Origin of the sequence: Pseudomonas retamae (assembly GCF_043496865.1) — a bacterium.
Lineage (GTDB): Bacteria > Pseudomonadota > Gammaproteobacteria > Pseudomonadales > Pseudomonadaceae > Aquipseudomonas > Aquipseudomonas retamae.
Genome location: NZ_JBIEIL010000002.1, coordinates 283,642 through 396,854 on the forward strand (window position 1 = coordinate 283,642; position 113,213 = coordinate 396,854).

General features: G+C 61.0%; 109 protein-coding genes and 1 pseudogene (2 of these 110 only partly in view). 71 read left to right on the top strand and 39 right to left on the bottom strand.

Features of this window, described 5'->3' with window-relative positions; translation table 11 throughout:
• Positions 1 to 1,070, top strand: partial view of a bifunctional aconitate hydratase 2/2-methylisocitrate dehydratase gene (acnB, locus tag ACGSLL_RS04400; RefSeq protein ID WP_394503810.1) — the final stretch only. 1,540 nt of this gene lie to the left of the window's left edge; 1,070 of the gene's 2,610 nt are visible here — the last part of the coding sequence; its start codon lies off the left edge, out of view; the stop codon is at positions 1,068 to 1,070.
• Between the two features lie 284 nt (positions 1,071 to 1,354).
• Here the strand turns inward: acnB and ACGSLL_RS04405 are convergent, their stop codons facing one another.
• From ACGSLL_RS04405 to ACGSLL_RS04415, 3 genes are all read right to left on the bottom strand, one after another.
• Entirely contained in the window at positions 1,355 to 2,635 is a 1,281-nt protein-coding gene (locus ACGSLL_RS04405) for an HAAAP family serine/threonine permease (protein WP_394503542.1), read from the bottom strand.
• A gap of 242 nt (positions 2,636 to 2,877) precedes the next feature.
• Complete coding sequence (locus ACGSLL_RS04410; protein WP_090282791.1) at positions 2,878 to 3,060, bottom strand: hypothetical protein; 183 nt, start codon at positions 3,058 to 3,060, stop codon at positions 2,878 to 2,880.
• 53 nt (positions 3,061 to 3,113) lie between these two features.
• Positions 3,114 to 3,308, bottom strand: a complete 195-nt coding sequence (locus ACGSLL_RS04415; RefSeq protein ID WP_394503545.1) for a hypothetical protein — start codon at positions 3,306 to 3,308, stop codon at positions 3,114 to 3,116.
• Positions 3,309 to 3,561: 253 nt separating this feature from the next.
• Here ACGSLL_RS04415 and ACGSLL_RS04420 point away from each other — a divergent pair, with 253 nt between their 5' ends.
• The 7 genes from ACGSLL_RS04420 (at position 3,562) to ACGSLL_RS04450 (ending at position 9,168) form a co-directional block, all read left to right on the top strand.
• A complete protein-coding gene (locus ACGSLL_RS04420; protein ID WP_394503547.1) occupies positions 3,562 to 3,945 on the top strand; it encodes a tautomerase family protein in 384 nt (127 codons plus the stop codon).
• Positions 3,946 to 4,166: 221 nt separating this feature from the next.
• Positions 4,167 to 4,691, top strand: a complete 525-nt coding sequence (locus ACGSLL_RS04425; RefSeq protein WP_394503549.1) for a cysteine hydrolase family protein — start codon at positions 4,167 to 4,169, stop codon at positions 4,689 to 4,691.
• 344 nt (positions 4,692 to 5,035) lie between these two features.
• The gene (locus tag ACGSLL_RS04430; protein ID WP_394503812.1) at positions 5,036 to 5,530 is read left to right on the top strand and encodes a DUF4822 domain-containing protein; all 495 of its coding nucleotides are present in this window, start codon (positions 5,036 to 5,038) and stop codon (positions 5,528 to 5,530) included.
• A gap of 15 nt (positions 5,531 to 5,545) precedes the next feature.
• Entirely contained in the window at positions 5,546 to 5,974 is a 429-nt protein-coding gene (locus tag ACGSLL_RS04435) for a hypothetical protein (protein WP_394503551.1), read from the top strand.
• A 171-nt stretch (positions 5,975 to 6,145) separates the two neighbouring features.
• Positions 6,146 to 7,114, top strand: coding sequence for a 2-hydroxyacid dehydrogenase (locus ACGSLL_RS04440; protein ID WP_394503553.1), 969 nt, complete (start codon positions 6,146 to 6,148; stop codon positions 7,112 to 7,114).
• 196 nt (positions 7,115 to 7,310) lie between these two features.
• Positions 7,311 to 8,378 carry a phosphotransferase family protein gene (locus ACGSLL_RS04445; protein WP_394503555.1) on the top strand — a complete coding sequence of 356 codons (1,068 nt, stop codon included), beginning with the start codon at positions 7,311 to 7,313 and terminating at the stop codon, positions 8,376 to 8,378.
• Between the two features lie 22 nt (positions 8,379 to 8,400).
• The gene (locus tag ACGSLL_RS04450) at positions 8,401 to 9,168 is read left to right on the top strand and encodes an SDR family oxidoreductase (protein WP_007911074.1); all 768 of its coding nucleotides are present in this window, start codon (positions 8,401 to 8,403) and stop codon (positions 9,166 to 9,168) included.
• A gap of 68 nt (positions 9,169 to 9,236) precedes the next feature.
• Here the strand turns inward: ACGSLL_RS04450 and ACGSLL_RS04455 are convergent, their stop codons facing one another.
• The 6 genes from ACGSLL_RS04455 to ACGSLL_RS04480 all read right to left on the bottom strand — a co-directional run bounded on the left by ACGSLL_RS04455 (position 9,237) and on the right by ACGSLL_RS04480 (position 15,296).
• Entirely contained in the window at positions 9,237 to 9,449 is a 213-nt protein-coding gene (locus ACGSLL_RS04455; RefSeq protein WP_394503558.1) for a hypothetical protein, read from the bottom strand.
• 221 nt (positions 9,450 to 9,670) lie between these two features.
• On the bottom strand, positions 9,671 to 9,925 hold the full coding sequence (locus tag ACGSLL_RS04460; protein ID WP_394503560.1) for a DUF1652 domain-containing protein: 255 nt from the start codon (positions 9,923 to 9,925) through the stop codon (positions 9,671 to 9,673).
• Between the two features lie 138 nt (positions 9,926 to 10,063).
• Positions 10,064 to 11,560, bottom strand: a complete 1,497-nt coding sequence (locus tag ACGSLL_RS04465) for a helix-turn-helix transcriptional regulator (RefSeq protein ID WP_394503562.1) — start codon at positions 11,558 to 11,560, stop codon at positions 10,064 to 10,066.
• A gap of 159 nt (positions 11,561 to 11,719) precedes the next feature.
• The gene (locus tag ACGSLL_RS04470) at positions 11,720 to 12,613 is read right to left on the bottom strand and encodes a LysR substrate-binding domain-containing protein (RefSeq protein ID WP_394503564.1); all 894 of its coding nucleotides are present in this window, start codon (positions 12,611 to 12,613) and stop codon (positions 11,720 to 11,722) included.
• Positions 12,614 to 12,618: 5 nt separating this feature from the next.
• Positions 12,619 to 14,832, bottom strand: coding sequence for a xanthine dehydrogenase family protein molybdopterin-binding subunit (locus ACGSLL_RS04475; RefSeq protein WP_394503566.1), 2,214 nt, complete (start codon positions 14,830 to 14,832; stop codon positions 12,619 to 12,621).
• A complete protein-coding gene (locus ACGSLL_RS04480; protein WP_394503568.1) occupies positions 14,832 to 15,296 on the bottom strand; it encodes a (2Fe-2S)-binding protein in 465 nt (154 codons plus the stop codon). The genes ACGSLL_RS04475 and ACGSLL_RS04480 overlap by 1 nt, the downstream gene beginning before the upstream one ends.
• Before the next feature lie 117 nt (positions 15,297 to 15,413).
• Here ACGSLL_RS04480 and ACGSLL_RS04485 point away from each other — a divergent pair, with 117 nt between their 5' ends.
• The 9 genes from ACGSLL_RS04485 to ACGSLL_RS04525 all read left to right on the top strand — a co-directional run bounded on the left by ACGSLL_RS04485 (position 15,414) and on the right by ACGSLL_RS04525 (position 25,281).
• Entirely contained in the window at positions 15,414 to 16,304 is an 891-nt protein-coding gene (locus tag ACGSLL_RS04485; RefSeq protein WP_394503570.1) for a LysR substrate-binding domain-containing protein, read from the top strand.
• 329 nt (positions 16,305 to 16,633) lie between these two features.
• The gene (locus ACGSLL_RS04490) at positions 16,634 to 17,563 is read left to right on the top strand and encodes an amidohydrolase family protein (protein ID WP_208937865.1); all 930 of its coding nucleotides are present in this window, start codon (positions 16,634 to 16,636) and stop codon (positions 17,561 to 17,563) included.
• 4 nt (positions 17,564 to 17,567) lie between these two features.
• Positions 17,568 to 18,473, top strand: coding sequence for an amidohydrolase family protein (locus ACGSLL_RS04495; protein ID WP_103303313.1), 906 nt, complete (start codon positions 17,568 to 17,570; stop codon positions 18,471 to 18,473).
• Positions 18,474 to 18,710: 237 nt separating this feature from the next.
• Positions 18,711 to 20,096, top strand: coding sequence for a UbiD family decarboxylase (locus ACGSLL_RS04500; RefSeq protein WP_394503573.1), 1,386 nt, complete (start codon positions 18,711 to 18,713; stop codon positions 20,094 to 20,096).
• Positions 20,093 to 20,722 carry a UbiX family flavin prenyltransferase gene (locus ACGSLL_RS04505; RefSeq protein WP_394503575.1) on the top strand — a complete coding sequence of 210 codons (630 nt, stop codon included), beginning with the start codon at positions 20,093 to 20,095 and terminating at the stop codon, positions 20,720 to 20,722. Before ACGSLL_RS04500 ends, ACGSLL_RS04505 begins: the two co-directional genes overlap by 4 nt.
• 74 nt (positions 20,723 to 20,796) lie before the next feature.
• Complete coding sequence (locus ACGSLL_RS04510) at positions 20,797 to 21,852, top strand: CobW family GTP-binding protein (protein ID WP_394503577.1); 1,056 nt, start codon at positions 20,797 to 20,799, stop codon at positions 21,850 to 21,852.
• Positions 21,853 to 22,102: 250 nt separating this feature from the next.
• The gene (locus ACGSLL_RS04515) at positions 22,103 to 23,470 is read left to right on the top strand and encodes a nucleobase:cation symporter-2 family protein (protein WP_394503580.1); all 1,368 of its coding nucleotides are present in this window, start codon (positions 22,103 to 22,105) and stop codon (positions 23,468 to 23,470) included.
• Positions 23,471 to 23,483: 13 nt separating this feature from the next.
• Complete coding sequence (locus ACGSLL_RS04520; RefSeq protein ID WP_394503582.1) at positions 23,484 to 24,872, top strand: amidohydrolase family protein; 1,389 nt, start codon at positions 23,484 to 23,486, stop codon at positions 24,870 to 24,872.
• Between the two features lie 217 nt (positions 24,873 to 25,089).
• The gene (locus tag ACGSLL_RS04525) at positions 25,090 to 25,281 is read left to right on the top strand and encodes a hypothetical protein (RefSeq protein WP_394503584.1); all 192 of its coding nucleotides are present in this window, start codon (positions 25,090 to 25,092) and stop codon (positions 25,279 to 25,281) included.
• 114 nt (positions 25,282 to 25,395) lie between these two features.
• Here the strand turns inward: ACGSLL_RS04525 and ACGSLL_RS04530 are convergent, their stop codons facing one another.
• Entirely contained in the window at positions 25,396 to 26,208 is an 813-nt protein-coding gene (locus ACGSLL_RS04530) for an OBAP family protein (protein ID WP_394503586.1), read from the bottom strand.
• A 67-nt stretch (positions 26,209 to 26,275) separates the two neighbouring features.
• Between ACGSLL_RS04530 and ACGSLL_RS04535 the strand changes: the two genes are divergently transcribed.
• Positions 26,276 to 26,626 (top strand): hypothetical protein, encoded by a 351-nt coding sequence (locus ACGSLL_RS04535; RefSeq protein WP_394503588.1) that lies wholly within the window; start codon positions 26,276 to 26,278, stop codon positions 26,624 to 26,626.
• Between the two features lie 27 nt (positions 26,627 to 26,653).
• The gene (locus ACGSLL_RS04540) at positions 26,654 to 27,082 is read left to right on the top strand and encodes a nuclear transport factor 2 family protein (protein ID WP_394503590.1); all 429 of its coding nucleotides are present in this window, start codon (positions 26,654 to 26,656) and stop codon (positions 27,080 to 27,082) included.
• A gap of 66 nt (positions 27,083 to 27,148) precedes the next feature.
• On the opposite strand, the gene mqo is transcribed toward ACGSLL_RS04540, so the two are convergent.
• Positions 27,149 to 28,798: a malate dehydrogenase (quinone) gene (mqo, locus tag ACGSLL_RS04545; RefSeq protein ID WP_203421612.1), complete on the bottom strand. Its 1,650-nt coding sequence runs from the start codon at positions 28,796 to 28,798 to the stop codon at positions 27,149 to 27,151.
• Between the two features lie 494 nt (positions 28,799 to 29,292).
• Here mqo and ACGSLL_RS04550 point away from each other — a divergent pair, with 494 nt between their 5' ends.
• Positions 29,293 to 29,724, top strand: a complete 432-nt coding sequence (locus tag ACGSLL_RS04550) for a nuclear transport factor 2 family protein (protein ID WP_394503592.1) — start codon at positions 29,293 to 29,295, stop codon at positions 29,722 to 29,724.
• A 153-nt stretch (positions 29,725 to 29,877) separates the two neighbouring features.
• Here ACGSLL_RS04550 and ACGSLL_RS04555 read toward each other — a convergent pair whose 3' ends face one another.
• Together ACGSLL_RS04555 and ACGSLL_RS04560 are read right to left on the bottom strand one after the other, a co-directional pair.
• A complete protein-coding gene (locus tag ACGSLL_RS04555) occupies positions 29,878 to 30,741 on the bottom strand; it encodes a methyl-accepting chemotaxis protein (protein WP_394503814.1) in 864 nt (287 codons plus the stop codon).
• Positions 30,736 to 31,554, bottom strand: a pseudogene (locus ACGSLL_RS04560) (HAMP domain-containing protein); the annotation flags it as partial. The pseudogene ACGSLL_RS04560 and the gene ACGSLL_RS04555, both read right to left, overlap by 6 nt.
• A gap of 180 nt (positions 31,555 to 31,734) precedes the next feature.
• Between ACGSLL_RS04560 and sodC the strand changes: the two are divergent.
• Positions 31,735 to 32,256, top strand: a complete 522-nt coding sequence (sodC, locus tag ACGSLL_RS04565) for a superoxide dismutase [Cu-Zn] SodC (protein WP_394503594.1) — start codon at positions 31,735 to 31,737, stop codon at positions 32,254 to 32,256.
• A 4-nt stretch (positions 32,257 to 32,260) separates the two neighbouring features.
• Here sodC and ACGSLL_RS04570 read toward each other — a convergent pair whose 3' ends face one another.
• A complete protein-coding gene (locus ACGSLL_RS04570) occupies positions 32,261 to 32,914 on the bottom strand; it encodes a DUF2238 domain-containing protein (protein ID WP_394503596.1) in 654 nt (217 codons plus the stop codon).
• A gap of 163 nt (positions 32,915 to 33,077) precedes the next feature.
• Between ACGSLL_RS04570 and ACGSLL_RS04575 the strand changes: the two genes are divergently transcribed.
• On the top strand, positions 33,078 to 33,392 hold the full coding sequence (locus tag ACGSLL_RS04575; protein WP_090282773.1) for a DUF2388 domain-containing protein: 315 nt from the start codon (positions 33,078 to 33,080) through the stop codon (positions 33,390 to 33,392).
• Positions 33,393 to 33,472: 80 nt separating this feature from the next.
• The gene (locus ACGSLL_RS04580) at positions 33,473 to 33,874 is read left to right on the top strand and encodes a hypothetical protein (RefSeq protein ID WP_394503598.1); all 402 of its coding nucleotides are present in this window, start codon (positions 33,473 to 33,475) and stop codon (positions 33,872 to 33,874) included.
• On the opposite strand, the gene ligD is transcribed toward ACGSLL_RS04580, so the two are convergent.
• Together ligD and ACGSLL_RS04590 are read right to left on the bottom strand one after the other, a co-directional pair.
• Entirely contained in the window at positions 33,875 to 36,508 is a 2,634-nt protein-coding gene (ligD, locus tag ACGSLL_RS04585) for a DNA ligase D (RefSeq protein ID WP_394503600.1), read from the bottom strand.
• Between the two features lie 135 nt (positions 36,509 to 36,643).
• Positions 36,644 to 37,417 carry a tellurite resistance TerB family protein gene (locus ACGSLL_RS04590; RefSeq protein ID WP_394503602.1) on the bottom strand — a complete coding sequence of 258 codons (774 nt, stop codon included), beginning with the start codon at positions 37,415 to 37,417 and terminating at the stop codon, positions 36,644 to 36,646.
• Between the two features lie 257 nt (positions 37,418 to 37,674).
• Here ACGSLL_RS04590 and pcsA point away from each other — a divergent pair, with 257 nt between their 5' ends.
• The gene (gene pcsA, locus ACGSLL_RS04595; protein WP_208937882.1) at positions 37,675 to 38,397 is read left to right on the top strand and encodes a phosphatidylcholine synthase; all 723 of its coding nucleotides are present in this window, start codon (positions 37,675 to 37,677) and stop codon (positions 38,395 to 38,397) included.
• Between the two features lie 669 nt (positions 38,398 to 39,066).
• Here pcsA and ACGSLL_RS04600 read toward each other — a convergent pair.
• Entirely contained in the window at positions 39,067 to 39,879 is an 813-nt protein-coding gene (locus tag ACGSLL_RS04600; protein ID WP_394503604.1) for a class I SAM-dependent methyltransferase, read from the bottom strand.
• Between the two features lie 33 nt (positions 39,880 to 39,912).
• On the bottom strand, positions 39,913 to 40,185 hold the full coding sequence (locus ACGSLL_RS04605) for a DUF4242 domain-containing protein (protein WP_394503606.1): 273 nt from the start codon (positions 40,183 to 40,185) through the stop codon (positions 39,913 to 39,915).
• Between ACGSLL_RS04605 and ACGSLL_RS04610 the strand changes: the two genes are divergently transcribed.
• A complete protein-coding gene (locus ACGSLL_RS04610; protein ID WP_394503608.1) occupies positions 40,184 to 40,390 on the top strand; it encodes a hypothetical protein in 207 nt (68 codons plus the stop codon). The genes ACGSLL_RS04605 and ACGSLL_RS04610 overlap by 2 nt on opposite strands.
• A gap of 31 nt (positions 40,391 to 40,421) precedes the next feature.
• A complete protein-coding gene (locus ACGSLL_RS04615; RefSeq protein WP_394503610.1) occupies positions 40,422 to 40,883 on the top strand; it encodes a GNAT family N-acetyltransferase in 462 nt (153 codons plus the stop codon).
• A gap of 17 nt (positions 40,884 to 40,900) precedes the next feature.
• Here the strand turns inward: ACGSLL_RS04615 and ACGSLL_RS04620 are convergent, their stop codons facing one another.
• Genes ACGSLL_RS04620 through ACGSLL_RS04630 form a run of 3 tightly spaced genes read right to left on the bottom strand, consistent with a single transcriptional unit; the run spans position 40,901 to position 42,865 of the window.
• Positions 40,901 to 42,112 (bottom strand): cytochrome c biogenesis protein DipZ, encoded by a 1,212-nt coding sequence (locus ACGSLL_RS04620; RefSeq protein ID WP_394503612.1) that lies wholly within the window; start codon positions 42,110 to 42,112, stop codon positions 40,901 to 40,903.
• Between the two features lie 36 nt (positions 42,113 to 42,148).
• Complete coding sequence (locus ACGSLL_RS04625) at positions 42,149 to 42,571, bottom strand: hypothetical protein (RefSeq protein ID WP_394503614.1); 423 nt, start codon at positions 42,569 to 42,571, stop codon at positions 42,149 to 42,151.
• 30 nt (positions 42,572 to 42,601) lie between these two features.
• Entirely contained in the window at positions 42,602 to 42,865 is a 264-nt protein-coding gene (locus ACGSLL_RS04630) for a DUF2790 domain-containing protein (protein WP_394503616.1), read from the bottom strand.
• Positions 42,866 to 43,163: 298 nt separating this feature from the next.
• On the opposite strand from ACGSLL_RS04630, the gene ACGSLL_RS04635 reads away from it, so the two are divergent.
• Both ACGSLL_RS04635 and ACGSLL_RS04640 read left to right on the top strand, forming a co-directional pair.
• Positions 43,164 to 43,904, top strand: a complete 741-nt coding sequence (locus tag ACGSLL_RS04635; RefSeq protein ID WP_090282763.1) for a response regulator — start codon at positions 43,164 to 43,166, stop codon at positions 43,902 to 43,904.
• Positions 43,901 to 45,208, top strand: coding sequence for an ATP-binding protein (locus ACGSLL_RS04640; protein WP_394503619.1), 1,308 nt, complete (start codon positions 43,901 to 43,903; stop codon positions 45,206 to 45,208). The genes ACGSLL_RS04635 and ACGSLL_RS04640 overlap by 4 nt, the downstream gene beginning before the upstream one ends.
• A gap of 125 nt (positions 45,209 to 45,333) precedes the next feature.
• Here ACGSLL_RS04640 and ACGSLL_RS04645 read toward each other — a convergent pair whose 3' ends face one another.
• Both ACGSLL_RS04645 and ACGSLL_RS04650 read right to left on the bottom strand, forming a co-directional pair.
• Complete coding sequence (locus ACGSLL_RS04645) at positions 45,334 to 46,086, bottom strand: HvfC family RiPP maturation protein (RefSeq protein WP_394503621.1); 753 nt, start codon at positions 46,084 to 46,086, stop codon at positions 45,334 to 45,336.
• Entirely contained in the window at positions 46,079 to 46,918 is an 840-nt protein-coding gene (locus ACGSLL_RS04650) for an HvfB family MNIO-type RiPP peptide maturase (RefSeq protein ID WP_394503623.1), read from the bottom strand. The genes ACGSLL_RS04645 and ACGSLL_RS04650 overlap by 8 nt, the downstream gene beginning before the upstream one ends.
• A 414-nt stretch (positions 46,919 to 47,332) precedes the next feature.
• On the opposite strand from ACGSLL_RS04650, the gene ACGSLL_RS04655 reads away from it, so the two are divergent.
• Together ACGSLL_RS04655 and ACGSLL_RS04660 are read left to right on the top strand one after the other, a co-directional pair.
• Positions 47,333 to 48,379, top strand: a complete 1,047-nt coding sequence (locus tag ACGSLL_RS04655; RefSeq protein WP_394503625.1) for a class I SAM-dependent methyltransferase — start codon at positions 47,333 to 47,335, stop codon at positions 48,377 to 48,379.
• 52 nt (positions 48,380 to 48,431) lie between these two features.
• Complete coding sequence (locus tag ACGSLL_RS04660; RefSeq protein ID WP_394503627.1) at positions 48,432 to 49,274, top strand: NAD-dependent protein deacetylase; 843 nt, start codon at positions 48,432 to 48,434, stop codon at positions 49,272 to 49,274.
• Between the two features lie 221 nt (positions 49,275 to 49,495).
• Here ACGSLL_RS04660 and ACGSLL_RS04665 read toward each other — a convergent pair whose 3' ends face one another.
• Positions 49,496 to 50,377 carry a LysR family transcriptional regulator gene (locus ACGSLL_RS04665; protein ID WP_394503629.1) on the bottom strand — a complete coding sequence of 294 codons (882 nt, stop codon included), beginning with the start codon at positions 50,375 to 50,377 and terminating at the stop codon, positions 49,496 to 49,498.
• 282 nt (positions 50,378 to 50,659) lie between these two features.
• Between ACGSLL_RS04665 and ACGSLL_RS04670 the strand changes: the two genes are divergently transcribed.
• The 3 genes from ACGSLL_RS04670 to ACGSLL_RS04680 are packed head-to-tail and all read left to right on the top strand — an operon-like array spanning position 50,660 to position 53,241.
• Complete coding sequence (locus ACGSLL_RS04670) at positions 50,660 to 51,358, top strand: CoA transferase subunit A (protein WP_394503631.1); 699 nt, start codon at positions 50,660 to 50,662, stop codon at positions 51,356 to 51,358.
• Positions 51,359 to 51,382: 24 nt separating this feature from the next.
• Entirely contained in the window at positions 51,383 to 52,048 is a 666-nt protein-coding gene (locus ACGSLL_RS04675; protein ID WP_208937895.1) for a CoA transferase subunit B, read from the top strand.
• Between the two features lie 11 nt (positions 52,049 to 52,059).
• Positions 52,060 to 53,241: an acetyl-CoA C-acetyltransferase gene (locus tag ACGSLL_RS04680; RefSeq protein WP_394503634.1), complete on the top strand. Its 1,182-nt coding sequence runs from the start codon at positions 52,060 to 52,062 to the stop codon at positions 53,239 to 53,241.
• Positions 53,242 to 53,458: 217 nt separating this feature from the next.
• Here ACGSLL_RS04680 and cobF read toward each other — a convergent pair whose 3' ends face one another.
• Both cobF and ACGSLL_RS04690 read right to left on the bottom strand, forming a co-directional pair.
• Positions 53,459 to 54,214 (bottom strand): precorrin-6A synthase (deacetylating), encoded by a 756-nt coding sequence (cobF, locus tag ACGSLL_RS04685; protein ID WP_394503636.1) that lies wholly within the window; start codon positions 54,212 to 54,214, stop codon positions 53,459 to 53,461.
• Positions 54,214 to 54,783, bottom strand: a complete 570-nt coding sequence (locus ACGSLL_RS04690) for a histidine phosphatase family protein (RefSeq protein ID WP_394503816.1) — start codon at positions 54,781 to 54,783, stop codon at positions 54,214 to 54,216. Before ACGSLL_RS04690 ends, cobF begins: the two co-directional genes overlap by 1 nt.
• A 332-nt stretch (positions 54,784 to 55,115) precedes the next feature.
• Between ACGSLL_RS04690 and ACGSLL_RS04695 the strand changes: the two genes are divergently transcribed.
• The 8 genes from ACGSLL_RS04695 (at position 55,116) to ACGSLL_RS04730 (ending at position 63,390) form a co-directional block, all read left to right on the top strand.
• Entirely contained in the window at positions 55,116 to 55,970 is an 855-nt protein-coding gene (locus tag ACGSLL_RS04695) for a MurR/RpiR family transcriptional regulator (protein WP_394503638.1), read from the top strand.
• 2 nt (positions 55,971 to 55,972) lie between these two features.
• Positions 55,973 to 56,617: a cysteine hydrolase family protein gene (locus tag ACGSLL_RS04700; RefSeq protein ID WP_394503640.1), complete on the top strand. Its 645-nt coding sequence runs from the start codon at positions 55,973 to 55,975 to the stop codon at positions 56,615 to 56,617.
• Positions 56,614 to 57,945, top strand: coding sequence for a type I glutamate--ammonia ligase (locus ACGSLL_RS04705; RefSeq protein WP_394503643.1), 1,332 nt, complete (start codon positions 56,614 to 56,616; stop codon positions 57,943 to 57,945). Before ACGSLL_RS04700 ends, ACGSLL_RS04705 begins: the two co-directional genes overlap by 4 nt.
• Entirely contained in the window at positions 57,929 to 58,681 is a 753-nt protein-coding gene (locus tag ACGSLL_RS04710) for an N-formylglutamate amidohydrolase (protein ID WP_394503645.1), read from the top strand. The genes ACGSLL_RS04705 and ACGSLL_RS04710 overlap by 17 nt, the downstream gene beginning before the upstream one ends.
• Before the next feature lie 92 nt (positions 58,682 to 58,773).
• A complete protein-coding gene (locus ACGSLL_RS04715; protein WP_394503648.1) occupies positions 58,774 to 60,123 on the top strand; it encodes an APC family permease in 1,350 nt (449 codons plus the stop codon).
• A 118-nt stretch (positions 60,124 to 60,241) separates the two neighbouring features.
• Positions 60,242 to 61,258 (top strand): arginine N-succinyltransferase, encoded by a 1,017-nt coding sequence (locus ACGSLL_RS04720; RefSeq protein ID WP_394503650.1) that lies wholly within the window; start codon positions 60,242 to 60,244, stop codon positions 61,256 to 61,258.
• 61 nt (positions 61,259 to 61,319) lie between these two features.
• Complete coding sequence (gene astA / locus ACGSLL_RS04725; protein WP_394503652.1) at positions 61,320 to 62,354, top strand: arginine N-succinyltransferase; 1,035 nt, start codon at positions 61,320 to 61,322, stop codon at positions 62,352 to 62,354.
• 166 nt (positions 62,355 to 62,520) lie between these two features.
• Complete coding sequence (locus ACGSLL_RS04730) at positions 62,521 to 63,390, top strand: isocitrate lyase/PEP mutase family protein (protein WP_024012471.1); 870 nt, start codon at positions 62,521 to 62,523, stop codon at positions 63,388 to 63,390.
• A 149-nt stretch (positions 63,391 to 63,539) separates the two neighbouring features.
• Here the strand turns inward: ACGSLL_RS04730 and ACGSLL_RS04735 are convergent, their stop codons facing one another.
• Positions 63,540 to 64,778: a M20/M25/M40 family metallo-hydrolase gene (locus tag ACGSLL_RS04735; RefSeq protein WP_394503654.1), complete on the bottom strand. Its 1,239-nt coding sequence runs from the start codon at positions 64,776 to 64,778 to the stop codon at positions 63,540 to 63,542.
• 212 nt (positions 64,779 to 64,990) lie between these two features.
• Complete coding sequence (locus tag ACGSLL_RS04740; RefSeq protein WP_394503656.1) at positions 64,991 to 66,064, bottom strand: diguanylate cyclase; 1,074 nt, start codon at positions 66,062 to 66,064, stop codon at positions 64,991 to 64,993.
• A 177-nt stretch (positions 66,065 to 66,241) separates the two neighbouring features.
• Between ACGSLL_RS04740 and ACGSLL_RS04745 the strand changes: the two genes are divergently transcribed.
• The 7 genes from ACGSLL_RS04745 to ACGSLL_RS04775 all read left to right on the top strand — a co-directional run bounded on the left by ACGSLL_RS04745 (position 66,242) and on the right by ACGSLL_RS04775 (position 75,130).
• Entirely contained in the window at positions 66,242 to 67,696 is a 1,455-nt protein-coding gene (locus ACGSLL_RS04745; protein WP_394503658.1) for a flavin-containing monooxygenase, read from the top strand.
• A 21-nt stretch (positions 67,697 to 67,717) separates the two neighbouring features.
• A complete protein-coding gene (locus tag ACGSLL_RS04750) occupies positions 67,718 to 68,644 on the top strand; it encodes an alpha/beta fold hydrolase (RefSeq protein WP_394503660.1) in 927 nt (308 codons plus the stop codon).
• A gap of 151 nt (positions 68,645 to 68,795) precedes the next feature.
• Positions 68,796 to 70,295 carry a glycolate oxidase subunit GlcD gene (gene glcD / locus ACGSLL_RS04755; protein WP_394503662.1) on the top strand — a complete coding sequence of 500 codons (1,500 nt, stop codon included), beginning with the start codon at positions 68,796 to 68,798 and terminating at the stop codon, positions 70,293 to 70,295.
• Positions 70,295 to 71,344, top strand: coding sequence for a glycolate oxidase subunit GlcE (gene glcE, locus ACGSLL_RS04760; RefSeq protein WP_394503664.1), 1,050 nt, complete (start codon positions 70,295 to 70,297; stop codon positions 71,342 to 71,344). The genes glcD and glcE overlap by 1 nt, the downstream gene beginning before the upstream one ends.
• A 2-nt stretch (positions 71,345 to 71,346) precedes the next feature.
• On the top strand, positions 71,347 to 72,567 hold the full coding sequence (glcF, locus tag ACGSLL_RS04765; protein ID WP_394503666.1) for a glycolate oxidase subunit GlcF: 1,221 nt from the start codon (positions 71,347 to 71,349) through the stop codon (positions 72,565 to 72,567).
• Between the two features lie 87 nt (positions 72,568 to 72,654).
• Entirely contained in the window at positions 72,655 to 74,043 is a 1,389-nt protein-coding gene (gene hglS / locus ACGSLL_RS04770; protein WP_394503668.1) for a 2-oxoadipate dioxygenase/decarboxylase HglS, read from the top strand.
• Positions 74,044 to 74,302: 259 nt separating this feature from the next.
• Positions 74,303 to 75,130 carry a glycosyltransferase family 2 protein gene (locus ACGSLL_RS04775; RefSeq protein ID WP_394503818.1) on the top strand — a complete coding sequence of 276 codons (828 nt, stop codon included), beginning with the start codon at positions 74,303 to 74,305 and terminating at the stop codon, positions 75,128 to 75,130.
• A gap of 322 nt (positions 75,131 to 75,452) precedes the next feature.
• On the opposite strand, the gene ACGSLL_RS04780 is transcribed toward ACGSLL_RS04775, so the two are convergent.
• The 6 genes from ACGSLL_RS04780 to ACGSLL_RS04805 form a co-directional block, all read right to left on the bottom strand.
• Entirely contained in the window at positions 75,453 to 76,037 is a 585-nt protein-coding gene (locus tag ACGSLL_RS04780; protein ID WP_394503670.1) for a hypothetical protein, read from the bottom strand.
• Between the two features lie 86 nt (positions 76,038 to 76,123).
• Complete coding sequence (locus ACGSLL_RS04785) at positions 76,124 to 76,321, bottom strand: hypothetical protein (protein WP_394503672.1); 198 nt, start codon at positions 76,319 to 76,321, stop codon at positions 76,124 to 76,126.
• 11 nt (positions 76,322 to 76,332) lie between these two features.
• Positions 76,333 to 76,575: a hypothetical protein gene (locus tag ACGSLL_RS04790; RefSeq protein ID WP_203421575.1), complete on the bottom strand. Its 243-nt coding sequence runs from the start codon at positions 76,573 to 76,575 to the stop codon at positions 76,333 to 76,335.
• 714 nt (positions 76,576 to 77,289) lie between these two features.
• Positions 77,290 to 78,357, bottom strand: a complete 1,068-nt coding sequence (locus ACGSLL_RS04795) for a lipocalin-like domain-containing protein (RefSeq protein WP_394503674.1) — start codon at positions 78,355 to 78,357, stop codon at positions 77,290 to 77,292.
• A complete protein-coding gene (locus ACGSLL_RS04800; RefSeq protein ID WP_394503676.1) occupies positions 78,347 to 80,818 on the bottom strand; it encodes an FtsX-like permease family protein in 2,472 nt (823 codons plus the stop codon). The genes ACGSLL_RS04795 and ACGSLL_RS04800 overlap by 11 nt, the downstream gene beginning before the upstream one ends.
• Positions 80,815 to 81,468 (bottom strand): ABC transporter ATP-binding protein, encoded by a 654-nt coding sequence (locus ACGSLL_RS04805; RefSeq protein WP_394503678.1) that lies wholly within the window; start codon positions 81,466 to 81,468, stop codon positions 80,815 to 80,817. The genes ACGSLL_RS04800 and ACGSLL_RS04805 overlap by 4 nt, the downstream gene beginning before the upstream one ends.
• A gap of 137 nt (positions 81,469 to 81,605) precedes the next feature.
• Here ACGSLL_RS04805 and ACGSLL_RS04810 point away from each other — a divergent pair, with 137 nt between their 5' ends.
• Positions 81,606 to 83,579: an alkyl/aryl-sulfatase gene (locus tag ACGSLL_RS04810; RefSeq protein ID WP_394503680.1), complete on the top strand. Its 1,974-nt coding sequence runs from the start codon at positions 81,606 to 81,608 to the stop codon at positions 83,577 to 83,579.
• Positions 83,580 to 83,796: 217 nt separating this feature from the next.
• Here ACGSLL_RS04810 and ACGSLL_RS04815 read toward each other — a convergent pair whose 3' ends face one another.
• Entirely contained in the window at positions 83,797 to 84,642 is an 846-nt protein-coding gene (locus ACGSLL_RS04815; RefSeq protein WP_394503682.1) for an AraC family transcriptional regulator ligand-binding domain-containing protein, read from the bottom strand.
• A 96-nt stretch (positions 84,643 to 84,738) separates the two neighbouring features.
• Here ACGSLL_RS04815 and ACGSLL_RS04820 point away from each other — a divergent pair, with 96 nt between their 5' ends.
• Positions 84,739 to 85,677 (top strand): LysR family transcriptional regulator, encoded by a 939-nt coding sequence (locus tag ACGSLL_RS04820; RefSeq protein ID WP_394503684.1) that lies wholly within the window; start codon positions 84,739 to 84,741, stop codon positions 85,675 to 85,677.
• Positions 85,674 to 86,693: a helix-turn-helix transcriptional regulator gene (locus ACGSLL_RS04825; protein ID WP_394503686.1), complete on the top strand. Its 1,020-nt coding sequence runs from the start codon at positions 85,674 to 85,676 to the stop codon at positions 86,691 to 86,693. The genes ACGSLL_RS04820 and ACGSLL_RS04825 overlap by 4 nt, the downstream gene beginning before the upstream one ends.
• A gap of 543 nt (positions 86,694 to 87,236) precedes the next feature.
• Here the strand turns inward: ACGSLL_RS04825 and ACGSLL_RS04830 are convergent.
• Positions 87,237 to 88,934 (bottom strand): sulfatase-like hydrolase/transferase, encoded by a 1,698-nt coding sequence (locus ACGSLL_RS04830; RefSeq protein WP_394503688.1) that lies wholly within the window; start codon positions 88,932 to 88,934, stop codon positions 87,237 to 87,239.
• A 388-nt stretch (positions 88,935 to 89,322) separates the two neighbouring features.
• On the opposite strand from ACGSLL_RS04830, the gene ACGSLL_RS04835 reads away from it, so the two are divergent.
• The 19 genes from ACGSLL_RS04835 (at position 89,323) to ACGSLL_RS04925 (ending at position 109,512) form a co-directional block, all read left to right on the top strand.
• A complete protein-coding gene (locus ACGSLL_RS04835) occupies positions 89,323 to 90,675 on the top strand; it encodes a UDP-glucose dehydrogenase family protein (RefSeq protein ID WP_394503690.1) in 1,353 nt (450 codons plus the stop codon).
• A complete protein-coding gene (locus tag ACGSLL_RS04840) occupies positions 90,672 to 91,706 on the top strand; it encodes an NAD-dependent epimerase (protein ID WP_394503692.1) in 1,035 nt (344 codons plus the stop codon). Before ACGSLL_RS04835 ends, ACGSLL_RS04840 begins: the two co-directional genes overlap by 4 nt.
• A gap of 14 nt (positions 91,707 to 91,720) precedes the next feature.
• Complete coding sequence (locus tag ACGSLL_RS04845) at positions 91,721 to 92,467, top strand: sugar transferase (protein ID WP_394503694.1); 747 nt, start codon at positions 91,721 to 91,723, stop codon at positions 92,465 to 92,467.
• The gene (locus tag ACGSLL_RS04850) at positions 92,467 to 93,114 is read left to right on the top strand and encodes a CpsD/CapB family tyrosine-protein kinase (RefSeq protein WP_208937924.1); all 648 of its coding nucleotides are present in this window, start codon (positions 92,467 to 92,469) and stop codon (positions 93,112 to 93,114) included. The genes ACGSLL_RS04845 and ACGSLL_RS04850 overlap by 1 nt, the downstream gene beginning before the upstream one ends.
• Before the next feature lie 21 nt (positions 93,115 to 93,135).
• Complete coding sequence (locus ACGSLL_RS04855; protein WP_394503697.1) at positions 93,136 to 94,158, top strand: polysaccharide biosynthesis/export family protein; 1,023 nt, start codon at positions 93,136 to 93,138, stop codon at positions 94,156 to 94,158.
• Positions 94,159 to 94,174: 16 nt separating this feature from the next.
• The gene (locus ACGSLL_RS04860) at positions 94,175 to 95,767 is read left to right on the top strand and encodes a GumC family protein (protein WP_394503699.1); all 1,593 of its coding nucleotides are present in this window, start codon (positions 94,175 to 94,177) and stop codon (positions 95,765 to 95,767) included.
• A 35-nt stretch (positions 95,768 to 95,802) separates the two neighbouring features.
• Positions 95,803 to 96,855, top strand: a complete 1,053-nt coding sequence (locus ACGSLL_RS04865; protein ID WP_394503820.1) for a glycosyltransferase family 4 protein — start codon at positions 95,803 to 95,805, stop codon at positions 96,853 to 96,855.
• Complete coding sequence (locus ACGSLL_RS04870) at positions 96,852 to 98,222, top strand: O-antigen ligase family protein (protein WP_394503701.1); 1,371 nt, start codon at positions 96,852 to 96,854, stop codon at positions 98,220 to 98,222. The genes ACGSLL_RS04865 and ACGSLL_RS04870 overlap by 4 nt, the downstream gene beginning before the upstream one ends.
• Positions 98,219 to 99,187, top strand: a complete 969-nt coding sequence (locus ACGSLL_RS04875) for a glycosyltransferase (protein WP_394503703.1) — start codon at positions 98,219 to 98,221, stop codon at positions 99,185 to 99,187. Before ACGSLL_RS04870 ends, ACGSLL_RS04875 begins: the two co-directional genes overlap by 4 nt.
• The gene (locus tag ACGSLL_RS04880) at positions 99,180 to 100,316 is read left to right on the top strand and encodes a glycosyltransferase (protein WP_394503705.1); all 1,137 of its coding nucleotides are present in this window, start codon (positions 99,180 to 99,182) and stop codon (positions 100,314 to 100,316) included. The genes ACGSLL_RS04875 and ACGSLL_RS04880 overlap by 8 nt, the downstream gene beginning before the upstream one ends.
• Before the next feature lie 15 nt (positions 100,317 to 100,331).
• On the top strand, positions 100,332 to 101,333 hold the full coding sequence (locus ACGSLL_RS04885) for a polysaccharide deacetylase family protein (protein WP_394503707.1): 1,002 nt from the start codon (positions 100,332 to 100,334) through the stop codon (positions 101,331 to 101,333).
• Positions 101,330 to 102,634 (top strand): oligosaccharide flippase family protein, encoded by a 1,305-nt coding sequence (locus tag ACGSLL_RS04890; protein ID WP_394503709.1) that lies wholly within the window; start codon positions 101,330 to 101,332, stop codon positions 102,632 to 102,634. Before ACGSLL_RS04885 ends, ACGSLL_RS04890 begins: the two co-directional genes overlap by 4 nt.
• Positions 102,631 to 104,550 carry a hypothetical protein gene (locus ACGSLL_RS04895; RefSeq protein WP_394503711.1) on the top strand — a complete coding sequence of 640 codons (1,920 nt, stop codon included), beginning with the start codon at positions 102,631 to 102,633 and terminating at the stop codon, positions 104,548 to 104,550. The genes ACGSLL_RS04890 and ACGSLL_RS04895 overlap by 4 nt, the downstream gene beginning before the upstream one ends.
• A gap of 68 nt (positions 104,551 to 104,618) precedes the next feature.
• Complete coding sequence (locus ACGSLL_RS04900) at positions 104,619 to 105,308, top strand: GNAT family N-acetyltransferase (RefSeq protein ID WP_394503713.1); 690 nt, start codon at positions 104,619 to 104,621, stop codon at positions 105,306 to 105,308.
• Positions 105,309 to 105,312: 4 nt separating this feature from the next.
• On the top strand, positions 105,313 to 106,497 hold the full coding sequence (locus ACGSLL_RS04905) for a GNAT family N-acetyltransferase (RefSeq protein WP_394503715.1): 1,185 nt from the start codon (positions 105,313 to 105,315) through the stop codon (positions 106,495 to 106,497).
• Entirely contained in the window at positions 106,469 to 107,290 is an 822-nt protein-coding gene (locus ACGSLL_RS04910) for a carbohydrate deacetylase (RefSeq protein ID WP_394503717.1), read from the top strand. Before ACGSLL_RS04905 ends, ACGSLL_RS04910 begins: the two co-directional genes overlap by 29 nt.
• 16 nt (positions 107,291 to 107,306) lie before the next feature.
• A complete protein-coding gene (locus tag ACGSLL_RS04915; RefSeq protein ID WP_394503719.1) occupies positions 107,307 to 107,999 on the top strand; it encodes a GNAT family N-acetyltransferase in 693 nt (230 codons plus the stop codon).
• Positions 108,000 to 108,907: 908 nt separating this feature from the next.
• Positions 108,908 to 109,201, top strand: coding sequence for a type II toxin-antitoxin system RelE/ParE family toxin (locus ACGSLL_RS04920; RefSeq protein WP_394503721.1), 294 nt, complete (start codon positions 108,908 to 108,910; stop codon positions 109,199 to 109,201).
• 2 nt (positions 109,202 to 109,203) lie between these two features.
• Complete coding sequence (locus ACGSLL_RS04925; protein WP_394503723.1) at positions 109,204 to 109,512, top strand: addiction module antidote protein; 309 nt, start codon at positions 109,204 to 109,206, stop codon at positions 109,510 to 109,512.
• Between the two features lie 120 nt (positions 109,513 to 109,632).
• Here the strand turns inward: ACGSLL_RS04925 and ACGSLL_RS04930 are convergent, their stop codons facing one another.
• A complete protein-coding gene (locus tag ACGSLL_RS04930; protein WP_394503725.1) occupies positions 109,633 to 110,430 on the bottom strand; it encodes a class I SAM-dependent methyltransferase in 798 nt (265 codons plus the stop codon).
• 138 nt (positions 110,431 to 110,568) lie between these two features.
• On the opposite strand from ACGSLL_RS04930, the gene ACGSLL_RS04935 reads away from it, so the two are divergent.
• Positions 110,569 to 110,913 carry a hypothetical protein gene (locus ACGSLL_RS04935; protein WP_394503727.1) on the top strand — a complete coding sequence of 115 codons (345 nt, stop codon included), beginning with the start codon at positions 110,569 to 110,571 and terminating at the stop codon, positions 110,911 to 110,913.
• Between the two features lie 186 nt (positions 110,914 to 111,099).
• Here ACGSLL_RS04935 and ACGSLL_RS04940 read toward each other — a convergent pair whose 3' ends face one another.
• Together ACGSLL_RS04940 and ACGSLL_RS04945 are read right to left on the bottom strand one after the other, a co-directional pair.
• On the bottom strand, positions 111,100 to 112,530 hold the full coding sequence (locus tag ACGSLL_RS04940) for a sigma-54-dependent transcriptional regulator (protein ID WP_394503729.1): 1,431 nt from the start codon (positions 112,528 to 112,530) through the stop codon (positions 111,100 to 111,102).
• On the bottom strand, positions 112,499 to 113,213 hold the final stretch of the coding sequence (locus tag ACGSLL_RS04945) for a sensor histidine kinase (RefSeq protein WP_394503731.1). The gene runs 776 nt beyond the window's last position; 715 of the gene's 1,491 nt are visible here — the last part of the coding sequence; the start codon falls outside the window, past its right edge; its stop codon occupies positions 112,499 to 112,501. Before ACGSLL_RS04945 ends, ACGSLL_RS04940 begins: the two co-directional genes overlap by 32 nt.

The following is a 113,213-nucleotide window of genomic DNA, read 5'->3' on the forward strand; positions in this document are numbered from 1 at the left end:
GTTCCGGTCTGGTAGCGTTTGCTGCAGCCACTGGCGTCATGCCGCTGGACATGCCGGAATCGATCCTGGTGCGCTTCAAAGGCAAGATGAAACCTGGCATCACCCTGCGTGACCTGGTTCATGCCATTCCTTACTTCGCCATCCAGAACGGTCTGCTGACCGTCGAGAAGAAAGGCAAGAAAAACGCCTTCTCCGGCCGCATCCTGGAAATCGAAGGTCTGGAAGGTCTGACCCTGGAGCAGGCGTTCGAACTGTCCGACGCCTCTGCCGAACGTTCGGCTGCCGGTTGCACCATCAAGCTGTCGAAAGAGTCGATCACCGAGTACCTGCAGTCCAACATCACCCTGCTGCGCTGGATGATCGGCGAAGGCTACGGCGATGCGCGTACTCTGGAGCGTCGCGCTCAAGCGATGGAAGCCTGGATCGCCAACCCTGAACTGATGGAAGCCGATGCCGACGCCGAATACGCCGAAGTCATCGAAATCGATCTGGCCGAGATCAACGAGCCTGTGCTCTGCGCGCCAAACGATCCGGACGACGCCCGTCTGCTGTCCAGCGTTGCTGGCGAGAAGATCGACGAAGTGTTCATCGGTTCGTGCATGACCAACATTGGTCACTTCCGTGCTGCCGGTAAGCTGCTGGATCAGGTCAAGGGTCAGCTGCCAACCCGTCTGTGGCTATCGCCGCCGACCAAGATGGACGCTCACCAGCTGACCGAAGAAGGCTACTACGGCATCTACGGCAAGGCCGGCGCACGCATGGAAATGCCAGGCTGCTCGCTGTGCATGGGTAACCAGGCACGAGTTGAGCCGAACAGCACCGTGGTCTCGACTTCGACCCGTAACTTCCCGAACCGTCTGGGCGACGGCGCGAACGTCTACCTGGCCTCGGCCGAACTGGCGTCCGTTGCTTCGATCCTGGGTCGCCTGCCGACCGTCGAGGAGTACATGGAATACGCTGGCAAGATCGACAGCATGGCGGCCGATGTCTACCGCTACCTGTCCTTCGACCAGATCGCCGAGTTCCGTGAAGCGGCTGCGAACGCCAAGATTCCGGTCGTTCAAGCCTAACGTTACAAAGTAATAAAAAACGCCGCCCATCGTGAGATGAGCGGCGTTTTTTTATGCCTGATGGAGGGTGATCGCCTGTTCGGGCCTCATCGCTGGCAAGCCAGCTCCCACAGGGACTTATGGCGCTTTCAAGAGGGTGAGTTTTACACATGACCCTGTGGGAGCTGGCTTGCCAGCGATGGCGGAGTGTCAGTCGACATCATTGCTAATGACTCACCGCTTGCGAGCCAAAAAAAACCGCTGTGCCCGAGCAGGCACAGCGGTTCTTATCGATTGAAGCCGCGCTACATCGCCAGTTTGTAAACCAGTGCCGAAATCGCCACTAGACCTACCGCCGTAACAAACACATTCGACGCCTGCCCACGATAGCGCGCCATGGCCGGCACTTTGCGAACCGCGTACATCGGCATCAGGAACAGAATCGCCGCGATCACCGGGCCGCCAATCGTCTCGATCATTCCCAGGATGCTCGGGTTCAGTGTCGCCACGATCCAGCAGACCACCAGCATGAGCGCCGCGACGATGCGATCCAGTGCCTTCGCCCCCGGACGCTTGCCGCTCTTGACGATCAAGCCTTTCAGACCTTCGCTGGCACCGATGTAGTGGCCGAGGAACGACTTGGAGATCGCCACAAACGCAATCAACGGCGCCGCAAAGGCAATGGTCGGGTTGCTGAAGTGGTTGGCCAGGTACGACAGGATCGACAGGTTCTGCGCCTTGGCCTCAGCCAGTTGCTCCGGCGACAGCGTCAGCACGCAACTGAACACGAAGAACATCACCATCAGCACCATCAATGCATGGGCGCGTGACAGGATCTGCGAACTGCGCTCCTCTGCGTGCTGGCCGTAGCGTCGTTTCTGATCGACCGCAAATGCCGAGATGATCGGTGAATGGTTGAACGAGAACACCATCACCGTAATCGCCAGCCACAGCGTACGCAACAGCTCAGACGGTGCCGGTACGTGCGATGCAGTGGCGAGAATGCCGCCATTCCAGTGCGGGATCAGGTAAACCGCGAGAAACAGCAGCGCAACGATAAACGGGTAGACCATCAGGCTCATTGCCTTGACGATCGCTTGCTCACCGCAGCGCACCACCGCCAGCAAACCAAGGATCAGCACGAACGACAGCAGCGCCCGTGGCGGCGGCGTGATGTGCAGTTGGTGTTCGAGGAAACTGGCGACCGTGTTGGTCAGGCCAACGCTGTAGATCAGCAGGATGGGGAAGATGGCGAAGAAGTACAGCAACGTGATCAGCGCACCGGCCTTGATGCCGAAATGCTGCTCGACCACTTCGGTGATGTCAGCGCCTTCACGCCCGGACAACACGAACCGCGTCAGGCCACGGTGCGCATAAAACGTCATCGGGAATGCCAGCAGCGCGAGGATCACCAGCGGCCAGAAGCCCCCCAGACCCGCATTGATCGGCAGAAACAGGGTGCCGGCGCCAATGGCGGTCCCGAACAGTCCCAACATCCAGGTGGTGTCCTGGCGATTCCAGCTTGAAAGTTCAGCGGGTGCTGCTGCATCAAAGCGCTCGTCGACGCTATTGGCCTGATCATTCATCCGGTCGGATCTCCGCATTCCGGTCACTTGCCACTCGGTCAGGACGCGTCGGAAAAAACCGACAGACATGCTCCGGCCGAAACAGGGGCGCGATTCTCCGTGATAAATCAACAGAAGCAAAGACTTAGCTGAGGAGTGGTTGTGCGGTGCAGATCTGGCCGGCGTCGTTTTCAGCGCAACAATGTCGTTAGTAGATATGAACGATGTCGTTTACGAAACGCCCCAACGATTATCATTACATCTCAAACGAATCGAACCAGCACCAATGCGAAGGCGATACCGATCGCAGCGATCAGCATTCCCACACCAAAAAGAACAATTGTTTCCCGCATCTCAGCCTTGTGAAAAGGCTTCATGGCTTCTCTGAAATCAAACTCATCTTGGTACAGCTTTTCAATCCTGGCTTTTCGTTGTTCCGAGTTCATACTGGCCTCTTATCTGGGTCGGTTGGTCGCTACGTGGTTCTGTCGACTATCACTTACGGTTTGAGGAAAAAGCCGAACAAAGTGGTGAGCGCAGCCAGAGCGGCAGCGCCGGCCACAAGGGGATAAAAGAACGTCTCCCTTTTCAACTTCGCCTCCTCCGCCAGCAGTTTGCGTCTCTCCGCCCCAAGTTTCTGTGCTTCCGTTTGTAGCTTTTCAATTTCTGCGCTTTCGCGATCATCAACAAACATGCGCCGTCCCTGGCTTTTTGCGGTATGCGCCTAAGCGCTATAGCGTCGATCGGCGTCGCGCCTTATGCCACTCATCATTTCGGTTTTACCCCCTGCTGGCTAGCAGACGGATCTGCCCGCTACGTAGGCAAAATCCGGGCATTCTGTAATCCAGCTCATACGCGAAATCCCTCATATTCCAGACCAAACACCCTGCCAATGTCGCGCGCTTGATCTAGTGTCAGAGATGCCCGCCATTTTCCCGGAGCCTTTCATGCCACTGGTTCGCGTCGACATTCAGCAAAACCCCAACCCCGAGTTCGCAAAGCGTATCGGCGAACAGATCTATGCCGCCCTGCGCAGCTGCATCGATGTGCCGGAACATGACAATTTTCAGATCCTCACCGAGCACGATGCGCAGCACTTGGTTTACGACCCGCAATACCTCGGCATTCAGCGCAGCGACGGCGTGGTGTTCATTCAGATCACCATCAGCGAGGGCCGGTCGGTGGAGAAGAAGCAACTGCTGTTCAAAACCATCGCCGATAACCTGCACGCTGAACTGGCGGTGCGTCGGGAAGACGTGTTTATCAATCTGATCGAGGTGAAGAAGGAGAACTGGTCATTCGGAAACGGCATCGCGCAATACGTTACCTGAGCGGTTGATTGACAGTGCGGCACCGGCGCCAGCATGATCGGCGGCATGAACCTTTGCGCGCTGCACCTCACCCGCACCACCACCACGACCGCCATCGGCGGGTCGTGGTGTTTTTGCCTGAGGTAAATCCAGCGCAGCAAACCCAGGGCCCCGCCAGCAATGGACGGGGCCTTGTTGTTTCTCCGTCCGTGCGGCATCTGCAACACTCAAGGAGAAACACCATGTCCGCAGCATTGTTGATTATCGATATGCAGGTCGGCCTGTTCCAGGGCCCGGAAAAACCACACGACAGCGAGCGCGTTCTGAGCAACATCCGGCGTCTGATCACTCAGGCCCGGGCCGGTCAGGTGCCGATCTTCGCTGCACGCCACACTGGCCCGGAAGGCTCGCCGATTGCCGCCGGCAGTCCATTCTGGCAACTGTTGCCAGCGCTTGAACTGGACGCTGACATCGACACCATTTTCAACAAGTCCCGCCCCAACGCCTTCCATGCGACCCGACTGGCACGGCAACTAGCCGCTGCGAACGTCGATGAACTTTATATCGTCGGCATGAAAAGTCAGTTCTGCATCGACAGTACCTGCCGCGCCGCCGCCGATCTGGGCTTCAAAACCTTGCTCGTCGCCGACGCCCACACTTGCATGGACACCGACGCACTGCCGGCCGCAGCGATCATCCAGCATCACAACGCAACCCTCGGAGCCGCCTTCGCGCGTTTGGTCAGCAGCGAAGAAGTAACGTTCTAAAGAAGCGATCGCGAGTTGACGCATTCCGATCTACTCAGGTTGCGTCAATCAGCTATTTGTAAGCGCATCCGTCGTCCTACAATATTGAGAGAACGGTTATCCGTAAAAGCGCAGCTAATTACGAAAAATATCTGCAAACAGGACTCAGCCTATAATTATTCAAGAATAATCCTACAACTCACGCCACCCTTAACAATTAAAAAAAAATTACCAAACAATAAAAAACGGCCCATTTGTTACAAGCAACTACTTGGCCATTGAACAACCTCCAGGACGAGGGCTATATTTTTCACGCTTGGAAGTCAGTTACCAATCGCACATGATTTGAAGTGCTCAGTAAGGATATGCGCATGCACAACAAAACGATTCTGTGGCTGTTACTTGCAGCGCTGTTTATTCCGAACATCAGTGCTGCCCAAACGACAGACATACGCCAACTGGCATCCTCGCCGCGATGGCTGACCACCAAGGTCTATATCGACGGCGCCCCTGAAACCGACGTCAAAGCGAAGTATCCCGGTGTTGTGGGTATATCGACGTGGGATCCTGAACGCAATCGATACGAATTCTTTTACACCGATACAGGTGAATCAAAATACAACAACGGTGGCGGTGGTTATTTCTTTATCACCGGCGATCAGAAACAGCACGTTCTTGTACCTGACATGGGTCCGATCAAAACCATTGTCAGACGTCTGGAAACACTGAATGACCGGGAGTTCACTTATTCCAGGGAAGTACCTCGCGACATGATTGAAACCAATGCGCCTGTACGCATTCATGTCGTCCACGCACCTTATACCGGAACCGTTCAAACCAGGTCCGCCATTACACAATAAGACAAGGAGTTGAATATGCTAAAGGCACTTAAAACCCTGTTGATGTCGACGCTACTGGCCTCTTCGGTGTATTGCGCGGGGGTTTACGCGCAAGCCGCCAGCCAACCGGCAAAAGCTGCCGTCGCCACGGCCGACAACGCGATGATGCTGACGGTGTTTCTGAAGCATGATCAGACCCGCCCGCTGAGCGAACTCAAGGCGCAGCTCGCGCAACAGGGCTTCTACAAGACCTTCCCGCCGGCCGGTGTCGAAGTGGTGAGCTGGAACATCATGATGGGCATCGGCCAGGTTGTCACCGTGCGCTTCCCCGCCTCTCGACTCGCAGAAGTGAACCTCGCGCTGGAAAACACCGCCTGGGGCAGTTATCGCACCGAGTTTTATCCAACCTACGATTTCAAGCCGATCGCGCTGGCCGAACAAGCCAAAGCCCAGACAGCCCAATGAGACCGGCAGCACAGCGGTTCACCGCTGTGCTGCTTCGCCTTGCTTCTTGCCCGAAGCCGTCCAGAATCAATGCACGACTGCGCGAATGATCATGGTTGCCAAAGCGCGGCGGATTCACCACGCTGAAACGATTTTCGCGATCCACCCGCCATTGATCTCAGGAGCCGTGCAATGCCCGCAACCGTTCTGGTACTGGTTGAAACCATCAATGACTATCTACCGATTCTTGAACATCAGGGCTTTCACCTGATCCTCGCCCCCACACCTGCCGAACGTGCGCAAGCCATTGCCAGTCACGGCAGCCGCATCGACGCAGTGCTGACCCGTGGCCCGCTGGGCCTTACCGCGGGGGAAATAGCCGCCCTGCCCGCGCTGAAGATCATCACCGTGATCGGCGCCGGTTATGAGCAGGTCGATCTGCAGGCAGCGAGCGATCGCGCGATTACCGTGACCAATGGCGCCGGGGTCAACGCCTCCTCGGTAGCCGACCATGCAATGGCGATGCTGTTGGCTCTGGTGCGCGATATACCCCGGTGTGACGCGGCCGTACGCCGCAGTGAATGGCCGAAAATCATGCGCCCTTCGCTGGCCGGCAAACGTCTGGGCATTCTTGGGCTCGGCGCGGTGGGCATGGCCATCGCCAAACGGGCCAATCTTGGTTTCGACATGTCGGTCAGTTATCACAACCGTCAGGTGCGCAGTGATGTGCCTTACGCGTTCTGCTCGACCCCGACCGAGCTGGCGCGGGCTGCGGATTTCCTGATCGTTGCTACCCCGGGTGGCATCGGCACGCAGCACCTGGTGACCCGCCCGGTACTTGATGCGCTGGGCCCGAACGGTTTCATCGTCAACATCGCCCGCGCCAGTGTGATCGATACGGCGGAACTGGTTGCGGCTCTCGAACAACGCCGGATCGCCGGTGCCGCGCTCGATGTGTTCGACCACGAGCCGCAGGTGCCTGACACCCTGAAAAGCCTCAGCAACGTATTGCTCACCCCACACGTTGCCGGCCTGTCACCGGAAGCCATGCAAGGCACGGTAGAGTTGGTGGGGAAAAACCTTGTGGCGTTCTTCGCCGGGCAAGCGGTGCTCACCCCCGTCGCGCTGCCGCCGCGCCTAAAGGACCAGCGCGTTTACTGAAGATCGCCAACATGGCTTTGCACCGTTAGCAGCCCATGCCTGCAGCCCTTTGCGGTTAGTGGAAAGGGCACATTCCCAAAGGTGATTATCCGGCAACACGCTAACCTATAAGACCGACCCGCGCTTGTCGGTGCACGAGCGTGCCATTAGATTAGCCAATGATGTCTGGCCTCCAAAATAAGCAGAAGGGATAAGCATGGCGCTTACTGACCAGTCCACCCGTATCCGCTCCGGCGAAGAACTCGATGCCAGCCTGATCGATCCGTACCTCAAAGCGCACATTCCAGGCCTGACCGGCACACCTGCAATCAGCCAGTTTCCCGGGGGTGCATCGAACCTGACCTACCTGCTCGAGTACCCGGAACAGGAGTTCGTCCTGCGCCGTCCGCCCTTCGGCCACAAGGCCAGGTCCGCCCATGACATGGGTCGCGAATTCCGCATCCTCAATCAATTGCGCGACGGCTTCCCGTATTGCCCGAAAGCCTATGTGCACTGCACCGACGAAGCGGTGATCGGCGCCGAGTTCTACGTGATGGAGCGCGTCAAGGGCATCATCCTGCGCTCGGATCTGCCGCCGGAACTGGGCCTCGACTCAGCGAAGACCGAAGCGCTGTGCAAAAGCTTCATCGATCGTTTCGTTGAACTGCACCGCGTCGACTACAGCGCCTGTGGCCTGGGCGATCTGGGCAAGCCCGAAGGCTATGTCGCCCGGCAGATCAAAGGCTGGAGCGAGCGCTACGAAAAAGCCCTGACCCCGGATGCGCCGCACTGGGAGCAGGTCAAAGCCTGGCTCAACGACAAGATGCCCGCCGACCATCCGACGTCAAGCATCGTCCACAACGATTACCGCTTCGACAACGTCATTCTTGATCCGCAGAACCCGATGCAGATCATCGGCGTGCTCGACTGGGAGCTGACCACCCTCGGCGATCCGCTGATGGACCTGGGCAACACCCTCGCCTACTGGATCCAGGCGGACGACCCGGCGCCGGTGCAACTGATGCGCCGCCAGCCGAGCCACGCGCCGGGCATGCTCACACGCCGTGAATTCGTCGATTACTACGCCGAGCGTTCGGGCATCCAGATCGATAATTTCGACTTCTACTACACCTACGGCCTGTTCCGTCTGGCCGGCATCGTGCAGCAGATCTACTACCGCTTCTACCATGGCCAGACCCAGGACAAACGCTTCGCGCAGTTCATTCACATGAACAAACTGCTGGAGCAGATGAGCCTGCAGGTCATTGCCAAATCGAGCCTCTGACGGCCCACACCAAGGAACCCCTATGTCCAAGACTCAGTTGTTCGACCTCGACGGCAAGATCGCTTTCGTCTCCGGCGCCAGCCGTGGCATTGGCGAAGCGATCGCCAAACTGCTGGCCCAGCAAGGTGCCCATGTGATCGTCTCGAGCCGCAAGCTCGATGGCTGCCAGCACGTCGCCGACGCGATCATCGCCGCTGGCGGCAAAGCCACCGCCGTGGCCTGCCACATTGGTGAAATGGAACAGATTGCTCAGGTGTTCGCCGGGATCAAGGAACAGTTCGGCCGCCTCGACATCCTGGTCAACAATGCGGCGACCAACCCGCAGTTTTGCAACGTGCTGGACACCGACCTGGGGGCGTTTCAAAAGACTGTCGATGTGAACATCCGAGGCTACTTCTTCATGTCGGTCGAAGCCGGCAAGCTGATGCGCGAAAACGGTGGCGGCAGCATCATCAACGTCGCCTCGATCAACGGCATCTCGCCAGGGATTTTCCAGGGCATCTACTCGGTGACCAAAGCGGCGGTGATCAACATGACCAAAGTATTCGCCAAGGAGTGCGCGCAATTTGGTATCCGCTGCAACGCCCTGCTGCCCGGTCTGACCGACACCAAGTTCGCCTCGGCACTGGTGAAAAACGATGCGATCCTGAAGCAGGCGCTGACCCAGATCCCGCTCAAGCGCGTGGCCGATCCAAGCGAAATGGCTGGCGCGGTGCTGTATCTGGCCAGCGATGCGTCGAGCTACACCACCGGTGTGGCGCTGAACGTGGACGGCGGTTTCCTGTCCTGATTGTCCATAGAGGTGCGAGCCCTGTGGGCGCGAGCGTGCTCGTTCCCACAGGTTTTTGTCAGCCGCTGTTACTGAGTGATGCAACGAGTAGTGGTGATGTGCCGGGTAACCTGCCCATCCATGTACATGTCACCGGCGACCTCGGTGTTTTCCATGACCTGACAGGTACGTTCCGGCGGTGGTGGCGGCGCCACTGGCGCCGGAGGTGGTGGACTGGCACAACCGACCAGCAATACAAACAGAAAAGCCAACGGCAACACGCGATTCCCGGGATTGTTCATAGGACGGCCCGCGGTGAATGAGAGACCAATTTCCGTGACCGAGCGGGTCACGGAAAACCTGACGACTCATTATTTATAGCCGAGACCCTTGCAAGTGCCAGTGAACAGGCTGTTTGAACGGGTTGGAGCTGTCGATTTTGCGTTGGGGTTCGAGTCAGTGAGGGAAAAGGCGCTGTAAGGTCGATCGCCTTCGCGAGCAGGCTCGCTCCCACACAAGCACATCAGAAGCCTGAATCTGCCGATGAGCGCAGAGAATTGCTTTCCAGTTCATAGCGCAATTCATCGACCAGCGCCTGCACCGACTCCGGTGTCCGCAACTCATCAAGCTTCAGACCGCTGATCACCAGGTCGACCGCCCCCGATTCTTTGTGATAGAGCTTCACCGTCAACGAATGATCGCCATCCACCGAACACTCACACGCCAGCGGCGGAAAACTGCGCTCAAGCTGCGCACGCAACTGTGCAAGATTCATCATTTGGGTTGTTCCTTTGGCTGCATCGAGGGGGACGCGGTCCCGTGCCAAAAAGGCTCGTACCGCACCCCACAAGCTTAAGAACTGGGCTCGCCGGCCAATACACGAATTTGCACCCGAATCACTAGTGCATTTGCACCCCTAGCGCTGCCCCTTGGCACCCCACTCGCCGGAAAACAATCCGCGTTCGCGGGCCCAGACGATCGCCTCGCTGCGGCTGTGCACGTCGAGCTTGGAATAGACAGTGGCAACATGATTGCGCACGGTATTGGGCGCCAGTTTCAGCCGTGCGGCGATTTCCTTGTCCGCCAGACCTTCACAGATCAGCCCCAGCACGTCGCGTTCGCGCGCGGTCAAATCAGTGAACGACGCACTCGGCAGTTGCGGCGAATTGATCTTTTTCACGTTCGCCAGTTTTTCAATCAGGGTACGACTGAACCACGACGCATCCTTCATCACCTCTTCAATCGCCGCGACCAGCTCCAGCTCGCTGCGCTTGCGCTCGGTCATGTCCATCAGCACCAGGAGATAGCAGGACGTGTCGTGGATGTTCACCGTATCGGCCGACACCGCGCATTCGAGCAATTCGTCGTCGCGCTTGCGCACGCGCACGTCGACCCGGTCGACCCGGCCGTTTGTTGCCAGCGCCGCCAGCAAGCGTGTGCGCTCGCCATCGTCGTCGATGAACTTCAGCTGGGTGACGGTTTTGCCAAGGACGTCATCGCTTTTATAGGCCAGCGTGTCGAGGAAGGCCTGGTTGACGTCGATGATCTCTTGCTGGTCGGCAGTGCAGATCAGAATCGGCACCGGGGTCAGGCGGAACGCCTTGGCGAAACGCTCCTCGCTCTGGCGCAGGGCGAGTTCGACCTTGCGCCGTGGCTCCATGTCGACGAAGGAAAACAGCATGCAATTCTCATCGTTGAGCAACAGCGGTTGCCCGGCGACGATCACTTGCTTGCTGCCGCCATCGGGCAGGCGCAGTTCCGCCTGCATCTGCGGGATGGTCGCAACGTCGCGCAGGCGCTGGATGGCCAGATCGCGTTTTTCGGCCTGCTCGAAGATATCGATTTCGTACGCCGAGGTGCCGATCACCTGCTCGCGGCTGTAACCGGTCATTTCGAGGAACCCCGGATTGACCTTGATATAGCGCAAGTCGCTGAGGCGACAGATCACCGCTGGCGCCGGGTTGGCATTGAAAGTTTTTTCAAAACGCAGCTCGGCATTGGCCCAGTCGGTGACGTCGCTCATGATCAGCACCAGCGACTCGGGCTGGCCCAAACGGTCGGTCAGCACCATGCTGCGCACGCTGTGCACCCAGATGCGCTCCGGGTCATCAGCGGGCGAGACTTCGATCAGCACGTCATTGAACATTTCGCAGCGCGCGACGCGGCTGATCGGATAGTTCTCCGGGGGCAACGTGTGATTGTTGCGATAGCGCAGACTGAAGCGCTTGGCGTATTCCTCGGCATTGGTGCCCAGCTCGCCAATCCGGCTGACGCCATGCATGGCCAGCGCTGCTTCGTTGGCCCACAGAATGCTTTGATCGAGCTCCAGCAGAATCACCCCGTCGGACAGCCCGGCGATGATCTGCTGCAACTGGCGACGGTTGGTTTCGGTGGTCAGGACTTCCTGGCTCATTGGATCTCCACACAGTGAGGCGGCTCGGTGAAGACTACGACCGCAGCGGCTCGATATCGTGCGGGGCCAGGTTGCCGCAGCGCAATATCCCCGCTGGAGCCCGTTTTTCTCCTGTCACCACAGATCACTGTGGGAACCAGCCTGCTGGCTCCCATAGGTTTAGTGTTGATCTGGAGTTTCGGCCAGCTCACGCAAGGTGTCGAGGAACAGTTTCAATACCGGCGACGCATCATCCGCGCGGTAAGTCGCATACAGCGGCACTTCCGGCAACGCCGGGGTCAGGCGGCGGAATACCAGCCCGGCCGGGGCCAATTGCTCGATCGACGCTGGCAACAGCGCCACGCCAAAACCGGCGCGCACCAGGCTGAGCAGGGTTTGCACCTCGATTACCTGCTGTCGGATCTGCGGGGTGAAGCCGGCCTGGACGCAGCACTGATAAAGAAAATTGGCGAACCGCGACTGCTTCAGTTCCAGCGCCACGAACGGTTCCTGCGCCAGATCCGCGGGGTCCAGCGTCGCGCGCCGGGCCAACGGGTGGTCCGCCGGCATGACCACGTTGATCGGCTCGTAGATCAGCAGTTCGTTGCGCAACTGCGGATCGTCGTAGCCGACCCGAAAGACGCAGGCATCGATGCGCTTTTCCTTGAGGGCCTTGACCTGCGCCGCCGGGGTCATTTCATGCAGGCGCCAGGTGACTTGCGGATAGCGTTCGCGAAACAGGTGCAGCGCCTTGGGCAGGACGCCGACCATCACCGAGCTGATCATGCCGATTTCCAGCTCGCCCAGTTGCCCGCGCCCGGTCTGCCGGGTCAGGTCCAGCGCGCGCTCAAGCTGCTCGAACACCAGCGGCGCCTGTTCCTTGAGCATCTGCCCCGCCGCCGTCAGGTCGACGCGATGATGGCTGCGCTCGAACAACGGCGTGCCGAGTTCTTCCTCCAGCAGACGAATCTGCTGGCTCAACGGCGGCTGGCAAATGTGCAACCGTTCGGCGGCCCGGCCGAAATGCAGTTCATCGGCCAGAGCCATGAAATACCGCAGCAGGCGCAGGTCCATGGCGCTTATCCGAGGTTCAGCGGCGTCGAGCGCTGGCGCACACCGGTCAAGGCAAACAGCGCATTGGCGATGGCCGGCACCACCGATGGACTGCCGAGCTCACCGACCCCACCGGGTTTGCCCGGCTCGCCATCCAGCACGACGATGTCGGTGACGGGCATGTCCGCCATGCGCGGCACACGATAATCGTGGAAATTGCTCTGCACCACCCGCCCCTGCTTGATGTCGAGGCGGTCGAATAACGCGTGGCCGAGCCCCCACATCAGCCCGCCGTAGATCTGCTCCTCGACACCGCCCGGCGATACCGCCAGACCGCAATCGACCACGCACGTGAGCTGTTCGACTTTTGCCTTGCCATCGACCGTCGCAACGCGCGCGACCACGGCAATAAAACTGCTGTAGCCCTGATTGGTTGCAAGGCCCAGCGCCGTTCCCGCCAGCAATGGCTTGCCCCAACCGGCGCGTTCGGCAGCCTGTTTGAGCACCGCCACATGCCGTGGCCGCTCGTGCATATTGGCCAGGCGGAACGCCAACGGATCTTGCCTGGCGGCATGCGCCAGCTCATCCATGAAACTTTCGACGGCGAACACATTGGGGATGAAACTCACTGAGCGATACCAGCCGCTGGGTACCTGGCTTTCATGTTTGACCCAGTTCAGATCGAGGTGCGGCGGGCGGTAGGCAAAATCCCACGCGGTGATCGCCTCGGTGGTGCTGTAGTCCATGTGGTCCGGGCGCTGGAAATAACCCGGCTCCCATTGTTCCGGCGAGGCTGGCGACACCGCATGCAGTTGCAACGCGCTGAGTTTACCGTGCGCATCGAGCGCGCCTTTGATCCGGTGCAATGTTGCCGGGTGGTTGAACAGCGCATGCATTTCATCTTCGCGGCTGTTCAGCAGCTTCACCGGCACGCCGGTTTTCTGCGCCAGAAACGCGACCTCAAACAACCAGTATTTCGCCTCCCGCGCGCCGAAGCTGCCGCCCGATACCCTCTCATGAATGGTCACGTTGGCCTTGTCGATGGCGCACACGGTCTGCGCCGCCTCCAGTGCCATCGAGGGCACCTGCACGCCGCCCCAGTAGGTGATCGCGTTGTTCTTCACCTGCGCGGTGATACAGATCGGCTCCAGCGGGTTTTGCACTTTGTAAGGCATGGTGTAATCGGCTTCGAGCAACTGTGCCGCACCCGGCCATTGCCCGCTGACATCGCCGTGCGCCATGGCTTTGACCGTTTGTGTGTTCGGCTCGCCAATTGCCTTGGCCTGGGCGTCGAACAATCGGTCGCTGTCGAACCCGGCCAGCGGCGAATCGCTCCACTGGATCGCCAGCACCTTGCGCCCTTCCTGCGCCGCCCAGAACGTATCGGCCAGCACCGCGACACCTTCCAGATTGCCGCCGAGCACATCGGGACGCCCCGGAACCGCCAGTACCTGGCGCACGCCAGGGACCTGTAAAGCTGCCGCCGAATCGACGCCGAGGACTTTCGCTCCAATGACCGGCGCGCGCTCTATCACCGCCACCAGCATGTCCGGCAATTGCACGTCAATGCTGTACTGGAATTGTCCGCACACCTTGGCTGCGGCGTCACGTTTGTGGCGCAGTTTGCCGATGTAGTTGAATTGCGCCGGGTCTTTCAGGGTGACGTTGGCCGGCGCTGGCAGAGTCGCCGCCACGCTGGCCAGTTCGCCGTAACCGAGGCTGCGTTTGCTCGCCGCGTGTAGCACCCGACCGTCTTCTGTCGCGCAACTGTCAGGGCTGACTTTCCACTGCTGCGCGGCCGCCGTGATCAGCAGCGCGCGCGCCGTGGCGCCGGCCATGCGCAGGCGCTCGTATTCCAGCGACACACTGGTGCTGCCGCCGGTGGAAAAAACTTTCCAGACCGGATGAATGTAGCTTTCGAAAAACGGGTCTTCGGGGGTGATGACCTGCACGGTCATCGGATTAACGTCCAGTTCTTCGGCCACGCACGCGGCCAGTGCGGTGTGCGTGCCGGTGCCGGAATCGTGTTTGTGCACCACCAGTTTCACCGTGCCGTCGGGTAGCACTCGCACCCAGGCATTGGGCTCAAATTCGCGAGCGGGTGCCGGGGCTTTCGGGTCGGTGGCCGCCATGCCGCCGGGCAGGTACAAGGCAATCGCCAGGCCTGAAGCAACGGTTGCCGCTTGTTTGAGAAACACCCGGCGCGGCAGTTCGATACGGCTGTCGTCGAGGCGGCTCATCAGGCCTCCTTCGGCGCATTCGCCGCGCGTTTGATCGCCTTGTTGATGCGCCCGTACGTACCGCAGCGGCAGATGTTGCCCGACATCGCGTTGCGGATCGAATCGTCGGTCACCGCCGCGCCGGTGTTGAGCAGCGCCGCCGCCGACATGATCTGCCCGGATTGACAGTAGCCGCATTGCGGCACATCTTCGGCGACCCAGGCCACTTGCAGCGGATGATTCTGCGTCGGCGACAAACCTTCGATGGTGGTGATGCTGTGGCCCGCGACGGCGGCCAGCGGCAACTGGCAGGAACGCACCGCGACGCCGTCCAGGTGCACGGTGCAGGCACCGCACAGGCCCATGCCGCAGCCGAATTTGGTGCCGGTGAGTTTCAGTTGATCACGCAATACCCATAACAAGGGCATGGAGGGGGACGCCTCATCCAGCTCGCGTCGTTCACCGTTAACCGTGAATGCAATCATTGTCAGGCTCCAGGAGAGCGGCCCGTCTTTGTGCGGGCCTGTCACCGATTATTGGAAGCCGCGACGATTTGCGGCCAGCGACGTTTTCTGCCAACCGGTGTAAGCAGGACTAACAACATGTACAAGCGATACCCGTCGGTGCAGTCCATGAGCGCGTTTATCCATGCGGCGCGCAGCGGCAGTTTCTCCAGCGCCGCGCGCAAGCTCGACCTGACCCACAGCGCGATCAGCCAACAGATCCGCGCCCTCGAGGATTTCATCGGCCAGCCGCTGTTCGTGCGTGAGGGGGGCGGCAGCAATCTGACCGACGCCGGGCAGTTGTTTGCCAGCGTGTTGTCCGATGGTCTGGCACAGATCGACCGGGCCTTGTCCTCGGTGAAAAACCGCAGCGTGGCGCAGCGCCTGACTCTGGATGTGGACAGCGAACTGGCACAGAACTGGCTCAATCCGCGCTTGCCGCAGTTGCTCGACGGGCTGCCGGATTACGAGGTAACGCTGCTGTCGATGCCGCGTAGTGATCGCAGCACGTTCGAGCGCGTGGATCTGGCCTTGCGCTATGGCTATGGCGATTGGGATGACTGCGAAATGACCCAGATCTGTGGCGATCGGGTGTTGGCCGTGGCTTCGCCTGCGCTGCTGGAACGCTATGGGTTGCAGCTGCCGCTAAGCCCGGCGCAAATTCTGCAATTGCCGCTATTGGGCTACACGCGGCGCTCGTGGATTCCATGGCTGGATGCCGCCGGCATGAGCCCGACCGAACCGCCGGCGCGGGTGATTTTCGATAATGCCGCCAACCTGATTGCCGCCGCCGAGGCGGGCGTCGGTGCAGGGCTGGTGCGCGGTTTGTTGGCCGCCGATGCGTTGCGCAGCGGGTGCCTGGTGGCGTTGAACGAGGCGCAGATTGCCGCGCATTACAACCTCTATGCCGTATGGCCACATGGCCAGGCCGAACGCGTGGCGCCGGTGGTTGAAGTGATCAGGCAGTTGGCCCTGCAAACGCAGCAATGACGCCTTCGCGAGCAGGCTCGCTCCCACAGTTTGACTGCGTTTATCCAACTGGAATGCAATCCCTGTGGGAGCGAGCCTGCTCGCGAAGAGGCCGGCACGTTCACCACAAAACCAAAACCATATCGAACGCATATCACCACCGCGCCCAATTAATATTGTACGAACCTCTCCCCCCTTTCCAATACTCGCCCTCAGCAGCCACCCACCCGGGCCGGATGCGAACAGGCGAGGGAATGCGCGAATCCTGCGCATAGCAACGGCCGATTGCCCGGGACGTGGATGCCGAGAGCCGCAAGGCTCCCTTCCCCGCTATCAGGAGATCGACTGCAATGATCATCGATATCAGCTGCTATCCCACCGATCTGGTGGACCTCGCCTGGAGGCATGACGGTGACCCGTTCACTGGCGAGCGTCTGCTGCAGATGATGGATGGCCCGTACATGGTCAACGGCAAACCTCGCCGCATCGACAAAGCCTTCATCCAGCCGCCGCAGGGCAACACCATCTACACCTGGACCGACGGCGAGCTGAGTGGCCGCGAATCCATCGACGCCTACATGGCCTACACCTTGAAAATGGTCCAGACCTACCCGGACCGCTTCATCGGCTGCTTCGTCTACAACCCCCGCTGCGGTGTGCAGAACGGCGTCGAGGCGATCGAGCGCTACGTCAAGGAACACGGTTTCAAAATGGTCCAGATGCAGGCCAACATGCACGCCTACCGGCCTGACCGGGCCCTCGACTGGGTGCGCCCGTGCTTCGAGAAATGCGCCGAGCTGGGCATTCCGGTCAAGCTGCACACCGGCGACGGGCCGTACAGCATCCCGTCGGAATGGGTGCCGATGATCAAGGAATTCCCCAACGTCGATTTCATCATGGCCCACTTTGGCGTGCAGACCGGCGGCGTCTACGTATTCGAGCCGATGCAATGGGCGATGGAGTTGCCCAACGTCTACTGCGAATCCGGCTGGTGCCTGCAATCGCGAATCGTCGAGTTCGCCAAGGTCTTGCCGACCCACAAGATCCTCTTCGGCACCGACACCCCGCCGAACGAACCGGGCATGTGGCTGCGCCTGCTTGAAGTGCTGTGCCACGAGCCACCGCAGGGTCTGAACCTCGACGAGGACACCCTCGAAGATTACCTGGGCAACAACACCGCGCGCATGATCGGCCTCGAGCCGACCCCGCCACCGCGTTCCGTTTCCGAAGCAGAGGCGCAACTCAAGCGCCCCGTCACCACCCAATTGGCCAGGAGCTGAAGCGATGATCATCGACACCCATCTGCACCCCACCAACCTGGTCGACGAGGCCTGGCGCCACACCGGCGAACCGTTCACCGGCGAGCGCATGCTCAAGCTGATGGACGGCCCGTACATGATCAACGGCAAGCCGCGCCGCATCGACATGGGTTTCATCCAGCCGCCACCTGGCAACACCGGTTACCGCGATGGCAACCGCCGGGGCCGCGAGGGCGTGCGCGACTACATGTCGTATATCGCCGAACTCTGCGTGAAATACCCGGACCGCTTTATAGGCAACTTCAACTTCAACCCGCGCTGGGGACCGGAAAACGGAGCGGCGGAGCTGGAATTCCACATCAAGGAATACGGGTTCAAGATGCTCAAGCTGCACGCCAACATGCACGGCTATCGCCCGGACCGCGCACTCGACTGGCTGCGCCCGGCCATGAAGGTCTGCGCCAAGTACAACATCGTCGTGCTGATCCACACCGGCGACGGCCCGTACACGATTCCGACGATGTTCTACCCGATCATCCGCGAGTTCCCGATGGTCAATTTCATCATCGGCCACTTCGGTATCCAGACCGGCGGCAACTACTCGTTCGAAGCGTTCTGGATGGCCATGGACACGCCGAACGTCTATTGCGAATCAGGCTGGTGTTTCCAGTCGCGGATCGTCGAGTTCGCCAAGGAGCTGCCGCGCAACAAGATCGTGTTCGGCACCGACTCGCCGCCGAACGAACCGGGCATGTGGCTGCGCGAACTGGAGGTGCTGTGCTCGCCGGCACCGCAAGGGCTGGGCATCGATGAGGATCATCTCGAAGACTATCTGGGCAACAACATCGCCCGGTTGTGCGGGATCGAACCGACACCACCGCCCAAGGATCTGGTCGAGGCCGATATTCGCCTGACCACCACGTACCTGTAGCCACACCCCCTGTGGGAGCGAGCCTGCTCGCGAAAGCGGTGGATCAGTCGCCATCAGCTTTGAATGACATACCGCATTCGCGAGCCGGCTCGCTCCCACGGGGGCCAGTGTTACCACCAACACACAGCGACTTTACAGGCACGAAGATGACCCGGCGCGCGCACGACCGGCAGGCCAACGGCTGGCCGTGCGATCGCCCTTTCACCCCTGCGTGCCTGCTTTTTACGAGGTGACACCATGACCCGTTCGACGCTCGGCGATTCCCAGGACTTTCACGTATTTATCGACGCCTATCGCCGCGAGTACCCGGACGATGTGCTGACCCTCAGCCAACCAATTTCCGCCGATCAGGACGTCACCGCCCTGGTCGATGCCCTCGCCGCCGAGGGACGCGATCCGCTGCTGATCTGCGAAAACGTCGGCAAGCTCGGCGTGCCGGTGGCGACCAACCTGTTCGCATCCCGCACACGTATCGCACGCTTGTTCGGCGTCACCCCGGCGCAACTGCACGAAACCTTTCAGAGCCGCGCCAACCAACCCATCGCCCCCCGCTACGTCGAAAGCGGGCCGATCTTCGACGAAGTGTTCGAAGGCGAAGCGGTCGACCTCGCCCTGTTACCGATGCTCAAGCATTTCGACAGCGATCGCGGCCCGTATATCACCAACGCGATCATCATCGCCGAGGACCCGATCACCGGCATCGCCAACATGAGCTATCACCGCTCGATGCGCCACGCCCGTCAGGCGCTCGCCACCAGCCTGCATTCACGCGGGCATTTGTGGTGGATGCTGCAGACCGCCCGAGAGCGCGGGGAAGAATTGCCGGTGGCGATGGTGGTCGGCGCTCACCCGTTGTTCATGCTCGCCGCCGCTGCACGCCTGCCCTACGGCAGTGATGAACGCGCAGTGGCCGGCGGCCTGTTCGGTGCGCCGCTGGAACTGGTGAAAACCCCGCGCTACGGCATCGGCGTGCCGGCCTATGCCGAGTTCGTCCTCGAAGGCGCGATAGACCCGGCGGCCTACGCCGAGGAAGGTCCGTTCGGCGAATTCAGCGGTTACTCCTCGGACCGCTCGACCAATAACGTGCTGCGCGTCGACACCCTGCTGCGGCGCAAGGACGCCTGGCTGGTCGACGTCATGGGCGGCCGCTACGCCGAACATCTGACCCTGGCGCGCCTGCCGCGCGAGGCGGAAATGAGTGAAAAACTCAAGGCACGGTTCCCCGCCGTCACCGCCGTGCACTATCCCAATTCCGGCACGCATTTTCACTGCTACGTGGCGCTGGAACAGAGCCGCGACGGCGAAGCGCGGCAGATCATGCTGGCGCTGCTCGGCTGGGATCCGTACCTGAAAACCGTGATCGCCGTGGACAGCGATATCGACATCAGCGATGACAGTCAGGTGTTATGGGCGCTGGCCACGCATTTCCAGCCGCATCAGGACCTGTTCACCATCGACGGTTTACCGGGCAGCCCGCTCGACCCATCCTCGTCGGTGAACGGCACGACGTCGCGCATGGGCCTGGATGCCACACGCGGTTCGGCTTTCGACGGGATCAAGGCGCAGCTTGACGGCGATGTGCTGGAGCGTGCGCGGCAGTTGATCAAAGGGCTGCAAGCGTGAACCGCCAGCGCCTGGTGGTCGGCATCAGCGGCGCGTCCGGGTTCATTTACGGCGTGCGTCTGCTCGAATTGCTGGCGGATCTGGACATCGAGAGCCACCTGATCATCAGCCGCGCCGCGCTGCTGACCATGGCCCACGAAACCGACTACAAACTCGCCGACGTCACCGCGCTGGCCAGCCATTACCACCGCGCCGACGACATCGCCGCCGGGATCGCCAGCGGTTCGTTTCGCTGCCTCGGCATGGTGGTGGCGCCGTGTTCGATGCGCACGCTGGCGGAGATTGCCACCGGCACTTCCTCTGGGCTGATCGCCCGCGCCGCCGACGTCACGCTCAAGGAGCGGCGCACGCTGGTGCTGATGGCCCGCGAAACTCCGCTGACCCTGGCGCACCTGCGCAACATGAGCGCCGTCACCGACATGGGCGGCATCATCGCCCCGCCGGTGCCGGCCTTCTACGCCCGCCCGCAGAGCCTGGTGCAAATGGTCGACCACAGCCTCGGCCGCGTGCTTGACCTGTTTGGCCTTGATGCCGGCGTCGCCCACCGCTGGCAAGAACACCAAGAACCCTGTGGGAGCGAGCCTGCTCGCGAAGGCGGTGGAACAGTCGCTATCACCGCTGACTGACACACCGCATTCGCTAGCAGGCTAGCTCCCACAGTTGACCGTACTCGTCAAAAAAAACAGGCAAGGAGATCCAGATGAACACGCCCTTCAACGCCCCAACCCGCAACAACAAAATCCCCGTGACCATCCTCACCGGTTTCCTCGGTGCCGGCAAAACCACCCTGCTCAATTACATCCTCAAGGAAAACCATGGCCGCAAGATCGCTGTGATCGAAAACGAGTTTGGCGAGGTCGGCATCGACGGCGATCTGGTGCTCAGCTCCGAAACCGAAGAAATCTACGAAATGGTCAACGGCTGCGTGTGCTGCACTGCCGAGGTTCGCGAGGATCTGGTGCGCATCGTCCGCGAGCTGGTGGCGCGGCCGGTGCGCCTCGATCACATCCTGATCGAAACCAGCGGTCTGGCCGATCCGTATCCGGTGGCACAAAGCTTTTTCATCAATGACCCGATTGCCGACGAAGTCGAACTCGACGCGATCGTGACCATGGTCGACGCCAAACACATCGCCCAGCACCTGGAGGATCTGCAACTGGACGGCGTCGATAATCAGGCGGTGGATCAGATTGTCTGTGCCGACCGGATTGTCATCAACAAGGTCGATCTGGTGAGCGCCGACGAGGTGGAAACCCTGCGCGGCAAAATTCGCGGCTTGAACGCCACCGCGGATCTGGTGACCTCAACCCACGCCCAAATCGACCTGACGAAAATCCTTGGCATCGGCGCCTTCGAAAGCACCCAGAAGCTGATGGAAATCGGCGCCGAACCCGAGCATCACGACCACCACGACCATCACTCCGAACACGCCATTGAAGAGCATGACCACCAACACGATCCAAGCGTGTCATCGGTGGGCATCGCCGTCGACGGCGCGGTCAACCTGATGGCGTTCCACCGCTGGATCAGCGAGCTGCGCTCTTCCCAGGCCGACAACCTGTACCGCATGAAAGGCGTGCTCGCGGTGGCCAACGAAGACCAGCGCTACGTGCTGCAAGGTGTGCACAGCCTGGTGGAATTCCGCGCCTCGACGCTATGGGGCACGGAGCCCCGCTCGAGCAAGATCGTGTTCATCGGCCGCGACCTGGATCGCGCGGCCCTGAATCAGGGCTTCGCCGCCTGCCTGGCAGGCTGAAACAAGGCATCGGAGCCGGTGGATGGCGGCTTCGCAGCACGAATGACTGATGCCTGTCAGCAAATGCAGCAAAACCTGTGGGAGCGAGCCTGCTCGCGAATGCGGTGGGCCATTGAACAGTGATGTCGACTGACCCAACGCTTTTGCGAGCAGGCTCGCTCCCACAAGGGATTTGCAGTGTTTCCGGATAAAAGAGGCATCAGACGAATACCCCTCTCTACCGCATGAAAACAGCCAGAGGTGTTTCCCCATGTCGTCAGCCACATCCCCAACGCAATCCGCCTCCACCGTGCATCCCGTCGACCGCGTTCTGCCGGTGCGACAGATGCTCACCCTCGGCCTGCAACACATGGCCGTCTCGTACATCGGCGCCATCGCCGTGCCGTTGATTGTTGCCAGTGCGCTGAAAATGTCGCACGCCGATACGGTGGTGCTGATCAGTACCACGCTGTTCTGTTCGGGCATTGCCACGCTGTTGCAAACCGTTGGTTTCTGGAAGTTTGGCGTGCGCCTGCCGATCCTGCAGGGCGTCGCGTTCAGCAGCGTTGGCCCGGTGATCGCCATCGGCAGCAACCCGGAGGTGGGGTTCGCCGGGGTCTGCGGGGCGGTGATCGGCGCTGGACTGTTTACCTTGCTGATGGCGCCGTTCGTGGGCCGATTGCGGCGGTTCTTTCCGCCGGTAGTCACCGGTTGCATCGTCACCGTGATCGGCTTGCAGCTGTTTCCGATTGCCTATGAATGGGTCGGCGGCGGGCGCAATGCGAGCAACTTCGGCGCCCCGGCATTTCTCGGTGTTGCGGTGGTGGTGTTGCTGACGATTCTGCTGGTCAACCGCTATGGCAGCCCGTTGCTGCGCAACATGGCGGTGCTGGTCGGCATGCTGATCGGCGCCGGTCTGGCCTATGGTCTGGGAATGGGCAGTTTTCACAGTGTCGAAGACGCGCCGTGGCTGACCGTGCCCTACCCGTTCTACTTCGGCCTGCCGACTTTCAGCCTGATTCCGATTGCGACCATGGCGGTGGTGATGATCGTGCAGATGGTCGAGTCGATGGGCCTGTTCGTGGCCATCGGCGACATCGTCGAAAAACCGGTGGACGACAAGCAAGTGATCAACGGCCTGCGCGCCAATGGTCTGGCCAGCACCATCGCCGGCATGTTCGCCGCGTTTCCGTTTATCGCCTTCATGGAAAACGTCGGCCTGGTGATCCTCACCGGCGTGCGCAGCCGTTGGGTGGTCGCGGTCAGCGGCTTGCTGATGTGCTCGATTGCCTTGGTGCCCAAGGCTGGCGCGATCATCGCTTCGATGCCGACCGCCGCGCTGGGTGGCGCCGGGATCGCCATGTTCGGCGTGGTCGCGGCGGCGGGCATTCAGACCCTCGCCAAAGTCGATTACGAGCGTAATCGCTACAACGTGCTGATCGTCGGTTTCACCCTCGCCGCCGCGCTGGTGCCGGTGCTCGCCCCCACCCTGTTCAAACAATTACCCGAGTGGTCTCAGCCGTTCCTGCACAGCAGCGTGGTCATCGCCTGCCTGGTGTCGGTGCTGCTCAACGCCGCGCTGAATGGCGTCAGCGTGCCGCAAGCCACCGCCAGCAAATCCGCCTCGCACATCCTTTAGTCTGGAGCTGCCCATGAATCAACCTCAGAACATCCTGATCAAACATCCGCTCGCGGTGATGACCGGCCTGCGCGGCCCTCGCGCGCGGGCCGGCGCCGTGGACATCCGCGTGGTCGACGGGCGCATCGCCGAAATGGCCGCAGACCTCACAGCGCAACCCGGCGAACGGGTCATCGATGCACGTCATTGCCTGGTCTATCCGGGCTGGATCAACACGCACCATCACCTGTTCCAGAACCTGCTCAAAGCCGTGCCTGAGGGTCTGAATCAGGACCTGCAAGGCTGGCTCGCCAGCGTGCCCTACCCGCGCCTCAACCGCTTTACCCCGCAACTGGCGCGGATCGCCGCGCGCCTGGGCATGGTTGAACTGCTGCTGTCCGGCGTGACCACCTGCGCCGATCACCATTACCTGTATCACGCGCACGGCAGCACCGAGACCGGCGATGTGCTGTTCGACATGGCCGAGGAGTTCGGCCTGCGTTTCGTACTGTGCCGTGGCGGTGCGCTGGAGTCGGCGAACGCGCATCCGGGCTTCTCGAAAACCGCTCTGCAACCGGAAAGCCTCGAGCAAATGGTCGGTGATATCGAACGGCTGAAATCGCGCTATCACCAGGACACCCCCGATGCGCTACGCCGTGTGGTTGTCGCCCCGACCACACCGACCTTTTCCCTGCCGCCGACGCTGCTGCGCGAACTGGCCCACACCGCGCGCGGCCTCGGCCTGCGCTTGCACACACACTTGTCGGAGACGCAGAACTACGTGAATTTCTGTCGCGACAAGTACAACTGCCTGCCCGTGGAGTTTGTCGCCGAACACGAATGGCTCGGCCCGGACGTCTGGTTTGCCCACGCCGTGCACCTGCAACCGGGCGAAATCCGCATGCTCGCGCAGACCGGTACGGGCGTCTCGCACTGCCCGGTGAGCAACGCCCGCCTCGGCAGCGGCGTCGCCCCGGTGCCGCAGATGTTCGAGGCCGGCGTGGCGGTTTCACTCGGTGTGGATGGCGTGGCGTCGAATGAATCCGGGAGCATGGTCGGCGAAGCCAACACCGCGTGGCTGATCCATCGCGCCGAACAGGGCGCCTCGGCCACCACCGCCGAAGACGTCATTCATTGGGGCACGGCCGGTGGCGCACAAGTGCTCGGCCTGGGCGCAGTCGGCACGCTGGAAATCGGCCAGGCGGCGGATCTGGTCATCTACAGCCTCGACCACCCGCGCTTTTACGGCTTCCACGACTGCGCCGTCGCGCCGGTGGTGGCCGGGGAGCCGATAGCGGTGAAATACAGCCTGGTGGGCGGCCGCGTGGTCGTCGACAACGGGGTGATTCCCGGGCTAGATATCGAACGGATGCGGGCTGAAGCGTGGGAGGGAGTGCAGCAACTGATGAACGTCGACGACTGATTCCAATCCACCACAAAACCCTTGTAGGAGTGAGCCTGCTCGCGATGGCGGTACTTCAGACAGTATTGCAGTGTCTGAAAGGTCGCTATCGCGGGCAGGCTCACTCCTAAAGGGGATGGCGCTGCATTCGCGCCTTGCAGCTTTGTCGTCTAACGTTAAGGCCTCATCGGATTGAGCCCCTGCCCGCTACACAGGGCTCTTGATCAAGGAGAGACTGATGACGTCCCGCCGCAAAATCGAACAGACTTACCGCACCTGGTCCAGCCCCATTTTGCTGGAGCTGAAAAAGCGCGAGCATCAGATGGCGCTGGTCGAACGCCAGGCCCTCGAAAATGTTTTGCTGGAAAGACGATTGCTGGACGTCGGTGGCCCTGAGGGGACGGAACGGCGCCGCAGCGGTGGTGGCTGACCAACCGCTTTCGCGAGCAGGCTCACTCCTACAGGGATTGCAGGTGAGCACAAATTTCGTGTGCAGCTGCAAACCCTGTAGGGGCGACCGAGCGCAACATCTACCGATGGTTACTTACGGCTTGGCCTGCGTACCCCGAGCATTCTCGTCGCTGCCCGTCGCAGGACGTGGCATCAGATGCGTGTGTCCGGTCGGGTCAGGAAGTTGCAGCGCGTTGCCCTGTTGCCAGGCATCGGCGCCCTGCTCGATGGGGGCCGGTTTGATCGCGGCGCGAGCGGTCTTGTTTTTCGCAGTGTCGACGCCCAGACGCTTGTCGCGTTGCTCCACCATCTGCGGATCGGCCTGGCCGTCGGCGGTGAAGCCCATCATCAATTGCGGTACGCCAAGCGGCAGTTGTTTGTCCTGATCGGTGTGCCAGGTGTGCCAGGTTTTGCCGTAGGTGTTGGCGAGCTTTTCCATCAGCCGCGTTTCGGCGACTTGCGCGATGCCCGGGGCGACCAGTTGGCCGGACGTGACTTCGTGCGCATGGCTGTGCCAAAGGGCCTTTTCCTTGGCCGGTAGTTGCGCGAACAGGCGTTTGCTGATGATGTACTCGACACCCATCAACTTCGCATCGGCGCTGTTGCCGTCATAGATCACGCATTGAAAGACTTCTTCGTTGAGCACCGAACAATAATGGTGCGCCTCCATTTGCACATCGGGGTGCCCGTTGTAGAAGTGGAAGCCGTCGAGGTACAGGTTCAAGGCGCGAATCGGCGGTTTGTCTTGCAGCCATTGCGCGCCGGTTTCAAGCAGTTCGGTGTCGGAGGCCTTGGCCTTACCGGGCGTCTGCACCGGCGATTCGGTGTTGCTCATCGCGCAGCCGGTCAGCGCCGTCAGCAGCATGCCCATCGATAGCCACCGTCCGTGCGGGGTTGTGCAACGCATGTCTCGCTCCTTCTTTCAGTCCGTAGGGCCGCTGGCATGGCCCTGTACTGCAACTGAAAGCGCGAACATGGCGGAGTTCGAAAAAACTGCGCGGGCTTCAGACCGGAGAAATCGTCGCCAGCAAACCGATCAGAATGGTCAGGGTCAGGAAGCCACCCAGGAAAATCGCCATCTTGTTCATCTTGCTCTCCTCAATGCCGGGTTTGCGGTGCACTGGACGCTTCGGGATGAAGCAAAGTCGCTGGTGCCCGCACTGCCGGGGCATTGTGAGCGCTTGACTGAACCGGTTACAGCGTCAGATCAAGTGAAAAAATACGGATCAGATGCGCATCTGATCCGCATGGGCGATGGTTGGGTATTCAGCACGGCACATCAGGATGTTCTTGCCGCGTGGTTGATCTACAGTCAGTGCCATTGAAAACCAATAATAAAAACCGGAGACCCCATGACCGAGCTGACCCTGCAAGCCCCCGTCGCCGAATCCCTGCAGCGCTGGCACGAGATGATCCGCACCGGCAACCTGCGCGCGCTGCCTGAGCTGCTTGACGCCCAGGCCGTGTTTCGCTCGCCGATGGCCCACACGCCCTACCCCGGCGCGCCGGTGGTGTCGATGATCCTCAATACGGTGTTCGAGGTTTTCGAGGATTTTGCGTATCACCGTGAATTGGCCAGCGCCGATGGCCTCAACGTGATTCTGGAATTCAGTGCCAAAGTAGGCACGAAGGAACTCAAAGGCATCGACATGATTCGCTTCGATGAGCACGGCAAGATCGTCGAGTTCGAAGTGATGGTGCGGCCGTTGAGCGGCTTGCAGGCGCTGGGCGAAGAGATGGGCCAGCGGCTGGGGGCTTATCTGGCCAAAGCCAAAGCTTGAAGCGCAGGCACAAAAAAGCCCACTGACCGTCACCGGTGCAGTGGGCTTTGTGCGTCAGGCGTGTGTTTAGAGCGCCATGTCGCGTGCAGCGTTGTCCTTCAGAGCCGGGGCTTTTTCAGCCGCAGCGCCGGCTGCCGGAGCAGCGGCCTGACCGATCACCGGAGGCGTCGGCAGTTCGAGGATCTTGGCGGTGTAAGCCCATTCTGCGGCCACTTTGGCCGGATCGCTGTTCAGCTGAGTGCCGTAGCTTGGAACGATCTGGTGCAGCTTGGCTTGCCATTCAGGGCTGGCGACTTTGTCTTTGAAGACTTTCTGCAGCACGCTCAGCATGATCGGTGCAGCGGTCGACGCGCCTGGCGATGCGCCCAGCAGGCCGGCGATGGAGCCGTCCTGAGCAGCAACGATTTCGGTGCCCAGTTTCAGCACGCCGCCTGCCGCTTCATCACGCTTGATGATCTGCACGCGCTGGCCGGCTTGCCACAGGCGCCAGTCTTCGGCTTTGGCGTTCGGGAAGTATTCCTTCAGCGCGTTCATGCGGTCTTCGTCCGACAGCATCAGTTGGCCAGCCAGGTATTCGACCAGCGGGTATTCCTTGATGCCGACCTTGGTCATCGGCCAGATGTTGTGCGTGGTGGTGCTGGTCAGCAGGTCCAGGTACGAGCCTTCCTTGAGGAACTTGGTGCTGAAGGTCGCGAATGGGCCAAACAGAATGACACGCTTGCCGTCCAGAACACGGGTGTCCAGGTGTGGAACCGACATCGGCGGCGAACCCACCGAAGCTTTACCGTAAGCCTTGGCCAGGTGCTGTTCAGCAATGGTCGGGTTTTCGGTCACGAGGAACGAACCACCCACCGGGAAGCCACCGTATTCCTTGGCTTCAGGAATGCCCGACTTCTGCAGCAGGTGCAGGGCACCGCCGCCAGCGCCGATGAAGACGAACTTGGCGTCGGTTTCGGTTTTAGTGCCGTCTTTGAGGTTTTTGTAGCTGACGCGCCAAGTGCCATCGGCGTTCTTGGTGATGTCCTCGACTTCGCTCGACAGTTTCAGATCGAAGTTAGGCTTGGTCTGCAGGTGCGCGGCGAACTGGCGGGTGATTTCGCCGAAGTTCATGTCGGTACCCAGCGGGCTCCAGGTGGCCGCGATTTTCTGGTTCGGGTCGCGCCCTTCCATCATCAGCGGGACCCACTTCTTGATCACAGCAGGGTCTTCGGAGTACTGCATGCCGGCGAACAGCGGGCTCGCCTGCAGGGCTTCGTAGCGTTTTTTCAGGAACTTGATGTTGTCATCGCCCCACACGAAGCTCATGTGCGGTGTGGTGTTGATGAACGAGCGAGGGTTCTTCAGAACGCCCTGCTGAACCTGCCAGGCCCAGAACTGACGGGACACCTGGAACGCTTCGTTGATCTCGACCGCTTTCGGGATCGTCACGTTGCCTTTGTCGTCTTCCGGGGTGTAGTTCAGCTCAGCGAGTGCCGAGTGACCGGTACCGGCGTTGTTCCAGCCGTTGGAGCTTTCCTGGGCGACGCCATCGAGGCGCTCGACCATTTCCATCGACCAGCTCGGCTCCAGCTCATTGATCCACACACCCAGGGTGGTGCTCATGATGCCGCCGCCGATCAGCAGGACGTCGACTTTCTTTGCTTCGTCAGCGTTGGCGGATGTCATCCCCATTGCCAATGCCAGACCGAGCAAGGCTGTGTTCACTTTCTTAAACATCTGTTGCACCTATGATAAAACGCCTTCCGCCCGCCTCTGTTATCAGCATGCGATCCGCTTGGGTGACGCTCAGGCTGGCGTCGCAGATTCCGGCACACTTCAATTTTGACGGGTGGGCACACAAGGCCGACATGCCGCATCGACCTCAGTTGATGTCCCTTCTGAACTGACTTCTTATCATTATTGGCTTCAGCTACTTGAGCGACAGGGATCCTGCCAGCGCACCCACGAGCACGCTGACTGAATAAGGTCAAACCAAGTTGGCGCGCAGAATATCACGTCAGGGCAAACCCGCGCGTCTGTTCCCGACTTGAAAGTCGTTTTGCGCTACGAGCGGTTTATCGGCCGGAAGCGGCGGAACATGATCGCTGACACCTGGCTTATTGCCGGACGACGAAGCGCCGCAAACTACTGCCTGACCGCCGGATAATCTGCTAAGTTGTACGATGACTGACGAACCAGTCATAACCCAATAACAACAAGGAACTATCGCAATGACCAAAACCCGACTACTGATCGGCTTTCTCTGCGCCTTCAATGGTTACGCCATGGCCGCACCTGCCGTGGCGGAAAAGGACGTCGCCCAGGCCGTGGATCATCTGACGCAGGCGATGCTGCACAAGGACATCGCCGAACTGAACGCCCTCACCGCGCCGAACCTGACCTATGGCCACTCCAGCGGCAAGATTCAGGACAAGAAAGAATTCATCGCCGACATCGAAACCGGCCGAAGCGCGTTCAAGACCCTGGAAATGCAAAAGCAGACGATCACAATGTCCGGCGATACCGCGCTGGTGCGCAACCATTTTTCCGCGCAGGCGTTGAAGGGCACTGAGGTGGTGCCGACCGAGATCGAGAACTTTCAGATCTGGCAGAAGCAGCAGGGCAAGTGGTTGCTGGTTGGGCGGCAGGCGTTCAAGTTCTGATCGGCGTTATCCAGCCTGAATGTATGTTGACTGGGCTGGCCTCTTCGCGAGCAGGCTCGCTCCCACAGGGGAATTGCATTTCAAATGTGGGAGCGAGCCTGCTCGCGAAGGCGGCGGGTCAGGCACTCCAAAAACGCCTGACTCGCCTGACGCTCAAAGGCGAAACCGATCCACCGACCGCGCCAACTGCCCCGCCAGGCTCGACAATTCATCCGTGGTCGTCGCGGTCTGGCCGATCACCCGGCTGTTGCCTTCCGACATCCCCGCAATCATTTCCACCTGATGGGCAATTTCATTACTGGCCTGGCTCTGCTCGCCGATCGTGCGGGTGATGTCGTTGACCAGTTGCGTGGTGCTCAAGGTCGCATCGAGGATTTCGCGGATCGCCCGTTCAACCTCCGCCGTTACCGCCATGCCTTTGTCGACCTGCGCCACCCCGGCCTCCATGCTGCTGACCGCTTCGCGCGTGCTGTTTTGAATGCGTGCGACCATCGCGGCGATTTCCTGGGTCGATGCGCTGGTGCGCGCTGCCAGACTGCGCACCTCGTCTGCAACCACGGCAAAGCCGCGCCCCTGTTCGCCGGCCCGCGCTGCTTCGATCGCGGCGTTGAGCGCCAGCAAGTTGGTCTGGTCGGCGATGCTCTTGATCACCTGGATGATGTTGAAGATGGCTTCCGATTCCTGATCCAGCGTGCGGATGACCTGCGCTGACTGTTGCGCCGAGCGAGCAATGTCATCCATATCGCTGACCACTTGATGGATCACCCCGCCGCCCTCTTTCGCCAGGGTTTCGGCCTGATTGGCCATGCTCAGCGCGCGCTCGGCGTGGCGAGTGATTTCTTCGATGCTGGCGGTCATCTGGCTGGCCGCCGCGGCCATGGTGCCGGCGGCGACGCTTTGCTGCTGGCTGCTGTCGGCGACCTGGTGGCAGCCCTGGCTGAGCTGTTCGCTCATGCCGCTGACGCCGTGAGCGTTGCGCCGAACCACGTCGATCATGTTGCGCAGGTCGCGCTGCATGGTTGCCAGCGTGCGTATCAACACGCTGGCCTCATCCTTGCCGGAGGGCTCGGCAATCGGCTCGCTGAGGTTGCCATGGGCGATGCTTTCGGCGATGCGACTGGCGGTTTGCAACGGCCCGGTGATGCTGCGAATGACCCAGCGGCCCTGGACCAGCAGCAATAGAAGACTGGCAATCAGCACGACGCCAAGAGCAAGATTGGCATTGCCAATGGCGGCTTCGGTGCCTTCGCTGGTTTGCCGGGTGTTGCTTTCAATCAGCTCGCTCAGCGCCGCCATCTGCTCTTCAAGCTGGCTGAACGCCGTGTTGAAGGTGCCGAGTTGCTGCTGGGCGGCGTCCGGATTGTCCAGCGCCACGCCGACAATCTGCTCAGCGGATTTGATGTAGGTGTCGAGGCTCGGCTTGATCTGCTCCAGCGCCGTGCGCAGCTGGGGGTTGATGGGCAGCTTCAGGTTGTCACCCAGTACCTCACGAAAATGCCCGGCGTGTTCGGCCAGCGAATCGCGCACTTCGGCTGCCGTGCCAGTGCTCTTGCCCAGCCCGACCAACATTGCCGAATAGACATCGGCGCGCAAGGCGTCATGCATCATGTCGGCTTCCATGTGATTGCGCAGGGCGCTCATGCTCACCGTGTTGTCGCCGACCGCCGTGGCCATCCGCAGATTGCCGACATAACTGACCAGACTCACGATCAGCGCCGTCAGCAGGCTGGTCGCAATCAGCAACACCAAACGCAGTTTGATCGACACCGTGGAATCTCCCGTGGGCACGCTGGATTGCGCTTGTCGGATTTCAGTTAAGCCTATTTGCACGGAACTGCCGACACAGAGCGTATCGGCTGATGTCAGCCGCGACTTGAATCCGGCAAAACTTTTCGATCGAGCGGCCAGTCACACGCTGCAGCGTCGATGGATTGCGCCTTCATCGCCGGTTAACCCTGGCAGGCTATGACTCCATCGCTTCGAACATTCATGCAGCTGAAGGAAATGCTTATGAAACGCGCATTGTGGTTTGGTCTGCTCGGCACTCTGGCGATGGGTACCGCACAAGCAGCAACGGAGAAAGTCGCGATCAATCTGGTCAGCGCCGACGGTGCGCCGCAGGCGATCGGCGCGGTCACCATCAGCGAGACGCCTTACGGTCTGCTGTTTACCCCGGACCTGAAATCCCTGCCGGCCGGCATTCACGGTTTCCACGTTCACGAAAACGGCAGCTGCGAAGCGGGCATGAAGGATGGGGTGAAAGGCGCGGCATTGGCCGCTGGCGGTCACTTCGATCCGGCGAAAACCGGCAAGCACCTTGGCCCCTACGCCGACGGACACCTGGGTGATCTGCCCGCGGTGTATGTGACGGCTGACGGTATCGCCAATTATCCGGTGCTGGCCCCGCGCCTGAAGAAAATCTCTGAGATCAAGGGCCATGCCCTGATGATTCACGCCGGCGGCGACAACCACGCCGACATGCCCAAGCCACTGGGCGGCGGCGGCGATCGCATGGCCTGCGGTGTGATCTGACGGCTCAGCGCGGCGCTCGACGCCCACCTGCCAAGAGCAGCAAGGACAGCCCGGCGCCGAACAGCGCCAGGGCCATGTCCTTCTGCGAGTCCCAGGGATCGTTCTGCGCGCCGACGAACGCCTGTCCGGTGTCATCGCCCAGATAAGCGCCGCCGACCCACTCGATCAATTCGTACAACGCCGAGGTCGCCAGCACCACGTTCAAGGTCATCAGCACCAGCCAGGCGCCGCGCAACGGGGTCAGGCGCAGCAGCACTTCGCGCATCGGCCAGACCAACAGTAATCCGTAGCTCAGGTGCACCAACCGATCATAGTGATTGCGCTCAAGACCCAGAACCTGGTTGACACTGACCCCGGTCAGCAGCGTGCTCCATTGATCGTAGGGCACCCGCGAATAGGTGTAATGCGATCCGACTTCATGGATGCACAGAAAGGCGAAGATCATCACCAGCGACCAGGACGACAAGCGAAACCGCCGATGCGCCAGCACCAGGGTCAACACCAGCGCCACGGCCAGCACATTTTCCAGCAGCCAGTCGACGCGGCTTCGCGGGGCTATGCCGAGGGCGATGGCCAGCAGGACAAATCCGCCTAGCAAGGCGGCCTCGATTCGCGTATCGGCGGGGCGGGCAACGTCGTCGCTGACTCTGAGGAGCATCAAATCGACTCTCAAACAATATGGGCATGCGGTAGACCTTTCGCCGTTTTCCCCGGTTCCTTGCCGCTGCGTTTTCGCCGCTCACGGAACTCCCGCGCGCCGATCATCTCTGACGTTATGTAGTCCCTTCCCTTTTGCTTCGCGCCTTCGGAGGAACACCGTCATGCGCAAGTTAGTGCTCGTTTCATCTCTACTCCTTTGCCTGCCGGTCGGTTCGGCGCTGGCCCGTGTCGATGCGGGCGATGTCGCCACCTCGGCCGGTGTTTCCGCGTCGCTGTACTCGACCTTCAAGGATGACAAGATGGTCATTCCAGCCCGTGACGACGTGTCTGCATTCGTCGCCAGTGGCGGGGCCATCCGTGGGGTTTATCTTGAATCGGTGCTGCAGCAGGTGCGCCAGGACAACCCAGGCCTCAACGCCAGCGATGAAGACCTCGCCAACGCCATTCTGGTGCATTACGAAGGCCTGAAACCTTAGTTTCCAGGGAGACGGCGGCCGATGGACGGCTGCCTCACGCACATAGGCAAAACGGTCCGACGGCCTCTATGATGGAGGCCATGACGACCACCGCGCCTTTGCGCTCCCCTTGCCCACCCGGCGCCTGCGTTTGCGGGCGCGACCCGTTGCTGGACACGCCCGGCGCAGATTTGCGCATCCTGCGCCTGACCCGCAACGAAGAGAAAGTCCTGCTGGCGCGCCTGGAACAGCTCAAAGACCTCGACGATCTGCGTCATCTGCAAAAACGCATGTATGAGCAATTGGGTATCCGCGTTGAAGTCTCACCGGGCTTCCATGAGGTGCGGACCATGCTCGGCATCGACATCGACATCGACGATCTGCCCAAGCTGTGCCGCAAAACCCGCAAAGCCATCCCGACGGCGATCCGCCGAGGCCTGAACAACAACCCGGCGATCGCCTTCGAACTGCTCAACGCCCACGACTTGCTGCGCGACGCCTGATCACTTTTTCATGCCGACGCGTTTGCGCATCTGCGCGGTAATGGTCTGGCGGGTTTTCTTCATGTCCGCCCACGGTTCTTCGCCAACCTCGGCCAAGCGTTCGTGGACGTTATGGATATTCCAATGATTGCCGCCCTTGATTTCCGCCACTTCCTCACGGAAAACCGGTACGGACACCGGCATGCCTTCACGCGCGCGCGCTGCGTAAGTACAAATCGTGGTGGCACCGAGGCCGTTGCGCAGGTAATCGATGAAGATCTTGCCGACGCGGTTTTTCGGCCCGGACACCGCTGAAAAACGGTCCGGCAACAGCTTCGCCATGTGGCTGACGATGGCGTGGCTGAAATCCTTGACCTCGTCCCACCCATGCTTGCGAGTCAACGGTACGACCAAGTGAATCCCCTTGCCGCCGCTGGTTTTCAGGAATGCCTTGAGCCCGAGTTCATCGAGCACAGTGAGGGTCAGCGCCGTGGCTTCGACCATGCTTTTCCACGGCAACGCCGGGTCCGGGTCGAGGTCGAGGACGAAGCGGTCGGGCTTGTCCAGATCGATTTGGGTGGCGTTCCAGGTGTGCAATTCGACCGTGCTCATCTGCACGGCGCCGATCAGCGCTTCGGCACTGTTGATCATCATCACCGGCTGCCCGGTGATGTCCTTGTCGAGCGTACTGATGCCGGGGATTGCCAGGCGCTCGGCGTTTTTCTGGAAGAACAGTTCGCCGGCGATCCCGTCCGGGGCGCGGACCAGAGCCACCGGGCGATCCTTGAGGTGCGGCAGAATGTATTCGGCGACGCTGGCGTAATACTCGGCGAGCTGCATTTTCGTGGTGCCGCTGACCGCGTCGATCACCCGCTCCGGGTGGGTGATACGCACTTTGCCGTTGGCCAGGTTGGCTTGCGACGGCGCGCTTTCGGTTTTGCTCGCCGCGGCTTTTTTGCTTGAAGGCTTGCTCGGAGCCTTGCTGGCAGCAGCCTTCTTCGCTGGTTTCTTCTCGGCAGTTTTGCTTTCGACAGTCTTCACAGGCTTCGCTCGCTCCTCGGTGATGGCTTTGGCCGGTTTGTCGTTGCGCAGGCCATGGAACACGGCGTGGCGCACCGAGCCGTCCTTGGTCATTTCCGCAAACGCCACTTCCGCCAGTAGTTTCGGCTTGAGCCAATGCACACCTTTGGCCTCAAAGCCACTGGGTGGATTGACCACCGCCGCGCTTTTGGCCTGCAACGGTTTGAGTTGCGCCAGAATGCTTTTCAGCGTGGTTTCGTTGAACCCGGTGCCGACCTTGCCGGCGTAGCGCAATTCACCGCTGTCGCGATCGTGCAGGCCAAGCAGCAAGGCGCCGAAGGCACTGCGCGCACCTTTGGGATCGGTGTAGCCGACGATGACGAATTCCTGGCGGTGTTTGCATTTGAGCTTGATCCAGTCGCTGCTGCGCCGAGACACATAAGGCGAGCCGAGGCGCTTGCCGATCAAACCTTCCATCTGCATCTGGCAGGCACTGTTGAGCAGCGCGTCCGGGGTCTCTTCGAAGGCTTCGGAAAAGCGCAGCAATTGGCTTTTCTGCGAACCGAGAATGGTCGCCAGTGCGGCGCGCCGTTCCTCGACCGCGACTTCGCGCAGATCGACGCCGTTGAGATAGGGCAAATCAAACAGGTAATAAACAATGTTGCCGCTGCGCCCGACTTCGAAAGCGTTTTGCAGCGCCTGAAAATCCGGCACGCCCTGCTCGTTGGCGACGATCATTTCGCCGTCGAGCCATGCCGACTCCAGGCCTAACGCAGCCAAGGCTTCGGCTTGTTGCGGCAGTTTGTGCGTCCAGTCATGGCCGTTCCGGGTGAACAGTTGCACCTGATCGCCCTCGATGCGCGCCATGATCCGGTAACCGTCAAACTTGATTTCGTAACTCCATTGCCCTTCCGGTGCACTGTCGACCAGCGTCGCCAGCTCAGGTTTGAGTTGCGCCGGCAGCTTGGCCTTGTGTGCTCCGGTGAGTTTCCCGGTGGCCTGCTTGCGCGGTTTCGCCGGAGCTTTCTTCAGCGGCTTGGCCTGTTCAGCAGTTTTTTTAGGGCTGGCGACGATCGTGCGCTCACTCAATACACTGTCCGGTTCGGCAACTAATACGTCGTAGTCATCCTGCGGGCGCGCGGCGTTGTCCTGATGTTTGATCAGAAACCACTGCTCTTTCTTGCCCGGCATATGCGTGCGCACCAGATTCCAGATACCGCCAAGCTTCTCGCCCTGCAATTCGAATTTGAGCCGGCCTTTGGCGTAGGCCTTTTGCGGATCGTCGAGGGGGATCCACACGCCGCGATCCCAGACAATCACATCGCCAGCGCCGTAATGCCCCTCGGGAATGCTGCCCTCAAACGTCGCGTAATCCAGCGGGTGATCTTCGACGTGCACCGCCAGACGCTTGACCTTGGGGTCGAGCGACGGCCCTTTCGGTACCGCCCAACTCTTGAGCGCGCCGTCGAGTTCGAGGCGAAAATCGTAGTGCAGGTGCGAAGCGTCGTGCTTCTGGATGCAGAACTGCAAGGCGTGATCCTTGGCGGTTTTACGGCCGGAGCGTTTCACCGCGGCCGGTTCCGAAGTCGCGGAAAAATCGCGCATGCGGTTGTAGTCGTCGAGATTCCTGTTCATGGGCGCACCGATTGCAGACTGGCTCTGTTATGCAGAAGAGCGATGCGCCGTGAGAAAAATTCAATCGAGCTGAAAAAGCCCCGGACGGATGGAGCGCCAAGGGCTTTGATTGTCGGCGGGTTTCGGCTTTTGGGCTCAGGCCTGACCTTTGGCCTGCGCCTCCAGATGCACTTGCAGATCGGGGTCGATGTTGAGGGCGGCGGCGAGTTCGTCGAGGTAGCTGCGCTCGGCGTTTTGTTGGTCGTCTACCAACATGACGCTGGCCAGATACATCTCTGCCGCCACCGCCGGGTCACCCTGCGCAGATTGCGCCACTTCGGCAGGATCCAGCGGCTTGGCGACTTCGGCGTCGAGCCATTGCTGCAGCTGCGGATCGCTGGTGTGCTTGCCGATTTCGCTGCTGATCAAATGTTTCTCGGTTTCATCAATGCGGCCGTCAGCCTTGGCCGCCGCGATCAACGCACGCAACACCGCGTGGCTGTGCTCTTCGATTTGCGGGCCAGCGAGCAGATCGGCTGTCTGCGGAATCTGCTGTGGCGCCGCGCTGGCCTGGCTGCGTTGCCAGGCCTGATAAGCCTGGTACGCCATCATCCCCAGCGATGCCAGCGCCGCGTAATTGGTGCCACCGGAACGACTGCGACCGCCGCCCCCTAGCGCCCCGCCCAAAGCGCCGCCCAATCCGCCACCACCACCGCCACCGCCAAGCAAGCCACCGAGCAGGCCGCCCAACCCGCCGAGCCCGCCGGATGCCGCCGCGCCAGCGCCACCGCCACCGGCCTGACCGCCGCCCAACAGCCCGCCAAGCAAACCGCCGAGCCCACCCAGACCATCCCCGGCGGACGCGCCCGTGGAAGGTCGCGCCGAGGCCTGGCCCCGCAACAGTTGTTCGAGCAAATCGCTGGTGTTCATGACGTCATCCTCAGGCATTGGCCGTGACTGCGTCAGGCAACGATAGACCCCACCAGCCGTAGCGCCAGCACCGTTTGGCTGACACTCGACGTCTGACCACGCCAGTCGAGGAATTTTTTCACCGCCCGGCTAAGATTGATGGTGCGTGAACCTTATCCCGGCCAAACCGGTCGATAGCTGCAACCCCGACCCGGTTCGCCGGCGCCCTGCTTCCAAGGGTGACCCCCGGCCAGCTGCACTTTCTGGAGAACGCTCCCGTGATATCGACCATACACATCGCCAGGCTCAAAGCATGGGGCGCCCATGGTTTTACCGCGACTGGCGTGGTCACCGCATTCCTGGCGACCCTCGCCCTGCTGGAAAACCAGCCGACCCACTGCCTGATGTGGCTGGGCGTGGCACTGATCGTCGACGGCCTCGACGGCGCACTGGCGCGCAAGGTCAACGTGCAATCGGTGCTACCGAGCTTCGACGGCTCGATCCTCGACCTGGTGATCGATTACCTGACCTACGTCTTCATCCCGGCGCTGTTCATTTATCGCTACATCCCCTTGCCCGACTACACCTTGCTGCTGACGGTATCGCTGATTCTGGTGTCGTCGCTGTTCTGCTTCTGCAACGTCAACATGAAAAGCAAAGACAACTACTTCGTCGGCTTCCCGGCCGCCTGGAACGTGGTCGCGCTGTGCCTGTACATCATCGGCCCGGGACCGTGGATCACCTTCCTCACCGTGATCGGCCTCGCACTGCTGACCGTCACCCGGATGAAATTCCTCCACCCCTTCCGCGTACGCCGGTTCATGCCGATCAACATCGCCGTCACTGCAATATGGCTGCTGTGCAGCCTGTCGCTGGTGCTCAACCATCCGCAGATCAACCCGATGGTCATGGGTGTGTGGCTGCTGATGTCGGCGTATTTTCTGGGTATCTGCATCTGGCGCACGGCGCTGGAGTGGTTTGATCGGGGGCAGGTGAAATAGTCGGCACGCGTTAGAGAATGATCGGCTGTAAGGTCGCCATCGCTTGCAGGCAAGCGCCCACAGGGGACGAGTACAACCATCAGGCCGAGTGTCAGCTCGCCTGTTTTGCGACGTTGAGGATCAAAAGCCCCTCACCCTAGCCCTCTCCCGGAGGGAGAGGGGACTGACCGAGTGGTTTGGTAGAGATACGCCAACTTGAAATACCGAGTCGAATGCAGATTTTGAACGGCCCAAAAATCGGCTCCCTCTCCCTCTCCCTCTCCCTCTCCCTCGGGAGAGGGCTGGGGTGAGGGGCAGCCACACCACAAACCCCAAGCCAACCACCCGCTTCTAACCACTCAACAATGAGCGTTAGCTCGAGTGCTCTTGATCTTGATCTTGCGTCACCGGCGACATCGGAAGGCTGAGTGGAGGGATTGATCCGGGCGTGGGAGCGCAGCGACCGTACGACGCAGTCGTACACAGCGGAAGGAGGTGCAGCGAAGCAAACCGTAGCCGCTGCGCCCGGATCGATCCCGGAGCGAAGGGACCCGAGCTTGCGAGGGCCGTACGTAGGAGCAAGCCTTTTGGTTCCTTTTTGGCGTCTGAAAAAGGGACTCGCCGTAAGGGCGAAACCATAAGCAGCCTTACCGCAGCAACGGATATGCCCCCAATCAAACCAGAAAAAAATCAACGCTTGCCAATCACCACCTCAAGATACTCACTCGGCACCACCAACGATCCCTCCCCCGCCCGATTCAACCGCTCAAGCAACTCCATCAGATCCGCCTCCAGCGCCTCCCCGCCCTCCGGCGGCAACACCGCAAAAGCCTTGTGCACCGGCCCATACCAATGGCGAAAGATATCAACGAAATGGGCCGCCGAACGATAGCGGAAATGGAAATGCCGGCGCGTCACCTCAATTACAAAATCCTGGTCAGTAAAATGCGTATGCAGCCACGCCTCCGTGCCCCAATTCGACGGCGGTTGCGCACCGGCCGGCGGTGGCAGATGCCGGCCGAGCACCTTGAACATCTGCCCCACGAAACCGCCCGGCGTCCAGTTCGCCAGACCGATCCGCCCGCCACGCCGACAGACCCTGCCCAACTCCGCCGCCGCCTGGGCCTGATCCGGCGCGAACATCACGCCGAAGGTCGACAACACCGCGTCGTAACTCTCGTCAGCAAACGGCAGCGCCTCGGCATCAGCCACCTGAAACGTCACATCCAGATGCTCGGCCCGCGCCCGATCCTGCCCACGCTCCAGCAATGCCGGAACATAGTCGGTGGAAGTCACCAGACACCCACGCCGCGCCGCCGCCAGCGTGGCATTGCCATTGCCCGCAGCGACGTCCAGCACCTGCTCATCGCAACGCAAATCGCAGGCCTCGGCGAGGTTCTCACCGACGATCTGTAACGTGGTGCCGATCAAGGCGTAATCGCCACTGGCCCATGCCACTTTCTGACGTTCTTTCAGGGCAGTCAGATCAATCGGGGTACTCATGACGTCGAACTCCGCTGAACGGTAAAAACGTGATCATTCTGCGGTGGTCGGATCGATGATCCGCTCCACGCGCGCGACACTGTTGGCCGGAAAACCACCCAGCCGGGCATGTTCACGCACCTGTTCCTCGTCAGGCGCGATGTACACGCAGTAGATTTTGTCGGCAGTCACGTAGCTGTGCAGCCACTGGACTTGCGGACCGAGGTCGCGCAACGCCTGACACGACGTTTGCGACACGGCTTTGAGTTCGGCTGGCGACAGTTCACCGGCACCGGGTATCTCGCGTTCAATCACGAATTTGGGCATGACAACCTCGCATTCTTGTTATGTGGCCAAGGAAGCAGGTCGCCGGGTCTCGCCCTGCATTGCCACTATCGCGCTACTGCTCAACGGCGTCCCTGCCGATCGTCTGCCGAGCCCCGAAAAACGGGGCTTTGCCGATGAATGGTGGCAATCTGTCAAGCGTCTGAAACACCTCGATGATTGCCTGCGAGGCAAGATTGGTTTTTGATGCACGTCCAATTCAGGAAAGGACTCGACCGATGTCACCGCAGCTCGCCTGGCTAGCCGATCATCTGCACCACAGCGACCGCTATGCCGAATGGATTCACAGCCAGTTCTCCTACGAATACGCTCAGCAGCCACTCGCCGATTGGCAACGCGAATTCGCTGCAGGGCAAAGCAATGGTGACTGGCCTTGCCTCGTGGCTCTAGACGATGAGCAGTTGATCGGCGGCGCTGCCCTGGCTCGTGCCGACCTTGCCCTGCGGCCCGAACTCGGACCTTGGCTGGCCTGTGTTTTTGTCAGCCCCGACGCTCGCGGGCAGGGGTTGGCGGAACGCTTGATTGAAGGGGTTTGTCAGGAGGCGAAAGATCGCGGTTGGCCACGTCTGTACCTGCATACGCAAACCCAGCGGGACTACTACGCCAAACGCGGCTGGCAAGTTCTGGAAAACTTTCAAGCCTGGGGAAACGAGCAATGGCTCATGGTCCGCGACCTATGAGCCATTGGTTTCGCTGATCAGGCTGCCGGGGCTTTGGCCTCCTCCAGCAATTGCCTGATCATCTGCTCCTGCGCCTCATAGCGACCTTCACCGAAGTGGCTGTAACGCACCTGCCCCTTGGCGTCGATCAGGTAATGCGCCGGCCAGTACTGGTTATCGAAGTTGCGCCAGATCGCATAGTTGTTATCGATCGCTACCGGGTAGGTGATGCCGAGCTTTTTCACCTGATCCTTGACGTTGTCGATGATCCGCTCGTAGCCGTACTCCGGGGTGTGTACGCCGATCACCACGAGGCCGTCCTTTTCATACTTTTTCGCCCAGTCCTTCACGTATGGCAGGGTGTGCTGACAGTTGATGCAGTCGTAGGTCCAGAAGTCCACCAGCACCACCTTGCCACGCAGGGATTCGCTGCTCAGCTCCGGCGAATTGAGCCATTGCACCGCGCCCGTCAGCGGCGGCATCGAGCCTTTGCCCTCTTCCATCGGCGAATCCGCACGGACCTTGGTGACGAGGTAGTCGACGACTTTCGGCACGTTCTCCAGCACGCTTTTCTCGACGCTGGCCACGCCCTGGGAGGATGTGTTCGCCAGCAAGGTTTTATCAAAACCGGTGGCTATCACCGCAGCCGCCCCCAACACAGCGACACCGGCACCGCGACGCAACCAGCCGGTGAACGGAATCGACGGTTTCAAGCGGTTGACCAGGCCACGTCCGGCGAAGATCAGCACGCCCAGCGACAAGGCACTGCCGGCGCCATAAGCGAGCAACAGCAGGCTGGTCTGCGCATTCGCCCCCTGCAACATGGCGCCAGTCAGAATTACGCCGAGGATCGGCCCGGCGCACGGCGCCCACAGCAGCCCGGTGGCGACCCCGAGCATGATTGAGCCCAGCGGCCCGGCCTTGTTTTGTGCATTCGGGTCGAGACGGTTGCCAAGCATCACGAAGGGACGCGTCAGCCAGTCGCCGATGCGCGCCGAGATCAGCGACAAGGCGAACACGCTCATCACGATCAGCGCGACGTGGCGTCCGGTGTTGCTGGCCTGAATCACCCATTCGCTGCTGACGACCGCCAGGCTGGAGATCAGCGCAAACGTCAGGGCCATGCCGCCGAGGGTGAGCAGGATCGAAGTGCGGCTACGCTGGGCACCGGCAAACAGAAACGGCACCACCGGCAGGATGCAGGGGCTGAGCACGGTCAGCAGACCGCCGAGAAACGCGATGAGGTACATGGTGAGTCACCTTTTCTTAATGACGGTGGCGAGCAATCAGGCGCTCTGGCTTTGCAGCCATTGGCCCTGTGGTGTACGGCTGGAACCGTTCTCGGCAAACATCTGGCCTTGCGGCGTACGGCTTGAGCCGTCCGCGGCAACCATCTGCCCCTGCGGTGTGCGACTCGAACCGTCCGCAGCAACCATCTGCCCCTGCGGTGTGCGACTGGCGCCGTCCGCGGCAACCATCTGCCCTTGCGGTGTGCGACTGGCGCCGTCCGCAGCAACCATTTGCCCCTGCGGTGTCCGACTGGCGCCGTCCGCCGCGAGCAAGCCTTCGGTGCCCTGTTTTGCCACTGGGGTCAGCTGGAAACAGGTGCTGGTGTGGCAGCCAGGTTGTTCAACCGCCGCATTGGCATGAGCGGCTGCGCCGGCCAGAGAGAAAGCGATGGCCGTCAGAATGCGCGATACGTTGTTCATGATGTTTACCCTTCGAAATGAGTGGATTGATCAGTTGTCGTTGTTGCAGCTGTCAGCGAATTTGCTGTAATCGAGCACGCGGGTGGTGCCGGCCGAATCGAGGTAAGTCATACGCGCTTCGACGATGCCGCAGGCCACCGAGTTGTCCTGCTCCAGCGAGATCACTTTCTGAATATCCAGGTGGGTGCCGTAGGTGTAGGTTTGCGGGGCGGGAGCTGCTTCGGCACGGGCCGACAGCGTGCAGATGTTCAAAGCGGCAAACAGGCAGGCGGCGATTACGGACTTGTTGTTCATGGCGATATTCCTCAAGGCTTGATCGGGTTTGGGCCGAGGCGTTGTGTGTTTGCCTCGATGGAACCCATTTAAAGCCTGTGAGGTATCGCGTCTGTGTCAGGAACAGGCGCGTTTCATTCGCTGTGTATCCCTGCCACCGCGCGATACAGAGCGATACAAAACCGAGGAAAAAACCTGTTTTTGCGTATCCGTGTATCTGTCGACACGGCAGATACACTGCAATACAAAGGCCGGCAGGCGCGCCGATGCAGGCGCTATAGACTGCAGTCCATTCCCCTTCTGACAGAGGCTTGAACCGATGGAACATGTCGATCACATTCTCATCGTCGACGACGACCGCGAGATCCGTGAACTGGTGGGCAACTACCTGAAGAAAAACGGTCTGCGCACGACAGTCGTCGCCGATGGCCGGCAGATGCGTAGCTTCCTCGAAGCCAACACTGTCGACCTGATCGTGCTCGACATCATGATGCCCGGCGACGATGGCCTGCAGTTGTGCCGCGAACTGCGCGTGGGCAAACACAAGGCCACGCCGGTGTTGATGCTGACCGCGCGCAACGATGAAACCGACCGCATCATCGGCCTGGAAATGGGCGCCGACGACTACCTGACCAAACCGTTCGCCGCGCGGGAACTGCTGGCGCGAATCAACGCCGTACTGCGCCGCACGCGCATGTTGCCGCCGAATCTGGTGGTCACCGAAGCTGGCCGCCTGCTCGCCTTTGGCCGTTGGCAACTGGACACCTCGGCCCGGCACCTGCTGGACACCGACGGCACCATGGTCGCCCTCAGCGGCGCCGAGTATCGCTTGTTGCGGGTGTTCCTCGATCATCCGCAACGAGTGCTCAGCCGCGATCAGTTACTCAACCTGACCCAGGGCCGCGATGCCGACCTGTTCGACCGCTCGATCGATTTGCTGGTCAGCCGCCTGCGCCAGCGCCTGCTCGATGACGCGCGCGAACCGGCGTACATCAAGACCGTGCGCAGCGAGGGCTATGTGTTTTCGTTGCCGGTGGAGATTCTCGGGGCACCGGCATGACCCTCAACCTGCACTGGCCACGCACCCTCGCGTCGCGCCTGTCGCTGATTTTCCTGATCGGGCTGATCCTCGCCCAGGCGCTGTCGTTTGGCGCGCAGTACTACGAGCGCTACGAAAGCGCTAAGAACACCATGCTGGGCAACCTGGAAACCGACGTTTCCACCTCGGTTGCAATCCTTGATCGCCTGCCTGTCGAAGAACGTCCGGCGTGGCTCACCCGTCTGGCGCGCCAGAATTACGGTTACCTGCTGAGCGAGGGCGATCCGGGCACGCCGATCGATGCCCGTGATGTGCCCGTGGCGGTGACTTCGATCACCGAAGCCATCGGTGAGCGCTATCCGCTGACTTTCACCGACATACCCGGGCCACGCAAACACTTTCAGGGCCACCTGCGCCTGAGCGACGGCAGCCCGCTGACCATCGACGTGCGCCCGGCCATGGCCCCGCTGTCACCGTGGTTGCCGGTGGTACTGCTCGGCCAGTTGGCCTTGATGATCGCCTGCACCTGGCTGGCCGTACGCATTGCCATCCGGCCACTGACCCGCCTGGCCAACGCCGTGGAAACCCTCGATCCCAACGCCCAGCCGATCAAACTCGACGAATCAGGTCCGAACGAAGTGGTTTACGCGGCGCGTGCCTTCAACAGCATGCAGGCGCGCATCGCCGCCTACCTGAAAGAGCGCATGCAACTGCTGGCGGCGATTTCCCACGACCTGCAAACACCCATCACCCGGATGAAACTGCGCGCCGAGTTCATGGACGACTGCGCCGAGAAAGACAAACTGTGGAACGACCTCAGCGAGATGGAACATCTGGTACGCGAAGGCGTGGCCTATGCGCGCAGCGTCCACGGTTCGACCGAACAGAGCCGGCGCACCAACATGGATTCCTTCCTCGAAAGCCTGGTGTTCGACTATCAGGACATGGGCAAGCAGGTGCAACTGGTCGGCCACAGCGCAGCGGTCATCGACACCCGCCCGCATGCCTTGCGCCGGGTGCTGGTGAACCTCACCGACAATGCCCTGAAGTTCGCCGGCGCTGCTGAAGTCCACGTCGCGGCGGACGGCGCCAGTCTGTCGATCAGCGTACTCGACCGCGGCCCGGGCATCGCCGAAGCCGAACTGGCGCAGGTGCTGCAGCCGTTCTACCGGGTGGAGAACTCGCGTAATCGCGAGACTGGCGGCACGGGTCTGGGTCTGGCCATTGCTCAGCAACTGGCGATGGCGCTAGGAGGAACACTGACCTTGAGTAACCGTGAGGGCGGCGGGCTGTGTGCTGAACTAAGATTGCCGCTGACTTCCTGAAATAAACAGAATCCCTGTGGGAGCGAGCCTGCTCGCGAAGGCGTCCTGTCAGTCATCGAGTCGGTAACTGAGAGATCGCTCTCGTGAACAAGCTCGCTCCCACAATGTCCGCGGATGGTTGTCGCCTACGGCGTGATGCCAACCACCCGATCCGCATGCAGCTGTCGCAGCAACGTCAGGCCGTCGTCGATGAACGCGTCACTGGCCGATTGCCCGGCCTCTTCTGCCAGACCCTGCAAATGCTCAAGGCCCGTCAGCGCCGCAAACTCGCCAATGCGCTGCAGCAAGCGCAAGGCCAACGGGCTCAGCAGGGAAAATTTCACGCTGAAATCCTCAGTGCGCCGAACCAGTAGCAGGGTCGGTTGCGCCGGTGGCGAATCGGGCTGGTTGTTCGGGTCGATTTCATGCACCGGCCAGACGTAGGCCAGCGGCCAGGCCAATGCCGAAACCTGCAACGGGTGGTGCAGCAACAGCGCCGTATCCGTCAGCGGCAACGCGGGGGCGTCTGATTGCTGCAGAACCATCTCCACCCACTCGTAATGCGCCAGCTCCAGCAGAAACGCCGGCCACTGCCCTTGCTGCAACACTGACGGCTGCGCCGCCAGATAGTCGATAAATTCTGCGGCGATCTCGCCAAATTTCGGTGTCTGCGCCCGCCAGTCACGCAAAAAGCCACGCACCAGCAAGCGCCAGCGCGGCTCACCAATGATCCGGACCAGCACCGGAAAGGTTCCGCTCAACAGCTGCGAAACATTATTGAATACCAGCTCACGATAAACCTCGACCCGCGCTACGTTCATATCGGTGGGCGGCATCTGCTGCTCGGGATCCCGCAGGTAGCGGGTCAACGCCTGTTGTTGCTGTTGCAGGTTATCCACGAGGGCGCCCTCCTGCTTGCAAGTGGCGGACGGCCTGCAACTCGGCCACCAGTTCGGCAAAGGCCGGAAAGTTGAAATCCCGCTCCAGCAAGGTCGGCTGCGCACCGAACCGCGCATAGGCCTGCGCCAGCAAGTCCCACACCACGGGTTTTACCGAGGCGCCGTGGGTATCGATCTTCAGGGTGTCGGACTCATCAAAATGCCCGGCGACATGCATGCCCACCACCCTCCCCGGTTCGATACCCGCAAGAAACATCTGCGGATCAAAACCATGATTGACCGAATTGACGTAGACGTTATTCACGTCCAGCAGCAGATCGCAATCGGCCTCGCGCAGCACGGCGTTGGTGAATGTCACTTCGTCCATGTCCTGGCGCGCGGCGGCGTAATAGGAGACGTTTTCTACCGCCAGACGCCGGCCGAGGATGTCTTGAGCCTGACGAATACGCGCAGCGACGTGGTACACCGCTTCTTCGGTGAACGGCAGCGGCAGCAGGTCGTAGAGATGCCCGTCATCGCTGCAGTAGCTCAAATGTTCGCTGTACAGCGGCACGTTGTAGTGGTCGAGAAACACCCGAACCTCTCGCAAGAAACCGACATCCAGCGGCGCCGGGCCACCGAGCGACAGCGACAAGCCGTGGCAGGACAACGGATAACGCTCGGCCAGTTCACCCAGCGCCGCGCCATGCGCCCCGCCAATGCCGATCCAGTTTTCCGGCGCGACCTCGAGAAAGTCGAAATCGCCGGGGCGGGCGTTTCGCAGATCATTGAGCAGGCCACGGCGCAGGCCGAGGCCGACGCTGGGCGGCAGGGATGAAAGTGGCGTTTGCACGGGGAATACCTCTGTGGTGGGTTTTGCCTCCAGTTGACGCGCTGGCTGTATCGCGGCTGTGTGCAACCGAGCACAGGTTTGCAACCCTGTGTATCCCTCGGTGAGCGGGATACACGAAGATACAGCTCGATTGCGAATCCATTGTGGGAGCGAGACTGCTCGCGAATGCGGTTTATCATTCAACACCTTCATTGTCTGATTCACCGCTTTCGCGAGCAGGCTCGCTCCCACAGGTTTTTCAGTGTTCACAAAGTCGGCGCCACTCTCAGGGCGCAGCTAGACTGATTCATTACCCAGTCGAGGGGGACGCAGGACTTCAGTCGTGCCCTGCCCGTTTCCGCGACCACCGCCCGGTGGCGCACGCCTCGACCTTCGACGCCGCCGGACTGTGATCCTGTTTCAGGAGCACACGTGATGGACGAGGCGAAGCTCAACCAATTCATGGGCAAACTGGTCAACGACATGGGCGGCGCGGCGATGCTGGCCAATGTCATCGTCGGCGAAGAACTTGGGCTTTACCGGGCGATGGCCGACAGTCAACCGATCAGCGCCGATGCCCTTGCTGCAAAAACCACCTGCAACCCACGGCTGGTCCGCGAATGGCTCAGCGCCCATGCGGCGTCCGGTTACATGGAGCATGAGGACGGGCAGTTCCGTCTGCCGGAAGAACAGGCGCTGGCCCTGGCCGTCGAGGACTCGCCGGTCTACGTGGCTGGCGGGCTTGGCGTGGTGGCGTCGTTTTTCCACGACAAGGACAAACTGGTCAAAGCCATGCGCGGCAATGGCGCCCTGCCGTGGGGCGATCATCATCCGTGCATGTTCAGCGGCACCGAACGCTTCTTTCGACCGGGTTACAAAGGTCACTTGATCGCCGAATGGTTGCCGGCACTGGATGGCGTAGTGGCCAAGCTGGAAGAAGGTGCGAAAGTCGCCGACATCGGCTGCGGCCATGGCGCCTCGACGGTGATCATGGCGCAGGCGTTTCCCAACTCGCGTTTCGTCGGCTACGACTACCACGCACCGTCGATCACGGTCGCCACCCAGCGTGCCGAGGAGGGTGGCGTCAGCAGCCGGGCGAAGTTCTTTCAGGGTTCGGCCAAGGGCTACCCCGGTGATGACTACGACCTGATCTGCTATTTCGACTGCCTGCACGACATGGGCGACCCAGTCGGCGCCGCGCGTCACGCCTATGCAGCGCTCAAGGATGACGGCACGGTGCTACTCGTCGAGCCGTTCGCCAACGACACGCTGGACGACAATATCAATCCGGTCGGGCGGCTGTTTTATGCAGCGTCGACCTTTATCTGCACGCCGAACTCGCTGTCGCAGGAGGTTGGCCTGGGCCTCGGTGCTCAGGCGGGGGAAATGCGCTTGCGCAAGGTCTTCACGGAAGCCGGGTTCAAGCACTTCCGCCGTGCCAGCCAGACACCGTTCAACCTGATTCTGGAGGCGCGCAAGTAACCCGCGCGGGTCGTGCTAACCTGCTGGCATCGTCCTCTCCGGAGCGCTGACCATGCTCGACAGCCCGACCCGCGAACACCTCGACACCCTGCAGCAACTGATGGCCGATGGCGACTTTCTGGTGCTGACCGGCGCCGGCATCAGCACGCCGTCGGGTATTCCCGACTACCGCGACAGCGAAGGAGTACGGCGTGGCCGGCAGCCGATGATGTATCAGGAGTATCTTGCCGCGCCGGAATCACGCCGACGCTATTGGGCGCGGGCGATGCTTGGCTGGCCGAGGGTGCGTCAGGCGCGCCCGAATGCGGCGCACGAGGCCTTGGCCGGTTTGCAGCAGCAAGGGCTGATCAACGACTTGATCACGCAGAATGTCGACACGCTGCACGATCAGGCTGGTAGTCAGGATGTGATCGAACTGCACGGCAGCCTGCATCGGGTGCTGTGCCTGGACTGTGGCCAGCGCAGCGAGCGCGATGCGATCCAGCAGTTGATGGAACAGCAAAATCCTTATCTGGCCGGCGTCGATGCGGTGCAGGCACCCGATGGCGACACCTTGCTCGACCCCGCTTTCGAAGCACGCTTTCAGGTACCACACTGCCCGCATTGTGCGGGTGAACGGATGAAGCCGGACGTGGTGTTTTTCGGCGAAAACGTCGCGCAGCCTACGGCGGCCCGGGCGATGAAAGCCGCGGAAACTGCCGGGGGCATGCTGGTGGTCGGGTCTTCGTTGATGGCTTATTCGGCGTTTCGTTTGTGTCGGGTGATTGCCGATCGCGGTAAGCCGCTGATTGCGATCAACCTGGGCAAGACGCGGGCGGATGATTTGCTGGATGTGAAGATAGAGGCTTCGTGTGAGCGGTTGTTGCCTTTGTTGGCATTGGCGCTGGAACGATGAGCGTTGGGGATTTTCGTTAGGCTTGAAATCGGCCCCTCACCCTAGCCCTCTCCCGAGGGAGAGGGGACCGATTGGGGATGTTCAAGTTCTGTAGCGAGATGAACGTCTTGCTGGGAATCCATAATCGACTCGGTTTTGCAGGTCGATGTATGACGCAATACAACCCGATCGGCCCCCTCTCCCTCCGGGAGAGGGCTGGGGTGAGGGTCAGCATCCGCCCGTTATCGCAAATCTTCAGCCTTGAAAATATCAAACAACGCCTGCGCCGCCGCCGACAGCTCATTGCCCGGTTCAGTCAGCACGCCAATGGCGCGTTCCACCGAGTCAATCAGCGTCAGGCACTGAGCGCCGAGTTCCTGCATCTGTTCGGCGCACAACGCAGGCACTGCGCTGACACCCAGGCCGCTGGCGACCATCCGCCCGACCGTCGCCAATTGATGACTTTCGAATTCCACCGGCAATTTCTTGCCCCGCGCCTGCAAATGTTCCTCCAGCATCACCCGCACCGTCGAGGGCCGCTGCAAGGTGATGAACGGTTCCTGCAACAATGTCTGCCAGTCGATCTCGGTGCGCCGGGCCAAGGGTGAATCCTTGGGTACCACAGCGACGAAGCGATCCATGTACAACGGGGTAAACGTCAGCGACGTGCTCTGCATCGGCTCGAACGCCACGCCCAGTTCAACCTGGCGGTCACGGACCATTTCCAGCACTTGCTCGTTGATCACGTCGTTCACCGTGACGTTGACATTCGGATAACGCGCGCGGAAGGTTTTCAGGATCGGCGGCAACAAGTTGCCGGCAAACGATGGCATCGCCGCCAGCGTCACCCGCCCGCGTTGCAGGCTGAAGCGCTGGCGCATTTCGTCTTCGGCGTTGTCCCAGTCGGCGATCAGGCGCCGGGCCAGTGGCAGCAGCGACTCGCCTTCTGCGGTCAGCGCAACGTTGCGCGTGTTGCGGCTGAACAGGCGTCCGCCCAGGCCCTCCTCCAGCGCCTTGATGGTCAGGCTCAACGCCGATTGCGACAGGTGCAAGCGCTCGCAGGCCACCGCGAAACTCAGGCTCTGGGCCACGGCGAGAAAGGCGCGGATCTGTTTGATGGTCATGGTCGCTACGCTCCAGTCGTAAGCTGCTAGCGTCAAGCTGCAAGCCCGACACGTGATCGTTGCCACGCTCTGCGTGGGAATGCAGCCCGTGACGCTCCGCGTCACTGGACGCAGAGCGTCCCTTGAGGCATTACCACGCGGAGCGTGGGAACGATCTCTTCGGCTATTGTTGAGTTTTATCTATCAATCAACCTTAAAAATCAACTTAACAAATATATCCTGCGGCGCGACACTCCAGTCATTCGGCTAGCCAGCCGCCCGCAAATAATAAAAGAGGTGCATATGGCAGGTTTCGACAAACGCGTGAGTTCTTACGAGGAAGCCCTGGCCGGGCTTGAGAACGGCATGACCGTGATCGCTGGCGGCTTCGGTCTGTGCGGTATCCCGGAAAACCTGATCGCCGAGATCAAGCGCAAAGGCACCCGCGACCTCACCGTGGTCTCCAACAACTGCGGCGTCGACGGCTTTGGCCTCGGCGTGCTGCTGTCCGACCGCCAGATCAGCAAAGTCATCGCCTCCTACGTTGGCGAAAACAAGCTGTTCGAAGAGCAACTGCTCAAAGGCGAAATCGAAGTCATCCTGACCCCGCAAGGCACCCTCGCCGAGAAGATGCGCGCCGGCGGTGCTGGCATTCCTGCGTTCTTTACCGCTACCGGCGTCGGCACCCCGGTCGCCGAAGGCAAGGAAGTGCGCGAGTTCAACGGGCGCAAGTACCTGATGGAAGAATCCATCACCGGCGACTTCGCCATCGTCAAAGGCTGGAAAGCCGACCACTTCGGCAACGTCGTCTACCGTCACACCGCGCAGAACTTCAACCCGCTGGCAGCGACTGCCGGCAAGATCACCGTGGTCGAGGTTGAGGAAATCGTCGAACCCGGCGAACTCGACCCCACGCAGATCCACACCCCGGGCATCTACGTCGATCGGGTCATTTGCGGCACGTTCGAAAAACGCATCGAACAGCGCACCATCCGCAAATAATTCAGGCTGACGGAGAACAAAACCATGGCACTTTCCCGCGAACAAATGGCTCAGCGCGTCGCCCGCGAAATGCAGGACGGCTACTACGTGAACCTCGGCATCGGCATTCCGACCCTGGTCGCCAACTACATTCCTGAAGGCATGGAAGTCATGCTGCAGTCGGAAAACGGCCTGCTGGGTATGGGTCCCTTTCCTACCGAAGAAACCATCGATGCCGACATGATCAACGCCGGTAAACAAACGGTGACTGCACGGATCGGCGCGTCGATCTTCAACTCCGCCGAATCCTTCGCGATGATCCGCGGCGGCCATGTCGACCTGACCGTGCTCGGCGCGTTCGAAGTCGATGTCGAAGGCAACATCGCTTCGTGGATGATCCCCGGCAAACTGGTCAAGGGCATGGGCGGCGCGATGGACCTGGTGGCTGGCGCCGACAACATCATCGTGATCATGACCCATGCGTCGAAGGACGGTGAGTCGAAGCTGCTGGCCAAGTGCAGCCTGCCGCTGACCGGCGCCGGTTGCATCAAGCGCGTGCTGACCGACCTCGCCTACCTGGAAATCGAAAATGGCGCTTTTGTCCTCAAGGAACGCGCACCTGGCGTCAGCGTCGAGGAAATCGTCGCCAAAACCGCTGGTAAACTGATCGTCCCGGATCACGTACCGGAAATGCAGTTCGCTGCCGAGTGAGGAATTCGAAAATGCAAGACGTCGTCATTGTTGCCGCTACGCGTACCGCGATCGGCAGTTTTCAAGGCTCGCTGGCCAGCGTGTCCGCGGTCGATCTGGGCGCTGCGGTGATCCGCCAGTTGCTTGAGCAGACCGGCCTGGACGGTGCCCAGGTCGATGAAGTGATCATGGGCCAGGTGCTCACTGCCGGTGCGGGTCAAAACCCAGCGCGTCAAGCCGCGATCAAGGCCGGCCTGCCCCACGCCGTGCCGGCAATGACCCTGAACAAGGTCTGCGGTTCGGGCCTGAAAGCTCTGCACCTCGGCGCGCAGGCAATCCGTTGCGGCGACGCTGACGTGATCATTGCCGGCGGTCAGGAAAACATGAGCCTGTCCAACTATGTGATGCCGGGCGCGCGCACCGGTCTGCGCATGGGCCACGCGCAAATCGTCGACACCATGATCAGCGACGGCCTGTGGGATGCGTTCAACGACTACCACATGGGCATTACCGCCGAGAACCTGGTCGACAAATACCAGATCACTCGTGAACAACAGGACGCCTTCGCGGCCGCGTCGCAGCAAAAAGCTGCCGCTGCCATCGAGGCGGGTCGTTTTGTTGAGGAAATCACCCCGATCCTGATTCCGCAGCGCAAAGGCGACCCGGTCGCGTTCAACGTCGACGAACAGCCGCGCGGCGATACCAGCGCTGAATCCCTGGCGAAACTGCGCCCGGCGTTCAAGAAGGACGGCAGCGTCACTGCGGGCAACGCTTCGTCGTTGAACGACGGCGCGGCGGCAGTGATTCTGATGAGTGGCGAAAAAGCCAAGGCTCTGGACCTGCCGGTGCTGGCAAAAATCGCCGCTTACGCCAATGCTGGCGTTGACCCGGCGATCATGGGCATCGGCCCGGTGTCGGCGACCCGCCGCTGCCTGGACAAGGCTGGCTGGAGCATCGAGCAACTCGACCTGATCGAGGCCAACGAAGCCTTTGCCGCACAATCGCTGGCGGTGGCCAAGGATCTGCAATGGGATCTGGACAAGGTCAACGTCAACGGCGGCGCCATCGCGCTGGGTCACCCGATCGGTGCGTCGGGTTGCCGGGTGCTGGTGACGCTGCTCCACGAAATGCTCAAGCGCGATGCAAAAAAAGGCCTGGCGACCTTGTGCATCGGCGGCGGCCAAGGCGTGGCGTTGGCGCTGGAACGCGGCTGACAACGAGTTCACGGCAGGCGGCGGATCCACGACATCCGCTGTTTGCCTGCAACAAAAAACCCGGGGCGACTTGCGTTGCACCGGGTATTTTTTGCCTGTCCGAAATCTGCTTTGAATGTCCCGGCCTCTTCGCGAGCAGGCTCGCTCCCACATTTGGAATGCGTTCCCCTGTGGGAGCGAGCCTGCTCGCGAAGGGGCCGGCCCAGCTTGCGAAAATCTAGGGTTTGCGCAACAAATACGTATCCATGATCCACCCATGCTCGGCCCGCGCCGCCTTGCGCACCCGCTCGATTTCATCGGCAACGTCCGCCAACCGGCCGCTGATCAGAATTTCGTCCGGCGTGCCCAGATAGGCGCCCCAGTAGATCTCGGTCTGCGCATTATCCACCCGCTTATAGGCGTCCTCGGCATCGAGCATCACCACCAGACTGTCCGCCTCGCTCACCTGCCCTGCGGCCAGACGCCGGCCGGTGGTGATTTCGATGGAGCGGCCAATCGTGTTCAGCGGTACCTTGTGCTGCGCCGCGAGCGCCTGAACGCTGGTGATGCCGGGGATCACTTGAAACTCAAAGGCGCACACACCCGATGCCAATATCACCTGAAGAATGCGCACCGTGCTGTCATATAACGCCGGGTCGCCCCACACCAGAAAAGCGCCGCACTGGCCGTCGGACAATTCGTGATTGATCAGCCGTTCAAACGTTCGCTGTTTAGCCTTGTTGAGGTCATCGACACTGGCCGTGTAGTCGACAGCACCGCGCTCGCGTTCGGGACTGTGGGCTTCGACGAAGCGATAAGCGTGGTCGCTGATGTATTGCGCGCAGATTTCCCGACGCAAGTCGATCAGCTTGTCCTTGCGTGGACCTTTGTCCAGCAGAAAGAACACGTCCACCCGATTCAGCGCTTTGACCGCCTGCATCGTGATGTAATCGGGATTACCGGCACCGATGCCGATCACCAGAAGCTGTTTCATCAGAGGGTTCCTGTCATATCAAGACCGGGTAGAAGCAGGCGCCATCGGCCGTTGAAGCGCAGTTCCACCGTCGACAGCGGTTCGACATCGATGTCGTGAAACGCTGCCCCGCGCAGTACATGAGTCAGCGCTGCGCGAATGACAAACGGATGAGTCACGGCCAGCATATGACCCGCAGTCGCCTGCACACTGGCCAGCCACCCTGCTACCCGCTCACAGAGTTGTGCTACCGATTCTCCGCCATGCGGCGCCGCATCGGTGTCCTGCAGCCAACTGCTCAGGGCTGCCGCTTCGCTGCGTTGCAGATTCTTGATCGAGAGGCCCTGCCAGCGCCCCCAATCATAGTCGCGCAGCGCCTCGTCGATTTGCGCATCCGCGCCAAACCACGCCGCCGTCTGCCGCGTGCGCAGTTCCGGCGCGCAAAGCAAACGCTGCACAGAGGCGAAATGTTCGACCAAGGCATTTGGCGCCCAACCGGTATTTTCAACAGGCTCGTTCGTAGGAAAACGCGCCAGTTTCTGTGCGACGGTTCGTGCATGGCACATCAAAGTCAAACGCGTGGTCTGCACGGGGAAGCGCTCCGGTCGGTGATTTCTGCTATTGAGAGCATTGTTCTGATTGGGCGGCAATTGTGCCGTAAACCGTGCCCTGCCGGGTGGCGGTCAGATCGTCTGCAGACGCTGGAATGACTACACACACGGCAAGTTCTGACGCCGGTATGGGCAATGGACTACAAAAGCAGTCGACATTCATGAAGCCCTTATTACACGGGCGTCTCGCCCCGTTTTGGTGCCGTTTCAACACGCTGAAGAATTCGCTAGACATGTAGCGTCACTTACATAAATACTGTTTTAACGGATTATGAAGCGAATTCAACACCCCCCATCCAGCAGGAGCCCGGATGCCCCCTCTCAGAGACCTGATCACCGAGCCCGGCCTGGATCTTACGCCGTCGGAGCGTAAAGTCGTTCGCGCCTTGCTTGATCAGTACCCGCGTAATGGCCTGGGGCCAATGGCGCGACTGGCTGAACGCGCGGGTGTCAGCGATCCGACCATCGTGCGTCTGGTGAAAAAACTCGGTTTCGGCGGATATGCCGAATTTCAGGATGCCCTGCTCAGCGACATGGACCATCGCCTGCGCTCGCCGCGCACCCTGTTGCAACCGCGCGCCCAGCAGCACAAGGACGACGCCTGGAGCCACTACCTGGGCGACAGCCATCGCCTGCTGGTGGAAACTCAATCGCTGACGCAACCGGAAGACGTGCGCATCCTTACCGACTGGCTGCTCGATGCGCGTCATCAGGTGTACTGTTTTGGCGGGCGCTTCAGCAGCCTGATGGCCACCTATCTGCTCAATCACTTGCGCCTGTTGCGCCCCGGTTGCTTTGCGCTCGAGGACAACGCGCAACTGCCCGATCGCCTGTTCGAGCTGCAACGCCAGGACGTGGTGTTGCTGTTCGACTATCGCCGCTACCAGACCCAGGCGTTGCGCGTCGCCAGTGCCGCAAAAAACAACAACGCCCGCGTGGTGTTGTTCACCGATATTTATGCCTCGCCACTGCGTGAACTGGCCGACCTGATCATTACCGCCCCGGTTGAATCGGCGTCACCGTTCGACACCATGGTCCCGGCGCTGGCGCAGGTCGAGGCGCTGATTGCCTGCCTGACATTGCGCACCGAGAATCTGGCCGATCGCCTGGAAGGCATCGATGCCCTGCGCAACGACTTCAACACCCATTTGCTGGAGGATAAATAAGGATGTTCAGCCTTCCCCATCGCTCACCGCGGGACTTGCCGTTTGCCAATGACCACACCGCACTGTTGCTGGTGGACATGCAGCGCGCCTGGCTCGAACCGCAGTTCGAAGCACATCTGGCGGAACCTGACGCCGAGTATTTCCTCAGCCGCACGCGCACTCAGGTGGTGCCCAACCAGCAACGCTTGCTCGCAGCCTTTCGTGAAGCGCGGCAGAACGTTGTGCACACGATCATCGAAAGCCTGACCGCGGACGGCCGCGACCGCTCGCTGGATCACAAATTGTCGGATATGCACCTGCCCAAAGGCAGCGCACAGGCGCAGATCATTGCTGAACTGACCCCGGCGGAAAATGAAATCGTTCTGCCGAAAACCTCCTCCGGCGTGTTTAACTCGACCAACATCGACTACCTTCTGCGCAACCTCGAAACCCGCCACTTGATCATTGCCGGCATCGTCACCGACCAATGCGTCGACATGGCTGTGCGCGACGCCGCCGACCGCGGTTATCTGGTCACGCTGGTAGAAGATGCCTGCGCCACCTACAGCGCCGAACGCCATCACGCCTGCCTGAATGCGATCAAGGGTTACTGCTGGATCACCGACACCAATACCGTACTCGGCCGGTTGCAGGAGATGCAGGCATGAGCGCGCGCCTGACGCCGCTGCCGATGACCACAGTGGTCACCACCGATCTTATCGGCATTACCCGCGGCCGCTCGTTTCCTACCGATGAACTGGAGCATTACCTGGCTGCCGGCTGCGGCTGGGTCCCGGCCAACAGTGCGCTGACCCCACAGGACATCATCGCTTCGAGCAATCCGTGGGGCGCCTACGGTGACTTGCGGCTGATTCCTGATCTGAACAGCCGTGTCACCGTCAGCAACGGCCCGGACGCAACTGCCCCGGCGCTGGACTTCATCCACGGCGATATCCGCGAGAGCGACGGCCGCCCGTGGGGCGCCTGCCCGCGCACGTTATTGCGTGACGAAATCGAACGCTATCGCGATGTGTTGGGCCTGCAGGTCAACGCGGCGTTCGAACACGAATTCAACCTGCACGCCGGGTCCGCCGAGCATCTGGCATTCTCGCTCCAGGCCCAGCGTCAGGGCGCCGAGTTCGGCGGCTGGCTGCTCAGTGCCCTGCGCGCCGGCGGGGTCGAGCCGGAGATGTTTCTGCCCGAGTACGGCAAGCACCAGTACGAAGTCACCTGTCGCCCGGCCCTCGGCGTGGCGGCGGCTGATCGCGCGGTAAACGTGCGCGAGATCAGCCGCGAGATCGCCCGGCAACTGGGCCTCGACTTGAGCTTTGCGCCGAAAACCCAGGCCGACGCAGTGTGTAACGGTGTGCATCTGCACGTCAGCCTGCTCGATCTGGACGGCCAGCCAATGCTTTATGACGCCGGCACCAGCAACGGTCTGTCGGGCTTAGGTCAGCACTGGGCGGCGGGGATCCTGCATTATCTGCCGGCGCTGTGTGCGTTCACCGCGCCGACACCGGTGTCCTACGAGCGCCTGCAGCCGCATCACTGGAGCGCGTCCTACGCGTGCCTGGGTCAGCAAAACCGCGAAGCCGCGCTGCGCATCTGCCCGACCGTGGGCGTGGGCGGCAAGTCCGTGGCCCGGCAGTTCAATATTGAATTTCGCGCCATGGACGCCACTGCCTCGCCGCATCTGGCCATGGCCGCACTGCTGGTCGCCGGACGGCTGGGCATCGAACAGCGTCTGGCGCTGAACGCGATTACCGATGAAATTCCCGACTCACTCAACGACGAGCAACGCAAGGCCCGGGGCATCGTCGCCCTGCCCGCCTCGCTGGCCAAGGCGCTGGATTGCCTGCGCAACAGCCCCGCGTTCACCGAATGGCTGCCCAAGCCATTGCTCGATACGTATTACGCCCTGAAAACCGAGGAACTGGCGCTGACGGAACAGCTCTCGCCCGCTGACTTGTGTGAGCACTATGCACGCCTGTACTGAATCCACCGAGCTGGGGTTGTACACCCGACCGGCCTACAACCTGATCCGCGAGCATTCGCCACACCCGTTGATTCTGGTGTGCGAACACGCCAGCCGTTACATCCCTGCCGCCCTGAACAACCTGGGCCTGGACGATGCTGCTGCACAGGAACACATCGCCTGGGACATCGGCGCTCTGCAATTGGCCGAACGGCTCTCCGAGCAACTGGGCGCCACCTTGCTGAGTGCCAATTACTCACGACTGCTGATCGACCTGAACCGGCCGCGGCATGCCGCCGACAGCATTCCGGCGCACAGCGAGATCTATCAGGTGCCAGGCAACCGCGAACTCGACGAAGCCACTCGCGAGTACCGCCGGCAGATGCTGTTCAAACCGTTCCACGCGCGTTTGCAAACGTTGATCGACGAACGCATTGCCCAAGGGCAACCTGTGCGCGTGGTCGGCATTCACAGTTTCACCCCGGTGTATTACGGCCAGCCGCGAACGCTGGAAGTCGGCGTGCTGTTCGGCCAGGCCAGGGCCTATGCGCAGCGCCTGCTCGACGGGCTCCAGGCGCATCCGTTGAAAGTGGCCGGCAATCAGCCGTACCGCATTGACCCGCTGGGCGACATGACCGTGCCAGTGCATGGCGATGCGCGTGGCCTCGACTCGGTGCTGATCGAGGTGCGCAACGACTTGCTGCGCAGCCCTGAAGCCGTGTCGCGCTGGGCCGGTTACCTCGCACCCTTGCTGTAGTCAGAATCGCTGTAACGAAACACCGCTAACGCTGTAAACGACGGACCGAAAACAACTAAAACGACCGATTGGCTGACAAGGAGGTAGGCTTCATGGAAATTGAACAATTCGGCTACAAGCAAGAGTTGAAACGTAGCCTGACGCTGACCGATCTGGTGGTGTACGGGATGATCTTCATGATCCCCATCGCCCCGTTCGGTGTGTATGGCTATGTCAACGCCGAGGCGCCGGGCATGGTGCCGCTGGCCTACATCATCGGCATGGTGGCGATGCTGTTTACCGCGCTGAGCTACGGCAGCATGGCCAAGGCCTTTCCGATCGCCGGCTCGGTGTACTCCTATGCGCAACGCGGGCTGAATCAACACGTCGGGTTCATCGCCGGCTGGCTGATGCTGCTCGATTACCTGCTGATTCCGCCGCTGCTTTACGTTTATGCGGCGATGGCGTTAAACCATTTGTATCCGGACATTCCGAAGGTCGGCTTCATTCTGGCATTTCTGGTCAGTGCGACCTTCGTCAACCTGCGCGGCATCACCTTTACCGCGCGCATGAACATCATCTTTCTGCTGGCGCAACTGGTGGTGCTGGGGGTTTTCCTGTTCTACGCATGGAATGCCCTGCACACCGGCGGCGGCAACGGCGAGCTGACGCTGGCTCCGCTGTACCACCCTGAAACGTTCAATTTCGCCCTGTTGATGCAAGCCGTGTCGATTGCCGTGCTGTCGTTCCTCGGCTTTGACGCCATCTCTACCCTCGCCGAAGAAATCAAGGGTGACCCAGGCAAGAGCGTCGGCAAAGCAGCGCTGATCACGTTGGTGGTGATGGGGGTGATTTTCGTTGCGCAAACCTGGATTGCCACCGATCTGGCGGCGGGCATGGGTTTCAAATCCGCCGACACCGCGTTCTATGAAATTGCCGAACTCGCCGCCGGCAGCTGGCTGGCAACTCTGACTGCGGTGGCTACGGCGCTGGCCTGGGGTGTAGCGGTGGCCATCACCTCGCAAGCCGCGGTGTCGCGCCTGCTGTTCGGCATGGCCCGTGACGGCAAATTGCCGAAAGTGCTGGCCAAGGTGCACCCGAAACACAACACGCCGTACCTGAGCATTTATCTGGTGGCCGTGCTGTCGCTGGTGATCTGCTACCTGTTCATCAATTCGGTCGACACCCTGACCTCGCTGGTCAACTTCGGCGCACTGAGCGGTTTCATGCTGCTGCACCTGACGGTAATCAACTACTACTGGCGTCGGCAGAGGTCGGGGCAGATCGTGCGTCATCTGCTCTGCCCGGTGGTCGGCTTCATCATCGTCGCGGCCATCATGTACAACATGGGCGTCGATGCGCAGAAACTCGGCCTGATCTGGATTGCCCTGGGTCTGGTGTACCTGTTCTTCCTCAACAAACTCGGAGCCAGCACCGCGCTGCCGGATCCAAGCAACGGCTGACAAGAAAAAGAGCAGCGTCTGACAACGAATCAGGCGACTGCCGATTTATTGCGTGGAAACCGACAGTGATAGTCAGGTCCGGCGCCATCGCCGAACCTTTTGATACAGGAGTACATCCATGCTGGTCTTACGCCCGATCGAGCAGACTGACCTACCCCAGCTACAACAATTGGCCCGCGACAGCCTGCTGGGCGTGACCTCGCTGCCAGATGACAGTGAACGTCTGCAGGAAAAAATCGACGCGTCCGTCGCCTCGTTTGCCAGCGCTGCGGCGGCGCATGGCCCGGAGAGCTATTGCTTCGTGCTCGAAGACCTCGACAGCCAGCGCTTGCGCGGCTGCTCGGAAATCCTCGCCACCGCCGGCCACGATGAGCCGTTCTACAGCCTGCGCAACCGCCATTTCACCAGCGCATCGCGGGAGCTGAACATCGAACACGGCGTGCCGGCGCTGTCGCTGTGCCACGACCTCAACGATCACACCCTGCTGCGCGGTTTCCACATCGACGCAGCGCTGGTGCGTACGCCGTTTTCCGAGTTGTTGTCACGGGCGCGGCTGCTGTTCATCGCCGCCCACGCGCCGCGCTTTGCCGAAGCGGTGATCACCGAAATCGTCGGTTACAGCGACGAGTCCGGGCATTCGCCGTTCTGGGATGCGCTGGGCAAGCATTTCTTCGACCTGCCCTACGCTGAAGCCGAACGCCTTTGCGGGCTGCAGAGCCGGCGGTTTCTCGCCGAACTGATGCCGCAATACCCAATCTACGTGCCAATGCTGCCGCCCGCAGCGCAGGAATGTATCGGTCGCGTCCACCCGGATGGTCAGGAGGCGTTCGACATCCTCGAGCGCGAAGGCTTCGAGACCAACAGCTACATCGATCTGTTCGATGCTGGCCCAACCCTTTACGCGCGCACGGCCAACATTCGATCGATCGCCCACAGCCAGATTGCCTGCGTGCAACAACAGACGCACATCGATGCGCGTCGGCGCTTTCTGCTGAGCAACGATGCACTGCAGGGTTTCCGCGCCATCGTCGCCGAGCTTGATTATCAACCCGATCAACCGCTGCCCCTCAGCCCGGCCATGTGCGCAGCGCTGAACGTGGTCAACGGCAGCCCGATCCGGCTGATTGCCCTGTGAACATTGCCCGGTTCCACAGCCAACGACAACGCCCGATCAGGCGCGCAGAAGGAGTTACAGGATGATTGTCCGTCCGGTGAAAGTCAGCGATCTGCCTGCCTTGATGGCCCTGGTGCAACAGGCCGGCCCGGGGTTCACCACACTGCCGGCCAATGAGGAGCGCCTGGCCCATCGCGTGCGCTGGGCGCAACGGGCGTTTGCCGAACAGCTGGAACGCGCCGACGCCGACTACCTGTTTGTACTCGAAGACGACGAAATGCGCGTAGTCGGCATCAGTGCAATGACCGGTGCGGTCGGCCTGCGTGAGCCCTGGTACAACTATCGGGTCGGCTTGACGGTGAGTTCGGCCCCCGACCTGGGCATTCGACGGCAGATCCCGACGCTGTTTCTCAACAACGAACTGACCGGCCAATCCGAGCTATGCTCGCTGTTTCTGAGCCATGACCAGCGCCACGGCAGCAATGGTCGCCTGCTCTCGCTTGGGCGCTTGCTGTTTGCTGCCGAATTCCCGCACCTGTTCGGCGAGAAAATGATCGCCGAACTGCGCGGCAGCGCCGACGAACAAGGCTGTTCGCCGTTCTGGGACAGCCTCGGTCGGCATTTCTTCCAGATGGACTTCAGCCATGCCGACCACTTGTCCGGGATGGGCAACAAAGCCTTTATCGCCGAACTGATGCCGCGCCAGCCGCTCTACACCTGCATGCTCACCGAAGCTGCCCAGGCCGCGATAGGTCAGGCGCACCCGAATACCGAGCCGGCGCTGAAAATCCTTCAGGCCGAAGGTTTCGCCCACAAGGGTTACATCGACATTTTCGACGGTGGTCCGGTCATCGAAGCACCGCTGCGCAATATCCGCACCGTGCGTGACAGCGTTGAACTGACCTTGAGTCTTGGCAGCCCGGACGAACAGGCGCCGCTGTGGCTGATTCACAACCGTCGGCTGGAAAACTGCCGCATCACCGTAGCCCATGCCCGCCGGGCCGGAAGCAGCCTGATAATCGACCGTCCCACAGCCAAACGGCTGCAACTGCAACCGGGCAACTCGGTGCGGGCGGTCATGCTGCGCAATCAACAGCAACAGGCGGTGGCGGCCTGAAAAATCGCCACCGCCAAGGTAAATCCTTTCAGCACACAGCAGGTCAACCAGGCAGCTAGCGCAAATTCGTCATGATCATTGACCCATTCGCGTGATAGCCTTTTCATTCTTCGGCGTTGACACATTTGCTCAAGCCGTTCCATTCCTTTGTATTGGTGGAACTCGAATGACCAGGCTTTCTCATCAAGACTTGCGCCGTAACTTCCGTCAGTTGCTGGCCTCCGACACCTGCTACCACACGGCCTCGGTGTTTGACCCGATGTCCGCGCGCATCGCCGCCGATCTCGGGTTTGAAGTGGGCATTCTCGGCGGTTCCGTGGCCTCGTTGCAGGTCCTCGGCGCCCCGGACTTTGCCCTGATCACCCTCAGCGAATTCGCCGAACAAGCCACCCGCATCGGTCGCGTTGCCCAGTTGCCAGTGATCGCCGATGCCGACCACGGCTACGGCAACGCCCTGAATGTGATGCGTACCATTGTTGAACTGGAACGCGCCGGCGTCGCCGCCCTGACCATCGAAGACACCCTGCTGCCGGCGCAATTCGGCCGCAAATCCACCGACCTTATTACCGTCGCCGAAGGCGTCGGCAAGATCCGCGCGGCGCTGGAAGCCCGGGTCGACACGGAAATGGCCATCATCGCCCGCACCAACGCCGGCATCCTGCCCAACCAGGAAATCATCAGCCGCACCCGCCAATACCAAGCGGCAGGCGCCGATGGCATCTGCATGGTCGGCGTACAGGATTTCGATCAGCTCGAGCAGATCGCCGAACACCTGACCGTGCCGCTGATGCTGGTGACCTACGGCAACCCGGCGCTGCGCGACGACAAACGCCTGGCCGAACTTGGCGTGCGTGTGACCATCGACGGGCATGGCGCTTACTTTGCGGCGATCAAAGCGACCTACGACAGCCTGCGCGAACAGCGGCAGATCTTCACTCAGGCCGCGGACCTCAGCGCGACGGAATTGACCCACACTTACACCCAGCCGGAGGAATACATTCTCTGGGCCAAGGAGTACATGAGCGTCAAGGAGTGATGCCCGAAACAAAAGCCTCTCACCGCATCAACGATCGTTCCCACGCGCAGCAAAGGAATGCAGCCCGGGACGCTCTGCGTCCCAGCTCAAAGCCGAACGCGGAGCGTCCGTAGAGGCATTCCCACGCAGAGCGTGGGAACGATCGCCCTTCACCGCGGCTTGGCCAACTCCATGATCATCCGCGACAACAAATAAATCCGCGGCGCCACGCTCGCCACTTCGGCGTATTCCTCCGGCGTATGGATATTGCCGCCAACAATGCCGAAGCCATCCAGCGTCGGTGTGCCGACCCCGGCAGACAAACTCGCATCCGCCGCGCCACCACTGCCCTCCTCGGTCAGTTTGCGGCCGATTTCGCCGTAAATGCCTTGGGCCATGGCCATCAGGCGATCCGACTCGGCCGTTTGCGGCATCGGCGGCAAGCCGCGCTGCAAAGAAGTCTTCACTTCGGTATCAGCAATCAGCTTGTCCTGCGACACCCGCGCCAGGTCCTTTTCGATCCGGTCGAACTCTTCGGGCACCGCCGCGCGCACGTCAGCCTTGGCGGTGGCTTGATCGGGAATCACGTTGGTGCGATCGCCGGCCTTGAGCACGGTGAAGTTGATGGTGGTTTTCTTCTGTTCATCGCCGAGCTTGCCCAGTTGCAGAATCTGGTGCGCCGCTTCCATGGCGGCGTTGCGCCCCAGTTCTGGCGCAACACCGGCGTGCGCGGCTTTGCCCTTGACCTCGACCAGCGCCGTCGCGCTGCCCTTGCGCCACACCACCAGACCATCGGCCGGGCGGCCCGGCTCGAGGTTGAGGGTAACGTCGTGCTGTTTGGCGGTTTTCTTGATCAGGTCGGTGGCGACGTCCGAACCGGTTTCTTCGCTGGCGTCGAGCAGGAAGGTGATTTGCGCGTAGTCCTTGAAATCAAGGTTCTTCAGCACTTTCAACGCATAAATCCCGGCGACGATACCGCCCTTGTCATCCATCACGCCCGGCCCGTATGCGCGGCCATCCTTGATGTGAAACGGTCGCTCGGCCGCCGAGCCTTCCTTGAAAACGGTGTCCATGTGCGCCATCAGCAGGATTTTCGCCTTGCCGGTGCCGTTCAGCGTGGCCAGTACATGGTTGGATTTATCCGGCGTATTCGGCACCAACTCGATCGTCGCGCCGAGCTTTTTCAGCTCGTCGATGGCGATGTCGCTGACTTGCTTGAGGCCAGGTTCGTAACCGGAACCCGAGTCGATATTGACCAGCCGCTCGAGCAGCTTCAGCGCTTCGGGCTGGTACTGCTCGGCATCGGCGAGCACTTGCCTGTGCGGTTCGGCGAAGGCGCCGGTGGCAGCGAGGGTCAGAGACAGGCCGAGGCTGGCGGCCAACAGAGAGCGAGGAAATGAGAACGTCATGAAGCGGTCCTTGTTTCGCGTACGGGGCCTTTAACCGTAACCGACATCGGCGCAAGGCTCTATACCGGATGCGACACTGATCTAACCAACGCAACGAAACCCTGTGGGAGCTAGCCTGCTCGCGATAGCGGTAGGTCAGTCAACATTGATATCGCCTGGCCGGCCGCCTTCGCGAGCAGGCTCGCTCCCACTGGGGCACCGAAGTGTATCGCTCAGACGGAGTCGAGCACCGGCTGCCGAGGCTGCTCGTCGCAGTTGCAGATCACCCGATTGCGCCCGCTCGCCTTGGCTTCGTACAGCGCCTGATCGGCCTCATTGAGCCAGCGTGTGGCGTCGGCATGCGTCGGATCGTAAGCCGCCAGGCCAATGCTCAAACTGACCTTCAGCGCCGGATTCTGCTCATAACCCAGAATCGCAAAGCGCTCGCGCAACGCCTCCATGGCCTGAGCGGCGTTGAACAGCGGCAGTTCGGGCAGGATCACGCAGAATTCATCGCCGCCGTAGCGCCCGGCCACATCCGTCGCGCGCAGGTTGTGTTTTAGCAGCTTGCTCAACTGGCGCAACACGATATCGCCCGCGACATGACCGTAGGTGTCATTGATCGTCTTGAAGTGATCGATGTCGATCAACGCAATTGCCGCGCCCTGCTGCTGGCGTCTGCAGCGCTGAAAGGCGATTTCCAACTGGTCTTTCCAGGCGCCGTGGTTGAGCAGCCCGGTCAGACTGTCGGTGCGGCTCAGGGCGAGCAGTTCACGTTTATGTCGGCCAAGGTTGTAGGCCTGACGAAAGCAGATCCAGCCCAGTGCCAACGGGTACAGCAGCAATAACGGGAAACAGGCATACATCTGCGCAGGCGAAGTTTGCGGGACGAATGCCGGGGCAAACACCGCCAGACCGACGAACACCCCAAGCAATTGCGCTGCAGAGCCTGCCATCAGAAAGCGCGCACCACCGATCGCGACGTTGTTCATCGCCATCATCGAAATGGTCACTGCCGTGGGCAATGGATTGAAATGCATGGCGGCGACCCAGAAGCCACCGAAAAAGGCATCGATCAACAGATTTCGATGTTCAGCGTGATAGGGAACGCTGGAGCGGCGCGCCCATTGAAACGCCAGGTGCGGCCAGACCAGGCCGTTGAACAGCATCAATGCCCAGACCCACAGCGGCGGATCCAGCGCATACATCGCCACGGACACACACAGCAGCCCAAGCAACAGCCCGAGGATTCGCGACGTATAAAGCCTCCTGGCTAATGAAAGTCCCTTTCCTCCCGCATTTCCCATAAGGACCTCGACCACGCACTCCGCTGTGCGGACGTGATGGGAGTCTATCAGGGCGACGTTAAATAGCCATCACCGGCCAGCGGGCTGAATGGCGCTACATCAGAGGCGCGCACGAGGCAAATATTTGGCTATACATGAAAGAAGGGAAATGGAAAAACAACTATAAGAAGGAGGCCCATGCGCAGCTATCAAGTGTTGATCATCGGCAGCGGTTTTGGCGGCCAGTGTGCGGCGGTCAACCTGCTCAAGGCCGGGATCGACGATTTTCGACTGCTGGAGCGACGCGACTTTTTCGGCGGTACCTGGTGCCAGAATACCTACCCCGGTGCCGCGGTGGACGTGCCGTCACCGCTGTATTCGCTGTCGTTCGCGCCCTACCGCTGGTCGCAGATGTTCGCCGGGCAGGCCGAATTGCGACGCTACACCGAGCACGTCATCAAGCAGTTCGGTTTACGTGACCGCGTCGAGCTGGACGCCAATGTCGAACGCGTCGAATGGGACGAGTCGGAAAAACGCTGGGCCGTGCATACCAACAGCAAAGGCATCTTCCATGCACAATTTCTGATCAACGCCAGCGGTCCGTTGAGTCAACCGGTGATCCCGCAATTCCCCGGCCGGGATCGCTTTCAAGGCAAGACTTTTCATACAAACAACTGGGACCACAGCTACGACTATCGCGGTAAACGCGTGGCCATCGTTGGCAGTGGCGCCAGCGCAGTCCAGGTGATTCCGACGATTGCCCCGCAAGTCGAACATTTGCACGTATTCCAGCGCACACCGCATTGGGTGCTGCCGCGCGTCGATCGTCAATTCGGCCCGGTACAACGCTGGCTGCTTGGCCGCAAACCCGCTTATAAACTGCTGCGCTGGCTGATCTACTGGCAGTTCGAAACCCGCGTGATCGCCTTCAAATACTCGAAACCGGCGATCAATATGGTCCAGCAGCACGCCCTGCGCTTTCTCAAACGTCAGGTGCCGGACCCGCTGTTGCGGGAAAAACTCGTCCCGGACTTCACCATCGGCTGCAAACGCGTGCTGGTCTCAAGTACTTACTACCCGACGCTCAGCCGCCCGAACGTCACATTGCACAGCCGCGAACAAGGCATCGCGTCAATCGACGAAACCGGGATCAACACCGCAGACGGTGAGCATGTCGAGGTGGATCTGATCGTCTGGTCGACCGGTTACGACGCCACCGACGGGGTGATTTCCTACCCGGTCAGCGGAAAAAACGCCGTGCAACTTAGCGATGTCTGGGCCGAATATCCGCGCGCCTATCTGGGCACCAGCCTGCCGGACTTTCCCAACCTGTTCATCGTCACCGGCCCGAACACCGGCATTGGCCACACCTCGGCGCTGTTCATCATCGAGTCGCAGATGAACTACATCATCGATTGCATCCGCACCGTGCGCGACCAAGGCTTGCGCAGCATCGAAGTTCGCCGCGACGCAGAACGTACCTACACTGCAATGATCCACCGGGAAATGCAGCGCACGGTGTGGAAGTCCGGTGGTTGCCACAGTTGGTATCAAAGCCAGAGCGGTCATGTGATCGCCATGTTTCCCGGCTTCAGTTTCAGCTATTACCGTTTGACCCGGGCGCTGAAACCCGCCGACCACATTCTGTCCTGAACACGTAAAAGGAAGACGTCGATGCTTTTGCTGTTTGTCGCCCTCGCGGTTTTCGTGGCCTGGAGCTGGTTGAGTTATCCGGCGGTCGGGCACTGGTTGTACGACCTGAGCATGGCCATCGAGGCCAGGTTGTACAAATTGCACAAGATCGAAGTGCCGATTGCCGAGATGACGGTGTCGACCTGGCAGGGCGGGCCGTATGAAGCGGCCAGTGCGATCCTGATGCTGCACGGTTTCAGCGCCGACAAGAATCTGTGGCTGCGCTTCTCCCGACATTTTGTGCGGCAGTATCGGGTGATCATTCCGGATTTGCCCGGCCATGGTGAAACCGGCTTCAAGGCCGGCGGCGGTTTTGATATTCCGCTGCAGGCCAAGCGCATGATCCAGTTGCTCGATGTCTGCGGCGTGGAAAAGGTGCATGTGATCGGCAATTCGATGGGCGGTTATCTGGCGGCATGGCTGGCGGCAACTTATCCGGACCGAATCGCCTCGCTGGCGCTGTTCGATCCGGCGGGCGTCACCGCGCCCGAGGCCAGCGACATGGAGCGGCATCTGGCGCGCGGGCACAATCCTTTCCTGATCAGCTCGCGGGAAGAGTTCCGCTATTTATATGCAATGACCATGGCCTCGCCGCCCTGGGTGCCGAGAGTGGTGCTCGACGCCATCGCCCAGCGCTACGCACAGCAACGTGATGAGCTGGAAGAAATCTTCCGCGACTTCCGCGCCAGTCCGCCGATGGAGCCGAAACTGGCCGAGATCCGCTGTCCGGCGCTGTTGCTGTGGGGGCGCAAGGATCGCCTGATCGACGTCAGCAGCGTGCCAGTCTGGAGCAAGGGCATCGCCAATTTGCGTGTAGACGTCTGGGACCACGTCGGGCACATGCCGATGGTCGAGCAACCGACGGATAGCGCCCGCCTGTATCAGGCGTTTCTTGGAAGCCAGCAATGACAACTTCCCCTGATCGTCCTGGTCCTGATCGTTCCCATGCTCTGCGTGGGAATGCAGCCCGTGACGCTCCGCGTCACTGGACGCAGAGCGTCCCTGGAGGCATTCCCTCGCGGGAGCGCGGGAACGATCAGCGGCGGGGCCTGGAGCTGAGATGAACATTCTCTACGACGAGCGTCTCGACGGCCCGCTGCCGCAGGTGCACAAGGCGGAACTGCTCAAGACACTGCAACGGGCCGTGCCTGACCTCGACCTGCTGTGGCGCGAGGAGGAACTGAAACCTTACGAATGCGACGGTCTCTCCGCCTACCGCACCACGCCGATGCTGGTCGCCCTGCCCCGGCGTCTCGACCAGGTGCAGAGCCTGCTGAAACTTTGCCACGCACAGAACGTTCCGGTGGTCGCGCGTGGTGCCGGCACCGGTTTGTCCGGCGGCGCCTTGCCGCTGGAACAGGGTGTGCTGCTGGTGATGGCGCGGTTCAACAATATTCTGCAGATCGACCCCGCCGCCCGCACCGCGCGGGTTCAGCCGGGGGTGCGCAACCTGGCGATTTCTCAGGCAGCCGCGCCGTTTGGCCTGTACTACGCGCCGGATCCCTCCTCGCAGATCGCCTGTTCGATCGGCGGCAATGTCGCCGAAAACGCCGGGGGCGTGCATTGCCTCAAATACGGCCTGACCGTGCACAACTTGCTGAAAATCGAAGTGCTGACCATCGAAGGCGAACGCCTGACCCTGGGTTCCGAGGCCCTGGATTCGGCAGGTTTCGATTTGCTCGCGCTGTTCACCGGCTCCGAAGGCCTGCTGGGGATCATCACCGAAGTCACGGTCAAGTTGCTGCCCAGACCGCAAGTCGCCAAAGTTCTGCTGGCGAGCTTCGATTCAGTGGAAAAGGCTGGCCGCGCGGTGGCCGAAATCATCGCTGCCGGAATCATTCCCGGCGGCCTGGAAATGATGGACAACCTGGCCATCCGCGCCGCCGAGGATTTCATCCACGCCGGCTACCCGGTCGAGGCCGAAGCCATTCTGCTGTGCGAACTCGATGGCGTCGAAGCCGATGTGCATGACGATTGCCAGCGTGTGCGCGAGGTCATGTTCGCCGCGGGTGCGACTGAAGTGCGTCAGGCCCAGGACGAAGCCGAGCGCGTGCGTTTCTGGGCCGGACGCAAGAATGCCTTCCCGGCGATCGGCCGTTTGTCGCCGGACTATTACTGCATGGACGGCACCATCCCGCGCCGGGAATTGCCCGGTGTCCTGCAAGGCATCGCAACGCTTGCCGAAGCGTATGGTTTGCGCGTTGCCAACGTGTTCCATGCCGGCGACGGCAACATGCACCCGCTGATCCTGTTCGACGCCAACCAACCGGGCGAACTGCAGCGCGCAGAAGCCTTGGGCGGCAAGATCCTCGAACTGTGCGTGCAAGTCGGTGGCAGCATTACCGGCGAGCATGGTGTTGGCCGCGAGAAAATCAACCAGATGTGCGCACAATTCAACAGTGACGAACTGAGCCTGTTCCATGCGGTAAAAGCGGCGTTCGATCCCAAAGGCCTGCTCAACCCCGGCAAGAACATCCCGACCCTGCATCGCTGCGCCGAATTCGGTGCCATGCATATTCACGCCGGGCAATTGCCGTTTCCTGAGCTGGAGCGTTTCTGATGACCGATCTCGACAGCGCCAGCGCCCTGCTCGATCAGGTCAACGCCGCCCGCGCCAACCGCACACCATTGAAAATCCAGGGGGGCAACAGCAAGGCGTTTCTCGGCCGCGAGGTGGCGGGCGAAATACTCGACACTCGTGCGCACTGCGGCATCGTGCGCTACGAACCGACCGAACTGGTGATCACCGCGCGTGCGGGGACGCCATTGTCGGAGTTGCTGGCGGCGCTGGATAACGCCGGGCAGATGCTGCCCTGCGAACCGCCGGCATTCGCCGACAGCGCCACCGTCGGCGGGATGATCGCCAGCGGTTTATCGGGCGCGCGCCGGCCGTGGTCAGGCTCGGTGCGCGACTTCGTGCTCGGCTCGCGGGTCATCACCGGCCTCGGTCAGCATTTGCGCTTCGGCGGCGAAGTGATGAAAAACGTCGCCGGGTACGACCTGTCACGGCTGATGGCCGGCAGTTTCGGTTGCCTTGGCGTACTCACCGAAGTCTCGCTGAAGGTCCTGCCCAAACCGCGCCAGTGCCTGAGCATTCGCCTGGATATCGACTGTGCTCGTGCCTTGGTCAAACTTGCCGAATGGGGTCAGCAACCGCTGCCGATCAGTGCGGCGTGTCACGATGGCCAGAGTCTGTATCTGCGCCTTGAGGGTGGCGAGGGTTCGGTGACTGCGGCGCATCAACGCCTCGGTGGCGAGCCGTTGGACTCGACTTTCTGGCGTGATCTGAACGAGCATCGCCTGGCCTTTTTCGATGAAGGCCTGCCGTTGTGGCGGCTGTCGCTGCCGAACAATCTCGGCCCGCTGGAGCTGCCCGGCGAGCAATTGATCGACTGGGCCGGCGCGCAACGCTGGTTGAAGTCCGCCAGCGCCGACATTCATGCGCTCGCCCAGTCGCTGGGCGGCCATGCCACCTGTTTCAGCCACGGTGCCAGTGACACACCGTTCCAGCCGTTGCCGCCGACGCTGTTGCGCTATCACCGCCAGCTCAAGGCGCAACTCGATCCGCAAGGGCTGTTCAACCCCGGGCGGATGTACGCGGAGTTCTAGCCATGCAAACCACGCTCAGCGAACAAGCGCGACAGCTGCCCCGAGCTGCCGAGGCGGAAAAGATTCTGCGCACCTGCGTACATTGCGGTTTTTGCAACGCGACCTGCCCGACCTATCAACTGCTCGGCGATGAACTCGATGGCCCGCGCGGGCGTATTTATCTGATCAAGCAAGTGCTTGAAGGCGCGCCGGCGACTGCGCAAACGCAATTGCATCTGGACCGCTGCCTGTCCTGCCGCAATTGCGAAACCACCTGCCCGTCCGGCGTTGACTATCACAACCTGCTCGACATCGGCCGCGCGGTGGTCGATCAGGCCGTGCCGCGCCCGCCGGCTCAGCGGCTGTTGCGGGAGGGCCTGCGGGCCTTGGCGCCGAATCCGCGCGTGTTCAAAAGCCTGCTGCGGGTGGGCGCGACGTTTCGGCCGCTGTTGCCGCGTTTGCTGGAAAGCAAACTGCCGCACCCGGTGTCAGGCAACGATTCACGCCCTGTGCCTCGACATGCGCGCCGCGTGTTGCTGCTGGAAGGTTGCGTGCAACCGGGGTTGTCGCCGAACACCAACGATGCGACGGCGCGGGTGCTGGATCGACTCGGCATCAGCGTTATTCCGGTTGCGGAGGCCGGATGTTGCGGCGCGCTGGATTATCACCTCGACGCCCAGGCCAAAGGCCTCGATCGCGCCCGGCAAAATATCGATGCGTGGTGGCCGCATCTGCACAACGGCGCCGAAGCGATCGTGCAAACCGCCAGCGGCTGCGGTGCGTTTATCAAGGACTATGGGCATTTGCTCGAAAACGATCCGGCTTATGCGGCCAAGGCGCGACAGATCAGCGAGCGGACGCTGGATCTGGTGCAGATCCTCGCGCAGGAACCGCTGGAACAGGTGTGCGCCGCCAGCGAACAACGCATCGCCGTGCATTGCCCATGCACTTTGCAGCACGCGCTGAAACTTGGCGGCGCGGTTGAGTCGGTGTTGACCCGTCTCGGATTCAATCTCACCGCCGTACCGGACGGCCATTTGTGTTGCGGCTCGGCGGGCACCTATTCGCTGACGCAACCCGTGCTGGCCCGGCAACTGCGCGACAACCGCCTCAACGCGCTGGAGAGCGGCCGGCCGCAATTGATCGTCACCTCAAACGTCGGCTGCCAGAGCCATCTGGCCAGCGCCGGGCGTACCCGCGTATTGCACTGGATCGAGCTGGTGGATCAGTCGTTGGCAGAATGAAGTTCGTAGGATTCTTCGTTTGCCCGCGTGGGCGAAGGCTGCGATCTTTTCTGCTATCCATTCCGTGACTTGGCAGGAATTTTTTTCATGACCGTGCAGCCGTTTGTCAGCCCCGACCTGATCCGCCAACGCTTCTCCAAAGCGATGTCCGCCATGTATCGCGAAGAAGTACCGCTGTACGGCGCGCTGATGGAGTTGGTGGAGCAGACCAACCGCGATGTGCTGGCTAATCAACCCGACATAGCCCGGCAACTGCACAGCACCGGAGAATTTGAACGACTGGACATGGAACGCCACGGCGCCATCCGCGTCGGCACCGCCACCGAACTGGCCACCCTCGCCCGCCTGTTTGCGGTGATGGGCATGCAGCCTGTGGGCTATTACGACCTTACGCCGGCGGGTGTGCCGGTGCATTCCACGGCGTTTCGCGCAGTGCATGAAGACGCTTTACAGGTCAGCCCGTTTCGCGTGTTCACCTCGCTGCTGCGCCTGGAGCTGATTGAAGATCCCGGCGTGCGCGCCTTTGCCGAATCGGTGCTGGCTCGGCGTTCTATCTTTACCCCGCAAGCACTGCGCCTGATCGCCCACGCTGAAACCGCGGGCGGGCTGAATGAAAGCGAGGCCGAGGCATTCGTCTTACAGGCACTGGAAACCTTTCGCTGGCACCACAGCGCCACCGTCAGCGCCGCGCAATACCAGACACTCAGCGCCCAGCACCGCTTGATCGCCGACGTGGTCGCCTTCAAAGGTCCGCACATCAACCATCTGACCCCGCGTACGCTGGACATCGACCGCGTGCAGGAGCAAATGCCCAAGCATGGCATCACGCCCAAAGCAGTGATTGAAGGCCCCCCGCGTCGGCAATGTCCGATCCTGCTGCGCCAGACCAGTTTCAAGGCACTGGACGAGCCGATCGCCTTCACCGATCAGCAGCAGACTCGCGGTAGTCACAGCGCGCGCTTCGGCGAGATCGAACAACGCGGCGCCGCGCTGACGCCCAAGGGCCGCGCGCTGTATGACCGTTTGCTGAACGCGGCGCGGGATGAATTGGGCGAATTCCCCAATGAAGGCAACGCCTCAAGCTACGACGCGCTGATGACTCAGCACTTTGGCGAATTCCCTGACAGCGTCGAGGGCATGCGCGAGCAGGGGCTGGCGTATTTTCGCTATTTCGCTACGGAACAAGGCAGAGCGGCGAGTGGTATCGCTGAGTCTTCGCTGGAAGACTTGTTGCGAGAAGGCTATGTGAAAGCTGAGCCACTGGTGTACGAAGATTTCCTGCCGGTGAGTGCAGCGGGGATTTTTCAGTCAAACCTTGGCGATGCCGCGCAGACGCACTATGGCGAGCACTCCAATCGCCAGGCTTTCGAACAAGCGCTCGGGCGCCCGACCATCGACGAGCTAGGCTTGTATGCCGAGACGCAACAGCGGTCGATCGATGAATGCGCTGCGGTGTTGCGGATTAAATTGCGCTGATTCCGAGGGAACCCACAAATCCCCTGTAGGAGCGAGCCTGCTCGCGATAGCGGTGTATCAGCCACCAAGGATTCGCCTGAACCGACGCCTTCGCGAGCAGGCTCACTCCTACAGGTTTCGCGGTGAATTCATGCTCCGCAGCAATCCACATATCCACGGGCGACGCGATACCCGCAAATTAAGCTTCACCTAAGCTTCCCTCGCTAGCATCGCGCCTCATGAACCCTGTCGTCATGAGCCGTGAATGAATCCTTCCGACATGCAAGCCTTTGATTTAACCAGCCAGCCGCCAGCGAATTTCAGCCTGGTCCTGGTCAATTACAAAACCCCGGACATCACCAGAATGTGCCTCGAACTGTTGCGCGAGCACGTTCAGGCGCAGCGCATTCCGGTGTGGGTGGTGGATAACGATTCGGCGGATGCCAGCCTCGATTACTTGCGCTCGCTGGACTGGATCAATTTGATCGAGCGTCCGTCGCCGGGCAAGGAAGCGGGGCATATTGCGCATGGCAAAGCGCTGGATCTGGCCTTGGCGAAAGTTGAAACCGATTATCTGTTTTTGCTGCATACGGACACTTTCGTCTACGACAAGGAAGTGTTTGGGATGATGATGCACGAGTGCGCCAGGTCGCCGGACATGGCGGCGGTGGGTTGTGTCGAACAACTCAACCGCGGGTTACTACGCGATACGTGGCGGTTAACTTCGCGATTCTGCAAGCACCATGTTCGTCGGGCGAAACTGCATCTGGGCATGCGCTCGAAACAGCCGCGGCCTTATAAAGAAACGCATTTGAAAAGTTTCTGCACACTGTGGAACGCGCGCCTGATGAAATCGCTGGGACTGCACTTCTGCATGGATGATCAAGTTCCGGGTTATGCCCTGCAGGATCGCATGAGTGGTCTAGGCTATGGCATCAAGTTTCTCTCGCCGCGAAAGATCTTCCGTTATCTGGATCACATCCAGGCCGGCACCGTCGCTGCGGCGGGCATCTATGGGGAAAACCACCGGCGAACGAAGATGTATCAGGCCACGCTGAAGCGCCTCCAGGGGCAGCAAGGCAAACCGGATATGCGCGCCTCGGCGTAATGTGAAGCAACAAAAAAAGGGCGACTTGTCAGTCGCCCTTTTTTGTTGCGGAAAATTGTATACATCGATCAAAAGAGGTGTTCGCCCAGTGTAATGGCCTGGCAATCCATGCACCGGTAAAGAGCCCTGACACTGGGCGAACCGGGAGGATTTTAATTGAACCTGGTGGATATGTCGTCAGGCTTAAACATGAAATTTTTGTACTGGAAAGTTAAAAAGTGTGTCTCGTCGATATTTACCGAGAAACTTCCTACAACCGGTTTTATATGACTGTTCTCATACATAAAGCTGTACAAGAACAATCATACTGTAGAGTTAATACTCAACTATCGTGCTGACTGGTCACTTTCAGGATATCGGTGTAAGTGACAATAACGCTCTGCCCCACTTTCAAATCCTTGAGCTTCGCTTGAATCTCCGGCTTTTTCACATCGAGCGTCTTCGATTGTCCGGACGGGTTTTCAAGGGTGACCTGATGGGTCTTCAAATCAATTTTGCTGATTTTCAACTGCACCTGAACCTGCCGGTAAGCCTCGCCACCCGGGTTGTCGCTGCCCGGCGCCTTGCGCAGCTCGCCGGTGCGCTCGACGGTGCCCGGCAGACCTTTATCCACATCGGTGTCGAGATAGGCGGCGACCGATCGCTGCACCTCGATCTTCACCAGATCGCCTGCCTTGAGATTGGCAAGATTCTTCGCTTTGTCGCTGAGCTGGACATGAACCTTTGCGCCCTCGGGCCCTTCCAGTACGACCTGATGATTGGCCGGGTCGACCGCCAGCACTTTGGTCGTGACGACATCCGCTTCAACCGTGGCGGACAACGGAATGTCGGCAGCCCAAGCGCCGAAAGTGGTGGCAGAAAGGAGCGTTGCGAGAGTGATGGCCTTGGCCAGTGCGTCGAGCTTCATATGCATGACTTTCCCTGTTATGAAATGGCGACGCCCGCCGCCGAAGCAACTTCAGCGGCGGGCGTGCCAGTGAGCATAGACGCTGTTCAGGGCTTGACTTGCGTTTGTGGCCCTCGGGTGTGCGGCTTTGCGGTCTCCTGAGCGGTCGATTCGCCGCTCGGTGTGCCTTTGCTGCCCTGCCGATGCTTGGGATCGGTCGGCCGCAGGGCATCATTGTCCCGTTCGGTTTCGCCGGCCGGGCGCGGTTCATCGGGATTGTCGTTCTGGCTAACGGTTTTGTTCATGGTACGAGTCCTCAGGCTTCAGGGTCGTCGAGTTCGCGGGCGACGTTGACCGCGGGTGAATCCTTGTGCAGATCATCGGCCTTGGCGCGCAGGAGCTGCCACTGCTCCAGATCGATGGCGCCTTGGCCGAGCAAATCGTCGGCGATGCGCTGCAGATCGAGGTAGTGAGCGTCCGGGGAGTTTTGCCAATAGGACTGATCGTCGTACAGGCGTTGCCAGGTATTGAGGTCTGGGGGTTGCAAGTCGTCGCTCATGGTGAGTCCGGAAATTTGCGGGTTTCTGGGTAGAGCGGCGGGTGGCGGCGAGAGTTCCGGGCAGTTTGCCTGGGCGCGGATCGTGATTGCTGTTGAGGCTTGAAACAGCCCGAAAATCAAAAGCCCCTCACCCTAGCCCTCTCCCGGAGGGAGAGGGAACTGACCGAGGTGGATGTGAGGGATGTGCCAATCTGAAATACCGAGCCGAACGCAATTTCAAAGCCAACGCAGATCGGCTCCCTCTCCAAGGGGAGAGGGCTGGGGTGAGGGGCAAATCCACCACAAATCTCAAGCCGTGCGGCGCTTCTCACCACTCAACAATGAGCGTTAGCTCGAGTGCTCTTGATCTTGATCTTGCGTCACCGGCGACATCGGAAGGCTGAGTGGAGGGATTGATCCGGGCGTGGGAGCGCAGCGACCGTCTGGCGCAGCCAGACACAGCGGAAGGAGGTGCAGCGCAGCAAACCGTAGCCGCTGCGCCCGGATCGATCCCGGAGCGAAGGGACCCGAGCTTGCGAGGGCCGTACGTAGGAACAAAGCCTTTTGGTTCCTTTTTGGCGTCTGAAAAAGGGACTCGCCGTAAGGGCGAAACCGCCAGCCGCAGCACCCGAAGCAACGGATATGTACCCAAAACTCAGCGCCTGAAAGTAAGCCATCGCGAGCAGGCTCAGTCCTACAAGCGATATCGAGCCGCCTGCAAAAAATCGTACCCGCTCAATACCCGGTCATCTCCAGATACCCCCGACCCGCATGACTCCCCCCAATCCCCACCGGCCCTTCCCAATAAGGAATACGCAAATCCATCCAGGCGTCACGATTAAGCGCATCGACGCGAATGTCGAGGCGCTTGTCCGGAATACGGACCCACCACTTCACCGGCATCGACCGCCCAGCAACCTCAGCCGTGTCCTGCGGCACAAGACTGATCTGCTCACTGCGCAACGTCTCAATCTGCCCATCCGCAGCAATCCACGTACCCGTCAGATAAGCCGCCCCTTCCTTCTGCCGCATCCGATAAAGCATCACATGCTCACCACTGTCCAGATGCAGGGAAAACCAGTCCCAACCGGTCTGATTGGCGGTGAGCGGCTGACTGCTCCATTCCCGGTCCAGCCAAGCCGGCCCGCTGACCGTATAAGTCTGACCATCGATCTGCAGCGTCCCGCTGGCCTGAAAAAACGGCTGGCTGTAGTAATACGACGCCTGTCCCTGCTCGGACTTCTGACTGAAACCCTTGTCGCCCTGCAACACCAGCGGCCGGCTGGACGTCAGCCGCAGGTCATAAGCGAAGTTTTTATCGCGAGCACTCAGCTGCATGTCGCTCAACGGGTCCGCCGCCTTGCCGACAAACATCCAGTCATCGATCCACGCCTCGAACGGCGCCAGGCGCACACCCGCCTGCCCGACGCCACCGCGCGCGTAGCGCTCGGCGGCGTGATGCACCGTGCTTGACGTCACCGCCGCATGCCCGAGCCACACCGTCTGGTTGCCCCACCCTGCCTGCTCCGCCTCAGGTTTCAAGGCACTGCGAAACAACGTCCATTGCACGCCGAAATCGTTGCCTTGCTGATCCTTGAGATTCGCCGTGACGTACCACCATTCGATGCGAAAACCATCATGCGCGCCATGATCCGCCGGAAAACTGAACACCCGCCCCGGCACTACCGGGGTAAACGCCTGCGCCTGCGCGCCCATGCCGGCAAAGCCCTTCTGTTCCGGTACGGACTGATCACAAGCGGTGAGCAACAGCGCGGCCAGCAGCACGACGAGCTTAATCCTCATGGGCAAAGGTCCTCAGCAAGTCCGCCGGTTGCGTGCGGTACAGCGAATACAGCGGCCACGCCGAAGCAAGCAAGGTCGCCAGCAGCGCCAGCCCCATCAGTTGCAGCAGTTGCCACGGGAACACGCGCAACGGCAGGCGCCAGCCGAACGCCTGCACGTTGATCACCGCATCGAGGCACCACGCCAAGGCAATGCCCAGCGGCAACGCCAGAATCAGCGTCAACACCGCCAGCAGCCAGGTCTGGCCGAGGTTGAGCAGCATCAGTTGCCGCCGCGTTACGCCCAGCGCCCACAACGGCGCGAGCTGGCCGAGACGGCTTTGACTCTGCGTCAGCAGGCTGATGAACAACGCGACGCCCGCGACCGCCAGGGTCAGGCTGTTCAACGCCGCCGTCGCAGCAAAGGTGCGTTCGAACACCTGCACTGACCAGCCTTTGAGCCGCGCCTGATCAATGATGCGGCTGTCGTCCAGTTGAAAACGCGTCTGCAAGGCACTCAGGAACGCCGGAATGTACTGCGGGTCGATGCGCAAATTGAAACGGTTCGGCGTCAATTGCGGCCAGCCGCGCAACAGGTGATTGCTGTTGACCAGCAAGTGGCCTTTGGGATTGCCGTAATCGGCGTAGATGCCGACGATGCGCGGCGACCATGTGCCATTCGGCGCGGCAATCGTCAGCCGATCACCCGCGCGCACCTTGAGCCGCCGCGCCAGTTGCTCGCTGAGCATCACCGCATCGTCCGTCACCAGATGCGCCCAAGGGTCGCTGCCGTTGCTTTCGAGCAGCGGCCAGTGCTGGCGATAATGCGGATGATCGACGATGCCGAACAGCTCCGCCGGCCAGCCTTGCAGCGTCACCGTGACCTCCCAGTTGGGCAGCACCGCGCGGACATTCGGCTGCTGCCTGAGCCAGCTGTACATTTCCCGCGACTGGACCGGATTGCTCGGGTTGATGTACAGCTCGGCGCTCAGGCGTTGTTCGAGCCAGTCGTTGAAGGTCTGACGAAACCCGGCGGTCATGCTGCCCGCGCCGATGTTGGCGGCGAGCGCCAGCAGCAGCGCCATCAGCGCCAGACTCAACGCCGGCAATTGCTGCCGGCAATCGGCGAGAAACCATTGCCCCAGCACCGAACGACTGCGCCCCAGCAACGGCTGTAAAAGTGCGCTGAGCAACACCGGCAAGGCCAGCGCCGCGCCGAGCAGCAGCCCGGCCATCAAGACGAAGCCGCTGCTCAGGCTGTCGCCCCAGAGCAGCGCCGCCAGTGCGGTCGCCAGCAACCCCGCCGCCAACCAACCCTGCCGACGCAACCAACGGGAATATTGTTCGTGCCAGGCCTGCGGATCGGCGACCGCCAGCAATGGCAGACGCGCTGCCCGCAACAGGCTGCTGGCGCCGGCGAGCAAGGCGCCAAGCAGGCTCAAACTGATGCCGCTGAACCACCACCACGGGCTCAGACGCAACTGCCCCGCCACCTCCGCGCCGTACAGACCGCGCAGGCTGGCGGCGACATCCGGCAGTAACACGCTGGCCAGCCAGTAGCCGCTGATCACGCCAAACACGCCGCCGAGCAGCGCCAACACACCGAGTTCGACGATCAGACACGTGATCAGCATCCGCGCACTGACGCCGCAAGCGCGCAATGTGCGCAGCAGGCCACGACGCTGTTCAAGCGCCAGGCCAATCGCCGCGTGAACGATGAACAAACCGACCACGAAAGACAAAAAGCCCAAGGCATCGAGATTCAGGTGAAAGCTCTCGGTCAGCCGCGCGAGGTTGTTTTCTTCGCCGCTGCTTTTGAGTTGCAACTGGCCTTTCAACGAGGCCGGCAACTCGGCGTGATAATCCTTCGGCAGCAGCATTCGCGATAGCTGCCCCGGTTGCTCCAGCACGGTTTGCGCCACGCCGATGTCCACCAGCAACACGCCGGGGGCCATGTCTTTCTGGACCACGAGCGGCGGCAGAACCTGGCCGTTGACTGTTTGCGGCGTAGCGCCTTCGCGCAGTTTCAGCGCCTGCAAGGTATCGACGGAAATCCACGTGCTGCCCGGTGGCGTGAAGAATTCGACAACCCGTTCGATCGGCATGGCCTGCCCGGCCACCGCTGAGTCAGACGGCAATGACACCGGTTCGATGCCGATCAATTGCAGACGCTGGTCTTCGTGCCCTTTGAGCAACAAGCGCCCTTGCAACAGCGGCGACACCGGCCAGCCTTGGCGGCGCAAATCAACAAACCATTGCTGGGTAAACGTCGCCCCACCGGGTGTGCTCAGGCTGGCCTGCGGTTCGCCGCCGATCAGTTGACTGGCCCGCGCATAGCTGTCGCGCGCCTGACTGTTCAGCGCCTCGACGCCGGTCAGCAGGCTGGTCGCCAGCCACAACCCGGTCAGCACGCTGAAAAACTGCACCGGATGACGCCGCCAATGACTGAGCAGCGCGCGCAAGGTCTGCCGGAAAACCCTCACGTCAGGCGCCCACCGGACAGCACCACTTGCTGCGCCAGACGCGCCGCTACCCGTGGACTGTGCGTGACCATCAACAACGTCGTCGGCGTGTCATCGAGCAGTTCCAGCAACAGCCGCAGCACTTCATCGCTGGTGGCTTCATCGAGGCTGCCGGTGGGTTCGTCAGCCAGCAGTAATTTCGGCTGCGACGCCAGCGCCCGGCCCAGTGCGACCCGCTGCTGCTGACCACCGGAAAGTTGTTCGGGATAACGCTTGAGCAAATCGCCCAGGCCCAGACGCTGCACCAGATGCGCCTGCCAGCGCGGCTCATGGCGCCCGGCCAGCCGCGCCTGAAACGCCAGATTGTCCTCGACGCGCAAACTGCCGATCAGGTTGAACTGCTGGAACACCAGACCTATTTCGGTGCGCCGCCAGTTCGCCAGTTGCGCTTCGCTCATCGACTCCAGCCGATATTCACCGCTGTGAATGCTGCCGCGGTCGACCTTATCGAGGCCGGCGACCAGATGCAGCAACGTGCTCTTGCCGCTGCCCGACTCGCCCATCAGCGCCAGACTGCTGCCAGCCGCCAGCGTCAGGTCGACACCCTGCAATACCGGCAACGAACCTTGCGGCGTGGAGTAATTTTTGTAGACGTTGCGAACCTCGAGCATGGCTGAACCTGATCGTTGAGTCTGGGCCAAGGATAGCGGCCCTGAATGGTTTTTGTCCGTTGATGATCATCGTTATGGCAGCGGTCCGCCCTACCCTGCGCGACAGTCCACTGATAACGATAAGAACCGGAGTCACCATGCAACGTTTCATTTTCAGCAAGCGCGGCCTGCTGGCCTGCCTGATCAGCGCCTCTGTCAGCCAGACCCTGCTGGCCGCCGATACCCCGGGCGCGCCCAGCGCACAGACCCGTGCCAGCAACGCCGCCGTCCTGCAACAACTGCCCTTCAGCGACCGCACCGATTTCGAATCCGTCAGCAAAGGCCTGATCGCGTCCTTCAAAGGTCAAATCAAGGACCCCGCCGGCAAGGTCATCTGGGACGCCAATGCCTACAATTTTCTCGACCACGAAAAAGCGCCGGAATCGGTCAACCCGAGCCTGTGGCGGCTGGCGCAACTCAACGCCCACGCCGGTCTGTTCGAAGTCAGCCCGAGGTTGTATCAGGTGCGTGGCCTCGACCTGGCCAACATGACCATCATTGAAGGCGATGACGGGTTGATCATCATCGACCCGCTGACCATGGCCGAAACCGCCCGGACCGCGCTGGATCTGTATTACGCCAACCGCCCCCGCAAACCGGTGGTGGCGGTGATCTACAGTCACACCCATGTCGACCACTTCGGCGGCGTGCGCGGGGTGATCGATGAGGCCGACGTCAAGGCTGGCAAGGTCAAGGTCTACGCACCGTCCGGTTTCATGGAACACGTGATGAGCGAAAACGTTATGGCCGGCAACGCCATGAGCCGTCGCGCGCAATACCAGTTCGGCAGCCTGTTGCCGCGCGGCGAAAAGGGTCAGGTCGATGCGGGCCTGGGCAAGAGCACACCGAGTGGTGGCACGGTCACGCTGATCCCGCCCACCGACCTGATCACCGAGCCTCTGCAAAGCCATACCATCGCCGGACTGCAAGTCGAGTTTCAGCTGACGCCGGGCACCGAAGCGCCGGCAGAAATGAACCTGTATCTGCCGCAACTGAAAGCCCTGTGCATGGCCGAAAACGCCACGCAGATGATGCACAACATCCTCACCCCGCGCGGCGCGCAAGTGCGTGACGCCAAGGCATGGTCGCAGTACCTCGACGACAGTCTGGCGCGCTATGGCGACAAGACCGAGGTAATGTTTGCCCAGCACAACTGGCCGACCTGGGGCGGTGAACGCATCCGCACGTTGCTCGCCGACCAGCGCGACATGTATGCCTTTATCAACGACCGCACGCTGCACTTGCTCAACCAGGGCCTGACGCCTCTGGAGATCGCCGAGGCGATCAAGAAACTCCCGGGTTCGCTCGATCAGAAGTGGTACACCCGCGGTTACTACGGTTCGCTGAGCTTTAACACCCGCGCGGTGTATCAGCGCTACATGGGTTTTTATGACGGCAACCCGGCCAACCTCAATCCGCTGCCGCCAGTGGACGCCGCCAGACGCAGCGTCGAAGCCATGGGCGGCGCGGCGGCGGTGCTGGAAAAAATGCATACGGCCATGGCCAGCGCCGACTATCGCTGGGCCGCGCAACTGGGCAATCAGCTGTTATTCGCCGAGCCGGACAACGCCGACGCGCGCAAGGCGCAGGCCGAAACTCTGGAGCAACTGGGCTACCAAAGCGAGAACGCCACCTGGCGCAACATGTACCTGACCGGCACCATGGAACTGCGCAATGGCGTGCCGCCGCAATCGGCCAACACCGTGTCGGTGGACATGGTGCGGGCGATGAGCCCGGAAATGTTCTTCGACTATCTGGCGGTGCGTCTGGACAGCGACAAAGCCGTGGCTCATGACCTGACGCTGAACTGGACCTTCGACGATGTGCAGAAGGACTTCAATCTGACCCTGCGCAACGGCGTGCTGACCCATCGCGCCGGGCTCAATCCTGCGGCGGATGCCGGTGTCACCCTGAGCCGCGATACCCTGGAAAAGATCAGCCTCAAGCAACTGGACTTCCCGACGGCGATGCAACAGGGCTTGATCAAGTTGCAGGGCAACGGCAAGAAGTTCGGCGAACTGATGGGCAGCCTCGACACGTTCGGGCCGCAGTTCAATATGGTCACGCCTTGAGATCCAAAGCCCTCGCCCTGATCCTCTCCCGGAGGGAGAGGGAACTGACCGAGGTGGATGTACCCGATACGCCGACGGGATACCGAGTTGAACTCAAATTCCGAACGCCACGACAATCGGCCCCCTCTGCCCTCGCCCCCTTGGGGGAGAGGGCTGGGGTGAGGGGGAATCCTTCTGACACAACAAAAAACGATCAATCACCCCAATCCAGCCATCATCAACAACCCGACCCCGAATGCAGCCGAAACTGCTTCGGCGTGATCCCGAACCGTTTGCGAAACGCGCGAATGAAATTGCTCGGCTGGCCATAGCCGAGGCGCCGGGCAATGCGCTCGATCGGTTGATCGCCCGCGGTCAGCCAGTGGCGTGCCAGCGCCAGGCTGTCATCACGCTCGCCGCTTTCGCTCAGCCAGTGGCGCAGCATGCTCTGATGCAAAAACGGATTGGCGCCGCGCAGCGCCTCGTCGAGCATCGCGCGGTGCACGGTCAACTGCGGATATTCGCCCCGTTCGACAGCGACGCCCTCATTGCGCAGCCACTGCCCTGCAAATTGTGAGGGGCACAACGTGACGCTGGCAAACACCGCGTCAGCTGGTTTGCCAAGCCTTCGAGCGATGTTACGCACCAGCGTACAGGTGGCGGCATCGAACCCGAAGTGATGCACCGCGCTCTGCGCCGGGCGCAACTGCAACCGCGCGAAATCCCCTGCCTCGAGCAATTCGACCTGCACATGATTGCTGATTCGTGGCACGAACCTGACGAAGCAGCCAAGGCTGGCGCGCAAGGTCGCGGCGGTATCGAGAAGGATGTTCAGGCCTTGCAGATCGGTGGTTGCCAGGCCGTCGACCAGCTCACACCCAAACGTCGGCGCTGCACCGGCCAGCTCGCATTCACGCCACAGTCGTTCAACCGCTTGCGCGGCGATTCGCCGGGCTGGATCAACCAGGCTGGACGGACAGATTCCCACCCGTGCCAACAGCCGCTTTGAGTCCAGGCCAGACTGTTCGGCATGGCCAACAATGGCGCGGGTATAAGCGCTGCAAACGAATAAAGACTGGGACATGACAGACGTTTCTGAGGGACGGGCGTGTACTTATGCCAGCCGGCGTGCTATCGATCCAATGCATTAAAAGTATCCGCAAAATGCAGGAGACGCATGATGGATCTTCGCCAGCTTCGCCACCTCGTCGCCCTCGCCGATTGCCGCAATTTCGGCCGCGCTGCCGAGGCGGTCAATCTCAGCCAACCGGCGTTCAGTCGTAGTATCCAGACGCTGGAACGTGACCTTGATTGCGAACTGGTCGAACGCAGCAGCCGCGAATTTCGCCTTACCGGTCAGGGCGATCTGGTGCTGCAACATGCGCGGCGGCTGCTCGCCGGCAGTCAGGCGCTGCACAACGAACTGACGCAATACAACGGCCTCACCGGCGGCGAACTGCAATTCGGCTGCGGGCCGTACCCGGCGCAGGTGCTGGTACCGGACGCGCTGGCGCGGTTCATTCAGGCGCACCCGGCGGTTCGCACGCGGTTTCATCAGGGCGACTGGCAGCAATTGGCGTTGTGGTTGCGTGAGCAGCAGATCGAATTCCTGATTGCGGACGCCCGTTATTTCGTCAGCGACCCGCAATATGACGTGCAATTGCTGCGTACCCGGCCGGGCGGTTTCTTCTGCCGCGCCGGCCATCCATTGGCCAGACAACAACGCCTGCAATTGCGTGCGCTGCTCGACTATCCGGTAGTAGGCACGCGCATTCCGCCGATGATTCGCAAGGTGCTTGCGGATCTGTTGGGCGAGGCAGATTTCAACCCGAGTGTCGAATGCGCACAATTCGATGCGATCCAGCGGGTGGTATTGCGCTCCGATGCGATAGGTCTGGCCACGCTCGAAGCGTTGCGCGAGCAGATTGATCAAGGATTGATACACCTGCTCGACTTCATCGATGTGCCGCTCAACGATTCAGCCTTGCAGCTGAGTTACGGCATTGTCAGCCGCGCCGGGTATTCGCTGAGCCCGGCAGCGCGGGCAATGATCGAGGCGATCCTGAGCGTCGATCAGCAGTTGTTGGCAGCCAGCATTCCCGCGGCATGTTCTGTATGAGCACCTTCGCTGCGCAATCCGCCAATGCTTTTTATGCCGCGACCGTGCTGCCGGTCATTGAAGAATTGCTGGCCCGAGGCGTCGCCCAGGATGCTATCGAAGCGCAATTTCACAAAAAGCTTTCAGACCTGCGCACGCCGTTCATGCGCCTGCCGCTGGTGGTGTCGCGAAGTTTCTGGGCATTCGCCGTTGAGCAGAGCGGCGATCGGCTGATCGGTCTGGCGGCCGGTCAACGTTTCGTGTCCACTACCCGCAACGGCGTGACTTATTTGTTCGATGTTGCGGTGTCGCTGGAAAGTGCGTGTGATCATTTCGCGCGTTTCTTTAGCCGATTTAGTGGCCATTTCAATGTGCAAATCGTGCGTGAAAACGGCGATGTGCAATTGCGTCTGGTCGAGCGCGGAGCACTGCGCGCCGCAGCGCCCGTCGCCGATTTCATTCTGGTCAGCCTCTGCGGCATGCTACGCCGCAAGCTGCTTACCAGCGGCATCAAGCTTGATCCGATCGTAGGCGTGGCACTGACTACAGCCGGCAGTGATGAACATCAACGCGCTTTCAATGCACCGGTGCTCGGGCAACAGCCGAACGCCGCGATCCATCTTGACGCGCAGCTGTTCGGGACGCTGCTGACACCCAGGCAATCGGCGCTGGAAGACACCTTGGTCGAGGTGCTCGAACAGACCCTGCGCAACAGCGAACCGACGCTGCTGGAGCAAGTCAGCGACTACCTGATCGATAATCTGGCGACGGCCGACTGGAAGCAGTTCTGCGCGACGCAGCATTTGCTCGAACGCACGGCGGCGCGGCGTTTGAAGGCGTTGGGCTGGGGATTTGCCGAATTGCTCGATGACTGCCGGCGCTATCGGGCCGAAGATCTGTTACGGGTTGGGGAACTGGAGCTGGTTGAGGTATCGGATCGGTTGGGGTACAGCGATGTGCAGGGTTTCAACCGGGCGTGTTTGCGCTGGTTCGGGTGCGCGCCGGGGGTTTATCGTACTCGGTGGGGTAGGTGCTGAGTTTGTGTGAATATCCGTTGCTGCGGTAACGGCGGCTTAGGGTTTCGCCCTTACGGCGAGTCCCTTTTTCAGACGCCAAAAAGGAACCAAAAGGCTTTGCTCTTGCGTCCGGCCCTCGCAGGCTCGGGTTCCTTCGCTGCGGGATCAATCCCTCCACTCAGCCTTCCGATGTCGCTGGTTATGCAAGATCAAGAGCACTCGAGCTGGCGCTCATTGTTGAGTGGTTAGAAGCGCCGTATGGCTTGAGATCTTCAGTGGATTCGCCCCTCACCCCAGCCCTCTCCCGAGGGAGAGGGGGCCGATTTGTGGGCTTTTCGGAAACTGCGTACGACTCGGTATTTCAGGTCGGCGCACCTTTCGCATCCACCTAGGTCAGTACCCTCTCCCTCCGGGAGAGGGCTAGGGTGAGGGGCTTTTGATTTTCGAACGGGTGCCAGACATCATCCGGTCATCCAAGCGGCATCTACTCCCGGCCCAGTGGTCCACGCTTTCCCTGTAGGAGCTTGCCTGCAAGCGATGAGGCCAGCCCAGCCAACCCGAATCTCACTGCCCTGCCGCTACGCTGGCAGGCGCCTGCCCCGGAGTGACAATGCTGCCCAGATCAATATGTTTCCACTCGGGCTTGGCCCCCAACCGCGCATTGAACCGGTAGTTAAAAGTGAAGTCATCGGCGGTCGGCGCACTCAGCGGCTTGCCATACACCGCCTCGATCCCCGCCAGGTCATACCCCATCAACTGCAACAGCGTCGGGAAGATGTTGTAGTGGCTGGAGCGATCCTTGTTCGCCGCCAGTTGCGCCGACCAGTCCAGGGTCTTCAGTTTGCTGCCGGAAATCACCACCAGCGGCACCAGCCCCTCCTCCTCCACCGGGTCGCCGCCGCAGTGAGTGTTCAAGCCGGGATTGCCCCGTTCGTGCAGATCCTGGCCATGATCGGAGGTATAGATCAGCAGCGCGTTGTCGAGCTTCGCTTGGGCAAACACGCGCGCAAAGAACTCACCAACATTCCACAGCACCGTGTTCTTGTAGGCGTTGCGGTACAAAACCCAGTCATCCGGCTGACCATTGAAACCTGTCCGCTCGCCAGTGTCGGCGACTTCGGTGAACTGCCCGCGTGGCAAGGTCGGCCGGTAAGCCATGAACGCGTCGGGGTATTTGTCATGCACCGGAAAATGCGCGCCAACCTTGTTGATCACCACCAGCTCTGGCGTGTCATCGTTGAGCAGTTCAATAAGCTTCGCCGCCGCCGCCATGTCGCGGTCGCGCACGCTGGTCTGGTCGAATTGCACGAACAGATCGATGTCGTTTTTTTCGCTCGCGGTCATCAGGTTCTGCAGGTTGCCGCCGGTGCGCTGGCTGTCGATATACACCGTGCGCAGCCCGGCGCTTTTCGCGTACTGCCAGATCGACGGCAGCGTGCTGTTGATGCGCATGTAATCGCTGCGGGTGCCGCCGTAGCGCAGGGTGACATTGGTGTCGGCGCTGCAATTGGCGATGGACGCGGCATAGCCGTAATTAAAGATGTCGACGCCGGTCGGTGCCTGCTTGAGGTTGCTGTGCACGCCAAACGGCGCATTGATGTCCAGGTAATTGCCGGAAATGCTTTCGTCGATGATCAGCACGATGTCGTGGGCAACGGCAGGCGCGCTGCGCGCAAGGGTGACTTGTTCACGCGGGCCGACATTGTTGTGCAGCGCTTCGTAGGCAAACAGGTTCAGATAGGCCAGCGGCGTGTACGGGATCGGCAAACCGCGAGCGCCCTCACCCGCGCGCAGAAAAAGCAATGCACTGAGCATCAGCACACCCGCGAACGGCGCCGCCACTCGCCACGCGTTTGGTATGACCAGCGCATGCCGTGGCTTCAGCCCGATGCCGAACAGCAGCAATAACCCGCCGAGCACGCTACGCAGGATCGCCTCGCGATACTGGTACGCCGCTTCCTGAATGAAGCCACCGGAATACACCAGCGAGACGAAATCGCTGTACCTCAGGTAGTCAGCGGTGACGCGGGTATATACATCAAAGAAAACCGCCGAAACAAACATCGTCAATGCGAATGCATGACGGATGAGTGCCTGTCTTACATAGGCCGTTAAATATAAGAAAAAAGTCAGCGCCAAAAACATCGCGCCAAAAAAAAGCACATTAAAACTCCAGCCGATAGCATTTAACCGATCAATGTAATAACCGGAAAAAAGCAACAACCAGGCAATTAACAGCAGTTCTTTGGCAAATCTGATCATGGCGATACCGGTCGTCCGAAATGGCTAAATGTCAAAGGTTTGTCAGCCGGAACCTGACACTAGCACCCGGCCATCAAAGCGCAAGAAATGACTGATAGCCGGATTAAGCGTCAAAAAAACGGTGACTCAAATCTGACACAGGTAATGCGCTACAGGCCTTTAAAATAGCGGCTTACGACCGTTTATCGCTTATTTGAATTCTGAACAAATCTGCACCAACGAAACAATTTCAATGGCAGCAATGACTTGATGGCCAATCGCCAAAAACGCCTCAAGTGTTATACCCGCGCAACATGTCATTTTGCTGACACGTTTTTCAAACAGTGCGCTATACCCCTTTAACGATCTCATTTCGTAGTTAACTTTCTGGTTTTATCGAGGTGCGCAGATGGACGTGAGCGTATTTGGCACGGGCTATGTTGGACTTATACAAGCCGCCGCACTTGCAGATGTTGGTCATCGGGTTTTATGCATTGACATTGACCCCAACAAGATCAGACAACTGCAACAAGCAGTACCGCCGATCAGTGAGCCTGGGTTATCCGCCACGCTGGAAGAAAACATCAAGGCCGGGCGCCTGCTGTTCAGCACCCAGGCCAGCGATGCGGTTGAACATGCCGAGCTGATTTTCATCGCCGTGGGCACCCCGGCTGATGAAGACGGTTCCGCTGATCTTAGCCATGTGCTCAATGTCGCCCGGCAGATCGCCGGCTTCATGGAGGCTGATCGCACTTTGATCATCAAGTCGACGGTGCCAGTCGGCACGGCGGATCAAGTCCTCGCCACCGCCAACAGCGAGTTGCTGCGGCGCGGCAAGACCGGGCTAGCGGTGCGCGTGGTCTCCAACCCTGAATTTCTCAAGGAAGGCAGCGCCCTCGCCGACTGCATGCGCCCGGACCGGATCATCGTCGGCACCCGCGACGACGAAGCCCGTGAGCAAATGAGCGAGTTGTACGCGCCGTTCTGCCGCAACCACGAAAAACTGATGTTCATGGACAACCGCAGCGCCGAGCTGACCAAGTACGCAGCCAACGCAATGCTCGCCACGCGCATCAGTTTCATGAACGAGCTGGCCAACCTCACCGAACTGCTCGGCGCCGACATCGAAGCCGTGCGCAAAGGCATCGGCTCTGATCCGCGCATCGGCTACCACTTCATTTATCCCGGTTGCGGCTTCGGCGGTTCGTGCTTCCCCAAGGACCTGCGCGCCCTGCTGCACACTGCCGAACACAACGGCATGCCGCTGAAACTGCTGCGCAGCGTCACCGACGTCAACGACAGCCAGCGGCACATCCTCTTCAGCAAACTCAAAGCGCAATTTCCTCAAGGCCTGGCCGGCAAGTCGATCGCGGTTTGGGGCCTCGCGTTCAAGCCCAACACCGACGACATGCGTGAAGCACCCAGCCGTTACCTGATGGATGCGCTGTGGGCCGAAGGCGCCAGCGTTCAGGCCTACGACCCGGAAGCGATGTCCGAATGCCGCCGCCTCTATGGCTATCGCAACGACCTGCATCTGTGTGCGACTCGCGACGACACCCTCGAAGATGCCGACGCCCTGGTGATCTGCACCGAGTGGAAAAACTTTCGTGTGGTCGACTTCGAACTGCTCGCCGACAAGCTGCGTTCGAAGGTAATCATCGACGGGCGCAATCTGTACAACCCGGAACAAGTGGCGGCTGCCGGTCTGCACTACAGCGGCATCGGTCTGCGCCACATCGCTCCTGAAGGGCTGCGGCCATGAAGGTGCTGGTGACCGGAGCGGCCGGTTTCATCGGTGCCCACTGCGTGCTGCGCCTGCTGCGCGACGGGCACACGGTGGTTGGCCTGGACAATTTCAATCACTACTACGATCCGCAGCTGAAACAGGATCGCGTGCAGTGGGTGCGCGAACAAGTCGGCGATTTCCAACTGGCGACGGTCGATCTGGCGCACGCTTCGGCCATCGATGCGTTGTTTGCCCGCGAGCAGCCACAAGTGGTGATTCATCTGGCGGCGCAGGCCGGTGTGCGTTATTCGCTGGATAACCCACGCGCCTACCTGGACAGCAACCTCAACGGTTTTCTGAACATTCTGGAAAGCTGCCGGCATCATCCGGTCGAGCATCTGATCTACGCCTCGTCGAGTTCGGTGTACGGCGGCAATCAGCACACGCCCTACTCGGTCAAGGATGGCGTCAACCATCCACTGTCGCTGTACGCCGCGACCAAGAAAGCCAACGAGCTGATGGCGCACAGCTACAGCCATCTGTTCGGCATTCCCTGCACCGGCCTGCGCTTTTTCACGGTTTATGGGCCTTGGGGCCGGCCGGACATGTCGCCGATCCAGTTCGCCAAAGCGATCAGCGAAGGCACGCCGCTGAAGTTGTTCAACTATGGCGAGCACCAGCGCGATTTCACCTACATCGACGACATCATCGAGAGCATCGCACGCCTCATCGATCAGCCCCCGCAAGCCAATCCGCAGTGGGATCGCGAACAACCCGATCCGGCCACCAGCATGGCGCCGTGGCGGCTGTTCAACATCGGCGGGCAGCAACCGGTCGCGCTGAAAACCTACCTGGCCCTGATGGAAAAACACCTCGGCCAACAAGCCATTGTCGAGCTGCTGCCGCTGCAACCGGGCGACGTGCTCAACACCTGCGCCGAGGCCAGCGATCTGGCCCAGGCCACCGGGTTCCAGCCCCGCATCGAGCTGGACGAAGGGCTGGGGCGATTTATCGCCTGGTTTCGCGGCTACTACCCCAATGCCCGTGCGCCGCTTGCGGCTGAATGAATGCGGAGGACCTCATGACTGGACATGAAAAAAGTGTGGCGATTGCGCAGATGCGCCCCGACAAGCGCGTCGATCCTGAACATCGCATGCGCCTAGACGCGGCGATTCACCGCCAGGGCCGTGGCTGGCTCAGCGGCCGTGACGGCGGTCGGCCGTGGCAGTTGTCGCGGACCAATCGGGTGGTCGCGTGCTTCGGCGCGCTGCTGATTTTGCTGCTGATTTCGCCGCTGCTGCTGGGCCTGGCGCTGGCGATCAAGTTCACCAGCCCGGGCCCGGTGATGTTCGTGCAAAAGCGCACCGGTTATCGCGGCCGCAAGTTCGGCATGTACAAGTTCCGCACCATGGTCAGCAACGCCGAAGAACTCAAGGAATCGCTGCGTCACCTGAACAAACACGGGGCCGACGCCATCGATTTCAAGATCGACAAGGACCCGCGCGTCACCGGCATCGGCGCATTCTTGCGGCGCACCAGCCTTGATGAGTTGCCCAACCTGATCAACGTGGTGACCGGTGACATGCGCCTGGTCGGTCCTCGCCCGACCTCGTTCAACACCTATCGCTACAAGGACAATCATCTCGCACGTCTGAGCATCTACCCCGGCATGACCGGCCTGTGGCAGATCTCCGGACGCAGCAATATCGACTTCGACCAGCGCGTTGAGTTGGACCTCAGCTACATCGCCGAGCAGAGCCTTCTGCTTGATCTGAAGATCCTGTTGAAAACCCCCTTCAAAGTATTCAGCGGCCACGGAGCAAGCTAATGGACGGTTCAACCAATACAAGCCTGAGCATCGCCAATCCCAGCGAATCGAACCTGACGTCGACCGTGCTGGATCTCGATCTGCGGATCCTGTTGCTGACCGCCGCCAACCCCGGCGCGGGCACCACCACCAGCGCCATGGCGCTGGCCAGCCAGCTGGCGCAAATGAGCAGCGGCCAGGTGCTGCTGGTCGATGCCAGCCAGTCGACGAGCAACCTCACCCAGCAGTTGAACCTGAGCAAGGAACGCGGCCTGCGCGACTTGCTGTTCAGCTCGGGCAACCCGCCGCTGTTGCAGGACTGCGTGGTGCAAACCTCCAGCCTGCCGTTCCATGTGCTGCCCAACGGCCGGCCGATCCGCACGCTGGAACACCTGACCGCCGAACGCCTGAGCCCGTTGCTCGACCAGTTGGGCAGCCAGTACCGCTTTGTGGTGATCGACGGCGACGCGGTGTACTCCGCCGCCGACACGCTGGTCATCAGTACGCAAGTCGATGGCGTGGTGTTTGTCGTGCGCGCCGAAGACACCCGCTGGGAAGTCGCCCAGGCCGCCGTGCAACGCCTGACCCAGGCCGGGGCGAAAGTGGTCGGTAGCGTGTTCAACCGGCGCAAGTACTACATGCCCAAATGGCTTTACAAAAACCTGTAAGCGAACGCGAAGGATGACGCCATGAACGCCAAAATGCTTGTCCTGCTGTTGCTGCCGCTTGCGGGCTGCTCCAGCACTTCCGACACCCAGAACATGCCGGTGAATATTCTCACCGCGAGCCCGGCCAACGCCCAGGCGACCGACATGCCGAAGATCGAGCAGACCCTGCGCCCGCAGGATGTGCTGGATGTGATCTTCCATATCAGCACCAGCGGCTCGGACGCCTACCGCGTGCAGTCGGGTGACCAGATCGGCCTGAACTTCACTGCCGCCAGTCAGCTCAACGGCAATCAACTGGTGCTGCCCGACGGCACCATCGAACTGCCGGGCGCCAACACCTCGGTGAAAATCGCCGGGCTGACCAGCGAAGAAGCGCGCCAGGAAATCCAGCGCGTCTATCAGCGCAAGCAACTGTTTCAGCCCAACCGCAACCAGTTGACCGTGCAGATCATCAGCCCGCTGAGCAACGAGCAGAACCTCAAAAGCGCGCTGAACCACCCGGCCACCGGCATGAGCCGCGAAATCACGGTTGGCACCGACGGCTACGCGAGTTTTCCGGAGATCGGCGCGGTGCCGCTGCAAGGCATGACCGTCAATCAGCTGGAAACCTTCCTCAACCAGAAATACGCGCAACTGCCAGGCCGGATGACCGTGGACGTGCTGCTCAAGTCCACCGCAGGCAACGAGATCTACGTGCTGGGCGAAGTCGCACAACCAGGCTCGTACCCGATCCGCCGGCCGGTCTCGGTACTTGAGGCGCTGACCCTGGCCCGTGGCACCAACGTCAAGGCACGCCTCGATTCGGTGGTGATCATGCGGCGCAACGGCAATCAAGTGAAAGCCGTGCGCTACGACGTGGAAAAGGCCTTGTCCGGCGACGCACCGCAAATCGCCTATCTGCAACCGGACGACATGCTGTACGTGCCGAAAACCAAACTGGCCAGCGCCGGCGAACTCGCCCGCCAACTGGCCGATGTGGTGCTGTTCCAGGGCGTGGGTTTCAGCTTCGGCTACCGCGTCGACAACAAAGACAGTGACAACTAACTCTCAGGTGACCGACATGAACCCAAAGGAAAACTACCTGCATGAGTTCTTCAGGATCTTCTTCGCCAACAAGCAACTGGTGAAGCGCGTCTTCCTGACCTTTGCAGTGATCGCCCTGCTTCTGCCCTTGCTGCTCAAACAGAGCTTCGATATCACCGCGCAGGTGATCGTGCAGTCGAAAAAACTCTCCCAGGGCGACGCCACCACGTCGCTGACGGTGGACAACGCCACGTTCATTCCGCCATCGCTGGCAGACATGGAAACCGAGAGCAACATCCTGCGTTCGCCGGCACTGATCCGTCAGACCATCAGCGAATTGCGCGACAAGGGCGAGTACAGCCCGCCGCCGGGCATGCTCGCCAAACTGTTGGGCGAACCGTTCAAGCGCTACGTCACCACGCCGCTGCGTGAATACGTGATCAACCCGCTGCGCAACGCGCTGGGCATGGAAACCGATCCGGTGCGTGACACCACGCTGGACGCGCTCACCCAGCAAGCCGTCGACAGCCTGAAGATCGAGACCCTGCCCGGCTCCAACGTGATCTCCATCACCTACAGCTTCCCGGACCCGCAGCAAGGCACGACGTTTGTCAGCGCTCTGTTGCAGAACTATCTGGTCAGCCGTCAGGCGCTGCAATCGATCGACCTGCCGCAGTCGTTCTACGAGACCAAAAAGCATCTCTATCAAGTACGTCTCGATGGTCTGGAAGGCAACCGCCAGGCCTTGCTGGAAAGCGTCGGCGCAGCTGATCCGAAGGAAGAAATCACTTTCCGCCTCAATGCGATCAACACCGAAGAGCAGGCGCTGAACCTGTATCAGGACCGTCTGCTGCAGAGCCAGCGTTGGCTCGAATACCTGAAAACCGCGCTGGCGGCAGCGAGCAACAACCGGCTCAACGACTACACCTTTCCCTACACCTTCACCACCACCGTCGACAACGTCGCGTTCGAAGACCGTGAGATCAAACAGATGGGCGAGCAACTGACCAGCCAGGTCAGCCGCTACATGAACGATCTGGCAGTGTTCCAGCCCGGCAGCGAACCGATGCTGCTGACCCGCGAGCAGATTGCTCGCACCCGCCAGCAGTTCCTCAAAGTGGTGAGTAACCGCATCCAGGAACGCACCGCCGATCTGGCTGTGGTGCAGCAGGTGATCGCGCAGAAAACCGCACGCATCGCCGAGTTCAAGAACCGCATCCGCGACCTGCAGCAAACGCAAAGCAAACTGCGCCAGATGGACACCGAGATCGATGCGTTGCACGCGGCGTTCTCGACGTATGCCCAGCGTTTTGCAGAAAGCAGCACCACGCGCTCGCTCAACGATGACCTGTCCAACGCGCGAGTACTGAGCCCACCGTTCGAACCGACCGAAGCGGCGTTCCCGAAACCGTTGCTGATCATCCCGTTCGGGTTGTTCACCGGTCTGCTGCTGGCGATTGCCCTGGTCTACGTGCGTGAGTTCTTCGATCACCGCTTCAAGCACCCAGCGCAAATCAGCCGTGAGCTGGGCTTGCCAGTACTGCTGGTGCTCAACGAAGAGAACAAACTGCCGAGCAACCCGCACCGCAACTGGACCGTACCGAGCTTCGTTCACTGGGTGCGCAATTGACCAGCCTCTGCACCCCGACCGCCCCGCTGCCGATCATGCATGTGCTCAGCAGCGGCGGTTTCTATGGGGCCGAGCGGATGTTGCTGGATCATTGTCTGGCAACGCCGGGACAGCATCAGGTGCTGTTTCTCGATGCGCCGCCGGCGCTGATCGAGCGCTTTCGCGAGGCCGGGGTGGATTGTCGCGGGTGTGCCGGGCTGGCTGATCTGCTGCGGCACGTGCGCCAGCGCCGCGCTGAACAACCGTTGCTCAATACGCACAATTTCAAAGGGCTGCTGTTTGGCTGGGTCGCGGCGACGCTGTTGCGCCTGCCGCTGGTGATCACTCAGCACGGCTTCACCCCGCGCAGCCGCAAGCAGAAGTTCTACACCTGGCTGAGCCTGCAACTGTGCCGCACGGCGTCCGTGGACCGGGTGGTCTGCGTGGCGGAAAGCATCGCCGCGCTGCACCGCAAGGCCAGCGTTCGCGCAGAAAAACTGCAGGTGATCCCCAATGGCTTGCCTGCCGCAGCAGCCGTGGTTCCCGAAGCTGGCCGGCAACGCTGGCTGGTCGGTTACGTCGGCCGCTTGAGCAGCGAGAAAGGCCCGGACCTGTTCCTCGACGCGGTCATCGCGCTGTGTCACCAGCATCCGCAACTGGATGCAGTGATGCTCGGCGACGGTCCGGAACACGAGGCGCTGCAGGTGCGAATCGACAACGCCGGGTTGCATATGCGCATTCGCCTGCCGGGTTACCAAACGGCGATGCAACCGTGGTGGCAGCAACTCGATGCACTGGTGATCAGCTCGCGCACCGAGGGCACGCCGATGATTCTGCTTGAAGCAATGCAGGCCGGCGTGCCGGTGGTGGCGTTCGCAGTCGGTGGCATTCCGGATGTGCTGCAGGACCGCCACAACGGACTGCTTGCGCCGCCGACCGACACCGCCGCCCTCGCCCGCCAGCTCGACACCTTACTGGCTGAACCGAAGCTGGCCGCGCAATTGCGCGACAACGCAAAACGCACACAACAGGAACGCTACGACCTCAAGGCATTGGCCGAACGCTGGTCGCAGCTGTACATCCGCACGGCACGGGAGGCACGCGCATGATTTTCCCGCTCTCGATCGTCAGTCTGTTCGCACTGGTCAGCCTTGGTTTGCTGGTCAGCCCCTGGCCCTATCTGGCGCCGGGTGCGGTGCTGGGCCTGGTGGGTTTTGCGGTGCTGTACCGCAAACCGAGCTGGGGTTTGCTCGGCATTGTCGCCCTGGTGCCGTTCGAGGGTTTCTTCAAGGACAGTTCGCTGTCGGGCAGCAAATTGATCGGCGCTTCGCTGGCGGTGATCGTCATGCTGCAACTGGCGCTGCACCAGATCCCGTCGGAACGCCTGCGCAGCAATATCTGGCGCTGCCTGATCGGCTTCATGGTTTTGTACTTCCTCAGCCTGCTCAACACCGATGACATGGGCATGTCGCTGGGGCATTTGCGCGAACTTTGCGTGGGCCTGATCCTGTTTTTCATCACCCTGTTGATCGGTCGCGAGCTGAACCTCGAACTGTTCGCACGTCTGGTGACACTCGCCGTAACCGCAACCTGTGCGATGGCAATGTTTTCGGTGAAATTCCAGGATCAGGGCCGCGCAGCCGGCCTGCTGGAAGACCCCAACGCCTTCGCCATGCTGATCGCCTTCGCAGTGCCTCTTGGTCTGCTGCTGGTAATCCGCAGCCCGAATCTGCTGCACCGTTTGTTCTGGGGCGGCTGCTGCCTGCTGTTGCTCGGCGGCATGACCAAGACCGAATCGCGCTCCGGCCTGGTGGTTCTGGCCCTGAGCCTGCTGATCGGCATCTGGCACTACCGCGCGCAACTGACGCGGATTCGGCCACGGCACCTGGGTTTCGCCATGCTCGGCGCGGCCATCGTGATTCCATTGGCGATCTACGCGATGCCAGCCGGTTACCTGGCGCGAATCCAGTCGCTGAGCATCCTCAGCGCCGGTGCCAAGGCACAGGACGAATCCCTCGGCCGTCGTGCGTCGTACATCGTCGTCGGTGGCCAGATGATTCGCGAGAACCCGTTGCTCGGCACCGGCCCCGGCACCTTCCCGCTGCATTACGCAACCACCGGTTATGCCAAGGCGTTTTCCGCCAATCGCAAGATCGGCGACCTGTACCGCCGCGCGCACAACACCTATCTGGAAATCTTCAGTGAGCTGGGCGTACCTGCCGGGCTGTTTTTCGTCGGCATGCTCGGCCTCGGTGTCTACAACCTCGTCCGGGCGCGGGCGGCCTGGCTGCTGCGCCGGGACTGGCGACAGGCTGACCTGATGACGCACCTGGGCGTGAGCTTTCTGTCGTTGACCTTGTTCCTGATGTTCCTCAGCGCGCCAAACCAGAAATACGTGTGGATCATGCTCGCGCTGACCAGCGTGCTGCGCCTCAAGGCCGAGCAGGCACCCTTGAATCCGGAGGCCCGCGCATGAGCCGCATCAGTATCGTCATTCCGATGTACAACGAGGCGCGGCACATTGGTCGCACCTTGCTGGCGGCACAAAAAGCCGCGCACGCGGCCAATGTCGAGTGCGAGCTGATCGTGGTCGACAACGGCTCAACCGATCAGGGCCCGCACATTGCCCGTCAGTTCGGCGCGACCGTGCTGAGCCTGCCGGGGCTGCTGATCGGCGCCTTGCGCAATCGCGGCACGGCGGTTGCCAGCGGTGAATGGCTGGCGTTCATCGATGCCGACGTGGAGATGCCGGAGAACTGGCTGGCACCCTTGTTCGACATCGAAGCCAGCGGCCAGGCTGACGTTTTCGGCCTGAGTCTGCACACGCCGGCCGAGGCGCCATGGTTCGCCACGGCGTGGCAGCGTCGTGCTTCGGCGCCTGCACATCAGGCCTGGCACAGCGTCGACTGGCTGCCCAGTTCCAATTTGCTGATGCGTCGCGCGTGGTTCGACAAGGTCGGTGGCTTCAACGAAACCCTGCGCACCGGCGAAGACAAGGAGTTCACCCTGCGCCTGCACAAACAGGGCGCACGCTTGCTGTCAGTCAACGACAAGGTGGCCCTGCATTGGGGCTACGAAATGAACTGGCGCGAATGGATGGGCAAGGAAATGTGGCGTCAGGGCAGCCACCTGCAATTGCTGCGCAGCCATGGCATGAGTGTGCGCCTGCTGCGTTTTCCGGCGTTGTCGCTGCTGGTCTGGCTGCTGGACTTTCTGGCGATCTCGGCCCTGTTTGACGGTTTCCCGCACCATGCCGCAGTGATGATCGCACTGACGGTGATGCCGGGCCTGGTCCTCAGCGTGCGGCAAAGCCTCAAGCACCGCGATCCCGTCCTGACCCTGCAATTGTGGGGTTTGCATTGGCTGCGCCTGCACCTGGCCGGCGCCGCTTTCATTCTCAGTCTGTGTCAGTGGAACGCAAGGAGGCCTGCCCGTGGCTGAAGTCATTTTCTGGATGTGCCTGTTGCTGCCGGTGTACGCCTATATCGGCTATCCGTTGCTGCTGACGCTGCTCGCACCGCTGTTCCCGGCATGGCGGCATGCGCCGGCGCCGCCACTGAATGTCAGCATCGTGATTGCTGCGCACAACGAGGCGCGGCACATCGAGCACAAGTTGCGCACGCTGCTGGCGCAGGATTATCAGCCGGCTGCGTTGCAGATCATCCTGGCCAGCGATGGCTCGACCGACGACACCGTGGCCTGCGCGCAAAAGGTGGTCGACCCACGCATTACCGTGCTCGACCTGCCGCGCCAGGGCAAAGCCGCGACGCTGAACGCCGGCGCAGCGCTGAGCACGGGTGATATTCTGGTGTTCACCGATGCCGACAACCAGTGGTCACGCGACACCCTCGGCCATTTGCTTGCGCCGCTGAGTGATCCGCAGGTTGGCGCGTGTGCCGGGCACATGGTGATTCCGGTTACCGGCGGTGGCTTGAGCGTGGGCGACAGCCTGTATCGCCATTACGAAGGCTGGTTGCGCCGGGTGGAGAACCGCACCGGTTGCATGGTCTCCGCCGACGGCGCCCTGCTCGCTTTGCGTCGGGAGCTGTTTCAGAACGTGCCGGCCGAGGTCAACGACGATTTTTTTATCAGCACCTGTGCACCGGTGGCACGTAAACGCATCGTCTATGTGCCCGAAGCGCAGGTGATCGACCACGGCGTGGATGAAGCGGACAAGCAATTCCGTCGGCGCCAGCGCGTCACCGTCGGAGGCCTGCAAAGCCTGGCGCAGCGCAGCGAGCTGCTCAATCCGTTCAAGCATGGCCTGTATTCGCTGGCGCTGATCAGCCACAAACTGATCCGCCGCCTGGCACCGATCCTCCTGCTGCCGTTGCTGTTGAGCAATTTCTGGCTGTGGCAGGAACACGGCTTTTATCGCCTGAGCCTGATCGCGCAACTGTTCGGCTACGCGATAGCGATTGCCGGGTTGCTCGATGCTCAGCACCGTTTGCCGAAACCCTTTCGTCTCGCCGCGTTTCTGCTGGTCACCCTTGCCGGGATGAGTCTGGGCCTGTGGCAGTTCCTGCGCGGCCAGCGGTATGCGCAGTGGAATCCGGAACAGAACCGTTAAGAGAGGGCTGAGGCGATGGCGATCAAACAACTGCTCAAACGCACCAGTGGCTGGCTCTATCTGCATTCGCCAGTAGGCCGCAACCAGTTGCAGGGAGCCGGGGTGATTCTGATGTTGCACCGCGTGCTGGGCAACGACCGCGCCGCCGACCTGCCGCATCGCAACGAATTGTGTGTGGGGCCGAAAGCCTTCGAGCATTTGCTGGTGTGGCTGCGCAAGCATTTCGATTGCGTACCGCTGATGGAGATTCTTCAGCCCAACTCACTGCGCACCGAGCGCCCGCGCGTGGCGCTGACCTTCGACGACGGTTGGCGCGACAACGCCGTCAATGCGTTCCCGCTGCTGCAAAAACATCAAGTGCCGGCGAGCATTTTCCTCTCCACCGATTTCATCGGCAGCCGTCAGCGTTTCTGGTGGGAAGCTGTCGGTGAAACCTTGTGGGGCAGCCATGGCGACAAGGCGCGGATGCACCTGATTGAATGCCTGCATGCCACGCACCATCCGCTGCCGGTGCTGCTCGATGACATCGACGTCGAGCGCCGCAGCCTGACGCTGTTGCATTACCTGCAAGGATTGAAGGCGCTTGCGCCGCAAGAACTCGAACGCCTGACTGACCAATGCCCGCAGGAATCGCAACCGCAGGCATTGGACTGGCATCAGGTGCGGGCGCTGGAGGCCAGTGGCCTGGTGCGCTTCGGCCCGCACGGCGCCAGCCACGCGATCCTCACCGGCCTGGACGATGTGCGCCTGAGCGAAGAAATCAGCCGCAGCCGCGATGCCTTGCACAATGGCTGCAACCGGCCGCTGCCGGTGTATTGCTACCCCAACGGCGACAACGACGAACGCGTGCGCGAACAGGTCGCCAATCACGATTATCCGTTTGCGCTCGGCACCGGCACCGGCATTTATCGCGGCGAAGGCGAGCCGCTCAATCTGCCGCGTTTCGGCGTCAGCCAGCGCAGCGCGCGTAACCCGCAATTGCTGTCGTGGCGAATCTTTCGGGGGACGCGGCCATGAGTCGCGGCCACTACCTCAAGCATCTGGCGCTGAGCATGGGCACCAAACTGGCGATGATTGCCCTGCGTTTGCTGCGCAACGTACTGCTGGCGCGGATTCTCGGACCGAGCGAGCGCGGCCTGTTCGCCTTGCTCAGTACCTTGCCGGACCTGATCAGCGCGGCGACCAGTGGCGGGCTGAATTCGGCGGTCGGTTATCAGGCAGCCAAGCAACGGCCGATGGGCCTGTTGCTCAGTCAGGTATTGGTGTTCGGTTGCCTGTTGGCGGGGTTGTTGACCTTGCTGGTGGTGGCGCTGGTGCGTGAATTCGGCAGCGAACTGGACGTGACGATGCAACTAGGGCTGCTCGCCTGGCTGCTGCTGCTGGCCGTGCCGCTGACGGTGTTGAAAAGCGGCCTGCTGACCCTGCACAACGCTTCGGGCGGCGTGGTCGCGTTCAACGTCTTGCGACTGATCGAGTCGCTGGCGCCGCTGCTGTTGTTCGTCGCGCTGTTCTGGATGTGGCAAAGCGCGGCGCTGGAGGCGGCGCTGATCAGTTGGCTGGCCGGGATCAGTCTGGTGGTGCTGGCCGGCTGGGTCTGGCTCAAGCGCGCACAACCGCTGCAGTTGCAATGGGATCGCGCCAGCCAGAACGAACTGCTGCGCTACAGCGCGCGCAGCCATCCAGATCTGCTGTTCCAGCAGGTCATCCTGCGTTCGGATTATCTGTTCATCGGCGCCCTGCTCGGCAGTACCGCACTGGGTCATTACGCCATGGCCAGCGCGGCCGCCGAATTGCTGTTGATCGTCCCCGAAGCGGTCACCACGCCGCTGATGAAACGCCTGCTGCAACAGGACGAAGGCATGGACAAGGTCACGCCGCTGGCGCTGCGGCTGACCGCGACGGTGATGCTCGGCGCTTGCCTGAGCATGGCGCTGATCGGCGAATGGTTGATCGTCACCCTGTTCGGCGCGGCTTATCAACCGGCCTATCCGGCGCTGCTGGCGCTGCTGCCGGGGCTGCTGGGCCTGTGCTATGCAAGCATTCTGCGCCTGGACCTGCTGGGCAAAAACCGCCCCGGCACGGTGTCGTTGCTGATGGGCCTGGGCGCGCTGTTGAATCTGGCGCTGAACCTGGTGTTGATTCCGGCGTACGGCATCGTCGGCGCGGCAGCCGCCTCGTCGATTGCTTATCTGGCGGTGACCGTGGCGATGCTGGTGTTGTATTGCCGTTTGAGCGGCGTGCCGTTCTGGCAGACGCTGATCATCCTGCCGCGCGACGTTCTGCCAATGTGGCTGATGCTGCAACGGAGGACGGCATGAGGCATCTGGCCCTGCTGTTCGGCCTCGGTCTGTCGCTGGACGCGTTTGCCGCGTCGATGCGCTGGGGTGAAATCCGCGACGGCAGTCTCTATTTGCAAACCGATCGCCCCGACACGTTGACCGTACGCTGGACGCCGGCGTGGCAGGCTGACGCCAACGAAGAACATCTGTATCTGCTGGACGGTCAGGGCAAGTTGCAGGCCGATCGTTTGATCAAGGCCAGCGAGGTACGGGGCACGCAGAGCTGGCCTTTAGTGCCCGGCGCGGCCAGTTATCGGCTGGAGATTCCCGGCTACAGCTTCCGCCATTATCGCGTCGAGCACGACGAACGTACCGTCGCGCTGTTCGCCCCGGCCAAGGTGCATTTCAGTGCCGAAACCCATGGCGGCGATGTGTTGTATTTCAAAGTCGCCGCGGGTGAACGCGCAGTGCTCGCCGGCAAGTTTCACGGTGGCGTCAGCAGCTTGCAGGCGCAGCGTATCGGTGACCAGCAGACCCTGACACTGGCGCTCAAACCCTATCGTGCCTATTGGCAGTTCGATCAACTGGCATTGCCGGTCAGCCCCCGCGAACAGGTCTGGCGCTTGAGCCTGCAAGGCAGCGGCAAAGCGGCGTTCTGGCTTGATGGCACGGCCAATCTGTTCGCGCAGAATCCACAACAACTGCAACCGCTGCGTGAAGAGCCGGGGCAGACGCGGCTGGTGCTGCACGACACAATTGTCGGGCGCACGCCGGATCTGGGCATCGCCCTGCCCTACGTGATGCCGCCGACCGCCAGCCACGCCGCCCTCGATGCGCTGCAACCGACGGCGGCGAGTTACTACAGTTTTGTCGACGTCACGGCGAAAAATCCGCAGTTTGAAAACGCCTTCCGCCGGGTTTATCAGGAGCGTTTCGGCATCCGTCAGGACATCACCCTGCTGGCGGGCAGTCAGCGCCAGGCTGATTTGCGCGCCGATGGGCAAAGCACCAGCGGCCTTGATGCATGGCTGACCGCGACCCGCGCACTCGGCGGCAACGGCACGCATTACATTGGGTTTGCCGACGAGCCCAACCTCAACTATTCGAACTACGCGCAGTATCAGGCGATTTTCGCCAGCATGGCGCGCCAGGTGCGCAGCGATCCGGCGAATGCCGCAGCCGGCGTGCGCATTGCCATGCCGGCCAGCTCGCGGCTGGTCAACGGGCCGTTTGCCGAGAACGCCGCAGACAAGCGCGGCATCGACTGGGCGCGGCGCTTGCTCAGCGAATCCGCCGATCAGGTCGACGCACTGGCCTGGCATGAATGGATGATTCGCGACCTGCTCGCCACCCGTGTCTACCGCGACAGCGTGCGCCGCGCCGCTGAACTGGTCGGGCTTGACGCCAAGGGTCAGCCGCGCAAGGCCTTGCTGCTCGACCAGACCAACCTGTCCAGCGGCTCCAGCCTCAGCCCTTACGATCAGGAAACCCACTATACCTCGCTGTGGTGGGCCTCGGTGGTGATCAACGCCTCGCAGGATGGCTTGCTGACCATGCTCAACTGGTTCCAGGCTGCCGATGAACCGCAGTACCCCAAAGGCATGCTGCGCGTACTCGGCGACGATCGCGTCGAGTTGAAACCGGTGGGCCTGGCGCAACAATTCATTGCACAGCACTGGCTGCGGCAAGTGCTGCAACTGGACAACGACGCCTTTGAAGTCGATGTGCTGGCGATGGCCGATGACGCGCAGCGTAGCCTGCTCGGCGTGAACAAAGGCACGCGCCTGCAACGCGTCGATCTGAGCGGCGCCAGGTGCCCGCTGAACAAGGGCGCCCTGCGTTATTTCGGCGCCGACAATCGCAGCCGCGACGCACCGTTTGCCTGTGAAAACGGGCGCGTGCGTTTCGAATTGCCGGGGCAGACCCTGTTTGCCCTGAACTGGAGCGCTTCATGAGCCGCCCTTTGATGCTCTGCCCCGCGAGCCTTGCGCCGCGCAAGGCGACCTCATCTGGAGAAACAATCATGGATGTCTGGCAAAAACTCACCGCTCATATTCGCCGCAAAGGCCTTCGTAACACGCTGGGCAAAATCGGCAAACACTACTTTTTTGCCCATCAGGAACTGCTGTGGATGGAGCGCGACCTGGTCAGCCCGGTACCGCCGCACAGCCTCAAACCTTACCCGCCGCTGCGGGTGAAGAAGATCACCGCAGACAACGCCAGCGCCTTCGCGCGCTACTTCGGCGACCGTGTCGGGACCATGGCCGAACTGGCCCGGGAAGGTCACACCGGGCACATGCACGTCGACGACCAAGGCGATGCCGTGGCGTTCATCTGGGGTACGCCGCGCGATTATTTTGATCGGCATTACTACGGCTGCCTGTTCCCGGTAAAGCCCGGCGAATTCTTCGAATTCGGCGGCGAACTGGCCCGCGCCTACTGGGGCACCGAGCTGTCGGTTGACCTGCAACTGGAGCTGTGGAAAGCCATGGCCGCACAAGGTTGCAACAAAGTCGTCGACGTCTGCGAGTTCCACAACATCCCGGCGCTCAAGCTGCATCTGCGCATGGGCTATACCGAACAGCAGCGGATCATGAATATCTACACGCTGTTCGGCCGCTGGCGCTTCTACCGCGAAACCCGCTACAGCGGCTCGCGCCTGGACGCGCTGCGCAAACCCTCCCGTCCACCTGTCACAGCCACGGCGACCTGAACCTATGGTGATGCGATTCGAATGGCGCACTTCGCTGTGCGCCGCCGACTTCCCGGCCACCGCGTACGAGGCGCTGCGCCTGCGTGTGACCGACCACACGCCGTTCAACCATCTCGGCTGGTTGTGCGCGGCCGAGCAGGCTCTGGGCGAGAATCAGCGCCTGCATGTTCTGCTCGGTTGGGACGCGGACCAATTGCGCCTGTGCCTGCCGCTGGTGGCGGGTCGCGAACGCTTTGCCGGGCTGCCCTTTAGCGTGCTGCATCACTTGGGTTATCCGTTGGCCGATCGCCTGGCCTTGCTGTCGTTGCTCGGCGGCGATGACATGCGTCAGGCGTTGGTGTTGATTCGTCAGCGCCTGCCCCATGCCTTGCTGCAACTCAACGAGTTGTCCGAGCCGGTCGGCGCCGAAAGCGCCCTCACCGAATGGATGGCACACAGTTCCACCGCCGAGCGGCGCTTGAGCTGCCGGGTGCCGGTGCATCTGATCAGCGAGGCCGATCATCAGGAAGTCTCCGGCGATCCGCGCTACAAGCTGCGCCGGGCACGCAAGCGGATTGCCGCGTGTGGCGCCGAGGTACGCCGGATCACTCCGGACGCGATGAGCATGGGACCGCTGCTACGGATCATCAGCGAAGTCGAAGCGGTGAGCTGGAAAGGTGACGAAGGCGTGGGGATTTTCGCCACGCCGCTGAGCCGCCAATGGGTCGAACGCGCCTTCACCGCCCTCGCCGGCCAAGGTCTGGTGCGGGTGGTGATGCTGGAATTGAACGGCCGCTGCATCAGCTATCGCCTCGGCCTGCTCGAACAGGGCCGGCTCTACGATTACAACCTCGCGTTCCTGCCGCAGTACGCCGATCTGGGCAGCGGTCGAGTGTTGCTCGAAGAATGGATCCGCTGGGGCCTGGACGAGCATTGGCGCTGGATCGACGCCTCGCGCGTCAGCCTGGAAAACTCCACCCATCAACTGCACGAACGCATGACCGGGCAACTGGAACACTGGCGCTGGAGTTTCTACTCGTGGCGCCCCAGTGGCTTGGCGCTCGGGCTGGCGCTGCGCCTGTGGTATCGGTGCAAACCCTTGGTACAGCAATGGCGCGCCAAACGCGCGCGCAAACCTGCACCCGTCGTTCAACCTGTCGCGATCACCACGGAGGGCGAACATGCCTCGCCAAGTCATAGTCAACGCTGATGACTTCGGTCTCAGCCCCAACGAAAACGCAGTGATCTTCGCCGCGTTTCAGGCCGGTCTCATCAGCTCGGCCACGGCGATGGCCAACATGCCGGCGTTCGCAGCCGCGTGCGCCATGGCGCGCAATCCGCGGCTCGAAGGGCGGATCGGGTTGCATTTCAACCTGACTTACGGACGGCCCTTGAGCCAGGCGATTCTGGCTCGGCGCACCTTTTGTGACGACTTCGGCGTGTTCGACCTGAGCCTGCCGCGCCACAGCCTGTGGCTTGGGCGAGAGGATCGCGCGGCGGTGCGCCAGGAATTGCAGGCGCAGTGGCAGCACTGTGTCGACCACGGCCTGCGCCCCAGCCATATCGACTCGCATCAGCACGTACACAACATCTGGCCGATTGGCGAAATCGTCGCGCGCTTCGCCGCGCAGCACGGCGTGCCGATTCGCCTGGCGCGCAACCTGGGGCAGAACCTCAACCTGCCCAAGCGCGTATTCAAGGGCTTGCTCAACAGGCGTTTGCGCGGCCTCGCCGGCGTCACCGCCGACTACGTCTGCACGCCGACGGATTTGCGCCAGGGCGCGATGCCGGCAGACGGCGTGCTGGAAATCGTCGCTCACCCGACCCGGCTCGGCATCGATTTCGGCGATGCCTATCTCGACCCCGGGGAGTCCCTGAGTCAGGTCCTGGAACAAGGCTTGAAAGGGGTTGCGCGCATCTCTTACGCCGACCTTGGCGCCGGAATGAATCACCACGGTACTGACACAACAACGCAGGGCACCCACCACAACACCCGGGCTTAGACCCAGGAGGGGCAACATGAGCATCATTGAAAAACTGCAAGAACGCATCAGACAAAAAGGCCTGGGCCGGACCTTCGGCACGTTGTGGAAACGCTACGTGTTCTTCCATTGGGAACTGTTGTGGATGGAGCGCGACCTGGTCAGCCCGGTGCCGCCGCACAAGCTGCGCCCTTACAACGGGCTGCGCAAAGTCGACATTACCCCGCAGAACGCCATCGCGTTCAGCAAACACTTCGGCGATCGCGTCGGCACCATGGCCGAACTCGCCGCCGAGGGCCACACCGGGCACATGTACCTGGACGCTGAGGGACATGCGGTGGGTTTCATCTGGGGCAGCACCCGCGACTACCACGACCGGCACTATTACGGCTGCACCTTCCCGGTCAAACCGGGTGAATTCTTCGAATTCGGCGGCGAGATGATCCGCGCCTATTTCGGCAGCAGCTTGTCGGTGGACGTGCAGGTTGCGCTGTGGGAAGCCATGGCGGCGCAGGGTTGCAACAAGGTCGTCGATGTGTGCGAAACACACAATATTCCCGCGCTGAAACTGCACATCCGCATGGGTTATCAGGAACAGGGGCGCGTGCAACACGTTTACTGCCTGTTCGGCCGCTGGAAGTTTTTCCGCGAAACCCACTACGAAGGGTCACGCCTGGAACCCTTGCGCAAACCCCGGCAGCCCGTTGTCAGCGCGGCGGCGCAGGCGTAATTCATCTCGAAGTGGCGGCGGCCTCCCGGCCGCCATCGCTTGCAGGCAAGCTCCCACAGTTTGATCGCATTTTTTCAGTTGGAGCGTCGTCAACCTTTGGGAGCCAGCCTGCTGGCGATGGCGGAGGTCAGGCAGCTGCTTGAACTCAGCCTGAAAATCAAAAGCCCCTCACCCTAGCCCTCTCCCGGAGGGAGAGGGAACTGATCGTGGTGTTTGGGCGAGGTGCGCCGGCCTGAAATACCGAGTTGTACGCGATTTTCAAAGCCAAAGCAGATTGGCTCCCTCTCCTGGGGGAGAGGGCTGGGGTGAGGGGCGAATCCACCGAAATCCCAAGCCAACCACCCGCTTCTAACCACTCAACAATGAGCGTTAGCTCGCGTGCTCTTGATCTTGATCTTGCGTCACCGGCGACGTCGGAAGGCTGAGTGGAGGGATTGATCCGGGCGTGGGAGCGCAGCGACCGTCTGGCGTAGCCAGACACAGCGGAAGGAGGTGCAGCGCAGCAAACCGTAGCCGCTGCGCCCGGATCGATCCCGCAGCGAAGGAACCCGAGCCTGCGAGGGCCGTACGTAGGAGCAAGCGTTTTTTGCTTACTTTTTTTGGCGTTTGAAAAAAAGTGAGTCGCCGTCAGGCGAAACCGCCAGCCGCAGCACCCGAAGCAACGGATATGTACACAGCAACCAAAATTCAGCGCCTGAAAAAAAGCCATCGCCCGGAGGCCCACAGCGCAACCGAGTACATCCACAGGGATAGCTGGGCCATCAAGCCCGCTCGTGATGAAGCCGGTAGCCACACTCGCTGCTCCCACAAGCCATTGCTTTCTTGCCTACATTCACCGACGAAATCTCCAACATTCACTACAGACCTGGCTGACTGCTTAACCGTATCTACTTGGATACAGTCAAGTTATGACTTATCTTATTCAGCAAACCGCAACCTTCCAGGCTTGGCACCGCTCGATACGAGACCTTCGGGCCAAAGTGGCCATCGCCCGGCGTATCGATCGGGCGTCAACCGGCAATCTCGGCGATGCCAAGTCGGTAGGTGACGGAGTCTCTGAAATGCGCCTGGATGTCGGCCCAGGCTACCGGGTGTATTTCACGATACGCAACGGTGCAGTGATCATATTGCTGGCCGGAGGCGACAAATCTTCACAAAGCGCAGACATCCTCCGCGCACAAAAAATGGCCAAGGAGGTATGACCATGAGTCAGGCTTTAACCAATTTCGACATGGCATCAATGCTGGACAGCGACGAAGCCATCAGCGAATACCTGTCTCAGGTACTCGCTGACGGAGATAACGAGGAGTTCCTTCGCGCGATCGGCCATGTGCTCAAGGCCCGTGGAATGACGCAGATAGCCAAAAGCTCAGGCATGGGCCGCGAGAGTCTGTACAAGGCGTTCGCGCCGGGTGCAAAACCGCGCTTCGATACAGTTCTGAAAGTGATTCATGCCCTCGGCATGGACCTTTGCGCACAACCGGGGCATGTGATCAATCACTCGGCTTCCTGAGTTCTGATGCGACCCTGGATCTCTTGGCGAGCAGACTCCCACATTGGTCTCGCGCACAGCGCCAGTTCTTTGTGGGAGCGAGCCTGCTCGCGAAGAGCCCAGTCCCCGCAATAAAGATCCTCAGACCTTGCTCGCCACCAGGGTAAAACACATCGGCATCTGCGCCTCTCGATTCAGATAGCGGTCATACACCTCTTCCCGATTCGAATGCGCATATTCCCTGAAGTGCGCAACATTCAACCCTGCCCCGATCACCCCGCTGAAAATCGCGCCGAGGGTGTGCACGAACCAGTACGACTTCGCCGCCTGCTGTTCAATCTTGCCGACGTAGACAATCGGCTCTTGCTGCACAAACGGCGCGGCGCGAAAGTACGAGCTGGCGAGGCGGTAAGGGTCTTCGCCGGCCGGATCGAGCATTTCCAGAAACGGATGGATCTCGTAGATCACCAGCTTGCCACCCGGTTTCAGCACCTGCGCGACATGACGAAAAAACTCACCAATGTCGGGCATCCAGTTGAGAACGCCGATAGTGATCAGGGCGACGTCAAACCGGTTATGCAATGACGCAGACAAATGATGGATATCGCTTTCGACAAACTCGGCATGATGCGGTGAGCGAGCATTCAGCGCGCGGGCCTGTTCGAGGAAGGCTGCCGACTGATCGACGCCGACCACACTGCGCGCCCCCAGGGCAAACAGCGACAGGCTTTCTCGGCCGTTATTGCAGCCCAGTTGAATTACATCCTTGCCGTTGACGTCCAGCAAACCGCTGAGGGTGGCGTCGAGACAGGAAAAGTCCGCCTGCGCGACGTCGCGGAGCAAGGCCTGCCAGTCCGGCGAATTCTGATGGTGCTGAGCGGAATCATTCCAGGCCTGTCGATTGCTCTCGATGGCTCTTTTGTTTTCGGGCACTTCCATGGCGCTCTCCAGACAATGCTCGTGATTGAGCGGGGCAGAGTCTAGATCAGCCTGGCAATCGGCCGTGTTGCAAACTTGTAAGCGGTATCACGGCTATAGTTAACAGCCTTGGGGAAAACCGCATTCGCAGGTGCCGCCATGCAAAAGTACGAACGGCTGCTGTTGATTGGCTGTCTGCTCGCCACTGAGGCGCAAGCGCTGGACAGCAATTTCATTTACTACGGGCCCAACCAGCCCTTTGCCCACCCTGCCCCGTATTCGCTGAACGCTACGCCGCCCAGGCCTTACGAGGACACCGCGCCGGCAGACTTTATCGTCCTGCCAGGAGGCCAGGAGTTTACCGATTCGCAATTGCCGACCGTGGCGGATGCGACGGTGCGGGTGTTTATCCGCACCTACGATGCCGAGCGCGGGATTTATGTGAATGACGAGGTGCTGGATCCGACGTGTGTGCTGGAGTGTTTGAGCCGGCAGCAGCATTGATCCTGATTCGAAATCTTCTGCAGGCACAGAATAATCCTGCTGCATCCACACCAGCAGGCCGGGCACAAAACCATTGTGGGAGCGAGCCTGCTCGCGAAGGCGGTGTGTCAGTCAGAATTGATACAGCCTGACACGGCCTCTTCGCGAGCAGGCTCGCTCCCACAGGGACGATGCGCTGCATCTGCTTTACCACTGCCGCTTGTCCGGCCGGGCGAGGCCGAGCTTTTCGATGCGGTAGCGCAGCATGTCGCGGCTCAGGCCCAGCAGGCGCGCGGATTTGGTGACGTTCCAGTCGGTCTTGTCGAGCATCTTGCGCACCATGTCGCGTTCGACTTCCGGCAGGTTCATCGATTCGGTATTGCTCGCCGGCCGTGGTTCGTAATGGGTCGGCACTTCGTGCATATGCATGGGCGGCTCGTCGACCAGGCTCATGCACACATTGAGCTGATGCGCGGCGATGGTGTCGCTCGGCGCCAGCAGCACGGTTTGTTCGAGCATGTTGCGCAGCTCGCGCACGTTGCCCGGCCAGGTGTAACTGAGCAGCAGCTCCTCGGCTTGCTGGCTGAAGTGCAGATCAGGTTTGCCATAGCGCTTGCCGTGGCTGGCGAGGAAGTGCCGCGCCAGCTGCAGAATGTCATCACCACGCGCGTACAGGCGCGGCACCTTGATCGAAATGATCCGCAGGCGGAAAAACAGATCACGGCGGAATTTACCCTGCTGGACCATCTGCTCAAGGTTGCAGTTGGTCGCGCTGATCACCCGCAGATTGACCTTGCGCTCCTTCACCGAACCGACCCTGCGAATGGTGCGGTCCTCCAGCAACTTCAGGATCTTGGCCTGTAACAGCAAATCCATTTCGCCGATCTCGTCGAGAAACAGCGTGCCGCCGTCCGCCGCTTCCACCAGCCCGACCCGGCGATCCTTGGCGTCGGTAAACGCGCCTTTTTCATGGCCGAACAGCTCCGACTCGACCAGATTCGACGGGATCGAGGCGCAGTTGAATTCGATGAACGGGCCTTTGCTGCGCGGGCCGTCGAAGTGCAGCGCGCGGGCCACCAGTTCCTTGCCGGTGCCGGTTTCGCCCTCGACCAGCACCGGCGGCAGATCGGTGTTGGCCATGCGCCGCTCGGCGTCGAGCAATTGACCGATGGTGTTCTTCAAGTACTGCATGGGTGGCGAGTCGCCGATCAGTGCCTGCACCCCGGATTTCTGCGCTTCACGTTCCTGATAGAACGACAGCGTGCGCTCCAGCCGCTCGGTGGCCAGCGCCTTGTCGAGCAGCAGTTTGAGCTCCGGCAACGCAACCGGCTTGGTGACGTAATGAAAGGCGCCCTCCTTCATCGCCACCACGGCATCTTCAACGTTGCCGTAACCGGTCATCATGATCACTTTCAGATCCGGCGCGCTGATGCGCAGCTTCTGGATCAGATCGTGACCGCTCATGCCCGGCAGCGAGTTGTCGGTGAGCACGATGTCCGGCATGTAACTGTTCAATTGCTCCAGCGCGTCTTCAGCCGAATGGCAGACGGTCACCTCGAAGTCCTTGCGCTCCAGGTAGGTCTGAATATTTTCGGCCAGCAGTTCGTCATCCTCGACCAGCAGAATGCTGTGTTCCATATTCCCCTCCCGATGCCACTTTGAAGTTGAGACTGACGCGGGTTCCCTCCTGCTCGCGGCTGGTCAGCACGACCGAGCCCTGAAAACGCTCCATGATGCGTTTGACCAACGCCAGACCGACGCCGAGGCCGCCCTGCTTGGTGGTGAAAAACGGTTTGAACACCAACAGTTGCTGCTGCGCGCTCATGCCCTTGCCGGTGTCGCTGAGGGTCATGCGCACACGGTCCGGTTGCGGTGATTCGAAGTCGACGCTGAGCACCCCGCCCTTGGGCATGGCTTCCAGCGCATTGGCAAACAGACTGTTGAGGATTTGCGTGAGCAGGACTTTCTGGCTGAGCACCGGCAGGCAGCTCTGCGCCTGGAAGCGCACCTCGACGTTGCTGCGCTTGATCAAGGCATCGAAAGCGCCAATGGTGTCCTCGACCGCCATCAGCAAATCCACCGCCTCGCCGTCGTCACTCATCGGCCGCAGCGACACCAGCAGTTCGCGCACCCAGCGCGACATGCGGTCGACCTGGCTGATGATGTCGCCGATGTTGCGCTGCGCGCCGGGGCTGGCGATTTCCTGGGCCAGTTCGGCGCTGGAACGGATGGTTGCCAGCGGATTGCGCAGGCTGTGCGCCACTGCCGAGGACATCTCGCCGAGGGCGACGAAGGTTTCGTTGCTGATCAGTTGTTGCTGC

Coding starts and splice junctions, on each gene's coding strand:
- ACGSLL_RS04405 (WP_394503542.1), bottom strand. CDS start 2,635: ATGAATGATCAGGCCAATAGCGTCGACGAGCGCTTTGATGCAGCAGCA.
- ACGSLL_RS04410 (WP_090282791.1), bottom strand. CDS start 3,060: ATGAACTCGGAACAACGAAAAGCCAGGATTGAAAAGCTGTACCAAGAT.
- ACGSLL_RS04415 (WP_394503545.1), bottom strand. CDS start 3,308: ATGTTTGTTGATGATCGCGAAAGCGCAGAAATTGAAAAGCTACAAACG.
- ACGSLL_RS04420 (WP_394503547.1), top strand. CDS start 3,562: ATGCCACTGGTTCGCGTCGACATTCAGCAAAACCCCAACCCCGAGTTC.
- ACGSLL_RS04425 (WP_394503549.1), top strand. CDS start 4,167: ATGTCCGCAGCATTGTTGATTATCGATATGCAGGTCGGCCTGTTCCAG.
- ACGSLL_RS04430 (WP_394503812.1), top strand. CDS start 5,036: ATGCGCATGCACAACAAAACGATTCTGTGGCTGTTACTTGCAGCGCTG.
- ACGSLL_RS04435 (WP_394503551.1), top strand. CDS start 5,546: ATGCTAAAGGCACTTAAAACCCTGTTGATGTCGACGCTACTGGCCTCT.
- ACGSLL_RS04440 (WP_394503553.1), top strand. CDS start 6,146: ATGCCCGCAACCGTTCTGGTACTGGTTGAAACCATCAATGACTATCTA.
- ACGSLL_RS04445 (WP_394503555.1), top strand. CDS start 7,311: ATGGCGCTTACTGACCAGTCCACCCGTATCCGCTCCGGCGAAGAACTC.
- ACGSLL_RS04450 (WP_007911074.1), top strand. CDS start 8,401: ATGTCCAAGACTCAGTTGTTCGACCTCGACGGCAAGATCGCTTTCGTC.
- ACGSLL_RS04455 (WP_394503558.1), bottom strand. CDS start 9,449: ATGAACAATCCCGGGAATCGCGTGTTGCCGTTGGCTTTTCTGTTTGTA.
- ACGSLL_RS04460 (WP_394503560.1), bottom strand. CDS start 9,925: ATGATGAATCTTGCACAGTTGCGTGCGCAGCTTGAGCGCAGTTTTCCG.
- ACGSLL_RS04465 (WP_394503562.1), bottom strand. CDS start 11,560: ATGAGCCAGGAAGTCCTGACCACCGAAACCAACCGTCGCCAGTTGCAG.
- ACGSLL_RS04470 (WP_394503564.1), bottom strand. CDS start 12,613: ATGGACCTGCGCCTGCTGCGGTATTTCATGGCTCTGGCCGATGAACTG.
- ACGSLL_RS04475 (WP_394503566.1), bottom strand. CDS start 14,832: ATGAGCCGCCTCGACGACAGCCGTATCGAACTGCCGCGCCGGGTGTTT.
- ACGSLL_RS04480 (WP_394503568.1), bottom strand. CDS start 15,296: ATGATTGCATTCACGGTTAACGGTGAACGACGCGAGCTGGATGAGGCG.
- ACGSLL_RS04485 (WP_394503570.1), top strand. CDS start 15,414: ATGTACAAGCGATACCCGTCGGTGCAGTCCATGAGCGCGTTTATCCAT.
- ACGSLL_RS04490 (WP_208937865.1), top strand. CDS start 16,634: ATGATCATCGATATCAGCTGCTATCCCACCGATCTGGTGGACCTCGCC.
- ACGSLL_RS04495 (WP_103303313.1), top strand. CDS start 17,568: ATGATCATCGACACCCATCTGCACCCCACCAACCTGGTCGACGAGGCC.
- ACGSLL_RS04500 (WP_394503573.1), top strand. CDS start 18,711: ATGACCCGTTCGACGCTCGGCGATTCCCAGGACTTTCACGTATTTATC.
- ACGSLL_RS04510 (WP_394503577.1), top strand. CDS start 20,797: ATGAACACGCCCTTCAACGCCCCAACCCGCAACAACAAAATCCCCGTG.
- ACGSLL_RS04515 (WP_394503580.1), top strand. CDS start 22,103: ATGTCGTCAGCCACATCCCCAACGCAATCCGCCTCCACCGTGCATCCC.
- ACGSLL_RS04520 (WP_394503582.1), top strand. CDS start 23,484: ATGAATCAACCTCAGAACATCCTGATCAAACATCCGCTCGCGGTGATG.
- ACGSLL_RS04525 (WP_394503584.1), top strand. CDS start 25,090: ATGACGTCCCGCCGCAAAATCGAACAGACTTACCGCACCTGGTCCAGC.
- ACGSLL_RS04530 (WP_394503586.1), bottom strand. CDS start 26,208: ATGCGTTGCACAACCCCGCACGGACGGTGGCTATCGATGGGCATGCTG.
- ACGSLL_RS04535 (WP_394503588.1), top strand. CDS start 26,276: ATGGCGGAGTTCGAAAAAACTGCGCGGGCTTCAGACCGGAGAAATCGT.
- ACGSLL_RS04540 (WP_394503590.1), top strand. CDS start 26,654: ATGACCGAGCTGACCCTGCAAGCCCCCGTCGCCGAATCCCTGCAGCGC.
- mqo (WP_203421612.1), bottom strand. CDS start 28,798: ATGTTTAAGAAAGTGAACACAGCCTTGCTCGGTCTGGCATTGGCAATG.
- ACGSLL_RS04550 (WP_394503592.1), top strand. CDS start 29,293: ATGACCAAAACCCGACTACTGATCGGCTTTCTCTGCGCCTTCAATGGT.
- ACGSLL_RS04555 (WP_394503814.1), bottom strand. CDS start 30,741: ATGCAGCGCGACCTGCGCAACATGATCGACGTGGTTCGGCGCAACGCT.
- sodC (WP_394503594.1), top strand. CDS start 31,735: ATGAAACGCGCATTGTGGTTTGGTCTGCTCGGCACTCTGGCGATGGGT.
- ACGSLL_RS04570 (WP_394503596.1), bottom strand. CDS start 32,914: ATGCTCCTCAGAGTCAGCGACGACGTTGCCCGCCCCGCCGATACGCGA.
- ACGSLL_RS04575 (WP_090282773.1), top strand. CDS start 33,078: ATGCGCAAGTTAGTGCTCGTTTCATCTCTACTCCTTTGCCTGCCGGTC.
- ACGSLL_RS04580 (WP_394503598.1), top strand. CDS start 33,473: ATGACGACCACCGCGCCTTTGCGCTCCCCTTGCCCACCCGGCGCCTGC.
- ligD (WP_394503600.1), bottom strand. CDS start 36,508: ATGAACAGGAATCTCGACGACTACAACCGCATGCGCGATTTTTCCGCG.
- ACGSLL_RS04590 (WP_394503602.1), bottom strand. CDS start 37,417: ATGAACACCAGCGATTTGCTCGAACAACTGTTGCGGGGCCAGGCCTCG.
- ACGSLL_RS04600 (WP_394503604.1), bottom strand. CDS start 39,879: ATGAGTACCCCGATTGATCTGACTGCCCTGAAAGAACGTCAGAAAGTG.
- ACGSLL_RS04610 (WP_394503608.1), top strand. CDS start 40,184: ATGACAACCTCGCATTCTTGTTATGTGGCCAAGGAAGCAGGTCGCCGG.
- ACGSLL_RS04605 (WP_394503606.1), bottom strand. CDS start 40,185: ATGCCCAAATTCGTGATTGAACGCGAGATACCCGGTGCCGGTGAACTG.
- ACGSLL_RS04615 (WP_394503610.1), top strand. CDS start 40,422: ATGTCACCGCAGCTCGCCTGGCTAGCCGATCATCTGCACCACAGCGAC.
- ACGSLL_RS04620 (WP_394503612.1), bottom strand. CDS start 42,112: ATGTACCTCATCGCGTTTCTCGGCGGTCTGCTGACCGTGCTCAGCCCC.
- ACGSLL_RS04625 (WP_394503614.1), bottom strand. CDS start 42,571: ATGAACAACGTATCGCGCATTCTGACGGCCATCGCTTTCTCTCTGGCC.
- ACGSLL_RS04630 (WP_394503616.1), bottom strand. CDS start 42,865: ATGAACAACAAGTCCGTAATCGCCGCCTGCCTGTTTGCCGCTTTGAAC.
- ACGSLL_RS04635 (WP_090282763.1), top strand. CDS start 43,164: ATGGAACATGTCGATCACATTCTCATCGTCGACGACGACCGCGAGATC.
- ACGSLL_RS04640 (WP_394503619.1), top strand. CDS start 43,901: ATGACCCTCAACCTGCACTGGCCACGCACCCTCGCGTCGCGCCTGTCG.
- ACGSLL_RS04655 (WP_394503625.1), top strand. CDS start 47,333: ATGGACGAGGCGAAGCTCAACCAATTCATGGGCAAACTGGTCAACGAC.
- ACGSLL_RS04660 (WP_394503627.1), top strand. CDS start 48,432: ATGCTCGACAGCCCGACCCGCGAACACCTCGACACCCTGCAGCAACTG.
- ACGSLL_RS04665 (WP_394503629.1), bottom strand. CDS start 50,377: ATGACCATCAAACAGATCCGCGCCTTTCTCGCCGTGGCCCAGAGCCTG.
- ACGSLL_RS04670 (WP_394503631.1), top strand. CDS start 50,660: ATGGCAGGTTTCGACAAACGCGTGAGTTCTTACGAGGAAGCCCTGGCC.
- ACGSLL_RS04675 (WP_208937895.1), top strand. CDS start 51,383: ATGGCACTTTCCCGCGAACAAATGGCTCAGCGCGTCGCCCGCGAAATG.
- ACGSLL_RS04680 (WP_394503634.1), top strand. CDS start 52,060: ATGCAAGACGTCGTCATTGTTGCCGCTACGCGTACCGCGATCGGCAGT.
- cobF (WP_394503636.1), bottom strand. CDS start 54,214: ATGAAACAGCTTCTGGTGATCGGCATCGGTGCCGGTAATCCCGATTAC.
- ACGSLL_RS04695 (WP_394503638.1), top strand. CDS start 55,116: ATGCCCCCTCTCAGAGACCTGATCACCGAGCCCGGCCTGGATCTTACG.
- ACGSLL_RS04700 (WP_394503640.1), top strand. CDS start 55,973: ATGTTCAGCCTTCCCCATCGCTCACCGCGGGACTTGCCGTTTGCCAAT.
- ACGSLL_RS04705 (WP_394503643.1), top strand. CDS start 56,614: ATGAGCGCGCGCCTGACGCCGCTGCCGATGACCACAGTGGTCACCACC.
- ACGSLL_RS04710 (WP_394503645.1), top strand. CDS start 57,929: ATGCACGCCTGTACTGAATCCACCGAGCTGGGGTTGTACACCCGACCG.
- ACGSLL_RS04715 (WP_394503648.1), top strand. CDS start 58,774: ATGGAAATTGAACAATTCGGCTACAAGCAAGAGTTGAAACGTAGCCTG.
- ACGSLL_RS04720 (WP_394503650.1), top strand. CDS start 60,242: ATGCTGGTCTTACGCCCGATCGAGCAGACTGACCTACCCCAGCTACAA.
- astA (WP_394503652.1), top strand. CDS start 61,320: ATGATTGTCCGTCCGGTGAAAGTCAGCGATCTGCCTGCCTTGATGGCC.
- ACGSLL_RS04730 (WP_024012471.1), top strand. CDS start 62,521: ATGACCAGGCTTTCTCATCAAGACTTGCGCCGTAACTTCCGTCAGTTG.
- ACGSLL_RS04735 (WP_394503654.1), bottom strand. CDS start 64,778: ATGACGTTCTCATTTCCTCGCTCTCTGTTGGCCGCCAGCCTCGGCCTG.
- ACGSLL_RS04740 (WP_394503656.1), bottom strand. CDS start 66,064: ATGGGAAATGCGGGAGGAAAGGGACTTTCATTAGCCAGGAGGCTTTAT.
- ACGSLL_RS04745 (WP_394503658.1), top strand. CDS start 66,242: ATGCGCAGCTATCAAGTGTTGATCATCGGCAGCGGTTTTGGCGGCCAG.
- ACGSLL_RS04750 (WP_394503660.1), top strand. CDS start 67,718: ATGCTTTTGCTGTTTGTCGCCCTCGCGGTTTTCGTGGCCTGGAGCTGG.
- glcD (WP_394503662.1), top strand. CDS start 68,796: ATGAACATTCTCTACGACGAGCGTCTCGACGGCCCGCTGCCGCAGGTG.
- glcE (WP_394503664.1), top strand. CDS start 70,295: ATGACCGATCTCGACAGCGCCAGCGCCCTGCTCGATCAGGTCAACGCC.
- glcF (WP_394503666.1), top strand. CDS start 71,347: ATGCAAACCACGCTCAGCGAACAAGCGCGACAGCTGCCCCGAGCTGCC.
- hglS (WP_394503668.1), top strand. CDS start 72,655: ATGACCGTGCAGCCGTTTGTCAGCCCCGACCTGATCCGCCAACGCTTC.
- ACGSLL_RS04775 (WP_394503818.1), top strand. CDS start 74,303: ATGCAAGCCTTTGATTTAACCAGCCAGCCGCCAGCGAATTTCAGCCTG.
- ACGSLL_RS04780 (WP_394503670.1), bottom strand. CDS start 76,037: ATGAAGCTCGACGCACTGGCCAAGGCCATCACTCTCGCAACGCTCCTT.
- ACGSLL_RS04785 (WP_394503672.1), bottom strand. CDS start 76,321: ATGAACAAAACCGTTAGCCAGAACGACAATCCCGATGAACCGCGCCCG.
- ACGSLL_RS04790 (WP_203421575.1), bottom strand. CDS start 76,575: ATGAGCGACGACTTGCAACCCCCAGACCTCAATACCTGGCAACGCCTG.
- ACGSLL_RS04795 (WP_394503674.1), bottom strand. CDS start 78,357: ATGAGGATTAAGCTCGTCGTGCTGCTGGCCGCGCTGTTGCTCACCGCT.
- ACGSLL_RS04805 (WP_394503678.1), bottom strand. CDS start 81,468: ATGCTCGAGGTTCGCAACGTCTACAAAAATTACTCCACGCCGCAAGGT.
- ACGSLL_RS04810 (WP_394503680.1), top strand. CDS start 81,606: ATGCAACGTTTCATTTTCAGCAAGCGCGGCCTGCTGGCCTGCCTGATC.
- ACGSLL_RS04815 (WP_394503682.1), bottom strand. CDS start 84,642: ATGTCCCAGTCTTTATTCGTTTGCAGCGCTTATACCCGCGCCATTGTT.
- ACGSLL_RS04820 (WP_394503684.1), top strand. CDS start 84,739: ATGGATCTTCGCCAGCTTCGCCACCTCGTCGCCCTCGCCGATTGCCGC.
- ACGSLL_RS04825 (WP_394503686.1), top strand. CDS start 85,674: ATGAGCACCTTCGCTGCGCAATCCGCCAATGCTTTTTATGCCGCGACC.
- ACGSLL_RS04830 (WP_394503688.1), bottom strand. CDS start 88,934: ATGATCAGATTTGCCAAAGAACTGCTGTTAATTGCCTGGTTGTTGCTT.
- ACGSLL_RS04835 (WP_394503690.1), top strand. CDS start 89,323: ATGGACGTGAGCGTATTTGGCACGGGCTATGTTGGACTTATACAAGCC.
- ACGSLL_RS04840 (WP_394503692.1), top strand. CDS start 90,672: ATGAAGGTGCTGGTGACCGGAGCGGCCGGTTTCATCGGTGCCCACTGC.
- ACGSLL_RS04845 (WP_394503694.1), top strand. CDS start 91,721: ATGACTGGACATGAAAAAAGTGTGGCGATTGCGCAGATGCGCCCCGAC.
- ACGSLL_RS04850 (WP_208937924.1), top strand. CDS start 92,467: ATGGACGGTTCAACCAATACAAGCCTGAGCATCGCCAATCCCAGCGAA.
- ACGSLL_RS04855 (WP_394503697.1), top strand. CDS start 93,136: ATGAACGCCAAAATGCTTGTCCTGCTGTTGCTGCCGCTTGCGGGCTGC.
- ACGSLL_RS04860 (WP_394503699.1), top strand. CDS start 94,175: ATGAACCCAAAGGAAAACTACCTGCATGAGTTCTTCAGGATCTTCTTC.
- ACGSLL_RS04865 (WP_394503820.1), top strand. CDS start 95,803: ATGCATGTGCTCAGCAGCGGCGGTTTCTATGGGGCCGAGCGGATGTTG.
- ACGSLL_RS04870 (WP_394503701.1), top strand. CDS start 96,852: ATGATTTTCCCGCTCTCGATCGTCAGTCTGTTCGCACTGGTCAGCCTT.
- ACGSLL_RS04875 (WP_394503703.1), top strand. CDS start 98,219: ATGAGCCGCATCAGTATCGTCATTCCGATGTACAACGAGGCGCGGCAC.
- ACGSLL_RS04885 (WP_394503707.1), top strand. CDS start 100,332: ATGGCGATCAAACAACTGCTCAAACGCACCAGTGGCTGGCTCTATCTG.
- ACGSLL_RS04890 (WP_394503709.1), top strand. CDS start 101,330: ATGAGTCGCGGCCACTACCTCAAGCATCTGGCGCTGAGCATGGGCACC.
- ACGSLL_RS04895 (WP_394503711.1), top strand. CDS start 102,631: ATGAGGCATCTGGCCCTGCTGTTCGGCCTCGGTCTGTCGCTGGACGCG.
- ACGSLL_RS04900 (WP_394503713.1), top strand. CDS start 104,619: ATGGATGTCTGGCAAAAACTCACCGCTCATATTCGCCGCAAAGGCCTT.
- ACGSLL_RS04905 (WP_394503715.1), top strand. CDS start 105,313: ATGGTGATGCGATTCGAATGGCGCACTTCGCTGTGCGCCGCCGACTTC.
- ACGSLL_RS04910 (WP_394503717.1), top strand. CDS start 106,469: ATGCCTCGCCAAGTCATAGTCAACGCTGATGACTTCGGTCTCAGCCCC.
- ACGSLL_RS04915 (WP_394503719.1), top strand. CDS start 107,307: ATGAGCATCATTGAAAAACTGCAAGAACGCATCAGACAAAAAGGCCTG.
- ACGSLL_RS04920 (WP_394503721.1), top strand. CDS start 108,908: ATGACTTATCTTATTCAGCAAACCGCAACCTTCCAGGCTTGGCACCGC.
- ACGSLL_RS04925 (WP_394503723.1), top strand. CDS start 109,204: ATGAGTCAGGCTTTAACCAATTTCGACATGGCATCAATGCTGGACAGC.
- ACGSLL_RS04930 (WP_394503725.1), bottom strand. CDS start 110,430: ATGGAAGTGCCCGAAAACAAAAGAGCCATCGAGAGCAATCGACAGGCC.
- ACGSLL_RS04935 (WP_394503727.1), top strand. CDS start 110,569: ATGCAAAAGTACGAACGGCTGCTGTTGATTGGCTGTCTGCTCGCCACT.
- ACGSLL_RS04940 (WP_394503729.1), bottom strand. CDS start 112,530: ATGGAACACAGCATTCTGCTGGTCGAGGATGACGAACTGCTGGCCGAA.